The organism is Paludibacillus litoralis, assembly GCF_037646705.1.
Taxonomy (GTDB): Bacteria; Pseudomonadota; Alphaproteobacteria; order Rhodobacterales; family Rhodobacteraceae; genus Pikeienuella; species Pikeienuella litoralis.
Genome location: NZ_JBBHER010000011.1, coordinates 1 through 112583, shown reverse-complemented (window position 1 = coordinate 112583; position 112583 = coordinate 1). Strand labels below are relative to the sequence as shown.

Here is a 112583-nt window from a genome sequence, read left to right as displayed (position 1 = left end):
CTGGTCGGCGTGTAGGTGAAGCCGCCGTCGGGGGTCCAGGACAGCGCGCCGCTGTCGGGCGAATCCGTCACCCCGGTCACTGTGAACGGGTCGTTCTCGGGATCGCTGTCGTTGAACAGTACGCCGGACCCGGGGCCGACCACCAGCGCCGCGCCCTGCGCCGTCGTGTACGCGTCGTCGTTCGCCACCGCAGGGTCGTCGACCGGGGTTATGTCGATCGTCGCCGTCGCCTGATCGACGCCGCCGGCGCCGTCCGAAATCTGGTAGACGAAGCTGTCGCTCGCGTCGAAATTGAGGTCCGGCGTGTAGGTGAACGTCCCGTTCGGGTTCAGGGTCAGATCGCCGTTCGACGGGCCCGACACCAGCGTCGCCTGCAGCGCGTCGCCGTCGCCATCGGCGTCGATCCCAGCGCCGTTGTCGGCCAGGACGTCGCCCGCAAGCTGCGTGTCCTCCGCCATGGTGAAGCTGTCGTCCTGCGCCACCGGCGGCGTGTTCGCCCCGCCCGAGCCGGTGATGTACTTGGTTTGCAGGAAGCTCTCGACCTGCATCCGCTCGGGCTCGGTCAGGGCGCGGTCGTAGATCAGCGCCGCGCCGACCTCGAGCGCGCTCTCGCCGAGACCGGCGATCTCGCCGCCGATCACCAGCTGCTTCAGATCGGTGGCGAAGGTGTGCGCGCCGCTCTGGATCTCCTCCCCGTCGAGATAGTGGCTGAACGCCCCGGCCTTGAGCACCACCGACTGCACCAGCCACCCTTGCGTCGGGCCGTCCACGTTCGAATCGAAATCGTTGCTCGCGCCCCACCCCTGCAGCAGCAGGTCGTTGTCATTGTACCGCGTCGTCAGGCCGAAGGCCTCGTTCTGAGCGCCGTCGCCATAGACCAGACCGGACGCCACCCCTTCGGCGTCAATGTACTTCACCACCAGGAACATGGTCCGGTCGGCGGCGCCAGTCGGCAAGTTGAAGATCGTGTCGGTCGCGTTCACCCGCTGCAGCAGGTCGCCGACGCCGTCGAACACGATCGCCGGTTGTCCGGTCGGGGTCCTGTTCTGCTCGAGCGTCGGGTCGCCCTGCGCGAACAGGTTGTTGCCCTGGCCCGAGCCGTCGAGCCAGGCGGCGACGGTGTTGCCGACCCCGAGGCCGATCTTGATGTCGGACTGCAAAAGCAGGTTGAGGCCATCCGTCACCGGCACCTCGGTCGGCTCTCCGACCTGGACATTGAGCGTCTCGGACAGATCGGTGAACTCGCCGTCGTTGATCTGCAGATAGGCGGAATAGGCGCCGTCGAAGCTGTAGACATGCGTCGCGGTGATCGTTTCACCCGTCTCGGCGGTTCCGGAAGCGCTGCCGCCGTCGCCGAAGAACCAGGTGTAGGTCAGCTGGTCTTCGTCAGGATCGAACGCCGTCGCAGAGAACGTGACCTCGGTCACGTTCGCTTCGGCCACGGTCGGACTGGCGCTCTCGTCGATCACCTCGGGGGGGGCGTTGGCGTCGCCCGCCGCGACCTGAAGCGGCGCGAACCACGTCTTGTGACCGGGGTCCGAAACGCCGAACGAGACGGCGTAATTGCCTCCCGAGGCGTAGGTGTGATCGACCGAGATCATTCCGGTTCCCGCAACCACGCCGGTCGCCGGCGCGCTGCCGTCGCCGAAGTTGATGGTGTAGGTCATCGGGTCGTTTTCGTCGTCGACGACAGTGGCGCTGAACGTCACCGTCAGCGGCAGATCGCCCGCGGCGGGCGTGAGGCCCGCCGCGACGATCTCCGGCGCGTCGTTCATCGCCCCATCCGAGTAGGTCACGCGACGGATCTCGCCTGAGGCGATCATCGCATAGTAGAGCGCGCCATCCTCGCCGACGGCGATCGAGACCACTTCGTTCGTCGTGCCGGGCAGCTCCGGAGAGGGCTTGAAGGCGTGGTCGCCCAGGATCTCGGTCCCAGTCTCGTCGAGAACCAGATAGCGGATATAGTCCCGCGTGTAGTCGCCGTAGAAGTAGACGCCGTCCCATTCCGTGGGGAACATGTCCCCCCGATAGACCTCGCCGCCGGTCAGCGAGGCGCTGGTGTTCAGGTTCGGGTCGAAGACCGCTCCCTCATGGGGCAGCGACCAGATCGGAGCGGAGTAGAAGTCGCCGAGATAGGCGGGACCGTCGCCGCCATTCGGGTCCGGGTAGTTGTCCGGATTGAAAACGCTTTTGCCGCCATTGACATAGGTGCCATCGACGCCCTCGTAGAACGGCCAGCCGAAGAACGCGCCGGGCGCGTCGAGAGAAGCGATGTGGAGATCTTCTTCCGCGATCAGCTGCTGGTTGCCGCCGACCTCGGCGATGTAGAAGTTGCCGTATTCCTCGTCCCAGCGCGCGCGGAACGGGTTTCTCAAACCATAGCCCCAGACATAGTCGTTGATGCCGTCGTTCGGATCGGCCCACGGGTTCGCCGGCTGGCCGTCGGCTCCGTCGGGCGCCGTGCCATCGGGATTGACGCGGATGACCTTGCCGGAGCTCGAGCTGGCCACAAGCGGCAGGTCGCTGCCGCCGGCCGCGCCTTCGCCTGGGGTCGAGGCCTGGAACTTGTCCGAGGTCGTCAGCCAGAGCTTGTCGTCCGGCCCGAAATCCAGACCGCCGCCGTAATGGCAGCAGGACAGATAGCCGTCGGTGTCCTCCCAGACCAGGACCTCGCTCGAGACGTCGCCGGTGGCGGTCAGGCCTCCGGAATTCTCCTCGTAAGTGAAACGCGAGATCCGCGCGTGCTCGGGATTGTCCGGCGTGTAGTACAGGTAGAAGTAACCGTTCTCTGCGAAGTCCGGGTCAAGCGTGATGTCGAGCAGCCCGCGTTCCTGCCCGGTGTCGATGTTGTTGAGCCGCATGAAGCTGCTCGATGCGCCGCTCTCGGGATCGACGATCAGGATCTCGCCGTCTTTCGACAGGAGCAGCATCCGGTTGTCGGGCAGGAAGGTCATCGAGATCGGCAGGAAGAACGGCGAGTCCGCGTTCATCCCTGCGCGGGTCAGCACCTGATCGTCGGCGAAGCCGTCGAGCGACAGAGGCGCCGTCTCGACCGAGATCGACACCGTGGCCGGCTGCGAGACCACGCCGTCGGCGTCGGTCAGCGTATACGTGAAACTGTCCGAGGTGGGCTCGGACGCGGTGCTGACATAGGTGACGGCGCCGGTCGTCGGATCGACGCCGGCGATGGAGCCGAACTCGGGTTCGTCGAGGATTTCGACCGATGCGCCGTCGAGCGGGCCGTCGTCGATATCATTGTCGAGAATGTCGATGGCGACCGTTCCGCCGGGAATGACGAACGCCGTCTCGCCCACGGCGACCGGCGCGTCGTTCAGCCCATCGTCGACAAGGTATTTCGATTGCAGGAAGCTCTCGACCTGCAACCGTTCGGGCTCGGTCAGGGCGCGGTCGTAGATCAGCGCCGCGCCGACCTCGAGCGCGCTCTCGCCGAGACCGGCGATCTCGCCGCCGATCACCAACTGCTTCAGATCTGTGGCGAAGGTGTGCGCGCCGCTCTGGATCTCAGCGCCGTCGAGATAGTGGCTGAACATCCCGGCCTTGAGCACCACCGACTGCACCATCCACCCCTGGGTCGGGCCGTCGACATTCGAGTCGAAGTCGAATTTGCTCCCCCCCCAGCCCTGCAGCAGCAGGTCCTGGTCGGTGTTCTTGGTCGCCAGGCCAAAGGCCTCGTTCTTCGCCCCGTCGCCGTAGACCAGACCCGATGTCGTCCCTTCGGCGTCGATGTAGTTCACCACGAAGAACATCGTCCGGTCCGCGGCGCCGGCCGGCAGCCCGTTCAGCGTGTCGGTCGCGTTCACGCGCTGCAGCAGGTCGCCGACCCCGTCGAACACGATCGCCGGCGCCCCGGAGGGCGTCGCAGCCGCGGCAAGGGTCGGATCCCCGAGCGCGGCGAGGTTGTTGCCGAGGCCGGACGTATCGTCCCACGAGGTGACTCTCGTCCCGTCGGTCGCAAGCCCTCTGTCGCTTTCGACCCGCAGCACGAGCCCAGACTGAACGGGCAAAGCCATAAACCAAACTCCCCGATTAAACTGGCGCCAGAAACACGACGGCTTCCCACATCAGACCTCCTGACATGATACAGTTTTTCTGCAATTTTTGGGAGTTATTAAAATTTGGGGCGTGATAAAAACACGATATACTCTGACGATCAACCATAGGTTGATGAAATACTTGTGAGGAGCCTCATCCGAGGCGCCGCCGCGACGGTTGCCGCAACACCATAACCCTCGCATACACCCATTATATTTCAACTAGTTAGACGCGCCGCGTTGCGCCCCGGCGCGCCAATGCGCGCGCTCATATCAGGAAACCTTTACCAACTTAAACCATAATCCCGGCTCGGCTTTGGAAATCAGCGCAGGCGAACCCCGCCTGCGTTTGCGCATCGATCACGTTCCAGCATTGGAGATTCAAATTGCTCACGCTAGGATTCGGCCTGCTTCAGGAGGGCGCGGAGAGCTCGGCGCCCGGCCCCGACTTCTTGCCGCCAAGCAATATGGCGGCGCCTGAGCTCGTCGGGAAAGCCGAAATCGGCGCGACCGTCTCGTCGCGGCCGGGAATCTGGGCCGGCCGTCCCGCTCCCGAGGTCCGGACGACGCTGTTCGTAGGCGGCGCCGCCCGACGCTCTCCCTGCCTTCTCGGGCCAGAGGACGATGGAAAGGAAATCGTCGTAACCGACGTCGCCTCCAATAGCGCGGGCGAGACGACCGTGTCGTCCTCGCGCTTCCTGGCGGCGTACCCGGCGCCGCGCGCATTGAGCGCGCCGGAGGATATCTCGATCGGCGCCGGGGACGGCGCGGTGGTTGTCGATGCGGGATCGCTCTTCGTCGGAACCCTGGGAGGCCAATGGACTGCGGCGAGCGCGGCCGGAGCGGACGCCCTGCACCTCGAAATCGACGAGACCGGGCGCCTGACTCTCGGCCCGGGGACGCTGTCCGGCTCCACCTCCATCCGCGTGGGCTACGCCAATTCCGGCGGCTCGAGCTCCGGAATATTCACCGCATCCGCGGTGAGCGCCGCGCCCCCCGCCCCGACCTATGATGGTTCGCTTCAGCCGCGGACGGCCATTCTCGACAGCGCGTTCGAGCTTTCCGCCGGGGACGCCTTCACCGGCGAGAGCCTGACCTTCGCCGCAACCGGCCTCCCGCCGGATCTCGACATCGACGCGAAAAGCGGCGGCGTCAGCGGGACGCTCGCGAGCGCCGGCGAGTTCGCGGTCACGATCACGGCGACGAATCCCGGCGGCGAGGCGCGCGGGACGTTTGCGCTCACGGTCACGGAAGCGCCCCTGGCGGCGCCGACCTATGACGGCTCGCTCCAGGCCGCCGAGTCGACGGTCGGAGTGACATTCCTCCTGAACGCGGGAAGCGCGTTCGCCGGCGACGAGTTGATCTTCTCGGCGCAGGACCTCGCGCCCGGACTGACCATCGATGCGGCCACCGGGCGGATCGTAGGCGCGCCCACCGCCGAAGGCGCCTATGCGACCACGATCACGGCGAAGAACTCCGCCGGCGAGGCCAGCGGATCGTTCGAGATGCTTGTGGCTGGGTCCGAACAGTCCGCGCCGGCGGCGCCGACCTATGATGGCGCCGCCCCCGATCTCGACCTGGCGCCGGATGTGGCGATGACGCCGGTCGATCTGTCGGCCCACTTCACCGGCGCCGAGATCCGGTATTTCGCAACGGGTCTCCCGTCCAGACTGTCCATCGACAGCATCACCGGATTGATTTCAGGAACGCCGAACGGCGTCTCCTCCGGCCCGGTGACGGTCATGGCCCGCAATCCTGGCGGCGCCGCGCATGCGACCTTCGCGATTTCCGTCGGAGAAGAATCCGGCGGCGGCGACGATCCGGCCCCGACGGAGACGGCTTCCGTGGAGTCGACCGGTCTGGCGATCGACGTCGCCAGCGCAACGATCGGCATCGGCGACGAGGAGGCGGGGCGCGAGGTCTATTTCTCCGTTCTCGCCGGAGGCGTGGAGGACGCTGGCTTGACCGTCAACGGCGGCGCGTCGGGTCTGACGCTTGTCGCGGCCGATAGCTACACCAAGCGCTCGGCGCAGGTCTATCGCGCCACCGGCCTGACCGGCGCGACCGCGGACATCGCCCTCGCGGGGGCGGCCGACACCGAGCACACGGCGGCGTTCAAGGTCGTCGGCTACCAGCCCGCGAGCGGAGACCCTTGGGTCACCAAGCGCCAGGCGGGCGGCAACGCGAACACGACCACGCTCACCGTCACGGTCCCGGCGAATGGCGCCGTCCTGCTTCACGGGAAGCGCTACGACCTGCTCTCGCACTCACCCTCAGGCACGGTGATCGACGAGAGCGTGGGCGACGGCCTGCGTGGCTACTGGAAGAACGCCGGCGCGTCCGCCAGCGTCAGTTTCACCTTCGCAACATCCTCATCCACCAATGAAAAATATGCGGCGGCTCTCATCCTGGAGAAAACATCATGAGCGTTAACGACGGCGGCGTAACCTATGGCTGCACCGATGCCCTCGAAGATCGGGCCTATGGCATCTCCTATGCGGGGCGCGACCTGGCGCGCCTTCTGATGAAGGGCGGCAGCCTGCCGAGCAAGTACACCATCGCAGGCCAGAACTATCGCGTCACCGGGATTTCCGGGGTCAGCGCCGATGGATCGACCAACAACCAGTCCGCGCTGGAGGACGCTGTCAGCGCATCGCGGAATGGCGAGCCTACATTGCTCGTTCTGCCGCCGGCGGAGGATTACTATCGTTATAGCAACCACCTCGAACTGAGTGAGAACACCTATCTCGTCGGCTACGGCGCCAAGGTGAAGCCGCTGGCCGTCGACGAGACGAAATTCGACGTGAACAATGATTCCGGCATCATCGGCCTCACGATGCATTCGCTTTACGGGGCGATGTCCCGGTGGCCGGAGCGGTTCGAAGCAAACAACACCGTCGAGGGGGCGAAGGACGGCTCGATCGCGATCGCCGCCGACGACAGCAATGACGCGGCGTGGGTCACGATGTTCTTGAAGACGAACTGCATCATGTTCGATGTGGCGACCACCGGATCGCTATCGGGGGCACTGCGCTGCGACTCCTCAAACGTCATCGTGGAGAATTGCAGCGCGGTTCGGACCCATTCCGACAGCTTCCACTTCTTCAAGGGCGCCAGCAATTGCACCGCCCGCCGGAACCGCATCTACAACGCCGGCGACGATGCGATCTCGGTCGTGCAGTATGTCGACTCTCCGGGCGGGGCCATTCCCAGCAACATCCTGATCGAGGAAAATCTGGTCAAGGGCGGCCGGGCGCGCGGCCTGACCGTCGTCTCCGGTCAGGACATTCTCTATCGCAGAAACGTCGTCGAAGACATCACCCTGGCGGGCTATCGTTTCGGGCCGACCAAGGCGCACTCTCTCAACGACACGGCGCGGATCAAGGTTCAGGATTGTCAGGCGTGGCGCTGCGGGCGGATGCAGGCCAACCACCCCAACTCCGGGTCGTTCGCGGCGCTGCTCTCCACCACGCAATACCGGTGCCTTGATGTCGCTTTCGCGAACTGTGTCGGCTACAGCTATGGCGACGACCAGTACGCCAACGGCGATTTCGTTCGTGTGGCCAACAGCTTTGGCGACGGCGGGCTGACCTACGAGACCGACGGCGTGAGTGGAATCGTCAAGATCGACCACACGCAGTAACAGCGCGCTGACGCGATCCCCCGTCGCATGGATGTGCGACGGGGGATCCTTTGCATGTCAGGGCGCGGCGCTCGCGCCGGATCGACGCGGAGCGTTCGCTACAACAGGAAATCGCCGACAGGCTCGAGCCGCTGGAACTCGATCCCCATGACGTTGTAGTCGGAGCTGTTCTCACCGTAGCTCATGCCCACAGACGACCCCCGGCCGTAATCGAACTGGGTGGCCTCGAGTTCGATCCGCGCGATCGGCGCGTCGGTGTCGATCTCGATCGGGTAGATGCCGTAGCTCCCCTTCTCTTTCACGCCGGCGCCGAGCGTGCTCTGATCCGGTCCGATCAGATCCTTGTCCACCAGCTTTCCGGAGGCGTCGTAGGCCTTCCAGACGCCGGATTCCGGTGTGCCGTTCGGGCCTTCCTTGTCGCCGACCATGCCGACGCGCAGGACGACGTCCGTCACGTCGCCGTTGAAATCGATGACCATCTTTTCACTGCGACCGCCGCCTGAAGCGTAATAGTCGATCTGCCCGTCCCAGCGGCTGCCCGACCCTTTCACGCCGAAGCCGTGGTCGTCGAACTGCTCCGAATAGCCGACCTCGGCCTTCCCGCCATTGAGGTCGTAGGCGCTGAGAACCACGCCGTCGCCCCATTCCTGCGGGCCGACCGTGCCATTCTTGAGAATGCCGCGCCCCGCGGTCAGCGTGACGGGATCGGCGCTGAAGCCGCCCCCGCCGGAGGAGTCGCCGCCCGACGTGATGCTGTCATCGACAACCAGGGTCACGCCCAGCCCCTTGCTCGTGGCGTCGCCATCCGATGCGAGGACCGTGAAGTCATACGTCCCGTCGTTCCCGTCAGCCGGCGCGGCGACCAGCCGTCCGTCGGCGTCGATCGACACGAAATCCGGCGCATTCTTCAGCTTGAACGTCAGCGCGTCGCCGTCGGGATCGGTGAACAGGTCCGCCAGATCCACGCGCCCGGTCTCGCCCTCGTCCACCGACAGCGTGTCGAGGTCGCCGGTGACTTTCGGCGCGGCGTTTTCGGGTTCGGACGGTTCGGGTTCCGGAGCTGCGCCGTCGCCGCCGGATGTGATGCTGTCATCGACGACCAGAGTCGCGTCCAGCCCCTTGCTCGTGGCGTCGCCGTCCGATGCGAGGATCGTGAAGTTGTACGTCCCGTCATTCCCGTCCGCCGGCGCGGCGATCAGCCGCCCGTCGGCGTCGATCGACACGAAACCTGGCGCCCCCTTCAGGCTGAACACCAGCGCGTCGCCGTCGGGATCGGCGAACAGGTCCGCCAGATCCACGACCCCGGTCTCACCCTCATCCACCGACAACGTGTCGAGATCGCCGGTCACTTCCGGCGCGGCGTTCTCCGGCTCGGTCGGCGCGGCGGGCTCGGTCGGCTCCGGCTCCGGCTCCGGAGCCACGACGCCGGTTTCGGCCAGGGCGCGGATCTCGGCGCCCGACAGGGCTTCGTCATAAAGGCCCATATCGGTGATCTGGCCCTTGAACCTGTGGGTCAGCTCCGGCGACGGCCCCGCCTCGGCGGCCCATTGCGAGGCGCCGACGACGATCGGCTCCTGATTGCCCTGCAGACCGCCCGTATAATCATTCCGGTCGACCATCTCGCCATCGACATAGAGCTCGAAGCCGCCCGCACCGAAAGTGACCGCGACCGAGACCGGCTCGCCCGCGTTTACATCGCCGCCCCGCAACTCATAGGAGCTGTCCTCGGATTGCAGCCGGGCCAGGATCTTGCCGTTGTCGATCCAGACGGTGAAATGGCCGCCGTCGCCAAAATATTCATGGTCCTTGGAGAACAGCCCCTGCCGTCCTCCGGCGCTGTCGGCGGTCACGGTGAACGTCAACGCGCCATTCGCCAGCTCGTAGCCGGCCTTGTGGGGGATCTCACGCGCATCGCTCAGACCGTCGACATCGATGTTCCCGAGCGACCAGATCTGCGAAGGAGAATCCTCGGGCTCGGTCGGCGCGGCGGGCTCGGTCGGCTCCGGCTCCGGAGCCACGACGCCGGTTTCGGCCAGGGCGCGGATCTCGGCGCCCGACAGGGCTTCGTCATAAAGGCCCATATCGGTGATCTGGCCCTTGAACCTGTGGGTCAGCTCCGGCGACGGCCCCGCCTCGGCGGCCCATTGCGAGGCGCCGACGACGATCGGCTCCTGATTGCCCTGCAGGCCGCCCGTATAATCGTTCCGGTCGACCATCTCGCCATCGACATAGAGCTCGAAGCCGCCCGCACCGAAGGTGACCGCGACCGCGACCGGCTCGCCTGCGTTTACATCGCCGCCCCGCAACTCATAGGAGCTGTCCTCGGATTGCAGCCGGGCCAGGATCTTGCCGTTGTCGATCCAGACGGTGAAATGGCCGCCGTCGCCAAAATATTCATAGTCCTTGGAGAACAGCCCCTGCCGTCCTCCGGCGCTGTCGGCGGTCACGGTGAACGTCAACGCGCCATTCGCCAGCTCGTAGCCGGCCTTGTGGGGGATCTCACGCGCATCGCTCAGACCGTCGACATCGATGTTCCCGAGCGACCAGATCTGCGAAGGGGAACCCTCGGATTCGGACGGCGCGGCGTTCTCGGGCTCGGCCGGCGCGGCGGGCTCGGACGGCTCCGGCTCCGGAGCCACGACGCCGGTTTCGGCCAGGGCGCGGATCTCGGCGCGCGACAGCGCTTCGTCATAGAGGTCCATATCGGTGATCTGGCCCTCGAACTTTTGGGTCAGCTCGGGCGACGGTCCCGCCTCGGCGGCCCATTGCGAGGCGCCGACGACGATCGGCTCCTGATTGCCCTGCAGGCCGCCCGTATAATCGTTCCGGTCGACCATCTCGCCATCGACCCAGAGCTCGAAACCCCGCGCCCCGAAGGCGACCGCGACCGCGACCGGCTCGCCCGCGTTTACATCGCCGCCCCGCAGTTCATAGGAGCTGTCCTCGGATTGCAGCCGGGCCAGGATCTTGCCGTTGTCGATCCAGACGGTGAAATGGCCGCCGTCGCCAAAATATTCATGGTCCTTGGAGAACAGCCCCTGCCGTCCTCCGGCGCTGTCGGCGGTCACGGTGAACGTCAACGCGCCATTCGCCAGCTCATAGCCGGCCTTGTGGGAGACCACGCGGGCGTCGCCAAGCCCATCGACGTCGATATTTCCGAGTGACCAGATCGGCGATGGAGTGATCACGGTTGCCATTGCTGTGCGTTCCTTCTTCACTGTATTTCGATGCAGGGAGCAGACGCAGCTTTGCGGCCCTCGGCGCCAAAGCCGCCGGCGGCTTTCGCGCCAGCGTCAACTTCGGATGCGGATGGCCTGCACGTGACGCCTGCGTCAGTCTCGATGATTCCGATCAGGCCATTGAGGCCGGCGCCGGTTAAACGAATTTCATTGTTCGCCTCTCGTCCGGATTTTCGCTTCACGGCAGAGAAGACTCAATCTAGGGTGGAAGTCCACAAACGCGCTGTCACCTTCGGCGTCGATGTATTTCATTAACAAGGCAAACTTCATCGGAGTGGGCCGGCCCTGGATTCAGCAAACCTCAAAAAAGTGTGTCACGCCCGTGACTTGACGTTTAACCATATATTAATATCTGCTGACTACTTGAGTCGATAGGGAAACGTACGGGTGGCGACTTGGCGAAATACATATTCCTTCCAACACTAACGGCGATTTCGGTCACGGTTCTGGCGTCTCTTTCGGGAATGTCGATTTGGGTGACGGTGCTGTCCTTTTTTCTAATGGGATCGGCCACTGCGCTCGCGATCGCGCTCATTCGATACGCGATATGGGCTGGCCTGTTGACCAGACGCCGGACAGATCAAAACCTGTTTCAAAAGCTCATGTAATCGGGCGTCTCCTTGTGAGGCCCCGCGTCGCGAGTCTGGCCCCGGCGTCGGGATTCGCACGGTGGAGCATTCCACGGGCCGCTCCGGACATTCGCCTCGCTCAGCCGATTTGACGCCCTGGGACTGGCCTGACTGCGCGCCATGAGCTCCACGACAGCGCTTTCGCCGACGCCGAGACCGCCAGCCGAGCTGCGATGGCTTCGCCCCCCTTCAACGAACGATGTCCTTTCTGACGACCGGGCCGCGGATCCGAGGTCGAATCGGCGCCGCCGCGCTGTTCCTCCCCGCGGGCGCCCGTTCAAGCGGCTTGCGCTGATCGACGCACCCCGTATCCTGACACCCCGTGCGGCGGCGAAGTCGAGGAACAGGTGCAGGAAGAACTGGTATCGGTCGTTCTGCCCGCGTTCAACGCAGAGCGCACCCTCGATGCGACCTTGAGCAGCGTCAGGCGCCAGACCCATCGGCGCCTCGAAATCGTCGTCGTGGATGACGGCTCGCGCGACGGCACCGCCGATCTCGCCCGGCGACATGCGGCCGAGGACGAACGGATTCGGGTGATCTCGATCCCCAACGGCGGCGTCGCCAACGCCCGGAACACCGGCATCGCCGCGACGAAGGGGCCGTATATCGCCACGATAGATTCCGACGACCTGTGGCACCCCGACAAGATCGCCCTCCAGATGCGCGCACTGTTGGAGGGCGGCGAGGACGTGGGCTATGTCTATAACCTTTCGCGCCGGATCGACGAGCAGGACCGCGTCCTCGGCGATGTGAAGTCGCATCCGATGCAGGGCCGCATCTATCTGCGCTCGATCGTCTTCAACCCTGTGGGCAATGGCAGCGTCATTCTGGCCCGGCGGAGCGCCCTGGAGGGTATCGGCGGCTTTGAAGCCGATCCCGACGTTCACGGCGCGGAAGACAACCTCGCCCAGATCATGATGAACCGAACCTGGCGCGTCTGCGTGGCGCCGCTCCACCTCACCGGCTACCGCGTGACCGAGAACTCGCTGTCTTCTGATTTCAGCCGCATGGCGCGCCGCCGTTTCGCCGTTCTGCGCCATGTGTCCGAACGATTTCCCGAGACGCCCGCGGCGGTTCTTTCCCTGGCCGAAGGCCGGCTCCGGGCCGTGCTGGCCACTCAGGCGTTTCGCCGGAACATGATCGGTCAGGGATTGGCGGAGCTCGCTCGGGCGTGTCGCCTGGCCCCGCTCTGCGCGCTTGAGATCGCGGCGGTCGATCTGGCGGCGCGCGTTCGCGGCCGCGTCCGATCGGCCCTTGGTCGCGCCTCCTCTCGCGGCGCGCGCACGGGCGCGGATTTCTTCGCCTGCGATCCCGCCTCGCCTGCGAAGCCCCCTCCCCGGCCACTCGAGACGCGCAGACTGGAGGCGCTCGGCAAGATCGAGGAGGAATTCTTCAGATCCGCCGGCGCGCCGCAAGCGGCCTCAAACACTGCGCCGCCGCCGGCGAGCGGTTCGACCTGATTGATCCCGCCGGGCGGGCTCAGGCCTTCACGGGCCTCGTTCCGCTCCGATATCGACAGACGCGCGAGCCCCCGAAACCCTTGGGAACATTGACCGAAGCGCCACCTGACACATGAAGGTCATGCAGGCGCAATCCACGGACACAGACTCAAGAGACAACCAATTCCGGGAGAAGCTTTCGAAAATAATCGATCGTTTTCTCGAGCCCGTTTTCCAATTGAACCTCCGGCTCCCAGTCGAGAAGAGCCTTCGCCTTCGACGTATCCGGCCGCCTCTGCTTCGGATCGTCCTGCGGCATGTCCTTGTAGATGATCTCGGAACTGGACCCCGTCATTTCGATCACCTTCTGGGCGAGTTGAAGAATGGTGAACTCGTTGGCGTTCCCGAGATTAACCGGCCCCGTGACCGCGTCCTCCGTGTCCATCAGCCTGAGAACCCCTTCGACGAGATCGCTGACATAACAGAAGGACCGGGTCTGGGCGCCCTCGCCAAAAACGGTGATGGCTTCTCCCTGCAACGCCTGAACGATGAAGTTGGACACAACCCGCCCGTCCGCGTGATGCATCCTCGGCCCATACGTATTGAAGATACGAGCGACCTTGATCCGAAGCCCGTGTTGTCTGTGGTAGTCGAAAAAGAGCGTTTCCGCGCAGCGCTTGCCTTCATCATAGCAAGAGCGGATCCCGATCGGATTTACATTTCCAAAATACTCTTCCGGTTGCGGGTGAACGCTCGGATCTCCGTAGACTTCGCTCGTCGACGCCTGAAAGATCTTGCAGTTCAGGCGTTTCGCCAATCCCAACATATTGATGGCGCCATGCACCGAGGTCTTTGTCGTCTGGACCGGATCGTGTTGGTAATGCACCGGCGAAGCAGGACACGCGAGGTTGTAGATTTCGTCCACCTCGACATAGAGCGGAAAGGTGACGTCGTGACGAATGAACTCGAAGCGCGGGTTGGTGTGCAGATGTTCGATATTGCGCTTTGAGCCCGTGAACAGGTTGTCGACGCAAATCACCTCATGGCCCTGACCCAGAAGTCGATCAATAAGATGAGATCCTACAAATCCGGCCCCGCCGGTTACGAGTATACGTTTGCGGCTGTCATAAATTCTGGACATTTGCACCCCTGATCTGGGACTACCGGGAACTCTGTATGCGAGGCGTTTCCGGTCATCGGCTGGCGGGCCTCGGGCCGAACTCGCAGTTTAAGTCCAAAGCGTCAAACCGCCAGACTTTTCATGATGGAGCACCTCGCCAAGCCCTGCCCGCTTTCGGCCGCATCGGCGTCGGACACGAATGTCCCGGCCCATGTGCGGGGCGGGCGTCTCCATTCCTGCGCCACATGATTGAGAACCGGATATAGCAGCTTCATGGCGCCGCCGTCAGTCGGGAAATGGCCGAGCGTTCGAGTTGGCGGCCGGCGCGCGCCCGGCCCGCGACGCCCCTTCATTCCAGGGAATGCATCACCCCGCCGAATCCTCGGATCACGCATCTAGGCCGGTGTTTTCTCGGCGCGGTCCAGAAGTCTTCGACAGGGCGCCTCGAGGGCGAGGGCCGCATCTTCGTGCATCTCGGGCGAAGGGTAGTACTTGTTCTCGCTCCAGACGCCCTTGTAGAGCGACGCGGCCTCGCCGCCGGCGACCGGCTTCTTGTCGGCTTCGAGCGAGACGGTCACGGGCTCGCCGGTGAAGCGGCTGATGAGAGGCTGCGGGCTGCCGCGCTCCGAGACGCATTCGACATAGGCGTCGGCGAGCGGCTTGACCCGCCCGAGAGTCGCGGCGTCGATGAGCTGAGGATACTTGCCGAGGAGCGGCCCCTGCCGGTGATAGCGCGGCCGGTAGTCCGGGGTTCGCGCCGAGAACCAGAACAGGATCTTCGGCGCCGTGATCGCGCCGAGAAGCTCATGATAACTCTCCACCCAATCCCGCCGCGATTCCTCGACGAGGCGCCGAATGGCGGGAAGCGGCAGGCCGGTCGCCTTGAGAACCAGGTTCTTGAGCCGGCGCGGCGCCAGCGGAACGCGCGCGAGCTCGCGGGTGATGGCGTCGTCGAAAACCTGCTCGGCGGTCGCGGGCGTATTGTCCGAGCGGCGCCGCCCATAGGCCAGCCCCTCGCGATTTTCGAAGAGCGAGTTCGAGGTGCTGCGCCCCGACATCACCTGCACGATGCAGAAGGCGCTGTCGTTGATCGTACGGAGGAGCGCCTCGTGGCGCAGGTAGAAGCCGGGGCCGGCGCCGGAATAGCCGAGGTTGAGCGCCGGGGTTCCGAGCCGCTTTTCGAGCAGAGCCGGATAGGGGTTGTCGCAAAAGCAGCCGAAGGTCTGGGCCGCTCCGATCACGGTGAAGTAGCGCCCCTTCTCCGCCGGCTTCGGAGCCGGTCCGCGAAACCAGAGGCCGGTGTCCGGGAGTTCATAGCATTGGTAATCGGTGACCTCCCAGTCGCGCAGAACGTAGCCCGGCATGCCGGGACGGTAGGCCGTTTCGACATCGGCGCGGCGCCGCTCTAGCGAAACCATGTGGCGAGGCTCCTTCCGATCATGGGCTCCAGACGGCGGCAATCCTCGGCGAAATAGCGCTCGAAGAGGTCATGGCGGACCTCCGGCGCCAGCCGCTCGGGCGTAGTGGCGTTCCATGAGGCCACCCATTTCCTGGCTCTGGCCCGGGCGTCCTTCGGAACAAGGCGCTTGAAGATCGCCTTGGCGGCGCTCTCCTGCTTCACGAGGTGCTGGAGCGCGTAATTCTTCGGATGGCTTGCGGTGCGGTGGCGGACGCTGGTGTCCGGACGAAAGTCCGGATCCACCCCGAGAAACGTGAAGAGCTCGGAGAAGAACGCGTCCGGTCGCTTCAGGTCCTCATAGAGGAAGACCTTGATCCGCTCCCCGGGGAAGCGCGCGTAATAGCGCTCCAACTGGCCATGGTAGAGGCCGGCGCCGACATAGCGCCAGTCCCAGCCCCAGCCTTGCACCGCCCGCTCGGCCTCCTTGTCGATCGCCTCGGACAGGGTCTCGGCCGGCTCGCAGCCCCGGCTGCGGTTCATCAGGAAGTGCGAATAGGCCCGGTCGACCGGGTGGCGCAGGATCGCGATCAGCCGCGCATCGGGCGCGTGATGGGCGATCCGCTCCGGCGCTCTCTCGAAATAGAGATAGCGGGGGGAGATCTCTCCCACCGCCTTGTAGCCTTCGGCCCCGTCGAAGAGGCTCTGGTAGGCGCCGAGATCGGTGATGAAAGAATCGGCCCAGTCCTCATCGCCCGGCCCCGAGAATGTCAGCGTCTCGCCCTCGTGGGCGAAGAAGGACGGCTCGCCCCGCGCGGTCACGAAAACCTCGGGATGCTGGTCGAGATAGGTGCGCAAGGACGTCGTGCCGGCTTTCGCCGCGCCGATGATGAGATAGTTTGGCATGGTCATGAGCGCCGCCTCAGCGAAGGTCGCGGACGAACAGGTCGAGACGGTCGATGAACGCCTCGACCGCAAACTCGCCCTTGTCGAGCGCCCGGATCTGCTCGTGCGCGGCCCGGATCCGGGGCGCCTCGAGGAGCCCCTCGACCTCGCTCAGATCGTCATAGAAGAGCGGGTAGTCCGCGCCCAGATATTCGGCGACCGCCGGGTGGCGGTTCACCACGACCGGCGTGTCGCGGGCGATCGCCTCGATGATCGCGTTGTTGGCCGACGCTTCGAAGAGCTCGAGAAAAATCAGATTTCGCGTCAACATGTCATCGTAAGCTTCGTTATCGAGCCAGGAGACCACCTCGGTCTCGCCAACGTCCGGGCGGCCCCGAAACGGCGAATGAAGGTCGGTGCGCCGCCGCGCCTCGTCTATGAACGGTTTCGACTGCGCGAGATGGACCTTCCTGATCCAGGATGGCGCCGCAACCTGATTGATCGCACGATAGTTTCTGAGATACCAGCCGATCTGGACAAGCCGCTTGTCCGGGTTCGCCTCGAACGCGTCCCAGGAGAATGTGTCGGGCACCATCTCGGTCGGATGCTTCGTGACGAGCACCGGCACGCCCAGACGGTCGCGGAGCCAATCGCCGGTATGACGCGAGAACGCCACCGCGCCCCTCAGGTGCGGCAGGCTCCGGATGAAGCGCGGCTCGCGGAGCACCGCCTCAAGGGTCTTCGGGGTGAACCATTCGGGCATATTCGGCGGCAGATGGAACACCCCGACCCAAGGGCGGCTCCAGACATGCATGCCGAGCAGGCGCTTGATGACGCGGATCGAGCGGCCCGGGGCGAAAGTCGCCTCGACGAACTGGTCGACGAGCATTCCGTTCATGCTCTGCCGCTCCCGCAGGCGATCGACCACCCACGGCCAGCCGCTGCGATGCCCGCCGGCGCCTCCGCCGGCCGGCTTGACGAACCTCGCCAGACGGAACGCGGCGCGCGCCCTGTCACGCGTCGTCATGATCCGCAGCCCTCTCGTCTGCGCCTCCCCTCGCCGGCGCCCGGCCCACTCCGCTGCGTCAAATCCATACTGGTCACCCGATAACTTCGTGAAATCGTGTAATCGGTTCGGTCAGAAGCAATTGGTTCAACTTGCTCAAGCCAAGCGACACTGGGCCCGCAACGCACACCATTGGGCTCACGGCGCGTATCATTGAGCCCACTACGTGAGATTGACTGGGCGGCATCCGAAATGCAAGCGCCGGGCGCCTGATCCGGATTCGGGATCGACTTGAAGGCGCTGATGACGAACATGGCTGACGGAGCAAGTTCTGGAGGTTTCGCCGATGCCGCATGAACCGGTGGGAGAAGTCGCCTTTCTGTCAAACCACTACTGGAAGAGCGCGCGCCGAGCCGGGTTCCATGGATTGGCGCAGGCGTTCCAGGACGGCGGCTGGAAAGTCCGATTTGTCACCACCGGCCTCAGCCGGCTCTCCTTCCTGAAGACGGACCCACGGCTTGGCGGCATGAAACGCGCGGAGCGCAACCGCTGGATCACCGCCGACGACGGGGTCGAGGCATATGTCTATTGCCCGCCGGCGCACCCCTTCGCCCGCTTCAGCGGGACAAACCCGATCACCGACCGCCTCTTCGCGCATCTCTACCGGAGCGGCCTGCCGGCGAATCTCCGGCATGGCCTCGCGTCGAGCGATCTCATCATCTTCGAGAGCAGCGCGGCGCTCCTTCTCTTCGACATGGTCGGGAAGCTGGCGCCTCACGCCCGCCGCGTCTATCGCGTCTCGGACGATGTTCGGGTCGTCGGAATGGCGCCGTCCATTCTCGCCGCGGAGGAGAAAGCCGTGGACCATTTCGACCTGATCAGCGTGCCGAGCCGCGTGCTGCTCAAGCAGCGGTTCGGGCGCCTCGCCACGGCGCGGTTTCACCCCCACGGCCTCGACATCGCTCGGCTCGAGGCGGCGCGGGACGCGCCGCCGCCCGAGCTCAGGCGGCCGAACTGCGTCGCGCTCGGCACCACGCTTTTCGACCCGGATCTCGTCGCGCTCTGCGCAAGGGCGCGGCCCGACATGTGGTTCTATATCGTCGGCGCGCTGCGGCTGAGCCGCCGCATCGACCTGCCGAACATCGTCTGGTGCGGCGAGCGACCGTTCGAGGAGGCGCTGAGGATGGCCGCCGCCTGCGACATCGCCGCGGCCTTCTACCGCCCTGAAAAGGGCGCCGAATATCTCGCCGAGACCAGCAACAAGATCTCCCAGTACGCGTTTCTGCGCAAACCCATCATCGGCCCCCACCCGCTCAGGGAGCCGCTGCGGCGCATGCCCTTCTTCCCCATCGAGCCAAGGACCGAGGACGGCGCCCGCGCGGCGATCGGGCGGGCCCTTCGGTGCGCCCCGCCCGAAGCGCCGGCCGACATCGTCCGGCCCTGGACGGCGGTGCGGAACGAGATCGTCGAGGGCGTCGGCTTCGGCGCGACGGGGGCCGCGGCCGCGAATGATGACGCTTGAAGCGGCGGACGACAGATAGATAGAATTGCGCCGCTCGAAGAGAGCGGGGCTTCGCGGTTTCGGCTGGCCCCGCCGGCGCAGGTTTTCAGTGTCTCGCGAAGGAGAACAGCTTGAACGACAGGCGCCTAGCGGCCCAATCAGGGATGTGGTCGATCATCCTGCAATGGTCGCGGTTCGGGCTCAACACCGTCGTCTTCCTGATCCTGGCGCGGTGGCTCAGCCTCGCCGAGATCGGCGCATTCGCCGTCGCCTTCGCGCCGGTCAACCTTCTCCAACTCGTTCAGCGCGCCGGCGTCTCGGAGACGGTGGTCCAGGGGCCAGAAGCGCCGGGAAGCTCCACTGACACGATCTTCTGGATGTCGACGGGCTTCGGGCTCGTCATGTCGGTTTGCGTCTTCGGCTTTTCCTTCGCGATCGCGCCGATCATGGAATCGGCGGAGTCGGAGACGTACCTCGCGGCGATGGCGGTGATCCCGGCGCTGATCGGCGCCGCGGCGGTGCCCGAGGGCCTGTTGCGGCGGCGAATGGAGATTCGAACCCTCGCGATCAGAACCACGGCGAGCCTCACGATCGCCGGCCTGGTCGCGATCTGGCTGGGCTATGCCGGCTATGGCGGCTGGGCTCTCACAGCCTTTGCGATCGTCAACGCCGCGGTGTCGTCGGTGCTCGTCATGATGCTGGTCCGCTGGACGCCGGCCGGAGGGCCGCGCCTCGAGGACGCGCGCAAGGCGCTTCCCGTCGTCGCGGCGATCTCGGGGCGGAGCCTGGCGAATCAGGCCGCGATGCCGCTGCTGCAATTGATGGTGGGAGCCGGGCTCGGCCCCGCCGCGGCGGGGGCTTTTCAGATCGCGCAGCGGCTCGCGTCCCTCGCCGCGACGGCGACGCTGACACCGCTCAGATTCGCCACCCTGCCGGTCTTTGTCCGGGTGCGCGACGACGCCGACCGCCTGCGGCGCACCGTGGTCAAGACCGCGGGGCTCATCAGCTTCGTTTCGGCGCCGATCTACTTCGGGCTGCTCGCCGTCGCGCCGGTTCTGGTTCCGCTCGCCGTCGGAGAGGCGAACGGCCCGCCCTCGGTTCCGGTGCTGCAGGCGCTGCTTCTCGTCGGCGCTCATGTCGGATTTTTTCCGGTCTTCGTATTGGCGTTCACGGCGATCGAGCGGGCCGACGTGGCCCTCCGGTGGTCGGTCGGCCTGTTCGTCCTCAACATGGCGATCGGCGCGGCGACCGTGCTCTGGTCCGCGACGGCCACCGCCCTCGGCTACAGCCTGCTGGGCTATGTCGCGGCGCCGTTCATGCTGAGGGCGCTCCGCGCCCATACGGGCGTCTCGGCGCGCGAGATGGTCGAGGCCGTCTGCAGACCCGTGTTCGCCGCCGTGGCGATGGCCGCCGTCATTCTGCTCGTGGGCGAAACGCTCATCGGCAGGATCGACGATCTCGCGCTTCTGGCGGTGGAGATCGGTCTGGGGGTGGCGATCTACGTGGTCATGTCGCTCCTGGTCTGCCGGCCGCAGATCGCGACCACGCGCAACCTGCTCGTCACCCTCAAGCCAGAGCGGCTTTAACCGCCTGCGCCGGGGCGCGGCCTCGAACGAGGCCCGGATGGCTCAAGGGGCGCGGGCGGCTCAGCGGGATTCGCGGATACGCGGTCATCGCCACGATCGGTCGGAGCGGCGGCCGTTCCGGCGCGCTCTTTTTCCAAACACCATTGTGGTATGGTGGAACTTCTTTATTTTACGTGGATGGGGGCGGGTCCGTCGGTTCGGCCCTCATTTGATTTTGAGGTGGCTATGTTTCGGACGTCATACGCGCTCCGTCGCCTTCTTCTTTCCCTCTCGATCCTCCTGGCGACGCACCTTCCGGCCGCCGCCGAGGGCGAGGTCCGGCTCGCCCCTGGCGACACCGTCGCCTTCTCGGTTCTCGGCGCGCCCAATCTTGACCGGCGGGCCATGATCGGCGTCGACGGCGCGATCTACCTGCCCCTCGCGGGAAAGGTCGTCGCATCCGGCCTGACGCTCGATGAGCTCCGGGAGGCGGTCTACGCGGCGCTGCGCGACCGCGCCTACAGGGTCAGCGGCTCTGATGGGGAAGATGTCTGGCGGCGCCCTCAGGAGGATGAGATCTATCTCGACATATCCGAGTATCGCCCGGTCTACGTCACCGGCGACGTCCGCAATCCGGGCGAGGTGACCTACCGGCCGGGCATGTCCGTGCGCCAGGCGCTGGCCAATGCGGGCGGCGTCGGCCGCCCGCTCGAAGAGACCTCCGAAGACGAAATACTGAAATTGCTGACGGAGCGCAGCCTGCTCCTTGGCCGGATCGAGACCCAGATCATCAATCTCGAGCGGCTGAAGGCCGATCTCGACGCGCTGCTCTCAATGCGGAACGCCGACGACCCCGCCGGAGAGGGAACCGCGGACGCCACGATCGACAGCGACGCATCGCCGGAACTCAAGGAGCTTGCGCGGCGCTGGCTCGTGGCGCGGGAGAACCTCCGCGAACTGACGGACAAGGGCAACGAACTGGTGCTCGACCAGATGGAGAACCGGCTCGACGTCCTCAAGGAGCTTGAGGCGGCGAGCAAGCAGAGCCTCAGTTTCGAGGAGGAGGCGCTCGCGCGGGTCATGAAGCTGGCCGAGCGCGGCGTGGTCCCGGCCTCGTCCGTCGCCGAGGCGCGGGGCGGGCTGCTGCAATCCTCGACCCGGGCGCTTGAGACCTCTGGCGAAGTCCTCCGCATGCGTCTCGAACTGACGCGCTTCGCCGAGGAGGCGAAAGCGGACGTGACTCGCGAAGAGGTGCGGCTTCTCGATGAAGTCTCGAACGGCACGGCCCAGCTGCGCGACCTGCAACGGCAACTCAACGCCCTCAACAGCTGGCTCGCGTTCCGCGGCGCGACCCCCGCCGTGGAACAGGCGGCCGCCGTCCGAATGACGCTCTTCCGCAGCCATCTGACCGATATGGCGGAAGGCGAGGAGGCGACGCCCGCCATGATCATGGCGCCGGGGGATGTGCTGGAAGTCACACTGCCGCCGCCGGATTCCGCGCCCGCGACGCGGTGATCCGCCGGCCAACCTTTCCACACTATCTTGAATCGTTGAATTCCGCCCTCAGGTTGCGCCTTTTGTGGCGCTTCGCCGCCTCCACCTTTCCGCACACAGAAAGAACCGCGAGGCGCATGCCTAAGGAGTTGTAAATTTCCGCAGATTCGGGTACATTTTTAGTCCTTTTAAGCACGTCAATTAAGCGCGTCGGTCTGGGCCGTGTTGGTTGGTCTGGACCTTGTGGCCGGTATTTCAGCATGAGCGCGGGGTGATGATGTCAGAGATCCACGATTTACCGTTCGACGGCGCTTCGAGCGTCGCAAGCGGTGGTTCTCGAGTTCCTCCAGTAGGAGGATGGGTGAAACGTGTTTTCGACGTCGGATTCGCCGCCGCCGCGCTTCTCAGCGTGTCCTTGCTGTTCATCGCGATCATCGTGATGATCCGCCTCACGTCGAAAGGGCCGGCGATCTACATGCATCGCCGCGTCGGGTTTGGCGGGCGGACATTCCCTTGTCTGAAATTTCGGACAATGGTGACCGACGCTGACGAGCGGCTCAAAAAGCTGCTGGAGACCGATGCGGAGGCGAGGCGAGAATTCGAACTGCACCGCAAGTTGAGACATGACCCGCGCATCATTCCCGGGATCGGCGCCTTTCTGCGAACCTCGAGCCTCGATGAATTGCCCCAGCTCATTAACGTGCTCCTGGGGCACATGAGCATCGTTGGACCGCGGCCGGTGACCGAAGAGGAAATCAACAGATACAGGGACGCGGCCGAGGACTACTATAGATCCCGCCCGGGGATGACCGGTCTCTGGCAGGTCTCGGGACGCAACAACCTCTCGTTCGAGGAGCGGGTGAGGATCGATCAATCCTATATCCGCAAGTGGTCCTTCCTTCAGGATATTCGCATTATCCTGCGCACATCCGGAGTCGTGTTCCTGCGGCGCGGCGCCTATTAGCGCCTCGCCCGTCCGATCCGCGCCGTCAACCGGAGAGGCTGCGGAGCTTCGCGGCTGATTCCGCGTTCCCGAGGCGGATATCGGAGAGACGAGCCCTTCGCGCAGCCATCGGGAGCGAGCGCCGGCCGCTCCACGCGATCGATACGCCCGGGGCCGCCCGAACATCCTCCTCCCGGGCGGAATAGCGCCGCCTCATGCGCTCGCCTTCGTCGTCGGCGGCGGAGACTGGCTCCGAGCGCGATGGATTCCCGTCGGCGCATGGATCGGGAGCGCGCCACGGCCCCTTAAATGGGGCCCTGCGCGTAAAGAAAATCAACAACATCGGCAGTTTATGGATGGGGTGGTAGGCCCGGAGGGACTCGAACCCCCAACCTAAGCGTTATGAGCGCTCTGCTCTAACCATTGAGCTACGGGCCCCAAGGCGCTGCATTGGATAGGCGCGCGGCGCGGCGTGGTCAATCATTCTTCCGCTTTGCGCCCGCATGCGCTAGGAGGACGCCGAGATTGAGGGAGCGAAAGATGACCGACCGCCCGAATGGCCTCACTTATCGCGACGCCGGCGTCGATATCGATGCGGGCGCGGCGCTGGTCGAGGCGATCAAGCCCGCCGCGGCCGCGACCACCCGCCCCGGCGTGATGGATGGGCTCGGCGGATTCGGAGCGATGTTCGACCTTCGCGCCGCCGGCTTTCAGGATCCGATCCTCGTCGCCGCGACCGACGGGGTCGGCACCAAGCTGAAGGTCGCGATCGAAACCGGGCGCGTCGACACGGTCGGCGTCGATCTCGTCGCGATGTGCGTGAACGATCTGGTGTGTCAGGGGGCGGAGCCGCTTTTCTTTCTCGACTATTTCGCAACCGGGAAACTCGATGTCGCCGAAGGCGCCGCGTTGGTGGCCGGCGTCGCCGAAGGCTGCCGCGCCGCAGGCTGCGCGCTGATCGGCGGCGAGACGGCGGAGATGCCCGGCCTCTACGCCAAGGGCGATTTCGACCTCGCCGGGTTCGCCATCGGCGCGATGGAGCGAGGCGGCGCGCTTCCCCGCGACATGGCCGCCGGAGACCGGCTGATCGGACTCGCCTCCTCCGGCGTCCACTCGAACGGGTATTCGCTGGTCCGGAAAGTCGTCGAGCGGTCCGGGCTCGCCTGGTCCGCTCCCGCCCCCTTCGCCGATATGCCGCTTGGCGACGCGCTTCTCGCTCCGACCCGAATCTACGTCCCGGCCGCGCTGGCCGCGATTTCCGCCGGAGCCGCCGGTCTCGCCCATATCACCGGCGGCGGGTTGACGGAGAACCTGCCGCGAATCCTCCCCGACGGGCTTGGCGCCGAGATCGACCTCGCCGCCTGGCCGCTGCCCCCGATCTTCCGCTGGCTGATGGAGACGGCGGAGATCGATGGCGCTGAAATGCTCAAGACATTCAATTGCGGCGTCGGCATGATCGTGGTCGCGCCCGCCGCGGAGGCGGACGCGGTCGAGACCGCGCTTCGCGCCGCCGGCGAGGCGCCGTTCCGCATCGGGGCGCTCGTGTCCGGCGCCGGCGTCGCCTATCGCGGCGCGTTGGCGTGACTGCGGCGGCGCGGCCGAGGGCGGCGATCTTCATTTCCGGGCGCGGCAGCAACATGACCGCGCTTCTCGAAGCGATGGCCGACCCCGCCTACCCCGCCGAGGCCGCGCTGGTCCTCTCCAACAATCCCGGCGCCGCCGGGCTGGCGCACGCCGCTGAGCGCGGCGTGGCGACCGCGGTGATCGACCACCGGCCGTTCAAAGGCGATCGCGCCGCTTTCGAGGCGGAGCTGTCGCGCGTGCTCGCCGCCGCGGGCGTCGACCTGATCTGCCTCGCCGGATTCATGCGGATTCTCACTGGCGGATTCGTCGATCAATGGCGCGACAGGATGGTGAACATCCATCCCTCGCTTCTTCCCGCGTTCAAGGGGCTGGAGACGCACGCCCGGGCGCTCCACGCCGGCGTCGCCTTTCACGGCTGCACCACGCATCTGGTCCGGGCGGAGATGGACGACGGGCCGATTCTCGGCCAGGCGGCGCTCGCGGTCGCCCCGGGAGACGACCCGGACACCCTCGCCGCGCGCGTCCTTAGGCTGGAGCATCGGCTTTATCCGGCCGCGCTCAAGGCGTGGCTCGAAGGCGAACTGACCCTGGAGGGGGAAGCGATTCGCCCTGCGCCGCTCGCGCTCATGGGATAGCGGCGCGGGCCGGCTCGCGATCTGGAGCAAGACGCCCGTTAACGCGGATTTCACCCCTTTGCGCCGACATTGCGCCAAAGCCGACGATGCCGGCTGGAGCGGGGCGAGAGCGCAATGTACCAAAAACCGGACCGACCGTTCATAGACTATCAGGGCTATCACTGGGGCCGCCTGAACCAGATCTATCGCGGGCCGCAACCCGACCTCGCGCAGCCCTATATCGCCTGCCTCGGCGGCGCGCAGACGTTCGGGCGGTATGTGGAGCGGCCGTTTCCACAACTCCTCTCGGAGGCTCTGAACCTGCAGGTCGCCAATTTCGGGACCGCCAGCGCGGGGCCCGGATTCTTTCTTCGCGACTCGCAGGTGACGGAGGCGGCGTCGCAGGCGGAAATCTGCGTTGTCCAGGTGATGAGCGCGCGCTCTCTCTCAAACCGTCTCTTCAAGGTCGAGCTCAGCCGCAACGAAGAAATCGAAGCGGTGACGAGGGCGCTGGAATCGCTGTTTCCGCATGTCGACTTTGAAACATTCACCTACGCCCACAACATGCTGAACCAGCTTGCGGAAGACGATCCGGAGAGTTTCATCGCCGTCGAGGCGGAGATGAAGGCGGCGTGGGTCGCGCGCACCCGCGTGCTTCTGGAGACGATCCAGACGAAGCGAATCCTGTTCTGGTTCTCCGAACGAAGGCCGGATGAGGACGCCCCGGCCGACGCTCGGCAGCCGATGCTCAAATACCCGCAATTCGTCGATCAGGACATGATCGACGCCGTCGCGCCGCTGGCGGACCGGGTGGTGACATGCGTCACCTCCGCCGGAATTCCGCAGTCGCTGATGAAAAACGGCGCGCCCGTGCTTCAGACGCCGTTCGGCATGCCGGTCAGCGAGAATCGGTACTATCCCTCGCCCGAAATGCACGAGGATGCGGCCAGAGCGCTGGCCGGACCGATCCAGGAGCTTCTGCACTCAACCGAAACGCCCGCCCACGCCCGGCGCGGCATGATCTCGATCTGAAGGGCGCTCAGCGCGCCGCCCGACGCTCGATCTCGACGCCGAGCGCGCCGGAGACCCGATCCAGCTTTTCGATCCGGATTCGCGCCCGCGCGACGCGCGGCTCGGCCAGAAGCCGCGCCGCCAGCCGCTCGGCGAACGTCTCGAGAAGTTTCATCCGCGGGCCTGCGGCAAGGTCCCGGATCGCCTCGAAAATCAGATCGTAGGAGACCACGCTCTCCACTTCATCGGCGTAATCCGCGGAAAATCTCCGCACATCCAGCTCGACCGAGAAGCGCAGCCGCTGCGTGACGCCATACTCCTCCGCATACGCCCCGATTTCGATGTCGGCGATATGGTCGCGCAGAAAGACCCGGTCGCATGGCGCGCCTTCGACCGCGCGCCCGATCAGCATTCCGGTCGTCTCATCGTTCATCCGGCGTCGCCTTGTCTCAATCACGCAATTGCGTCGGGAACTGAAGCATTACTCCCGTCCGGCGCGCAAGGAAACGGCGCGGCGCCGCGAGCCGCGCCGGGGATCAGCTCTTGTTTTCAGTGACCCGTGTCGGGATGCGATAAAAGACATGGCTGCCGATCCGCACCGTCTTCGACAATCTCTTCGACCAGCTTGGCCGGACGCTGGTCGTGTGAAAATGCGTCGCGCCGTCGGTCAGCACCCGCGGCCGGCCCGAGAGCATGACCTTCGCGATCTTCGCCGCCTTCACAAAGGCCGCGCGATTGCCGATCCGCTCCTTCTTGCCGTCGCAGGCGTAGGAGAACTGGCAGGCGTGGCGCTTCTGGGCGCCCTGCGTCACCACCTCGCAGACCGACCCGGGGTATGCCCCGCTATCGACCCGGTTCAGGATCACTTCCGCGACGGCGAACTGCCCACGGGTCGTCTCGCCGCGCGATTCGAAATAGATCGCCTCCGCGAGACACTGGAGCGACCGTCCGTCGACCCCTTCGCCGATGCTCTCAAGGCTCACATTGGACGCCGACAGCAACTCCGAGACATGCATTTCCTTCGTCGCCCCGCCCAGCGCGGAGGCCAGCGCGTCCTCGTCGTTCAGCGACGCGAGGTCCGGGTCGTCGATCGTCGCGGTCATGAGGCGGTCGGGCGTGGATGGCATACGGCCGGTGCGTGCGAACATCCGGTCCGATTCAAGCGCGCGAAACGCCGTGCGCTCCGCCCTCAACACAGAGAGGATCTGCCGCGACTGCGCGGCATCCACCGCCGCCTCGCCGCCGGAGCCTTCCGTCGCCGCCCCGGTTGAAGAGGAGAAAGCTATCGCCGCCGCAATCCCGAACGCCATAACGCCGGCCCGTCCCGTGCGGGAAAATCCGGATAAGTCGCGCATGTTTCACCCTCGGTCTTGTCGCGGCGCCGGCTTCTGTCCGGCGCGCGCCGTCGCGGGGCTGCGGCCCGCATCCATCTCCAGCAATCGAAGTTGCGCGTCGCCTTCTGCGGCGCAATCTTCGTTAACACGTTGTGAACGCGATAAGCGCCCCGCCCGTCAATCGGAATCCACCGCAATTTGGGAGGTTTTCATCACATTTTCAGCCCCAACGCCTTGTTATTCCGAAACAATTTCAGAAGGTTTCAGGATCTCACGACGAATCGGACGCCAGGAGCCGCGCCTGCGCCGCCGCCAGACGGGCGATGGGGAGGCGAAACGGGGAGCAGGATATGTAGTCGAATCCGGCCAGTTCGCAGAACCGGATCGAGGCCGGATCCCCGCCATGCTCGCCACAGAGGCCAAGCGTGAGGCCGGGGTTCCGACGCCGCCCGCGCTCCGTCGCCATGAGCAGCAACTCGCCCACGCCTTCGAGATCGAGGGAATGGAACGGGTCCTCGGGGAAGACCCCCTTGGCGATATAGTCGCGCATGAAGCGCCCAGCGTCGTCGCGGCTGAGCCCATAGGTCATCTGGGTGAGGTCGTTGGTCCCGAATGACAGGAACTCGGCCGTCTCCGCCAGATCTCCGGCCCGAAGCGCGGCGCGCGGCGTCTCCACCATGGCGCCGATCCGATAGCGGAGCGGCGCGCCGGTCTCGTTTCTGACCTGCTCGGCGACGGTCTCGACCATCTTCGCCAGCAGCTCCAGCTCCCGGTTGGCGGAGACGAGCGGGATCATGATCTCCGGCGTCACCGGCTCGCCGGTGCTGATGCCCGCCGCCACAGCCGCCTCGAACGCGGCGCGCGCCTGCATCTCGTAGATTTCGGGGAAGGTGACGCCGACCCGGCAGCCGCGGTTGCCGAGCATCGGGTTGAACTCCCGCATCTCATCCGCCCGCCGGATCACGCTTTTCAGCGGCAGCCCCATCGCGGCCGCGAGCTCCGCCATCTCCTGCTCGCCATGCGGCAGAAATTCATGCAGAGGCGGATCGAGCAACCGGATCGTCACCGGCAACCCCGCCATGATCTCGAACAGTTCGATGAAATCCGAGCGTTGCATCGGCAGCAGCTCGGCCAGCGCCTCCCGACGGACAGTCTCGTCCGACGCCAGGATCATCCGCCGCATCGGCGTGATCCTGTTCTTCTCAAAGAACATATGCTCAGTTCGGCAAAGCCCTATTCCATCGACATTAAATCCGATCGCCACTCGCGCGTCCTGCCCGGTATCGGCGTTCGCGCGCACTTTCAGCCGCCGCACCGCGTCGGCCCACTCCATCAATGTCGCGAAGGCGCCGGAGACCTCCGGCTGGACCAGTTGCGGCGCGCCGGCCAGCGCCTGCCCGGCCGAGCCGTCGATCGTGATCACGTCGCCTTCGTGAAACACCCGGCCATCCGCCGCCGTCAGGGTTCGCCCTTCGAGATCGAGCGTGATGTCGCCGGCGCCGACGACGCAGGGCGCGCCGAGGCCGCGCGCGATCACCGCGGCGTGGCTGGTCATCCCACCCCGCGCCGTCAGCACGCCGGCGGCGACGTGCATGCCGCGTATGTCCTCGGGGCTGGTCTCGACCCGCACCAGGATCGCGCGCTGCTCGCGCGCCGCCAATGTCTCCGCCGCCTCCGACGAGAAGACGATGGCGCCCGCCGCCGCGCCGGGAGAGGCCGGCAAGCCGGACCCGATCACGTCGCGCGGCGTGCGGGCCGCGACCGTCGGATGAAGATGCGCGGTCAGCGTCGAGGGATCGACCCGCAGGAGCGCCGCGTCGCGGCTGATCACGCCCGCCTCCGCCAGATCGACCGCGATCCGGACCGCGCCGCGCGCCGTCGGCTTCAAAGGCTGCGCGTCGAGCAGCTTCAGCTCGCCCGCCTCCAGCGTGAACTCCAGACGGCAGGCGTCGCCGAGGGCGCGCTCGGCCACGTCGCCCAGCGCCTCCAGCGCCGCGGCGGCCTCCGGCGCCTCCGCCTCCAGCGAGGGGGCCGATTGCGCCGCGGCGCGCCGCGTCGCCTCAGTGAGGAGACGCGGAGTCCGCAGCCCCATCAACGCATCCTCGCCCTGAGCCTGAGCAAGGAACCGCCCCTGAAACCCCGGAACGCCATCCTCCTCCGAACGCGTCATGGCGACCCCGGCGCCGGACGGGTGCGGGCCGACGCCGAGCGCCATCGCCTGCGCGATCAGGGTCTGCGCCGCCTCGGGCGCGACCCCCCGCGCCTGGCGGAGGATCTTCGCGGTCGGCGCGGCCCAGGCCCGGCGCATCGCCGCGATCGCCCGCGCCAGCTGCTCGCCTGCGTCTTCGGGAAAAGGCTCGCCCGCCTCATCCTCCACCACCGCCAGATAATCCGCTTCAAGCGCCTTGAGCGCGGCATGGGTGAGCGCATCCTCGCTATCGACGCCGGATTGCTTCATCCGATCATAGAGCGCGATCTCGAACGCCTCCGGGTCCGCGCCCATGGCCTCGACCGCGAAGGACTGGATCAACCGCCGGCGAAGGTCGGCCGCCGCCCGTTTTCCGACCCGCGCCGCGAGCCCCGCTTGCGCCGCCGCGGTCAGGCCGATGTTCAGAATGGCGGGGGAGGACGGCGCCCCGTGGACCGCCGGGCTGGAGCGGAGCGCGAGCAGGAGCGGCGCCGCCGGATCGCCGAAGCCGAACCCGGTCGCGGCCTCAAGCGCCGCCAGCGCCGGCCGGAGCGCGTCCGGCGCGACATCGTCCGGAAAGGTGAAGCCGGGCGGAACCGGGGCCCCCGCCGCGATCAGGCGCGCGAGGCGCGCCGCCTTCGCGCCATGGCGCTCAGCGGCGGAGGCATCCGCGAGGGAGAGGATCGACGCGCTCATCTTGTCGCCGGTCTAACGCAGCCTTCGCAGGTGCGAAAGCGTCTTCTCATCCGGCCGTCATCCCTCGATGGCGGAAAACACCGCCACGCGCTCCATCACCACCTTCACGCGATTGAGCAGGCAAAGCCGGTTGCGGCGGACGATCTGATTTTCGGCGTTCACCTGGGTCTTGTCGAAAAAGGCGTCGATCGGGCCGCGCAGCCCGGCCATCGCCGCCATCGCCGCCGCAAAATCCTCCGCCGCCAGCGCCGGCCGGATCGTCGCGTCGGCCGCGTCGAGCGCCGCGAAAAGCGCCCGTTCCTCATCGCCTTCGGCGAATTTCGGGTCCGGGTCGAGCGTGTATTCGACGCCGTCCTTCTTCTGCTCGGCCGCGAGGATATTCGCGGCGCGCTTGTAGCCGGCGAGGAGATTGGCGCCGTCTTCGGTATCAACAAACGCCTGTAACGCCTTCACGCGGTTGACCAGCAACACCAGATCGTCTTGCCCGCCAAGCTGGAAGCAGGCGTCGATCACATCGTGGCGGACGCCCTCGGCGCGGAGGTGGACTTTCAGGCGGTCGGCGAAGAAGGTGAGGAGGTCGCGCCGTTTCCCCACCATTCCATCCAAACTAAGATGGAGTGCCGTAGTGAGCATGATCGTCGCAACGTTGAGAGGCCCACCACTATCATCCAGCCGGATACGAAGCCTATTCTCTAGGATAATCCGAATAACCCCCAACGCCGCCCGCCTCAGCGCAAACGGATCCTTGCTCCCGGTCGGCCTCTCGTCAATCGCCCAGAACCCGGTCAGCACGTCGATCTTGTCCGCCAGCGCCACCGCCACAGAAACCGGCTCCGTCGGAACCGCATCCGAAGGCCCAAGCGGCGCGTAGTGCGCCTGACAGGCGGCGGCGACGTCCGGCGCTTCGCCCGCGGCCTCAGCGTAATACCGGCCCATAACCCCCTGCAATTCCGGGAATTCATTGACCATCTCGGAGCAGAGGTCCGCCTTGGCGATTTTCGCCGCCCGCTCGGCCTTGTCCGCATCCGCCCCGACCAGCGGCGCGATCTCGCGCGCCAGAGCGGCGATGCGGGCGATGCGGTCGGCCTGGCTGCCGAGCTTGTTGTGGAAGGTGACGTCCTTCAGCGGCGCGCCCATCGCCTCCATCCCGCCAGTCCGGATCGTGCGGAGGTCGTTCTCCCAGAAGAAGAGCGCGTCCGAGAGCCGCGCCGCCAGCACCCGCTGATTGCCGGCGAGGATGGTCGCGCCCTGATCCGCCGTCTCGATATTGGCGACGGTGACGAAGCGCTCGATCCGGCCGGTTTTCGGGTTCCGGAGCGAGAAGAATTTCTGATGCTCCTTCATCGAGGTCTGGAGCACTTCGGGCGGGAGGGTCAGGAACCGCTCCTCGATCTCCCCCATCAGGACGACCGGCCACTCGACGAGGCCCGCGACCTCCGCCAGAAGCCCTTCGTCCTCCACGATCTCCATGCCCGCCGCGAAGGCCATGTTGCTCATGTCCGCCGAAATCCGCGCGCGCCGCGCGGCCGGGTCGAGCACGACCTTCGCCTTCAGAAGGCGGGCCGCGTAATCCTCGAAATCCTTCGGGCGGATCACCTCCGGCGCCATGAAGCGATGGCCGCGCGTCTCCGCGCCCGACGTCAGATGGCCGACGCTGAACGGAACCACCCCCTCCCCGCCGTCGCCGGTGAGGATGCACAGGATCGAGCGAAGCGGGCGGATCCAGCTCAGCTCGCCCGCCCCCCAGCGCATCGAGCGCGGCCAGGGGAAGGCGCGAATGACTTCCGGGATCGCCTCCGCGATCACGTCGGGGGCGGGGCGGCCCGGCCGCCGGATCTCCGCGAACCAGACCTCGCCCTTCTTGTCCGCCCGCCGCACCAGCTGCTCCCTGGTCAGACCGGTCGAGCGGAGAAACCCTTCGAGCGCCTTCTCCGGCGCGTCGACGCGGGGGCCCTTGCGCTCTTCGCGCCGCGCGCGCGTCGCCCTCGGCATCCCGGTGATCGAGAGCGCGAGCCGGCGCGGCGTCGCGAACGCCGCCGCCGCCTTGAAGGACAGGCCCCGGTCCGTCAGCGCCTGACTGACGAGCCGCTGCAGATCCTCCGCCGCCCGCGCCTGCAACCCGGCCGGGATTTCCTCGGAAAAGAGTTCAAGAAGAAGGTCCGCCATTATTCGCTTTCCGGAATTGGACAATCGGCGGGCGTCTCCCTCCCCGCGAAAAAGGCGGCGCCGCAGCTGTTGATCTGGCGCCATTGAAAGGCGCGCCCGTCAGGATAGGCCGCGACGATCCGGTCGAACCCGTAAGGGGTGTTGGCTTCCGCGAGGAACGCTTTCGCCGCGCCGGTCGCCAGATCCGCCTCGATGACGCCCGCGTCGAAACAGGAGAACCAGCCCGGCGCGACCAGAGGCGCGGCGTCCGGCGCCGGGGGCGCCTCGAACGGCGGGGCCTTGAAACAGCCCCGCATCTTCAACGGCGAGGTCGGCGCGTCCAGCCCCAGGTACTCCTCCACCGGCACGTCCACGCCGGCGATCCGCACCGTATCGACGCCCGTCACCTCGACGTAATAACCGCGCGTCTGATACCACCAGAGCACAGCGCCGAAGATCACGGCGAAAACCGCGAGCGCGACGATGATGAGCCGCCCTTTCGTCATGCCGCGCGCCCGGCTTCGGTCAGCAGGAACGCGTCCGCGCAGAGTTTCGAGAGCGCCCGCACCCGGCCGATATAGGCCTGCCGCTCGGTCACCGAGATCACGCCGCGCGCATCCAGCAGGTTGAAGATGTGGCTCGCCTTGATGCATTGGTCATAGGCGGGGTGCGCCATCGGAATTTCGCGCCCGGTCTTCGGATCGGTCTCCGCCGCCGAGACGATGCGGCGGCACTCGGCCTCCGCGTCCTCGAAATGCCGCAGCAGCGTCGCCGTGTCCGCGACATCGAAATTCCAGCGGCTGTATTCGCGCTCCGTCTGACGGAAGACATCGCCATAGCTGAGCGGGATCGGCGCATCCGGCGCGTTGAACGGAAGCTCCATCACATGTTCGACGCCCAGCACATGCATCGCCAGCCGCTCCAGCCCATAGGTCAGTTCACCCGTGACCGGCCGGCAGTCATGGCCCGCGACCTGCTGGAAATAGGTGAACTGGCTCACCTCCATGCCATCGCACCAGACCTCCCAGCCGAGCCCGGACGCGCCGAGGGTCGGGCTCTCCCAATCGTCCTCGACAAAGCGGACGTCATGCAGCGCCATGTCGACGCCGATCGCCGCCAGGCTGCCGAGATAGAGATCCTGCAGATCCGGCGGGCTCGGCTTGATGACCACCTGGAACTGGTAATAATGTTGCAGCCTGTTGGGGTTGTCGCCATAGCGCCCATCCGTCGGGCGGCGCGACGGCTGCACATAGGCCGCCGCCCACGGGCGGGGGCCGAGCGCGCGCAGCGTCGTCGCCGGATGGAAGGTGCCGGCGCCCACCTCCATGTCATAGGGCTGAAGCAGCGCGCAGCCGCGCTCCGCCCAATAGGTCTGAAGCCGGAGGATGATCTCCTGAAAGCTTTTCGGCTGATCTGACATCGGTAATCCTCGGGCGCGGCGGCGCGCCGTTCCTAGCCCTCAACGTCCGACCGGTCAACGCGGCGGAGCCTGCGCCGACGACTGCGGTCACGCGGTTCCCGGCGCCGCCCGATATCGGGAGCTCGCACGCGCGGCGCGCGCGGGGCCCTGCGCCACACCTGATTTTCACCGCAAGGGCGCTTATGGTCAGAACCGCCGATTCGCCGACCCGGAGTCGCTCATGCGCCGCGCCCTGAAAATCATCGTCGCCCTCCTCTCGCTCGGCGTCGTCGCGGCGGTCGCTTTCGTCGCGTTCCTGCCGACCGAGAGGATCGCGAAGATCGCGGGCGATCAGGTGAAAGCCGCGACCGGCCGGAGCCTGACGCTGACCGGCGGGCTTTCGCCGAGCTTCTTTCCGGTTCTCGGCGTCGAGACCGGCGCGGTCGCCCTCGGCAACGCTGAATGGGGCGAGGCGCCGGCGTTGATCGCCGCCTCGGGCGTGCGGATCGGGATCGACCTCGCGCCGCTCATCCGCGGCGAGATCCGCATCCGCGAAGTGCGCCTCGAAGATCCCGTCGTCTCTCTCGAAGTCAACGAGGCCGGGGAGGCGAACTGGGAGTTCGCCGGGGCCGAAGGCGGAGACGGCGGTGGAGACGGCGGTGGGATCCAGAGCCTGATCGTCGACGAATTGTTCATCGAGAACGGCGCGCTGACCTTCGTCGACCGGCGCGGCGGCGCAAGGATCGAACTCGATCGGTTGAACGCGGAGGCGACGCTGCCCGGCCTCGATCAACCGCTCGCCGTGACCGGCTCCGCAAACTGGCGCGAAAAGAAGATCACGCTCGATTTCGGGCTGTCGAACCCCGCCGCCCTCTTGCGGGGAGAGGAGACCGCGCTGCGCCTATCGCTCGCCAGCGACGCCGGCTCGGCCAGCTATGACGGCAAGGTGACGCGGCCCGGCCCCGACGGTCGGCCCCGCGCCGCCGGCGTATTTCACCTCGCGTCGAAAGACCCCGCGGCGGCGTTCGGCTGGGCCGCCGGCGCCCCGGCGCCGGACGCGCTCGAGGGGCTGACCGATCTCAACCTCGACGGCGACATCGTCCTCACCGAGACGGCCAAGGCCGCGCTCACCGGCGCCGTCACGCGGGGGGGAAAGGCCGCGACGCTCTCGCTCGCCGCCACCGGCGGCGCGGACTGGGCCGAGCGGCGCGCCTTCGCGGTCAACCTTGACGCCGCCGTCAACGACCTTTTCCGCTTCGTTTACAAGGGCGATGTCGCAGCCGACTCAGGCCGCTTTCCGGTGGCGTTGAATGGGGCCTACGATCTCACCGCGGCGGCGCCCGCGGCCGCGGCCGAATGGGTGTCGGGAGCGGCGCCCGCGCCGCTCGCCGACTTCGCCGCGCTCACGCTGAAAGGCGCGGTCTCTCTTTCCGGAAGCGGCCTCTCTTTCAGCGCGAAGGGCGGCGGCATGCGCGGCGATCGCCACGCCTCCGTCGATCTTTCGATGACCGGCGGGGCTGACTGGCCGACAACCCGCGCGTTCGCGCTGAAGGCCGACGCCGCGCTCGACGGCGCCGCCACGCTGGTTTTCGCCGGCGATATCGCCGCGCCCGAGAGCGGCTCGCCCAGCGTCGACGGCGCGGTGGAGTTCGACTCTCCGGATCTGCGCGCGCTCGCCCGGCTGGCCGCCCTCCCGCTGCCGGACAACATGCCGCCGGACGCCTTCCGGACGCTCAGTTTCAAAGGCGACCTCTCCATCCCGGCGGCCGGCGGCGTCCGCCTCAAGGCGACGGCGCTTTCACTGGACGCGCTCACCCTCTCCGGCGCCCTCGGGATCGCCGCGGGCGAGCGTTTGACGCTGAACGGCGACCTCCGGGCGGGCGACGTCGATCTCACGCCCTATCTTGGCGCCGCCGATTCCGCACCGCCCCCCGCCGGCGCCTCAGGCTGGAGCCGGGAGCGGATCGACCTCACCGCTCTCTCGACGTTCGATGCGAGGATTGGCGTCAGGGTGAAATCGGCGACACTCCCGCAGATGAAAGTTGGGGCGAGCCAAATCGAGGCGACAGTCTCGGACGGACGGCTCGATCTCCAGATCGAAAAGCTCGGCCTCTATGGCGGCGGCGTCACGGGATCGGTCACGCTGGACGGCGCGAGAGGCAACGCCTTCAGCGCGGCTTTTTCCGCTTCCGGCGTCAAGCTCCGGCCGGCGCTCCGCAACCTCGCCGGGATCACGTCGCTCGAAGGGCTCGGCGCCGGCGGCCTCAATGTCTCCGGCGCGGGTGAAACCCTGGACGAGATCATGCGGAGCCTCGAAGGCTTCGGCGAGATGAAGCTGACCGACGGCGCTCTGGTCGGCTACAATCTGGCGGCGATGGCGCGCAATCTGGGCGCCGGCCTGATCGGCGGCGACGGCGGCGCGCAGAAGACCGACTTTTCCGAGATCTCCAGCGTCTTCACCATCTCCGGGGGCGTTCTGCGAACCACCGACTTCGCGCTCCTCGGCCCGCTGATCCGCGTCTCCGGCGAGGGCTCCGTCGATCTCGGCGCGCAAACGGTGGATGCGCGGCTGACGCCGAAAGCCGTCGCCACGCTCAAAGGCCAGGGCGGCGACAGGGAGAAGAGCGGTCTGGCGTTTCCACTGATCGTCACCGGCCCCTGGGCCGCTCTCTCCATCCGCCCCGATCTGAAGACCGGGCTCGATCTCCTCCTGACCGATCCCTCCGGCGCGGCGGACGCGGTGAAGGACCTGATTCAGGACGGCGCCGCCGGGACGCTTGGCGGCGCCGCCAAGGGCGCGCTTGAGGCGTTGACCGCCCCCAAGGGCCAGTCGAAGCCCCCGAGACAGAACGGAAAGAAGCAGGGCGCGAAAGGCGACGCGAAGCAGGACAAGCCGGCGCCGATCGTCGATCCGACGCGCGCGCTCAACCAGCTGCTGAAAGGCGTCCTCAAGGACTGACCGCGTTGCGCAGCGCTCGGAAACCCTGTATCGGACATCGCGCCCGAGGCGGGGCGGCCGGCTTAGCTCAGATGGTAGAGCGCGTGATTTGTAATCACGATGTCGGGGGTTCGAGTCCCTCAGCCGGCGCCAATCTCTCGCCCGCGCAAATCCCTCAGATGCGCCCCCATGCTCCGCGCCGCTCTCGGCGATTGAGACGAGCCAGCCAGACTAAGGCCCGGCTTCAGCGGACTCGTTCGGCGGCCCCCGCGCCTAAAGCTCCAGAAGCTCGGCCCAGAGCCTCCGCTGCGCGGAGGCGTCATTGATCCGGCCCGCCAGATCGCCCCCCGCCACGGCCATCCCGCGCGTCATCTCCCGGTCCGCGGCCATCAGATCCAGCGCCGCGCGCCACGCGCCGGGGTCGCTCCCGAGCGCGCGTCCCGCTCCGGCCCGCTCCGCCAGCGCCGCGCCGGGCCAGATCGACGCATAGAGCCCCGCCGCGCCGACGACCGCGTGCTCGATCAGTTTGTTCAGCGAGCGCGCCGCGTTGAACGGCGTCTCCGCCAAAGGATAGAGCGCGACATGCGGGCGAAGCGTCGGCAAGGCGCGCCGCCAGTCCCGCCAGCCCATCGCGCCGAGATCGCGCGCGCGCGGATGGCCGACAAGCCCGCCATGGCCGCCTCCGACGATAAGCTCGGCTTCCGGCCAGTCTTCAAGAAACCCGCGCAACATCGGCGCAAGCGGCGCGAAATCCGGGCCGTGAACCTGACTGCCGAGATAGGCGACGCGAAACGCGCCCCCTTGGCGATGATGCGCTAGATCGGAAAAAGGCGTGGCCCAGTAAGGGTCGAGCCGGCGGATCTCCGCATCCGGCGCCCGCGCTCTAATCATCCGCTCCAGCGCGGCCGAACTGACGACCACCGCCGCCGCGCCCGGCAGAAACGCGGCCGCCGCCGCGCGCTCCACGCGGTCCAGCTTGAACCGCCAATAGCGCGACAGCGCGGCGTCCGCTCCGTCCAGGTCGATCGCATCGTCAATCAAATAGACATGGCGCCGGCGTCGGCTGTCGCGCCCGGCGCGCGCGTCATGCCGGATCACCAGCCGCGTGGTCGCCGAGGTGAAGACGGTCGGCGCGTGGCGCGTGACCCGCCCCTCCCGAATCCAGTCCGCGCAGGCGTCCGCGAAATAGAGCGCCGCCGTCGGCGAATTCTGCGTCGTCAGCGCGCGGGTGAAAAGAGGCCGGAGCATGGCCAGCCTAGCGCCGATCCTTCACATTGTAGGCGATCATCACCAGAACGACCCATCCCATGAACAGGAAAACGAAAACCAGCCCGCCAAGCATGTAGCGTTCCGGGTATTGCGGCGTCTCGGCCAGCGTCGGCGCGACATGGGCCGACAGATAGCGCTGCTGACGGCGCGCCTCGCCTTTCGCGTTCTCGAAGGAGGCGAGCGCCACCGCATAGGCCTGCTCGGCCAGCTCTCGATCGACCTTCAACTCCTCGAACTTGCCTACCGATTCGGTCAGAGCCCCGCCTTCTCCGTCGGTGACGACCTTGGCCCGCTCCTCTGCGATCGCGGTCTGAAGCGACTGAATCCGCCGCTCTGTCGTCGTCACGCGCGAATCGTCCTTGTCGGCGAATTGTTTGAGTTGGTCGAGCCGGAGCTGCTCCTGGGTGAGCGCCGCCTCCAGCTCGCCGATCCGCCGCATCAGCGCCTCGACATCGAGCCGCGGATCGACGCGGCGCTCCGAGGTCCGCAGCTCCGAGAGCCGCATCCGCACGTCTCGCAGCCGGTCCGTCGTCTCCACGAGGTATAGCCGCGCCTCGCGAACGGCGTCCTCGCGCGCTTCGGCGGACAGGCGGTTGATCAGGTCCGTGCTTTCCGCCAGCACGGCCTTGGCGATCTCCTGCGCATCGATCGGATCGAACGCGCGCACCTCCACCTCGACGATCCCGGCGTCGAAGGAGACGAGAACCATGCTTTTCCAGTATTCGGTCAGCGCCTCGATCGACGGATCGTCGCCGAGAGAAAACCACCAGTCGGTCTCCTTGTGGCGATTGAAGCGCTTCCGAAGATCCAGCTCATCCTGGAGTTTGCTCACCAGATTCTGGCTCTGAATGAACCCGTAAAGCACCTCCGCGTCGTCGGCGGCCCCGCCGGTGGCGCCGCCGAAGATGGCGCCAAGCGTGCTGAGGGTCGGCCCCTCGTCCGACTTGATGGTGAAGGCGAGTTGCGAGGCGTACTGATCCGCCGCCCGGAAATGCAGATACCAGGCCGCGAAAATCGACGGCGCGGCGACCAGAACGACGAAGCTCACGACCAGAAGCCAGTGACGGAACCGGAACCGCGCCCGCGTCCGGTTCGCCGGCCGGCGCGGCGCGCCAGGACGGCGCGCGACCATCCGGTTCGGCCCCTGCCCGCCGCCGCCGCCCGCCAGCGGCTTCGCCTGCGCGCCGCTCTTCGCGACATCGCCGGCCGGCCGCGCCTTTTTCTGCCCGGAGAGCGGCGGCGCGCTGAGCTTCGCGTCGCCTTTCGGCTGGGTTTGTGCTGGATTCGGGGTCTTGTCGGTCATCCGGTCTGCCCTGCCCGGCGCACGCGAAAGTCGGCGGCGCGGGCGAGATATGCCCGCATCCGCACAGATTTGCAACGCGGCCGGCCGCCCCTCCTCGCGGTCCGGTTGCGGGCATCCGCCCCTTTGACAACACGCGGCGCGCTGGCTAGCCGTAGCGGCGAGACTGCCGCCTGCGCCCCCCGGGGAGACGGATATGGCGAAAGAAGCGATGCCGAGCTTTGTAAACATCCGCGTCATCATCGCCCTGATGATGCGCGAGATGTCGACCCGGTATGGCCGGTCGGCGGGCGGCTATATCTGGGCCATTCTCGAGCCGGTGGGGGCGATCCTGATTCTGTCGATCGTGTTCAGCGCGGCGATTCGCACCCCCTCGATCGGCACCAGTTTTCCGTTGTTTTTCGCCACCGGCTATCTTCCGTTCCAGTTCTATTCCGAACTGTCGGCGTTTTCCGCCGCCGCGATCACGATGAACAAGTCGTTGCTGACCTATCCGCGGGTGACCCCGATCGACGCGATCCTGGCGCGGTTCTTCCTGCAGTTCTTCACCATCTCCACATCGTCGATCATCATCTTTTCCGGGATCGTCGTCGTCGAGGACATCCATACGATCTACGATTACGTCGCGCTGCTGAAGGCGGTGGGCTACGCGAGCCTGCTCGGCCTCGGCGTCGGCACGACCAATACGGTCATATTCGCCTTCGTTCCGACATATCGAAATGTCTGGAAGATCGTGACCCGCCCCATGTTCCTGATTTCAGGCGTCTTCTTCCTCTACGAGGACATGCCGCGCACCGTGCAGGACATCCTCTGGTACAATCCGGTGCTCCATGTGGTGGGGTTGATGCGGCGCGGGTTCTACCCCACCTATCACGCGACCTATGTCTCCGAGTTCTATGTCGGCGGCCTGGGCATCCTGTTTCTGACGATCGGGTTTTTTCTTGTATACTCCAACAAGACATACCTGATCGAAGCACAATGAACGCGCGCGCATGATCGAGTTGGTGGGCCTATCGAAATCGTATCGCAGCGGATCAACGCATCGGACGATCATCGACAATGTGAACATGACCATCCCGCGGGGCCGCAGTCTCGGCCTTCTCGGGCGAAACGGCGCCGGAAAGTCGACGCTGCTCCGGATGATCGCCGGCACGGTCGAGCCCGACAGCGGCCGGATCATCCGCCGTTCATCCGTCTCGTGGCCGCTCGGCTTCGCCGGCAGTTTCCATGGCATGATGACCGGCGCGCAGAATGTCCGCTTCGTCGCCCGGATCTATGGGCGCGACCCGGATGCGCTGATCGATTATGTCGCGGATTTCTCCGAGCTTGGCGAAGCGCTCTACATGCAGGTCAACACCTATTCATCGGGGATGCGCGCCCGGCTTGCGTTCGGCGTCTCGATGGGCGTCGCCTTCGATTACTACCTCGTGGATGAGACCACCGCGGTCGGCGACGCCAATTTCAAGAAAAAATGTCAGAGGGTCTTCGCCGAGCGGCGGGCCACTTCCGACGTGGTGATGGTGTCGCACTCCACCGGCACGCTTCTCGATTATTGCAAGGCTGGCGCGGTGCTGGAGGACGGCCAGCTGACCTATTACGAGAACATCAAGGACGCGATCGAAGCGCATGAAGCCAATATGGCGCGGCGTTGAGCCCGCTCAGCGCGCCCACTCGGGGAAAGGCCGCCGCACCAGCCGGTCCACCGCGTCCGCAACGGCCCTCCGGCGCCCGTCGGCGTTGAAGAACGAGCCCTTGATCTGAATCTCCCGCATCAACGCCCGGACGAAGTCGGCCTCGAGCTCCCGGTCCACCGGCTCGGGCGCGGTCCAGAACGTATCCAGCGGCCCCTGATGCGTCAGGCCCGGAATGTCGTAGATGGCGCTGCCGAGCGCCTTCACCGGAACGCCTGCGCGAATGCAGTGCAGCCCGACGGTCGAGTTGGCCATGACCACGCCCTTCGCGTGATGGATGAGAGCGCCGAGATCGCCGCCCCGGATCACCTCCACCCTGCCCTCCAGGCCGCGCCGGCGCGCCATTTCCGGCACGCGCCGGCGCCAGCGGCGGTAATCGCTGTCGAGCGGGTGCATCTTCATCAGCAGCCGCCGCTCGGGCGGCGCCGCCCGCGCCATCGAATCGAGGATCTCTTCGATCATGTCGGCGTAATCGGCGTAGGGCGAAGACGCGCGGATCTGATAATCCTGCGCAAGCTGCATCGCGAAAAGCGTATACTCCACGCCCTCAGCGGTATGGCGCGCCTGAATCTCCCGGGCCGCGCGCTCATCCCGGCGCGCCGTGATGAGCGTTTTGATCCAGTACCCGTAATGCGTGAAGATGGAATACGGGAAATCGAGCCGATAGTGCGGATAGAACGGCGCGGCGATGATCGTTGAGGCGTACATGCCGATATCCGCGATCGCCTCGTCCAGAAACCCGCTCGGATAGCGCGCGTCGTCCTCGGGAGGATCATCCGCGCGCGGCGCGCCGAGCCGGCGGATCGCGGCCGGGTCCTTCGGGAACCGGGAAAAGGCGCCCATCGCCTCCGGCTCCAGCGTCAGCCAGTTCGGGCGAAGATAGCCGAATTCAATCGTCCAGGCGCGGATCCCGACCGCCTTCGCCGCCGCCAGCGCGTCGATGTTCCAGGGGTGGCGATCGGCGTAATAAAGGACGTCGGTGACGCCCTCCTCCGCCAGATAAGCCTCAAGCCATGGCCGCCATTTCGCTTTCGGACCCCGATAGGAGCGCGCGCCGCGACGGGGCCAGTAGAGAACGTCCTGACCGGAGAGCCGCACCTTGAGAACGCGGCAGCCTTCGGCCTTCAGCGCGTCGCCAAGCTCAAGCCAGAATGGCGAATGATGCCCTTGCAGGAAAAGGAACGTCTTGCCCTCAGTCACCCGCTCCGCTCCGCTCGCCGCAAGTCGTTTCGCCCAATCGGCCTGTCGCATGTCAGAGCGCTTGAGACAAGCGCGCCGGCTTGGCGCGGGGGCCGGCCTGTGCTTTGTTGCGCCGCAACGAGCGGGAGAGTCGATGACGCATGCGCGGATCGCAGGAGAGGGGCGGGTCTTTCTGCTGTTGCAGGGCCCCATGTCTTTCTTTTTCACCTATCTCGGAGCCGCGTTGCGCGCGCGGGGCGCGTCGGTCCACCGGGTTCTTCTTTGCCCCGGAGACCGGCTGTTCTGGCGCGGGCCGAACGCGATCCCGTTTCGCGGGCGCCCGGAGGCCTGGCCCGCCTGGCTCAACACGGTGATCGGTGAAAAGGGCGTCACCGATATCGCCTGCCTTGGCGACGGCCGCCGCTGGCATGAGGAGGCGCTTCTCGTCGCCCGCGCCCGGAAGGTGCGGGTCCATGTCGTCGAGCAGGGTTATCTCCGGCCCCACTGGCTGACGGTGGAGCCGGACGGGACCGGCGGGCGCAGCCGTTTCCCGCGCGACTGGCCCCGGATCGAAGCGCTGGCCGGGCCGGCGGTGGCGCAGCCGAAGTACCGGAGCCGATTCGCCGGCTACGCGGCGATGGACGTCGTCTTCAATCTGGCCAACATCTTCACATCCTGGGCGCTCTACCCGCATTTCCGGATTCATACGCTCGTCCATCCGGCGCGCGAATGGGCGGGATGGATCCGGAACAAGATCCTGCCCGTCCGTCGGCGCGCCAGTGCGCGGAGGCGCGCGGAGGCGCGTATCGCCGCGCATGAGGGGCCGCTTTTCGTGCTGCCGCTGCAACTCGACACCGACTATCAGATCCGGCTTCACGCGCCGCCTGGGGGCGTCGGGGCGCTGCTCCGGCGCGCGATCCTGTCATTCGCCGCTCACGCCCCAGATGACGCGCTTCTGGTGGTGAAGATTCACCCGCTTGATCATGGCTCGACCGATTGGCGCGCCGCGATGGAGCGCGCGGCCCAGGACGCCGGCGCCCCCGGACGCTGCCTTTTTCTCGACGGGGGCGATCTCGGCGGCCTGCTTCATCGCGCCGCCGGCGTCATCGTCGCCAACTCCACCGTCGGCCTCACCGCGCTTCAGGCGGGCGCGCCCGTCATCGCGCTCGGCAGGGCGATCTACGATCTGCCGGACCTCACCTTTCAGGGCGGGCTCGACAGGTTCTGGCGCGAGGCGACGCCAGCCACCCCCGCCCGACTCGAAACATTCATCCGCGCGCTCGTCGCCGCGATCCAGGTTCCCGGCGGGTTCGACGGAACCGGCGCGCGGCCGGGCGCGGCGGCGATGGCCGCGCGCATGCTGGCGCCGCCGCCATGGGAGAGCCACGAATGATCCGCTCATTGATTCTGACCGGCGCCTCCAGCGGCATCGGCGCCGCGCTCGCCGCCGCCTACGCCGGCCCGGACGTCACGATGCTGCTGATCGGCCGCGACGAGACGCGGCTGGCCGATGTCGCCGAACGCGCGCGCGCCGCCGGCGCCTCCGTGGAGACCGCCACGATGGATGTCACATCGGTCGAGGCGCTCGCCGCCCTGATCTGCGGCTTCGACGACCGCCATCCGGTCGATCTCGTGATCGCCAACGCCGGCGTCGCCCTTGGCGGCCTGCCGGAGCCCAAAGGGCAGGCCCGGCGCGTGATCGAGATCAATCTGCTCGGAATGTTGAACACGGTCGAGCCGCTGCTTCCCCGAATGATCGCGCGGCGCGCCGGCCAGATCGCGCTGGTCAGCTCGATCTCCGCGATCCGGCCCTCCGGCGATCTTCCGAGCTACAGCGCGTCCAAAGCCGGGATCCGCGCCTATGGGCAAGCGATCCGCTCAGGGCTCCGCCGCCACGGAATCGCCGTGACGGTGATCTGCCCCGGCTTCGTGACATCGCCGATGTCGAAGCGCCACCACGGGCCGAAACCCTTTGAAGTCACGGCCGAAAAAGCTGCGAAGATCATGAAGAAGGCCATCGCGCGCCGGCGCGGCGCCCTCACCTTCCCATGGCCGTTCTCGGTCATGGTCTTTCTCGGCAACCGGCTGCCGCCGGTGCTGTCCGACTGGTTCGAGCGGCGCTACGCGGCCAGGATCGGCGACTGACGCGCGCGCGTCAGCCGCGCAGGCTGGCGAAAAGATCGACGCCGTCAAGCTCCCGCACCACTTCGGCGGTCACGTCGACGGCGCGATCGATCTGCTCGTCGGTGTGATCGGAGGTCAGAAAGTAACGGATACGCGCCTGCTGTTCCGGCACGGCCGGGAAGATGATCGGCAGCGCGTTGACGCCGCGCCGATAGATCCGGTCCGCCGCCACCACGGCGCGCGGACTGTCGCCGATGATCACCGGCGAGACGGCGTAACCCTGCGTCAGGCCGATATCGAGGCCCGCCGCCATCGCCCGGTCGCGGAACCGGAGACCATTGGCCCGAAGCCGCGCCACGCGCTCGGGTTCGGCCAGCATCGCCTCCAGCGCCGCCGTCGCCGCCGCCGCGATGGGCGCGGCGATGCCGACGGAGAAGACGAATCCCGGCGCCTTGTGCTTGAGATAGGAGACCAGCGCGTCGGAGCCGCAGATATACCCGCCGCAGGACGCAAGCGTCTTCGAGAGCGTGCCCATCCAGATCTCGACCGATTTCGGGTCCACCCCCTGAAGCTCGGCGATGCCGCGCCCGGTCTCTCCGAGAACGCCGAAGGCGTGCGCCTCGTCGACCATCAGCCAGGCGTCATGGCGCGCCTTCACTTCGACGAACCGGGCGAGATCGGGAGAATCTCCGTCCATCGAATAGAGCCCCTCGATCACGATGAGAACGCGCTCATAGCGGCCGCGAACCCGGGAGAGGGTCTCGTCGATCCATTCGAAATCATTGTGCGGAAAGGTGAGCCGCGCGGCGCCGGAGAGGCGCGCGCCCTCGGAGATGGAATTGTGGATCAGCTGATCCATCAGGACCAGATCCTTCGGCCCCAGCATCGCGCCGATGGTCGTGACGTTGGTCGCGTGGCCAGACACCATGGCGACGGCGGCGTCGACCCCGTAGGCCGCCGCCAGCGCCCGCTCCAGCGCCGCGTGATAGGGCCGCTCGCCGCCCACCAGCCGCGACGCGTTCGACGAGACCCCCCATTTCTCCGCCGCGTCGACCGTCGCCCGGCGCACGTCAGGATGCCCGCCGAGGCCGAGATAGTCGTAGGATGCGAAATTGATCCGCTCCTCGCCATCGATTTGGCAAAGCGCGCCGTCGCGCGCGTCGATCTCGCGAAAAAACGGCGAACCGATGCCGAGCGTCTCGCCCACAGCCTCCTGAAAGCGCATCTGCTCGAAAAGCGGCAATGTGGAGAAGTCGAACGCCTTCGCCGGCCGCCCGCCAGCCTGAAGCGGCTGCGGCGCCGCGCGCGAGCCTCTCGCGCGCGCCTCCCGCACCTTCCGGAGGCGATCGACGAGCGCGCTTCTATCTCTTTCCACCGCCCCCATGGTCATCGCTCCTTACTCCGCCTTCATGCTTTCCGCTTTTTGCGTGATCTTTTCGACCACCTTTCGATCCGCCTCGTCGATCCGCCCGCCGGCGACATGCTGCGAGGCGATCGCGTGCATCGCCGCCGCCTCATTGCCCGCGCCGCGGCCTCTCGCCTCGTCGAGGAGCTTCTTCGCCAGATCGGCGAGCGCCACGCCGTCCGAGAGAGACATCAACGGGAGAGACGCGCCGATGCGCTCCTCCACCGCCATCTTGAGATCGACCGCCATCAGGCTGTCGAACCCCATCTCCGTCAACGGCCGGCGCGGGTCAAGCTCGCCCGGAGGCTGCCGAAGGATGCGTCCGGTCTCGGTCGCGAGGAAGCCGATGATCGCCTTCTGCGCCGCGACGTCATCCAGCCCTTCGATCATCGCCTGAAGATCGAGCGCGCCCTCGCCTCCGCCCGCGCCGTCGCGGGTCGTCTCCACCCGCTCGAAGAGCGGCGTGGACAGCAACGGCAACTCGCCCGCGAGGAGCCCCCAACGGAGCGGCGCGAAGGTGACGGCCGGCTCCGGCGCCCCGGCGGCCAGGATCGTCTCCAGTCCCTTCAGCGCGTCGGCGGCCGAGAGAAGCGCGCCGCCCATGCGCTTCGACAGTTGCGATCGGACCTTCTCCTCCCGGGCCAGATACCCGATATCCCCGATCGGCCCCCAGCCGACCGCAAGACCGGGCTCGCCCTGCATGCGCCGCTCCGCCATCAGGCTCTCCAGGTACGTATTGGCGGCGACATAAGCCGCCTGCCCCGGATTTCCGAACAGCGTCGTGACCGACGAATAGACGATGAAATGATCCAGGCCCAAGCCCCGCGTCGCGCGGTCGATCAGCGCCGCGCCGGCGATCTTCGGCCGCATCACCGCCTCCAACCGCGCCGGATCCTGGCTTTCGAACAGCGCGTCGTCCAGCACCATCGCGGAATGCACGACGCCTTTCAGCGGCGTTCCCTCCGCCTCGATCTCGCGCATCATGGCCTCGACCGCCGCCGCATCCGCAACGTCCGCCGCAACGCAATGAACCGTCGCGCCGGCCCTTCGCATGGCCGCGACCGCGCTTCGCCCCTCTTTCGGGACGGCGCCGGATCGGGACGCGAGCCAAAGCGCGCGCACCCCTTTCCCGACGAGCCAGGACGCCGTCTCCAGCCCGAAACCGCCGGTCCCTCCGACAATCAGCCACGCCCCTTCGCCAATCGGCGCCGAAGAGGCGACGCCCGGCGCCGGCGCGCTCGGGGGGCGAATGACGATCTTGCCGACATGGCCGGATTTCTGCATCAGCCGGAACGCGTCGACCGCTTCATCGGCCTCGAAAACCTGAGCCGGCGGCGGCGTGAACGCGCCTGACGCGAACCCGTCCGCAAGGTCGCGAAACAGCCGGTCCGCGAGGTCGGGCCGAGCGGAGAGGAGTTGATCGGCGTCGACCCCGAAATAGGTCAGGTTCCGCCGGAACGGCCGAAGGCCGATCGGCGAATTGGCGTAATAGTCGCGTTTGCCAAGCTCGATGAACCGCCCGAACGGCCGGAGGCAGCCCAGGGAACGCTCCATCGCTTCGCCGGAGAGGGAGTTCAGGACGACATCCACGCCCTCGCCCCCCGTCGCGGCCATCACCTCGTCCGCGAACGCGAGAGACCGGCTGTCGAACACCAGATCGGCGCCGAGCGCCTTCAACAGGCGCCGCTTCGCAGGAGAGCCGGCGGTCGCGATGATCCGCGCGCCGATCCGCCGGGCGATCTGAATCGCGGCGAGGCCCACGCCGCCGGCGCCGCCATGGATGAGAACCGCCTCGTCGGAGCGCAGATTCGCAAGTTCGACCAACCCATACTGGGCGGTGATGAAGATCGTCGGCACCGCCGCCGCGGTGTCGAACGACGTGCCCGCCGGCAGCGGCGCCACCGCCCGCGCCGGAATCGTGGCGTGCGTCGCGAAACACGCCGGGCCAAAGGCGATCACCTCATCGCCCGGCGACCGCCCGGAGGCGGCGCCGGCCCGGGTGACGATCCCCGCGCATTCCATGCCGAGCGTGGCGCCGGCGAACCCGTCTTCGAGCGCCTCTTCAGGCAACAGCCCTTGCGCCCACATCACGTCGCGGAAGTTCAGCCCAGCCGCGCGGATCCGGATCTCCACCTCGTCGGGCCCGGGCGCGCGCCGCGTCCGCGCCACCCATTTCAGACTGTCGAAGGAGCCTTGCTGTCCGATCTCCAGCGCGCGCGCCGCTTCGGCGCCGGCGAGGGAATCCGCCGCCTGATCGAACAACCCGGAAACCGCCTCGACCCGCGGCGCGGCGCGCCCCGCGGCGTCCCAGACGATTTCCCGCTCGCTCGAAGGCGCCGCCAACTCCGCCGAAAGCAGCTCGACCAGTTGCTCCTTCTCCATCGCGGGATCGAAATCGGCGAGCCGGATCTCGGGATGTCCCGGCTCGTTCGCCAGAACCCGGCCAAGCCCCCAGAGCGCGGCCTCGGCCGGGCGCCGGGCGCCGGACGCGCCTTCCTCCACCGCAGGCCGCCCGCCTCTCGTCACCAGCCAGAGCCGCGCGGGCTTCGCCGCCGCGAGCCAATCATGCACGCGCCCCACCCGGGCCGCCGCGCGGGCCAGATCGTCCGCGTCATCCGCGAAAAGACCGGGCAGAAACACCGTCTCCCATCCCGGCTCCAGCGCATCGGGCGCGCCATCCTCCAGCGCCACGACGCGAACCGACCGGCCGATCGCCGCCATCGCCGCCTCGATCTCTCCGGCGGCGGCCATCTCCGCGGCGGCGCCGTCGTGCAGAACCACGACCGCGCCGCGCCGCTCCGTCGGCGCCTCCGCGCCCGACACCCGGCGGCGCGCCCGCGCGAACAGGGCCGTCGCCTCCGCAGCCTCCGCGGCCAGCGGCGTCGCGGTCGCGTCGACCAGGCGCGCGTCGGTCATCGCCGCGCACCAGTCTTCGGCCGGCATTCTGCGGCCGATGGGCGCCTCGGGCGTCAGCGAGCCCGCCCACCAATCCTCGGCGATTCCGCACAACAGGTCCGAGGTGAGATCCGGAGCGCGCTCGATCGCGGCGAAAAGTCCGCCGGAGACCATGCTCACCGCCAGCGAAGACAAACCGTCCCGGCCCAGTCTCGACAGGCTGTCGCCGCAGATCGCCAGATCATGTCCGGCGGCGACGGCCTCCGCGAACGGCAGGATCCGGAGCTTCGGCGCGCGGCCCGCAATCTGCGAGAGCGTCTCGACGATCCGCTCGTCCGGATCCGTCACGGTCAGGCGGGAGAGGCCCGGCGCCGCCGCAAGCCGCTGAATGACGCCGACAGGCGCCGCGCCGACCACCAGCGCATCGAGCGGCTTCACCGCGGACCAGCCCGCGGCGATATCGGTCAGGATCGTCTCCACCGCCGCCCAGACCGCCCGCGCGGCGGGCGTGATGTCGGCCGCCGGCGGCGCCGGCGCGACGTCGATCAGGCCCGATTGCAGTCGGTCCGGCAGCTCCGCTTCAAGCCGGAGCAACGCCATCAGATCGCCGCCCCGGGTCGGCGCCTCCTCGGCCAGCGCCTGCGCCAGTTCTTCAACCGACGGGTAAGGACAATCGGCGGCGAGCCGCCCGACGCCGAGCGTCTCCGCCGAGAACGCGCCGTCTTCCTCCAGCGCCAGCAGCGCCCGCGACAGCAGCGGCCGGGCCGACGGATCCAGGTCGATCGCGGAGGCGATGTCGATGCGCATGTCTTCATCGGCGAATCGCCGCGCCATGTTCCAGGCGAGCCGCCGCGACAGCGCGTCGATCAGAATCGAGCCGACATCAGGCTCCGGCGCCCGCCCTGCGACGACGCCGAGCGCGGCCGCCCGCGCCGCCGGATCGGCCCACACGTCCGGAACCGCCGCATCCTCATCCGAAGACGCCAGCCGGACAAAACTCTGCCTCCAGACGCGGTTCAGATCGCGCGCGCCCCGATTCAGGACCACCGATTTCAACCGGAGGCCGGTGACCGCCGCGATCAGCGTTCCGTCCTCCGCCAGAAGGTCGATCTCCGCCTCGGCGCCGCGCGGGCTGAGCTTCACCAGCCGCGCGGTCGCGCGGACGGGCGCCATCTCCGCCGCGTAGAGCCGGACCCGCCCGAGCCTGACCGGCAGGAAGGCGACGCCGGCGCGCAGCCCATCGTCCCCCGCCTGGCGGCGGATCAGCGGGAAAATCATGTGCATCGCGCCGTCGAGCATCGTCGGGTCGAGCGACATGCCCGCGACAGGCGCCGCCGCCTCGGTCAACCGCGCCTTGGCGACGACGCCATTGATCCGCACCGACTTGATCCGCTGGAACGCCGCCCCGTAATTCAATCCGTAGGCTTCAAGCGATTGATAGAGCTGGCGCCCGTTGAGCTTCGCCGCGCCCTTCAGATCCGCCTCCGCGGCGACCGGCGCCGCGACCGGCGTCTTGCGCAGCACTCCGAAGGCGTTCAACCCCCATTCGACGCCGACAAGCCGCCGGCGGCTCTCGATTCTGATCTGCCCGGTGCTCTGATCGAAGCTCACCCGGGTTTCGACCGCCGCGCCGTCGTCGAGAACGATCGGCCGCAGGATCTCGAACTCGGAAAGCTCGGAATTCCCGAAGATGCGCCGCCCCGCGGCCAGCGCCATCTCGACGTATCCGGCGGCGGGAAAGACGATCGCGCCGTCAATCCGGTGATCCGCCAGCCAGGGCTGAAGCCCCACGTCGATGATGTTGCTCCAGGCGCCTTCGTCCCGCTTCAGACGCCAGCCGAGAAGCGGATGAACGCCGCCCGTCGCGAAAATATCGACCGCTTCGTCGCTCGGCTCCATCCGGTATGGGCTGGTCTGCCAGGCGTAGCCGGGCAGCCCCCCCTGATAGCGGACCGCCGCGCCGAAAAACCGCGCGTCGTCGATCTTCGCGCCATGCGCCAGCGCCCGCGCGGCGATCGAGCGCGCGGTCGGCGCCGTTCGCGGCCTCTGCTCCAGCGTCGTCACCACGGAGGCGCCCCAGCCGAGCGATTCCAGCGTATCGACGATATAGGACTGAAGCACCGGGCGCGGCGCGATCTCGACGAAAACACCGCAGCCAAGCTTGGCCAGCGCTCCCACCGCCTCGCGGAAGCGCACCGGCTGGCGCGCGTTCCGCCACCAGTATTCCGTATCGAGCGCGACGCCGGGCGCCTCCCGCCCGCTGGTCGCGGAGACGTAGATCGCCTCGCCCTCATGCGGCTCGATCTCCGAGAGATCGGCGATCAGCTTGGCGCGGATCGGGTCTATCGCCGGGCTGTGATAGGGATAGTCGATATCGAGCAGCTTCGCCGCGATCCGGCGCTTGCGCGCGAATCTGGCGAAGCCCTTCAATGATTCGACCGGCCCGGCGATGGTCGACGAGCGCGGGGAGTTGTCGCCGGCGACGGTGATCGAGACATCGCCGAAATCCGCCAGCGCCGCCTCAACCGCGTCTTCGCCGGCCAGAACGGCGGCCATGCCGCCCATGCCCTTCATGAATTCGAGCGCCGTGGACCGGGTGCGGATCAGGTGCACCGCGTCCGGCAGGCTGAGCACCCCCGCCGCCCAGGCCGCCGCAACCTCGCCGACCGAATGCCCGGCGACCGCGTCAGGCTTCAGGCCCTCCGCCGCCAGCATCCGGACGATGGCGACCTGAAGCGCGAAAAGGATCGGCTGAGCGATCCGGCTTTCGGCCAGGAGATCGCCCAGGTCGTCCGCCGCCAGCAGCGAAGAGAGATCGATATCCGACTTCGCCGCGAAAAGCGCCGAAACTTCGTCGAAGGCGGCCCGAAAAACCTCGTTTTGCTCATAAAGGCCGAGCCCCATCCCCGCCCATTGGGATCCGTTGCCGCCAAAGACGAACGCGGTCTTCTCGCCCCGCCCGATCCGCTGGCCGGTGACGCAGGCCGCCGGAGCCTCCGGCGTCTCGCCAGCTTCATGCGCGGTCAGCGCGGCGAGGATGTCGTCCGCGCTCTCGCCGAGCGCGATCAGACGGTGCGCCGCGCGTTGTCTGCGATGCGCGGCGGCGTTCACCAGACGGTCGGCTTCGGCGGGCTCGGCCCCGTCGAGCGCCTCGCGCCAGCGCGCGACCATATCGTCGAGGCTCTTGCGGCTCGCGGCGCTGATCGTCAGCGCCCGGGCGCGGGGCGCCACAGGCGCGGCGGGGGTCTCCATCGGGTCCGGCTGGCGGATGACGACATGGGCGTTGGCGCCGCCGAATCCGAACGAATTGACCCCGGCGAGCCAGGGCCGGTCGCGCGGCTCGATCGTCACCGCTTCGCCGGCGACCTCCAGATTGAGATCGTCGAAAGCGATGTTCGGATTCGGCTCCTTCAGATGAAGCGACGCCGGATAGACCCCCTTCTCCAGCGCCATCTGCGCCTTCAGAAGCCCGACCAGCCCCGATGCCGGCTCGAGATGTCCGAAATTCGTCTTGGCCGAGCCGATCGAGAGCGGCCGCGCCCGCCGGCGGCCGAACACTTCGCCGATCGCGTTCGCCTCCATCGGATCGCCGACCGGCGTGCCGGTGCCGTGGCATTCGAGAAACGCCAGATCGTCCGGATCGAACTGCACGTCGCGGCGGATCTGCCTCAACAGGTCCGCCTGCCGCTCGGCGGAGGGCATCGCCATTCCGACCGTCCGCCCGTCTGAATTGACCCCCGAGCCAAGAATGACGCCGCGCACCGGGTCGCCGTTCTGCGCCGCCAGGTCCATCCTCCGCAGCACGAAAACCACCGCGCCCTCCGAGCGCACATATCCGTCCGCCGACGCGTCGAACGCCTTGCAGAGCCCCTCGGGCGACAGCATCGTCGCGCGGCTGAATCCGATGAACGAAAACGGAGAGAGCAGCGCGTTGACGCCGCCGACGATCGCGGTGTCGATCTCCCCGGACCGCAGCGCCTGCGTCGCCTGATGCAGGGCGTAGAACGACGAGGAGCACGCCGTATCGACGGTGTAGCTCGGCCCCTTGAGGTCAAGAAGGTAGGAGATCCGGTTCGAGACGATCGACAGCGTGTTCCCGGTCATGAACTGCGCGTCGACCGACGCCGGATCGCCGACGAAGGTGAACGAGTGATCGGAGGCGGAGGCGCCGATGTAAACGCCCGTTCGCCCCCCGGAGAGAGCTTCAGGCGTCAGCCCCGCATGTTCGACCGCCTCCCAGACGGTCATCAGCAACAGCCGCTGCTGCGGGTCCATCTGGACCGCCTCTCGCGGCGAAACGCCGAAAAACCCGGGGTCGAAATCCCAGATTCGATCCACCTGCCCCGCGGCGAAGGTATAGGACCTGCCCAGCGCGGCCCGATCGCGGTGCAGGAAGCGCGCCTTCGACCAGCGGTCATCGGTGATCTCGGTGATGACGCACCGGCGATTCTGAAGAATATCCCAGAATTCGGCCGGGTTGGACGCCTGAGGCAAGCGGCAGGCGTAGCCCGATATCGCCACTTCATACGTCGTTTTGTTAGCTTGCGCGTTCATTTCAGCGTCCTAACCCCTCAACATTCAAGTAACAACAGGTCCCGCGCTGTGAACGCCAATCAATATCTGCTGCACTCTGTAATCAAATGTCATGTTCCGTCATATCCAAGCGCCACCCCGCCCCGACCCGCGCGCCGCCCGCAAGGCTGGAGAAAATGATCCGGCCTTGCATCGCGCACACGTTCCGCGCGAAGAATCCGCCATATACCGGGTTTTCACAAGGGCCAAGATGAACGCGGCTGAGAATGTTGCGCCGCCGTGGTGCGATGCGGCGCCAGATGGCGCGGGCGCGCCCGCCGCCGCCGCGATCTGGCAGCTCGGGCCGCGGCGGACGGCGCCGCCGGCCGGATGGGTTTTCGCGCTTGGCCCCGATGGCGCGCTCGCGCCCGGCGCCGGCGCGCTGATCGAAGCCGCGCCCGCGGCCGCCGAGGTGCTGATCTCCGACGACGTGACGCAAATGGACGGCTGCGGCGCGCTCGGCCTGAAGCCGGCGTTCGATCCGCTGTTGCTGGAGCGGATGGATTACGCCGGGCGCGCGGTTTTCTTTCGGGCGGGCGTGCTCGGCTCCGCCGCTCTGGCGGCGCTGGAGGCCGGGGCGCCGCCGGCGACGCTGATCGAGCCCGGGCGCCGCGTCGCCCACCTGCCCTACCCGGCGGCGATCTTCGCCGCGCCCGCCGCCGCGCCGCCGGCGCGCCCCGCTTCGCGCGCGCCCCTCGGCCCCGTCGCGGCGATCATTCCGAACCGGAACAGCCCCCGCCTGATCCGCGCGGCGCTGGCGGCGATTCTCGCCGAGGACGGCGCCCCGGCGCCGGTCGCGGTGGTGATCGACAACGGAAGCGACGACCCGGAGACGCTCGCGTTTTATGAGGAGCTTCGCCGCGAGCCCCGCGTCAGGGTCGAGCGGCGCCCGGCGCCGTTCAACTTTGCGGCGATGGTCAATCGCGGCGCGGCGTTGGCGGAGGCCGAGTTCGGCGAAATCGCCGCGTTCCTGCTCCTCAACAACGACATCGAAGCGCCGAAACGCGGCTGGCTCCGGCCGATGGAGGAGACGTTGGCGGCGCCCGACGTCGGCGTCGTCGGCGCGAAGCTGCTGTTTCCCGACCGGACCATCCAGCATGCGGGGGTGATCGTCGGCCATGGCGGCGTCGCCGGGCACGACCTGAAAGGCGCGCCCGAATCCGCGCCCGGCCTCGCTGGCCGCATGGCCGCGCCGCATCTTCGCGAGGCGGCGACCGCCGCGGCGATGCTGGTCCGCGCCGATCTCTGGCGGGCGCTTGGCGGGTTCGACGCGCGCGCCTTTCCGGTCGCGTTCAACGATGTCGATTTCTGCCTCCGCGCCGGCGCGGCGGGCTGGCGCGTCGCGCTCGATCCGCGCGCCGTGCTGCTTCACCATGAGGGGGTCTCCCGGCGCAGGCCCCTGTCGCTCTCCCGATACCTGGCGCATCGGCAGGAGCGCGCCGCGCTCAGGAGCCGGCACATGACCGTCGGGCGCATCGACCGGTTTGAAAGCCCATGGCGCGATCCCGAAAACCTGACACCCACATTCCGCATGCTGAAGACGCTCCCGCCGATCCGGTTCTAACTCCGCCAACCCAACAGGCGCCGTTCGGCCAGACCGACGAGGAAGCTGACCACGAGGCCCAGCGCGGAGAGGATCAGAACGCCGGCGAAGAGCCGCTCCAGATCGTAGAGCGCCCCCGCTTCGAGGATATAGGCGCCGACCCCGTACTCCGCCCCCAACATCTCCGCCGCGACCAGAAGGATGATCGCGATCGCGAGGCTGACGCGCAACCCGGAGAGAATCCCCGGCGCCGCGCCCGGCAGCACGATCTTTGCGACGATCGCGCGCCAGGGCATGCCAAAGCTCTGGCCCATCCGGATCAGGGTCCGGTCCACATTGTCGACCGCGCCCCAGGTCGCGACCACGGTCGGCGTGAAGGCGCCGAAGGCGATCAGCGCGTATTTGGAGGGCTCCCCGATGCCGAACCAGATCACGAACAGCGGCAGCAGCGCGATTTTCGGAATCGGAAAGATCGCGGCGACGACCGGCGCGAGCCCGGCCCGGGCCAGCGTGAACAGCCCGATCAGCATGCCGACGGCGACGCCCGCGCTGATTCCAAGCGCCGCGCCGACGATCAGCCGCGTGACCGACGGGATCAGATGCTCGAAAAGAAGCCCCGTCTCCCAGAGCTGGACGAACGTCGCCGCGACGTCGCTCGGCCTCGGCAGGGTGAGGGACGAGATCACGCCGCTCCGGGTTCCGGCCTCCCAGACCGCGAGGATCAGCAGGAAGACGATGGGCGCGACCCAGCGCGCGCGGCGGGGTTGAAAGCCGCCGCCGCGGAACGGCACCCGGCTCCGCGGCTCGCGCTCCGGCCTCGCGGCGGCCGGGTCGGCATCGGCGGCGTCAGTCATCCAGCAGCTCCCGGTCAGCCTCCATCGCCTCCTCCCGCATCAGATCCCAGAGCCGCGCCTGAACCCGCTCCAGCGCCGGATCTCCCGCCCCTCGCTCCGAAAGCGGCGCGTCGATCGCCACCACGTCGCGCACCCGCCCGGGGCGACGCGAGAGAACGACGATGCGGTGGCCGAGCCGAACCGCCTCGGCCAGATTATGCGTCACGTAAACCGCCGTGAAAGGCTGGCGCGACCAGAGCGAGACCAGATCGTCCATCAGGAGCTCGCGGGTCTGACTGTCGAGCGCGGAAAGCGGCTCGTCCATCAGCATCACCGCCGGGTTGACCGCCAGCGCCCGCGCGATGGCGACGCGCTGCTTCATGCCGCCGGAGATCTGCCGCGGCAGCGCGCTGGCGAAATCGGAAAGCCGGGTGCGCGCCAGCACATCGGCGACGATCTCCGCCTTTCGCGCCTTCCCGAGCGGGTGATGCTCCAGCGCCAGCGCGACATTGCCCGCCACCGTCCGCCAGGGCAGAAGCGCGAAATCCTGAAAGATGTAGGTGAGCGGGTTGAGGCAGCCCTCAGGCGGCGCGCCCAGTTGCGCCACCTCGCCCTCCGCCGGCCGCTCGAGCCCGCCAAGAAGCCGCAGGAGCGTGGATTTTCCGCAGCCGGACGGCCCGACGACGCAGAGAATCTCCCCCGCCGGGATCGCGAGGGAGATATCGCTGAGCACCTCCGTCCCGCCGTAGCGGTGACTGACCCGGTCGAGAACGAGCTCCATCGCGGGAACCGGCCGCGGCGCCGCGGGCGCGCTCAGATCGCCGCGACGTAGCTGGAATCGACCAGCGTCTCCATCGTGACCCCGGCGGGAACGAGATCCTCCGCCTTGAACCAGTCGAGCTGATCCTCGATCGAGGCGATGTTGAGCGCGGCGCCCTCATTCATCCGCATCGCGCCGTTCACGATCTTCGGGGCGGCCGTTTCGAAAGCCTCATCCGCGTAGACGTATTTGTGAATCAGCCGGGTCATCTCGACGGCCGCGTCCTCGCCCGCCGTCCGGTCGATCAGCGCGGCGTTGAAGTCTGCGGCGCCCCGCGCGAAGGCGGCGATGAAGGCCTCGGCTTTCGCGCGCTCGTTCAACGCGGTCTCGGCGGAGGTGAAGACCGTCGTGACCTGATAGTTCGGCAGATAATCCGCGACCCAGCCGATCTGTTTGGCGGCGCCGGCGCCGGTCAGGCTCTTGCCGATATGCGGCACGATCGACCAGGCGTCGATCTGCCCCGATTTCAGCGCGCCGATGATCGCGCCGACCTTCTGAAGCGGGACAAGCCTGAGATCGTCCGCGAAGCCTTCCGCCGCCGCGATCTTCGCCGCCATGTAGTGGAAGGACGAGCCGGCCGTCGTCATCCCGAAGCTCTTTCCCTTCAACACCGACGGGCTGGTCAGCCCGGCGTCATAGGCGGCGTTGGAGGCGAGAATCATCTGCCCGTCGACGCCCTTCTCCTCCTGGAGGCCGCCGCCGATCACCTTGACCGCCCCCTTCTCCGCCAGGCTGATCAGCCCGCCCGAGATGGCCGTGACGCCGAAGCCGACATCGCCCGACGCGATCGCCACCGCCATCGGCTGCGCAGCCTGAAAGAAGCTGAACTCGACATCCAGCCCCGCCTCATCGAAATACCCGCGCTCCAGCGCGACGAAGCTTGGCGCGTGGCTGGTGAAGCGGAGCGCGCCGACGACGAGCTTGTCTGCGCCGAGCGCCGGAACGCCGAAAGCGGCGGCTGCGCCGACGCCGGAAAGCCCGGCAAGCGCGCCGCGGCGGGTGAGCGTGGTCATCTCTGGTCTCCCTCGGAGGTCTGACGTTTCGCGCCCCTTTACTAGCAGAGCGCCGGCGTCGGGGCCAAGCGCGCCAAGAGATCGCCCAATGATTGTATTTCTCTGGCTGCGCACATGTGAAAGTTTTACGCTCGCATAGTTTTTTGCTAAAATGAAACCTTAATGTCGTCGCATATATTGATTTTTCCACACATTACGCTTACGTCACCCTCAACGCTCGAGGGTGAGCGAACCTGTATTTTTAGGAAATGGCGCGTGGCGCCATGTGGGGACGTCTCGATGAAAAAACTGCTTACTATCGCAGCGTGCGCCGCCGCGATTTCGGCTTCCGGCCAGGCCAACGCCGCATCGGTGAATCCGGTTGAGCTGCTTCAGGCGTTCAACGTGATCACGCTGGGCGATTTCGACAACGGCGTCCACGTCCATGGCCGCACCTTCGTCGGCGGCGACTACACCTCGCCGCAGCTTTCCGAGTTGACCAAGGATCCGGTCTCGAACTTCACCTTCGACGGCGGCCCGTCGGGGACGGTCTTCATCGGCGGCGACGTCAGCGGGAACGGCATTCGCTCTTTCAACGGCGGCGATGTGGCGATCGGCGGATCCGTGGCTCCCGGCACGAATGTCGAGGCGCAGGGCGGCGGAACCGTGACGCAAGGCGTCGCCGGCATCCCCGTCGCGGACGTGAGCGCCGCGCTCTTCGGTCTGTCTGGCCAGCTCAGGGATCTCGGCCTCACTCTCGGCACGACGGGCGTGCTTGACGGCGATTCGAACAATCCCAGATTCGCCGCCGGCCTGACGGCGGACGCGCTCGAGATCTTCAACTTCGACGCATCGGATTTCTCCAACGGCAACTCCAACTACGGCGCGACGACGTCCGTCCCGACGATCGTCAACGTCTCCGGCGAGAACATCAACTTCGCCGGGAAGATCAGCAACGCCACGCCGAACCTGATCTTCAACTTCTACGAGGCGACATCGCTCTCCATCAGCCAGAGCTTCAGCGCCCATATCATCGCGCCGAACGCCGCGGTCAGCGTCGCCGCGAACTTCTACGGCATGATCGCGGCGAATTCTCTCTCGCTGCGGAATGGCGAGATTCACCCGCTCGCCTTCCCCGACCTGCCCAATGATCAGGTCACGGTGGCGCCGTTGCCGGCGTCGGGCCTTCTGCTTCTCGGCGCGCTCGGCCTCCTCGGCTATCGCGGCCGGCGCAAGGCCGCCTAAGCGCCCCTGATCGCCTGCAAAAGCCCGGCGGTGGAGCTGTCCAGCTCCGCCGCCGGCGCGCCCATGACCATCGGCGCCAACTCGCGCGACAGCGCCTTCCCAAGCTCGACCCCCCATTGATCGAAGGAATTCACGCCCCAGATCGCGCCTTCGACGAACACCCTATGCTCATAGAGCGCGATCAGCCGGCCCAGCGCGAACGGGTCCAGCCGCCGGTGCAGGATCGTCGTCGACGGTCGGTCGCCGGGAAAGGTTCGATGCGGGGTCAACCGGTCGATCTCCGCCGCGGCCAGCCCCTCCGCCGCCATCGAGGCCCGCGCCTCCGCCTCCGTCCGCCCGAAGGCGAGCGCCCGCCCCTGAGCGAGACAATTGGCGAGGAGAAGCGCGTGATGCTCGCCCAGGGTCTCGCGCGGCTCCACCGCCGCGATGAACTCGACCGGGATCACATCCGTTCCCTGATGGAGAAGCTGGAAGAAGGAATGCTGCGCGTTCGTTCCCGGCTCTCCCCAGATCACAGGCGCGGAGGCGCGCCGCGCCGGCGCCCCCGAAAGCGTCACGCGTTTCCCGTTCGATTCCATGGCGAGTTGCTGCACATAGGCCGGGAACCGCTCCAGCCGTTGATCGTAAGGGATCAGCGCGAGGGTCGGCCACCCCATCATGTTCCGCCGCCAGATCCCGATCAGCCCGAGAAGAAGCGGCAGATTCCGCTCCGCCGGCGCGGCGCGGAAGTGCGCGTCCATCGCCGCCGCGCCGGCGAGAAACGCCCGGAACTTCTCCGCGCCGATGGCGATCGCCAAAGACAGCCCGATCGCGGACCAGACCGAATAGCGCCCGCCGACCCAATCCCAGAAACCGAACACCCTCTCGTCGGCGACGCCGAAAGCCGCCGTCTCGGTCAGGTTGGTGGAGACCGCCGCCATATGCGCGTCGGGCCTCGCTCCTCCCGCCGCCAGCCACGCCCGCATCGAGCGCGCGTTGGTCATCGTCTCCTCGGTTGTGAACGTCTTCGAGGCGATCACCGCCAGCGTCGTCTCCGGGTCGAGCCCGGCGAGGATGTCGGTGAGGTGCGCGCCGTCGACATTGGAGACGAAATGCGTCCTCGGCCCGTCATGATCCGGCCGAAGCGCGCGGCAGGCCATCGCCGGCCCGAGATCGGAGCCGCCGATTCCGATATTCACCACATCGGTGAAGCGCCCGCCCCCGCGCGGCGCATAGGCGCCGGTGCGCACCGCTTCCGCAAAATCGAGAAACCGGGCGAGGCCGCCCTCGACATCGGCCGGCGCCGCCGCGCCGCCCCGAAGCGCCATATGGAGCGCGGCCCGGCCTTCGGTCTCGTTGACCGGCGCGCCCGCGAACATCGCGTCCCGCCGCGCGGCGACTCCCCGCGCCTCCGCCAGCGCCAGAAGCGCCCTGAGCGCGTCAGCGTCGATCTTCTCCTTCGAAAAATCGATCAGAAGATCATCCAACCTGAACGAAAACCGGTCGAACCGGCCCGCATCGGCGGCGAACAACTGACGGAGCGTGGCGCCTCTCAACCGCTCGGCGCAGCGCTCCAGCGCCGCCCATTCCTCAACCGCGCTCATCGCCCGGCCCCCCGCGTCAGCGCCGCCGCCGCGCGCGCAAAGCGCTCGACCCCGGCCCAGTCGCGCGCCGCCAGCATCGCCGCCGGCGCGAGCCACGAGCCGCCGACGCAGAGCACGTTGGGAAGCGCGAGATAGCTCCCCGCGTTGGCGCCGGAGACGCCCCCTGTCGGGCAAAAGCCGATATGCGGCAACGGCCCCGCGAGCGCCTTCAGCGCGGGCGCGCCGCCCGCAGCCTCCGCCGGAAAGAACTTCATGAAATCATACCCCCGCTCCAGAAGCCTCATCGCCTCGGAGGCGGTCGCCGCCCCGGGCAGCATCGGCAGCCCGGCCGCCTCCGCCGCGTCCAGAAGCGCCGCCGTCGCGCCCGGCGAGACGCCGAACGTCGCGCCGGCCGCCTTCGCCGCCGCGACGTCCTCCGCCGTCAACAGCGTCCCCGCGCCGACCACGGCGCCGGGGACCGCAGCCATCGCCCGAATCGCGTCGAGCGCGGCCGGCGTTCTCAGCGTCACCTCCAACGCCGGCGCGCCCCCCGCCACCAGCGCAGCCGCCAACTCCGCGGCTCCGCCCGCGTCATCAATCACCAGAACGGGGATCACGGGCGCCAGCGCCGCGACCTCCCGCATCCTTTGGCTCGCCTTCATTCCCATCCTCGCCTCCTCGCGCGTCTCAGGGTCCGTCACGTCTTCGCCGTCGTCAACCCGCGTCGTCCGTCCCGATCCGGGCGATGTCGCCGCGCCGCGGCATGTCCGCCCCCGCCCGCGCGCAAGTGAAGGCGGCGGCCGCCGAGGCGACGGCCATGATCTCGCCAACCTGATCCCGTTCGAGCGCGGCCAGCGCCCGCCTGTCCGGCGCGCGCGCCTGTATCTCCGCGAGCGCCGCGGCCTGAAAGGCGTCGCCCGCCCCTACGGTGTCGACCACCGGGACCCGGACCGGAGCGGCGAAGACCTCGCCGAAGCCGCCTCGCGCCAGCGCGCCGTTCGCGCCGTCTGTGCCGATGACCAGCGCCGCGCCGCAGGCCCGAAACCAGTCCAGCACATCGCCGAACGGCCGCCCCGGCCAGATCGCCGCCGCATCCTCCGCGCTGACCTTCACGATATCCGCCAGATTCGCCATCGCCTCAGCAGCCCGCGCCCAGACGGCCATGTCCGGCTCGATGGTCGGCCTGACGTTCGGATCCCAGGAGATGAGCCGGCGCCCCGCTTCACGGCCGGCGAGCGCCAGATGCGCGCCGGCCACCGGCTCCACCACCATGGAGTAGGAGCCGAAATGCAGGCCCGCAACCGCATCCGGCAGCTCCGGCAGATCGGACGCGTCGATCATCCGCTCGGCCGTCCCCGCCCCATAAAACCGATACGCCGCGTCGCCACGCGCTCCGAGCGTCACCAGGCTGAGCGCGGTCTCGCGCGGGCTCTCGAGCAAGAACCGGGTGTTCACGCCATCTTCCTCCAGCGCCGCCCGGAGCGCCCGGCCGAACGTGTCGTTTGAGAGCGCGGTGAAAAGCCCGGCGCGCGCGCCCAGCCGCGCCATGCCGACGGCCACGTTGAAGGGCGCGCCGCCGGCCCGGGCCGAGAGCGTGAAAGGCGCCCGCGCGTCGGCCGGCGCGAAGAGATCGAACAGCGCTTCGCCGCAGATCAGATACATGGACCTGGCCCGAACCGGGATTCGGCCCCGCGGGGGCGGCCTTCATGGCGCATGTCCGTCACTCCTTCGGAAAGATCAGCCGGGCCGCGAAGCCGGCGCCGGGCGCGGTCCGGATATCGAGCCTCGCTCCCATTTCCGCGGCCAGCTCCCGGGCGTTGGAGAGGCCGAGCCCGCCGCTCCGCCCCGAATCCTCCTTGACGCCGGCGCCGCGGCCAAAAGGGCGCAGAGCCACGGCGAGCGCGGCCTCCGACATGCCCGCGCCATCATCGGCGACCTCGAGCGCGGCGCCCTCATCGGCGCGCCGCGCGATCAGTTGGACCGTTCCGCCCGGCCGGCCGCCATGTTCAAGCGCGTTCATCACCAGATTCCCCACGATGCGATGGACGGAGATCTCATCTCCCGGCGCCGCGACGGTCGCGTCTCCCGAGACCGACAGGGTCACGCCGGCGGCGATCGCCGCGGGGCGGTGGAGCCGGGCGACCTCTTCCGCCAGCGCCCGAAGGTCCACCTGGCGGCCCGCGCGGCCCGCCGCGTTCATTTCCGAGCCCAGCGCGACCATTTCCTCCACCATCGCCAGGATCCGCCGGCTCGCGGCGCGGATGTCGGCCAGGTAAGAGTCGCGGCGCTCCGGCTTCATGGCGTCGCCCGACGCCGCGATGAATTCGGCGAAGCCGTCGATCGCCGTCAACGGCGAGCGAAGGTCATGGGCGATTTTCGCAAGCTCCGCCGCAGAGACGCCCGTCGCGGCGGGGCGGTCCGCGACGCCATGAAACTCCGCGATCACCGCCAGCGCGCCGGTCGCGGGATCGCTCATCCGGCGAAGCGAGACACGATGCCGCGCGACGCCCTCCGCCCCGACCGTGACGGTCTTGCGGCTGTGTATGCCCGCGCCGAGCGCCGCCGCCAGCGCGCGGCGGCCTTCCTCGGGGTCGGCGTATCGGTCGAAGAGCGCGCCGGGTCCGGCGCCGAACGCGCGCCGGTCAGCCTCGTTCCGCGCCAGAACGACGCCGGTTTCGGAACAGATCGCCAGAGGCTGCGGCGCGGCGTCGAATCCCGCCCGAGCCAGCGCCAGCATGCGATCCTCCCGCGCGTCCTTGCAAAAGAGCGCGACGCGCAACAGACTGCGCCCGTCCGCCCCCGTTTCTATGGCGCAGCGCGCCCAAGGCCTGACCGGCTCCGCGCGCGGGCGAAGCAGGAGCCCTCCGGCGCCGTCGCCGCCCTCTTCAATCTCGGCGATCCGCGCGGCGAGAGTCCGAACGGTCTCGTCTTCCGGGGCGAAAACACGCTCCGCCAGATCGTCGAGGCTGTCTTCGCCCCAGAAGGCGAGGCCGTCATCATTGGCCCAAACCAGCCGTAACCAGCGGGGATTCCAAAGAAACTCCGGTCGGAACGCCGTTGGCGGCTCGCTCATTTCCTGGCTTTGCCGCGGCCCTTGCCCGGTTTTCCGCCCGCCCCCCGGCGCGCCTGAGCGGCGGAGGCGCGCAGCTCCTCCGCAATTTCGTCGGCTTCCTCCGGCTCGAAATCCATCACGATCTCCTGACCGCCGCTTTCGACATAGATTCGCACCATGCCGAGCGTAGTCGGGCCGATCTGCAGGTTTGCTTCCTGCGCCGTTTCCCTGTCGATACCCATGTCCCGCCCTCCTTGGCCCTTGATGGCTCAGGGGTGGGGCGGCTTGCAAGCGCGCATCGTCTGCGGCTTGCAAAATAGCACGGCCGCGAGTAGACGAACCCCGTTCCGGGCGCATCGCTTTTTCGCGCCCCATCTGCGCCGACGTAGCTCAGTTGGTTAGAGCACTAGATTGTGGATCTAGGGGTCCCCCGTTCGAGCCGGGGCGTCGGTACCATAAAACCCGGGCTGCGGCCCGGGTTTTCTTTTTCCGGCGAGAGGCCGGCCTCCCGGGTCGCAGATCAGGCGTCTCCATGCGCGTTCGAGCGCAGGTTTCCCTTTTCGTCGGCGGCCCCTGCGCTCAGGTTCAGGAAATCGCGGAACCAGCCCGCCGCCCAATCGCCGTCGAGCCGCGGCGGCGCATCTTCGGAAAGCCGGGCGAGCGCCGCCTCCGATTGCGCCTCGGAGAAGCTCACGCCGCGGCGCGTCCTGATCAGGTCGCGCGCGAAATCGGCGGTGAACTCCGGATGCGGCTGAATCGAAATCGCGTAAGGGCGCTCCGGGTCGCCATAGACCAGCGCCGCGTTCTCGCAAAAGGCGGAGCAGGCGACGCGCGTCGCATCCGGCGGCAAGGCCGTCACCTGATCCTGGTGCACCGCGATGAGCGTCACCTGCTCCGGCGCGCCGCTCATCCAGCCCGGCTTCGCCACGATATCGTAGGCCTGCGGGCCAAGCCCCCATCCCTTTTCGGATTTCACCGCCGCGCCGCCCAGCGCCTCGGCCATGATCTGATGGCCGAAACAGACGCCGATCATCGGCGCGCGGACCTTCGCCGCCGCCCGGATGAAGGCTTTCAACGGCGGGATCCAGGCGTGATCCTCATAGACGCCATGCTTCGAGCCGGAAATGATCCAGCCATCGACCGCCCCCGGCTCAGGGGGAAGCTCCCCGTCGAAGACGCGCCAGCCGACGACCTCCGCCGCAGGGTCGGCGCGCCGCATCAGCCGGCTGAAAATGCGGTCGTATTCGCCATAGACCGGCCCCAGCCCCTCGGGCGCGAGGCCCGCCTGCAAGACTCCGATTCTCACGTCGCGCCTCCACCATTCCTCGCCCCAGCGTTAGCGCCGCGCGGAGCGGATGAAAAGGCCAAGCCCCGACGGCTGAGCCGCGTTCTCCGTGGACGAAATGGAATCTGGCCGCGCCTCTCCCTGGTTCCGGCAACTTGAAACCGGGCGGCGGCGGCGCGCCTTTCAGGCCGCCGGCGAATCCGCCTCCGGCCAATCGAATCATCGGAAAGACGCGCCGCAAACGCCGCTTGTCCGAGCCAACGCCACCGATGCATGTCTCGGCGAGACCAGAGCCCCCGCGGAGACTTCAATCATCCCGGAATCTGATTCGGCGACGCGGAGAAAATCTGGGAGAGTCGCGCCGACAAAAAACCCGCCGACTGGATCGTCGGCGGGTTTGCGGGCGGCGCGTCCTGCGGCGCGGACCGGCTCACGCGCCGTCGCCGTCCCGCCTATGTCGCGAAAACTCGCGGTCAGACCAGATACTGGCCGCCATTCGCCGTCAGCGTCGAGCCGGTGATGAACCCGGCCGCGTCGGATGCGAGGAAGACGACGCAACGCGCAATGTCCTCCGGCTCCCCGAGCCGGCCGACAGGTATCTGCGCGATGATGCTCTCACGCACCTTCTCCGGCACCGCCATCACCATGTCGGTGGCGGTGTAGCCGGGGCAGACCGCGTTCACGGTGATCCCCTTGAACGCGCCTTCCTGCGCCAGCGCCTTGGTGAAGCCGAGATCGCCGGCCTTGGCGGCGGAGTAGTTCGCCTGCCCCATCTGCCCCTTCTGGCCGTTGATCGACGAGATCATGATCACCCGGCCGAAGCTGCGGTCGCGCATGCCGTTCCAGACCTGATGGGTCATGTTGAAGGCGCCGCTCAGATTGGTGCCGATCACCGCGTCCCACTGCTCTCTGGTCATCTTGTGGAACATGCCGTCGCGGGTGATGCCGGCGTTGTTCACCAGAACCTCAACCGGGCCAAGCGCGGCTTCAACCTCGGCGACGCCCGCCTTGCAGGCGTCGTAATCGGCGACCGACCATTTGAAGGTCTTGATTCCGGTCTCGGCGTGGAACGCCTTGGCCGCATCGTCATTGCCCGCGTAATTCGCCGCAACGGAATATCCCGCCGCCGCCAGCTGCTTCGAAATGGCGGCGCCGATGCCGCGGGTTCCGCCAGTGACCAGTGCTACTCGTGCCATGCGCTCTCTCCTGGATGATCATAGCCGTTTGCAGTTTTCGCGGATCGCCCGCGAGCGAAAGTCGACTTCTATGCGCTCAGCCCCGCTCGACGCACATCGCGACGCCCATGCCGCCGCCGATGCAAAGCGTGGCGAGGCCCTTCTTCGCGTCGCGCCGCTTCATCTCGAAAAGCAGCGTGTTCAGGATCCGCGCGCCCGACGCGCCGATCGGGTGGCCGATGGCGATGGCGCCGCCGTTCACATTCACGATCTCCGGATCCCAGCCCATCTCCTTGTTCACTGCGCAAGCCTGCGCCGCGAAGGCCTCGTTCGCCTCGATGAGATCGAGATCGGCGGCCTTCCAGCCCGCCTTCTCCAGCGCCTTGCGCGACGCGTAGATCGGCCCCGCGCCCATGATCGACGGGTCGAGCCCGACCGTGGCGTAGGAGACGATCCGCGCCAGCGGCTCGATCCCGCGGCGCTCGGCTTCGGCGGCGCTCATCAGCACGGTCGCAGCCGCGCCGTCGTTCAGACCGGACGCGTTGCCGGCGGTTACCGAGCCGTCCTTGACGAAGGCCGGACGAAGCTTGCGCATCGTCTCGATATTGGCGCCGTGGCGGATGTACTCGTCATCCTCGACCACGATCTCGCCCTTGCGGGTCTTCACCGTGAACGGCGTGATCTCGTCCTTGAACCGGCCGGCCTTCTGGGCGGCCTCGGCCTTGTTCTGGCTGGCGACGGCGAATTCATCCTGCGTCTCGCGGCTGATCTGCCATTTCTGCGCGACATTCTCGGCGGTCTGGCCCATGTGATAGCCGTTGAACGCGTCCCAGAGGCCGTCCCTGATCATCGAGTCGATGAACTTCACATCGCCCATCTTCGCGCCCGCCCGCAGATGCGCGACATGCGGCGCGAGGCTCATGCTCTCCTGGCCGCCGGCGACCATGATATCGGCGTCGCCGAGCGCGATATGCTGCGCGCCGATGGCGACCGCCCGCAGGCCGGAGCCGCAGACCTGATTGATGCTCCACGCCGCGCTCTCGATCGGCAGGCCGGCGGCGACATGCGCCTGGCGGGCCGGGTTCTGCCCCTGCCCCGCGGTCAGCACCTGCCCGAGGATGGTTTCCGAGACTTCGGCGGCGGGAACCCCGGCGCGCTCAAGCGCCGCCTTGATGGCGACGGCGCCGAGTTCATGCGCCGGCGTATTCGCAAACGCGCCATTGAATGAGCCGACAGGTGTGCGTGCGGCGGAGGCGATAACGACATTGGTCATGGGCGGTCCCCTTGCTTTTCTGCGTTTTCGCGGCGACGCGACTCATCCCGCGCCTCCTGAATGTTGCATTGCAGCATATACAGGAGAGTCACGCCAAAAGAAAGTCCGCCAGCGGCTCCCAGAGCGCGGCGCGGGCGTTCCGCCCCACGATCATTCCGACGTGACCGGAATCCGGCCGGATCACCTGCGCGTCCGGCAACGCGGCGGCGATCGCCCCGGTCGCCGCCGGCGGGGTTATCCGGTCGCGCCGCGCCGCCGCGACCAGAGTCGGCGCGCGCACCGATTCCGCTCGGACCGGCGCGCCGCCGACGCGCCAGAGCCCGCGCGCCGGCGTATTCTCAAGATGCCAGTCGATCAGCGCATCCCGCGCCGCCGGACCGGACAGCGGCGGGCCGGCGTTCAGCCAATCCTCGATCAGCACGAACCGCCGGGCCTCGGGCCCGCTCTGGTCGAGCGCGGCGAACCGGCGGAATTTCCGCGCCGCGAGGCCCGGGTCGAGTTGCGCGAAAACCGCCTCGAGCACGATGACGGGAATCGCGCCGAAAGTCGCCGTCACCCTGTCCATCACACGCGCCAGCGCCGTGCGCTCGCCGCTGATCCCGAGCGATGCGAGCGCGCCCCGCATCGGCGTCATATGAGAAAAATCCCAAGGCGCGCCGATCAACGCGAGCCGCGTCACGTCGTCCTGGCGCGCCCCCGCCAGCGCGACCGCGAGCGCGCCGCCCATGCAATAGCCGACGAGCCCGAGCGGGCCTCCAGCCACGGCGCGGGCCGCGTCGAACGCCGGAGACAGCCGCTGCTCAACGTAATCCGCGAGGTTGAATCCCTGCTCCTCGACCCCCGGCGCGCCCCAGTCGAGAAGCAGGGGGCGCACGCCCCGCGCCGCCAGAAAGCGCATCAGCGAGAGATCGCCGTCCAGATCGAGAATATGATGCCGGTTGATCAGAGACGGCGCGACGACGACCGGCCGCCCGCCCGCCGGGCCGAAATCCAGAAGCCGCGCCGAGCCGCGCCGCCAGAGCGTGGGCGGGTCGGCCAGCGTGCGAAAAACCGGGCTCGCCTGATAAAGGCGGAGCCCCCGCGTCAGCGCCGCGAGCCGCGCCGCGCCCTCGCTCCGGAGCGCCAGCGCCATATCCATTCCCGGCGCCCTCGCGACCTCCGCCGCGAGGCGGCGCTCCGCCGGCGTCGGCCGCGTCGCCCACGGAAACCTCGGCGCGTCGGCGAGCGGCGCGAGCCGGGCGCCGGATTCGAAGACTTCCGCCGCCGAGAGCAGATGCAGGATCAGCGGCGCCGGCGAGCCAAGCCGGTCCGGCGGGCCGGCCGTCACGGCTCGTCCGCCCGCGCGGCGTCTTCCGCGCCGCCCGGGCCGCGCAGGGCGTGCTCCGAGACATGCCGCTCCCAGAGATCCAGAAACGCGGCCGCGCGGGCGCGAAGCGCGGCGGCCTGGCGCGCGCGCTCGTCGTCATGCGGTCTTGTGTCGCCTGTCATCGCAGCGGAGATTATCGACGCCCCGGCCACGCGTCCATCGCAGCCGGGCGCGGCGGCGCCGCGAATTCGCGGTTGCGGTGCGGCGCCGCCCCGGAATATGCTGAACTTTCCAGGGAGAGGGAGCGCTCAATGGCGGCGGGGAAAGACACGTCGGAAGACAGCGAGAGCGGGCGCGACCCGATCGTCATCAAGAAATACGCGAACCGGCGACTCTATAACACCGCCCGCAGCAGCTACGTCACGCTCGACCACCTCTCGACCATGGTGCGCGAGGGCCAGGACTTTGTCGTCACGGATGCGAAAACCGGCGACGACATCACCCGTTCGGTGCTGACGCAGATCATCTTTGAAGAGGAAACCAAGGGCGCGGCGATGCTGCCGACGAATTTTCTGCGGCGAATCATCAGCCTGTACGGCGACTCGCTGCAATCGGTGGTGCCCGAATATCTCGAAGCGTCGATGGAGACGTTCACCCGGAACCAGGAACAGATGCGCGAGCACGCCAAGCGGCTTTTTGGCGCCAATCCAGCGATCGAAAGCCTGGAGTCGATGACCCGTCGCAACATGGAGATGTTCAATCAGGCGATGCGGATGTTCTCGCCGTTCACGCAGGACGCCCGCGCCGCGGAGCGCGCGGCGTCCGAAACGCAATCGTCCGACGCGCCTTCAGACTCCGCGAGCGGCGAACTCGGCGCGCTGAAAGATCAACTGGCCCAGATGCAGGCGCAACTCGACAAGCTGTCCCGAAAGCCGTGACGCCCTCTCCGGGGAGTCTCGCTCACCCCGCGACTCCCCGATCCGCAGAGGCATCGCCGGACCAGACAAGCGACGGCTTGCCAAAGAAGAAGCCCTGAAAGCCGTCGACCCCGAGGGAGCGCAAGACCCGCGCCTCGGCCGCAGTCTCCACGAATTCGGCGATCACCATCATGTCGAACTGCCGCGCGATGGCGACGAGCGCGGAGACCAGCATCCGGTTGTCGGCGGATTTGTCGATGCCGCTGATGAATCCGCCGTCGATCTTGACCATGTCGAACCGGAAATCGCGAAGATGCCGGAACGAGGTCCGCCCGGCGCCGAAATCATCGATCGCGAGCGCGGCGCCATGCGCGCGGATCAGCGCGAACAGCCCCATCGCGGCTCCGGCGCGAGAGATCGCCGCTTCCTCCGTCACCTCGACAATCAGGCGCACCGCGCAATCGGGGGCGGCGGTCGCGAGCTCCGCGAACGCTTCGGGCCAGCGGCGGCGCGTGATCGCCGCGCCGGAGAGATTGACCGAAATCCGCAGGGACGGGTCCTTCTCAAGCTCGGCGAAAGCCAGGCGCAGAGTCGCGACATCCGCCTCTTCCGTCATGCCGAGCCGCTCCAGTTGCGGCATGAAATTCTTGGCCGGGATCGGCGCGCCATCCGGCCCGGACACTCGAATCAGCGCTTCGCGAAACATCAGCCGGCCGGTCGCGTCGGCGGAGACGACAGGCTGAAGCGCGATCGAGGCGCCGCCGGCGCGGATCATGTCGAGCGCGGCGCGCGCGCGGCCGAGCTCATCGCGCTCCGCCGCCGGATCCAGAATCGAAATTTCGATTTCCCCGCCCTCGCTCCGCGCGCGGTCGAAGGCCCCAAGCGCGGCTGCGATCAGCGTGTCGCCCGCGCCCGGCGCCAGCGATGCGGTCCACGCGACGCCAAGCCGCGGGTCGACCGAAGGTCCCGATTTCGCGGCCGCGACCGCATCCGCGAGGCCGCGCGCCATCTGATGCGCGACCTCAGGAGAGGCCGCGGCGGCCAAGACCGCCACTTTCGCGCCGGAGAGGCGCGAGACCAGCGCCCCGTCCGGCGCCGCCGCCAGAACGCGTTCGATCGCGCCCTCCAGCATCTGGTCGCCCGCGTCATGGCCGTAAATCCGGTTGACGCCGCCGAGCGCGCCGGCGCTGACCACGAAAAGCGCGACCGGCCCATCGCTCCTCTGGAGACGGCGCTCCAGGGCCTTGCGTCCTTGCGCCGCACGGATCGCGCCGCCGGCGCCAGGGCCGCCGCTGCGTTCCCCTCCTGAATCCATGACCAGCACCATGCCCATCTGCGAGCCCCCCACCGAACGGCTTTCGAATCACCCTTAAGGGTTCTACTAATGCTCTAACATTCCATTAGGAGGAATAGGTTAATGGGCGAAGTTCCGAAAGCCGGCGATGAAACCCGCTGCCCCTGGTGCGGATCGGACCCGCTTTACGTCGCCTATCATGACGAGGAATGGGGCGTTCCCGAACGCGGGAGCCGCGCGCTGTTCGAAAAACTCATACTGGACGGGTTTCAGGCCGGCCTGTCCTGGCTCACGATACTTAAGAAGCGTCCGGCTTTCCGCGCCGCCTTCGATGACTTCGATCCGGTCAGGATCGCCCGCTACGGCGAAGCCGATGTTCTCCGCCTTCTCGGGGATGCCGGGATCGTCCGCCATCGCGGCAAGATCGAGTCGGCCATCAGCGGCGCCCGCGCCTGGATCGAAATCGAGGCCTCAGGCGGGTTCGACACGTTCTTGTGGGATTTCACCGACGGCGCGCCGATCGTCAACACATTCCGGACGGCGGCCGACGTTCCGCCGGAGACGCCGCTCAGCCGCACGGTGTCAAAGGAGCTCAAGGCCAAGGGGTTCAAGTTCTGCGGCCCGACCATCGTCTATGCGTTCATGGAGGCCGTCGGCATGGTGAACGATCATCTCGTCGACTGCCCGCGCCACGCCGAGATCGCCCGAGCGGCCCACGCGTAGCCGCTGGGCCGGCGTCTTCGCGCGGCGGCCGGGGGGGGCCACAGCCCCGCCCGGCCTCAGCCGTCAGCGCCCTTCCCCGAACCGGTCCGCGACAAGCTCCTCCAGAGCCGCCATCAGCGCCTCCGCTTCCGCGCCGCTGGTCGTCACTTCGATCGCGACGCCATGCGCCGCGCCCAGCATGAGCAGCCCCATGATCGAATCGCCGGAGACCGACATGCCGGCGTGGCTGACGCGCGCGTCCGCGTCATGGCGCTCCACCGCCTCGACGAAGCGCGCCGCGGCGCGCGCGTGCAGGCCCTTTTCATTGCAGATCAGAAGTCGACGCGTCGCCACGGGACTCTCAGACCGCCTTGGTCTGGAGCATCCGGCCGGCGGCGTCGATATATTTGCGCCCGGCGTCGATCGCGGCGTCCACCGCCTCCTCCAGCGGGCGGGTCCGCGACTTCGCCAGCTTCACCAGCATCGGCAGATTGGCGCCATAGATCACCTCCACCCCGTCGCCGCTCATCGCGCCGATCGCCAGATTGCAGGGGGTGCCGCCGAACATGTCCGTCACGACGACGACTCCCGCGCCGTCATTCACCGACGCGACGGCGGCGTCTATCTCGGCCTGTTTCTCCGCGAGGTCGTCCTCCGGGTTCATCGACACGACGGTCGCCTTCTCCTGCGGGCCCACGACATGCTCCACCGCAGCCAGGAATTCACACCCAAGGCCCCCATGGGCCACGATCACCAGTCCGATCATTCCATCATCCGCTTTCAGTCGACTCGGAGCCGTTCCCGGGCACCTTGGGCCGGCCCGCCCGCCCACGCAATAGCCGGCCGATTTCGGCCTCCGGATCCTCCGGCCCGCCCGCCTTCAGCGCCAGAAGCAAAGCCGCCGGCGAAAGCGGCGACGGCCGGAGCAGGAGCGGCGCTCCCCGCCAGCGGCGCCGCGGCGGCAGGCGCTCCGTCTCCGGCCGTCCGAGGTCCATGACCAGCCGAACCGGCGCGGCGCCGGCGGTCGAAAGCCGCAAGAGACCGATCCCCCGCGCCTCGATCAGCCCGGTCGCGCCGTCGTCGACCGGCGCCGCGGTCAGGACGCCGTCCACCTCGGCCAGCCGGACCAGATCATCCGCGATCAGCGCCGCGCCGAGCGCGATGAGTTCGAGCGCGAGCGCGGATTTTCCCGCCCCGGCCGGGCCGAGAATCAGGAGCCCCCGGCCGTCCAGGGCGACGGCGCTGGCGTGAATCGCGGCGGCCGCCGTCATAGCGGCAGCTCGAACACGAACCGCGCGCCCGCCGGCGGCGCTTTCGGCGCGCCATAGGGGCGGATGTTCTCCGCCCAGATCGTCCCGCCATGCGCCTCGATGATCTGCCGGGAGATCGACAGGCCCAATCCGGAATGATCGCCGAAGGCTTCGTGATCCGGCCGCTCGGAATAGAACCGCTCGAAAATCGTCCTGAGGCTGGCGTCCGGCACGCCCGGCCCGTCATCCTCCACCGTCACCCTGACGCTCGCGGCGCGCCGCTCGGCGGAGATCCGGACCACCCCGCCCGGCGGTGCGAAGGAGAGCGAGTTTCCGATGAGATTCTGCAAAACCTGGCCAATCCGCCCCTCCAACCCCTTGACCGGCAACGCCTCCGCCATCTCCTCCACCTCGATCCGGGCCGAACGCGCCGCCGCGTCCGCCTCGTTCATCCCGGCGACCTCGCGGATCAGATCCGCGAGATCGAAGCTCTCCATCTCCTCGCGCGTCAATTCCGCATCCAGCCGAGAGGCGTTGGAGATGTCGGTGACGAGACGGTCGAGCCGCCGGACGTCGCTCTGGATCACGTCGAGAAGCCGGCTCTGCATTTCCGGGGTTTTGGCGATTCGAAGCGTCTCGACGGCGGAGCGAAGCGATGTGAGCGGATTCTTGAACTCGTGCGCGACATCGGCGGCGAAGCTCTCGATCGCGTCGATCCGATCATAGAGCGCTTCGGTCATCCGCCGGAGCGCGGAGGAAAGATAGCCGATCTCATCGGTCCGCGCCGTCAGATCGGGGAAGCGGATTCGCTGCGGATTGATCGGCCGCGCATCCTGCGCGCCGCCCGCCTCCGCCGCCGCGGCGAGCCGGCGGATCGGTTTCGCTATCGTGTTCGCCAAAAGAACCGACAACGCCAGAGAGATCAGGAGCGCGACGACGAACACCTGAAGGATCGCCATCCTCTCCGCGCGCACGATATCGTCGATGTCGCCGCCTTCGGTCGAGAGCACGAGAACGCCGAGCACAGCCTTGAACCGCTGGATCGGCACCGTGACGGAGACGATCAGTTCATCCTCGGAATTGACCCGCTCCCATCGGGCGACGCCGCCGCGCAGCGCGGTGAACACCTCCTCCTCCTGCGCCAGGCCTTCGAGGGCCGTCTCCTTGTAGAGCGGCGGCGAGCCGCCGAAGAACCGCACCACGCGCCGATAAACCCGCTCGACGATCGAGAGCGGATCCTCCCACGCGGTCTGCCCCGGCGGCGGCAGGGCGTGCGTCTCGATCTGGCCGGCGCCGCGCAGCAGGTTGTGCGTATCCCCCGAGAGGCGCCCCGCGCGGTCGTAGATCTGCGCGCGCACCCCGGTCGGCTCGACCAGTCGCTTCAACACCACATTGGCGCGGACGGGATCGAACCTCGTCCCGGACGGGCCGACCCCCGCCGCCTCCGCGATCGCAACCGCGATGATCCGCCCCTGCGTCTCCAGGCTCTGCGTCCGCTGATCGATCAACCCGGAGCGGAACTGGTTCAGGTAGAGAACCCCCACCACCAGCAATCCGAGCCCGATGAGATTGAAGGCGACGATGCGCCTGCTCAACGAGTTGGTGGGAGAAATGCCGCCGCGGCGCGCCCGGCTCCGGGTCCGCCGCAGCCGGAGCCGGGCCGCATCGCGGCTCCGGCGTTGATCCTTGCTCACAAGCCCCAGCCGGGCGCGCAAGGAGAAGAGCGCGGCCCCGACGCCGGCGAAAGGGCGGCGCGCCCGCCGTTTCGTCGGCCTGCGCTTCGCGCTCCGCCTCATCTCCAGCCGATCACACCTCCTTGTAGCGATACCCGACGCCGTACAGCGTCTCGATCGAAGAGAAACCGTCATCAACCTTCCGGAACTTCTTCCGAACGCGCTTGATGTGGCTGTCGATCGTGCGATCGTCGACATAGACCTGATCGTCATAGGCCGCGTCCATCAGCTGGTCCCGGCTTTTCACGAAACCGGGCCGCTGCGCGAGCGCATGAAGAATGAGGAACTCCGTCACCGTCAGAACCACCGGCTTCCCGTCCCAGGCGCAGGCGTGGCGCAACGGGTCCATCACCAGGCGCCCGCGGGTCAGCACCTTGTCGGCCTCGGCCCGCTCGGCGCCGTCGTCCTGCGCCTCGCGGCGGCGAAGCACCGCGCGGATTCTTTCGATCAGCAGGCGCTGCGAGAACGGCTTTCGCACATAATCGTCGGCGCCCATCCGCAGCCCGAGCACTTCGTCGATCTCCTCGTCCTTCGATGTGAGAAAGATCACAGGCAAGTCCGTGCTCTGACGGAGGCGGCGCAGGAGATCCATCCCATCCATCCGGGGCATCTTGATGTCCAGCACCGCGAGATCCGGCTCGGCCTTCGTCATCTCGGCCAGCGCGGTCGCGCCATCGGTGTAGGCGCGGACCTCATAGCCTTCATTCTCCAGCGCCATCTGCACGGAGGTCAGGATATTCCGGTCATCGTCGACCAGCGCGATCGTCGGCATTTTAACGGGCTCCCAGGCTACCGCATATCCTTTGTCTACAAGCGGATCGTCGGCGCCGCAACGTGCGCGCGCGCGGCGCTCGCTTCCGCGCTGCGCCAATCTGGCCCAGTTTTCCGGGCTTCACGCCCCGCGGCGCCGTGCTATAGCGCCTATACCTTCGGGTGGTTTCGCGAATCACCGATCTGCGCGCGGCCAGCGCCTCTGGCGCCCGGGGCTCGGTCAGACGCAGCATATGCGTCGCGAATCATGAGAGTGAAGATCAGCACGGCGGCCCGGAGCCGTCATTGCGCAAAATGGAGAGTCCCTCGATGGAGACTGGCCCGACCATCAGCGACGTTCGCACCGGCGTGTGGAACCCTGACATCCCGCTGGAGGCGCTTGGCGCCGAGGAGTTCAGCGCGGTCCACTACAACCTGCTCGAAGCGAGCCTGGTCGAAGCCGCCATCCGGCGCGGCGAAGGCGCGCTTGGCAATGGCGGCGCCCTCCTCACCAACACCGGCAAACACACCGGCCGCTCGCCGAAGGACAAGTTCGTCGTCGACGAGCCGAGCGTGAAGGACACGATCTGGTGGGAGAACAACCCTCCAATCGCCCCCGACGCGTTCGAGCGGCTGAAGGCCGACATGTTCGAGCACATGAAGGGCCGCGAGTATTTCGTTCAAGATCTTTACGGCGGCGCCGACCCGGCCTACCGGCTGAATGTGCGCATGGTGACCGAACTCGCCTGGCACGCGCTTTTCATCCGCCATCTTCTCCGTCGCCCCGAGCGGGCGGAACTGGAGAACTTCGTTCCAGGCTTCACCGTCGTGAACTGCCCCGACTTCCTCGCCGACCCGGCGAAGCACGGCTGCCGTTCGGAGACGATTATCGCAACCAGCTTCGAGCAGAAGCTGATCCTGATCGGCGGCACGTCCTACGCCGGCGAGAACAAGAAGTCCGTCTTCTCGGTGCTGAACTACCTGCTGCCTGAAAAGAACGTGATGCCGATGCATTGCTCGGCCAACCACGCGCCCGACGACCCCGATGACGCGGCGATCTTCTTCGGCCTCTCCGGCACCGGCAAGACCACGCTCTCCGCGGACCCCGCGCGGGTGCTGATCGGCGACGACGAGCATGGCTGGGCCGAAACCGGCACCTTCAACTTCGAGGGCGGCTGTTACGCCAAGACCATCTCGCTCGACCCCGAAGCCGAGCCCGAAATCTATGCGACCACATCGAAATTCGCGTCCGTGATCGAGAACATGGTCTACGATCCTTACACCAAGGAGCTGGATTTCGAGGATGACAGCTACACGCCGAACATGCGGTGCGCCTATCCGCTCAGCTACATCTCCAACGCCTCGGAGACGGCGCGAGGCGGCGTGCCGCGCAATGTCGTCCTGCTGACCTGCGACGCGTTCGGCATCCTGCCGCCGATCGCGCGGCTGACGCCGGCTCAGGCGATGTATCACTTTCTCTCAGGCTTCACCTCCAAGGTCGCGGGCACCGAAAAGGGCGTGACGGAGCCGCAGCCGACCTTCTCCACCTGTTTCGGGGCGCCGTTCATGCCGCGCCGGCCGGAGGTTTACGGCGCGCTGCTCCGCGACAAGATCGCCACGCACGGCTCGACCTGCTGGCTGGTCAACACCGGCTGGACCGGCGGCGCGTACGGCGACGGCTCGCGGATGCCGATCAGCGCGACGCGGACGCTTCTGAGCGCCGCGCTCGACGGCTCGCTGAACGATGTGGAGTTCCGCACCGATCGCCAGTTCGGCTTCGCGGTGCCGGTCTCCGTTCCCGGGGTTCCGGACCTCATCCTCGATCCGCGCCGCACCTGGAGCGACCCGGAACGTTACGATGCGGAGGCGCGCAAGCTGGTGGCGATGTTCATCAAGAATTTCGCCCAGTACGAAGCCCACGTCGACGGCGACGTGCGGGCCGCCGCGCCGAAAGCCGCCTGATTTGAGCCGCGGCGGCGGCGCCCCGGCGCCGAAGACCGGGACGTGAGCTTCGCGGTCGCCGCCGGGGACCGTCTGACCGCCGACGCGGCGGCGGAGGTCCTTCGGGCCGGCGGCAATGCGGTCGATGCGGCGATCGCCGGCGCGTTGACCGCTTGCGTCGCGGAGCCGGCGCTTGCGTCGCTTCTCGGCGGCGGCTTCCTGATGATCCGCGAGCCGTCCGGCCGTGTCGGGGTTCTCGATTTCTTCACTCAGACGCCCCGCCGCAAGGCGCGCCCGGGCGACGCGGACCTTCGCGCCGTCGAATACGGCGACGCCGGGCGCGCCGTCCATATCGGCGCGGGCTCGATCGCGACCCCGGGGGTGCCGAGGGGGCTCAGCCTCGCGCATGAGCGGCTCGGTCTCACGCCGTTCAGGGAGTTGGCGGCGCCGGCGGCGGAGCTCGCGAGCCAGGGCGCGCCTCTCGCGCCGTATCAGGCCGATGCGCTGGCGCGCATCGCCGCCATCGTGAAGGCGGACCCCGCCGCGCTTTCGATTTTCGGCGATGGCGCGGAGCCGCTGAAGGCCGGCGCCCTCTATCGCAACCCCGCGCTCGCCGATGTGATCGAGACCTACGCCCGCGAAGGCGACCGGTTCTGCCATGAGGGCGAGGTCGCCGCCGCGCTCATCTCGCTCAACGGCGGGCATCTCTCGGCGCTGGATCTGCGCCGCTATCAGGCCGTCTGGCGCGCGCCGATGGAGGAGCGGCGAGGCGGCGCGCGCCTTTTCCTCAACCCGCCCCCGGCGCTTGGCGGCGCGCTCATCGCGCTCGCGCTTCGGCTGATCGACCATGACGCCGGGCCCGCCGATCTCGCCCGCGCTTTCGCCGCCGCCGCCCGCGCGCGGCAGGAGACCGGGATCGACGACGACCCGGCGGCGGGCGCGCTTCATCTTCTCGCCCCCGATCTGGTGACGCGCTATCGCCGCGAATTGGCCGGACGAAAGACCGCGATCACCGGAACCACGCATATCTCCGTCATCGACCGGCGCGGCATGGGCGCGGCGCTGACGCTGTCCAACGGGGCGGGCTGCGGCCTGATCGCGCCCGGAACCGGGATCATGCCGAACAATATGCTCGGCGAAGAGCATCCGACCGGCGAGGACCCGACCGAATGGACGCCCGATACGCGGCTCTCGTCGATGATGACGCCCATGGCGCTGGACTGGCCGAACGGCGCCTTCGCCATGCTCGGGGCCGGCGGTTCGGGTCGGATCCGCACCGCGCTCGCTCAGGTCGCCGCGCATCTGCTGGACCGCGGGATGCGCCTCGAAGAGGCGATCGCCGCGCCCCGACTCCATGCCGAGGCATGGCCGGAGGCCGAGTTCGAGGACGGATTCCGGGACGATGAGCGCGCCCTTCTCATCGCCGCGTTCCCCGAGGCGCGGGCCTGGCCGGCGCCATCGGCGGCCTTCGGCGGCGTGCACGCCGCCGCCCGCGGCGCGAGAGGCGCCGTCGAGGCGTGCGGCGACCCAAGGCGCGGCGGCGCGGTCGTGACGGGATGAAGCGAGAGGTAAGAATCTGACCTACAGGAAGCCCGTTAAGTTCGTTAATTGCGCGCGCGTTGACGGGATCCCGCAGCCACGGTAGGTCACTCGCACCTGCAAGAACAACGATTCCGCGCTGCGGCGTCGGCGCCCGTGAAAGGATCGACCAGATGGCCCACCCTGCATCCGCCGCGGAATCCGCGTCCCCTCCCGATTTCAGGCGCCTGCTGACGGAGGCGCTGCCCGCCGTCGAGGCCGTGCTGGCCGCCGGCCGCGAAAGCCTTCGCGCGCGGGTCGCGGCCGGCGCCAGAATCTCCAACGCCGTGCTCGAGACCGAGCAGCACGCCGCTCACTGCCTCGCCTGGATCGCGACCTATGTGGAATGCCTCCGCCAGCTTCGCGATTGGGCCGAGCGGCTGGAGGAGGCCGGCGCTTTCGGCGAGATGGAGCGGGTGATCCTCGGGATCGGCGCCGGCGAGTATCTCGCCCAGCTCCGCGGCGGCCTGCCGATGAGCCAGGGGGAGATCGCGCGGCTGTGCGATATCGGCGCGGACGCGGCCATGCTCTCGACCGCCGCCATCGATCGATTGATCGAGACCGGCTCCACCGACGCCGCCCGCCGCCGCCTCGTCGAACTGATGATCGAGCGCCGGGGCGCCGCGACCTTCGGCGCCACCGGCCTCGACGAGGAATTCGAGATGGTGCGCGACCAGTTCCGCCGTTTCGCCGACGAAAAAGTGATCCCCCACGCCCATGGCTGGCATCTCCGCGATGAGTTGATCCCGATCGAGATCATCGAGGAGATGGCGGCGCTCGGCGTTTTCGGCCTGACGATCCCGGAGGAGTTCGGCGGCGCCGGCATGGGCAAGACGGCGATGTGCGTCGTCTCGGAGGAGCTCAGCCGCGGCTATATCGGCGTCGGCTCGCTCGGCACCCGTTCCGAGATCGCGGCGGAATTGATCCTGAACGGCGGGAGCGAGGCGCAAAGAGAAAAATGGCTGCCGAAGATCGCGAGCGGGGAGATTCTGCCGACCGCCGTCTTCACCGAGCCGAACACCGGCTCCGACCTCGGCGCCCTTCGCACCCGCGCGGTGAAGGACGGGGCGGATTATCTCGTCACCGGCGCCAAGACCTGGATCACCCACGCCGCCCGCGCCGACGTGATGACGCTGCTCGCGCGCACGGATGGCGATTCGAACGATTATCGCGGCCTCTCCATGTTTCTCGCCGAGAAGCCGCGCGGGACGGACGAAGCCCCCTTCCCCGCCGAGGGCATGAGCGGCGGCGAGATCGGCGTTCTCGGCTATCGGGGCATGAAGGAATACGAGATCGGCTTCGACGGCTTCCGGGTGAAGGGTGAAAACCTGCTCGGCGGCGAAGAGGGCCTCGGCTTCAAGCATCTGATGAAGACTTTCGAGAGCGCCCGGATTCAAACCGCGGCGCGCGCGGTCGGCGTCGCGCAGGCGGCGATGGAGATCGCGCTCGGGTACGCCGAAGAGCGCAAGCAATTCGGCAAGCCGCTCTCCGCCTTCCCGCGCGTCTACGGCAAGCTGGCGATGATGGCGGTCGAGATCATGATCGCCCGGCAGATCACCTATTTTTCCGCGCGCGAGAAGGACGCGGACCGACGCTGCGACCTGGAGGCGGGCATGGCGAAACTTCTCGCCGCCCGCGTCGCGTGGTCGAACGCCGACAACGGCCTGCAGATTCATGGCGGGAACGGCTTCGCGCTCGAATATCCGATCTCGCGAATCCTCTGCGACGCGCGAATCCTCAACATCTTCGAGGGCGCGGCGGAGATTCAGGCGCAGGTCATCGCGCGCCGGCTGCTCGAAGGAAATTAGCGGACGGGCCGGCGCGCCGCTCGGGACGCATCGGCCCGCGCCATCGGCTCAGCGCACGCGCATGCCCGCCGCTTCGTCCCAATGCAGCGGCGTGTCGAATTTGGGCAGCGGCGCGTCCGCGTCCGAGATCGTCACCCCATGCGGCCAGTCCGGCGGGCAGATGGCGACGTAGCGCGCATATCCTCCCGCGCCGCCCTTGAACTTCGGATAGCCGATCGAAACCAGGCATCCGGTCGGCGGCACCTGGTCGAGATTCGCGACGCCCTCGGCCTGAGCGTACCCGTTATGCATGAGCCAATATTCGCCTTCGAGGGTCGGCGTCGCGTCGGTGTCGAGCGGCTCATGGCCGTGAAAGAGGATATGCCGCTCCAGATGAAGGAATTTCAGCGCATCGAGGCCGACCCCGGGAAACGGCGCGCGCGCGGCGAAATCCTTGTCCGGCCAGCCTTTCGACCAATCCGAGCGCACGAACACCACCGAGCCTTCCGGGATCGTCCCATGTTCGGCCTCGAACCTCTCGATGTCCGAGACCTGCAGCGCGTAGCCGAAATCTTCGGCCACCTGCTCCTGCATCGGGATGACCACCAGCGGGCGAAGCGTATAGGTCGCCGGCAGCTCGTCGATCGCCGGGTACTCGGCCGCCCAATGCGCCGGCGGATCGAGCTGAGTGCCGAGCTGGTCCGTCTTCAACAGATAGCTGGTCGCGATGAAACCGTGCTCCTCATAGGTGAAGACATCCCCCTTCTTGGCGTATCCTTCCAGATCCGCGCCCGCTTTCGCGGGAAAGAACTCGGCGTCCCCGAACCCGGGCCAGACCGGAATCGCCGGAGTGATGACATGGGTCAGATCAATATATTTCGCATCCTTGAAAACATCGTCATAGGCGTCCCAAAGCCCCGCGCCCTGGGCCGCCCCCGCGCATGCGAGCGCCAACGCGCCGCTCAGGAGTGCTGAATATTTCATCGCCTGGTCTCCTTTAGTTCATCTGACCCGCCCAATACCGGGATGGTTCGCAGATGAAAAAAATAGGAGGGTGATTCGTCCGCGTCCATCACAAGATGACGGCGAGTATCAAAGAGATGAAAAAAGACCGGCGCCCGGCCTCATTCGCCGTCGAAGGCGCAAAGCGCGTGAACGTCCAGCCCCAGGTCCGTCAACCGCTTCCGCCCACCGAGATCCGGCAGGTCGATGACGAAGGCGCAGCCGACGATGGCGCCGCCCAGCCGCCCGATCAGCTTCGCCCCCGCTTCCGCGGTGCCGCCTGTCGCGAGAAGATCGTCCACCATGAGCACCTGCTCGCCGGGCTGGATGGCGTCGTCGTGGATCTCCATCACCGCCTCGCCATATTCGAGCGTGTACGTCTCGGCGATCACCCGCCGGGGGAGCTTTCCCGTCTTGCGAATCGGCGTGAACCCCACCGAGAGCGCGTGCGCCACCGCCCCGCCCAGAATGAACCCCCGCGCCTCCAGCCCGACCACCCGGTCGATCCGCCGCCCGACATAGGGATGAACCAGCAGATCGACCGCCATCCGGAAGCCGCGCGCGTCTCCCATCAGCGTGGTGACGTCACGAAAGAGGATCCCCTCTCGCGGAAAGTCGGGGATCGTCTTGATATAATCCTTGATGGTTTTCACCGCGCCGCCCCTCATGATCCGGCCCGCGGGGAGCCGTCGGCCCTCGTTTTCCCTGACCCAGCCTCGCGCCGGTCAGAAATCGGAGAGAATGCCCTTGCTCTCCCAATCGCCGTAGCGGGTCGGCTCCAGCCCGTCGCGCCCGCCAAGCTCGGTTGGAAGCTCCGGGCGCGGCTCGGCGCGGCGCGCCTCCGCCTCCCTCAGCGCGCGCGCGGCCGCTTCAGCGATACGCTTCTCCATCATGCCTTTATCCTCAGCTGCTTCGGACATATATGCCTCCTCGAACGTCGCACCGGGATATACCGATGAACTACGCAAAAACAGCCCTGCTGCTCGCGGCGATGACCGGGCTCTTCCTCGCGGTCGGCTATCTGCTCGGCGGCGCGGGCGGCGCCATGATCGCTTTCCTCATCGCGATGGGGATGAACGGCTGGGCCTGGTGGAATTCCGACAAGATGGCCCTCAGGGCCCATCAGGCCGAACCAGTGACGCGCGCCGGCGCGCCGGAGCTTTACAACATGGTCGCGCGGCTCGCGCAGAACGCCGGTCTGCCGACCCCGGCGATCTATATCATCCATTCCGACCAGCCGAACGCCTTCGCGACCGGCCGGAACCCCGAGAACGCCGCGGTCGCCATGACGACCGGGCTGATCAGGCGGCTGACGGAGCCGGAGCTCGCCGGCGTCATGGCGCACGAGCTCGCGCATATCCGCAATCGCGACACGCTGATCATGACCATCGCCGCGACCATCGCCGGCGCCATCGGCTTTCTCGCCCAGTTCGCGCTTTTCTTTCGCAACGAGCGCGGCGCCGGCGGGATTGTCGGCGCGCTCCTCGTGATGATCTTCGCGCCGCTCGCCGCAAGCGTGGTGCAGATGGCGATCTCGCGGACCCGCGAATACGCCGCGGACCGGGCCGGCGCGGAGATCAGCGGCGATCCGCTGGCGCTCGCCTCCGCGCTCGCGAAGATTTCCGGCCTCGCCGGGCGCATCGAGATGCCGAGCGCGGAGCGCCACCCCTCGACCGCGCATCTCTTCATCATGAATCCCTTGTCCGGCCGGGGCGCCGACCGGCTCTTCTCCTCTCACCCCAGCCCCGAGAATCGCATCGCCGCGCTTGAGGAAATGGCCGGCGGGCGCCGCGCCTCCGCCCCTCGCGGGCCGTGGGGGTGAGCGCGCTCAAGGCTCGCGGCGGAGCTCTCACGCTGATCGACGCGACCATCGGCTCCGGCGCGGCGCTGGACGAGGCCGCGCTCCCCTCCGGGCTCGCGGCGGCGGAACGGGCGCGCGCGCTCACTCTGGCGCGCGCGACGCTCCGCCATCTCGGCGCGACCGACGCGATCCTCGCTCACTTCATGAAACGCCCGGCCGCGCGGCCTGCGCAAATGATTCTCCGGCTCGGCGCCACCGAGATCCTGGCGCTGGACGAGGCCGCGCACGGCGTGGTCGATTCCGCCGTCAGGCTGGCCAAATCGGAGAAGAAGACCGCGCCGCTCGCGGGGCTGATCAACGCCGTTCTCCGCCGGGTGGCCGAGGAAGGGCCGGCGGTCTGGACCGCGCTCGACCGGCCCCGGCTTTCGACGCCGGACTGGCTCTGGCGGGCGCTTCGCGCGGATTGGGGAAAGACGGGCGCCGCGGCGATCGCGGCGGCGCATCTCGCGCCGGCCCCGCTCGATCTCACGCCGAAGGACGGCGACGCCGCCGCGCTCGCCGCACGCCTCGGCGGCGCGGCGACGCCGAGCGGATCGGTCAGGCTCAGGCGGCCGGGCCGGCTCACCGAACTTCCCGGCTACGCCGAAGGGGACTGGTGGGCGCAGGACGCCGCCGCCGCCATTCCCGCCCGGCTCGCCGGCCCCGGCGCCGGCCGGCGCGCGCTCGATCTCTGCGCGGCGCCCGGCGGCAAGACCATGCAGCTCGCGGCGGCGGGCTGGGCGGTCACCGCGCTCGACAGCTCCGCCCCGCGCATGAAGCGGCTCGCCGAGAATCTCGCCCGCACCGGCCTCGCCGCGGAGATCATCGTCGCGGACGCGCTTGACTGGGCCGCCGCGCCCTTCGATCTCGTCCTTCTCGACGCGCCCTGCACCGCCACCGGCACGATCCGCCGGCACCCGGAACTTCCGTATATCCGAAGCGGAGGCGAGGTCGGCGCCGTCGCCGCGCTCCAGAAGCGGCTGCTCGACGCCGCCTGGCGCCTGACCGCGCCGCGCGGGACGCTGATCTACGCGACATGCTCGCTCTTTCACGCCGAAGGCGAAGCGCAGACAAACGCCTTTCTGAAAGCCCGGCCGGACGCCAGCCGCGCGCCGATCGGCGCCGAGGAGATCGGCGACGCCGCGCTCCTGACCCGCGCCGGCGACTTTCGCGCCCGCCCCGATCATTGGCCGGAGCTCGGCGGGCTCGACGGGTTCTACGCCTCCCGCCTCGTCCGCGCCGCGTGACACGAGCCGCGCCGGAGCGTAGGCTGAAGCGAGAGCCGGGAACACGGTCGTCGAGCGGACCCATGACCAAACAGCAAACGAGCGCCGCGCCCGCGCCGCGCAGAGGCGCCGGCGACCGCCTCCACGCCTGGATCGCGCGTTTCGGGCTGACGCCGAAAGAGATCCGCGTCGTCCCGGAGCCGCTCTGGACCGGCGATGGCGCGGCCGCGCGGCGCCTCGTCGCCGGAACGCTCCGCTTTCAGGGCTCTCTCGTCGAAGCGCCGGGCGCGAGCCCATGGGCGCAGGCCGCCCCGACCCCGGGCTGGGCGGCGGCGCTCCACGGCTTCGACTGGCTCGACGACGCCGCGGCGGCGCCCGACGCGGAGACCCGCGCCCGCCTCGTCGGCTGGCTTTTCGAATGGATCCGGCTTTACGGCGACGGCGGCCCAGGCTGGCGCCCGGGCCTCGCCGGTCGGCGCCTGACGCATTGGCTCTGTCACGCGCCGATGATTTTCGACGCCGCCGGGCCGGGGGAGAGCCGCGCGTTTCTCCGCTCCATCGGCCGGCAGGCGCGCTTTCTCAGGCGGCGCTGGCGGCGCGCGCCGGCGGGGCTGGAGCGGTTTCATGCGGCCGCAGGCCTCGCCCACGCCGGCCTCGCGCTCGGGCGGGCGGGCATGCTGGCGGACGGCGTCGCCGCGCTCGGGCGCGAATCGCAGCTCAGGGTCGGCGGCGACGGCGGCCTCCCCTCCCGCTGCCCCGAGGAGGTGATGGAGGCGCTCGCCGTCCTCTCCTGGGCCGCGCGCAGCCTCGAGAGCGCGGGGATCGCCCCTGCGCCCGCGCATCTCGACGCGCTGGAGCGGCTGGCCACCGCGGTGCGGGCGCTTCGCTTCGGCGACGGCGCCCTCGCGCGGTTTCATGGCGGCGGCGGGGGAGACCCGGAGCGGATCGACCGCGCGCTCGCCGCGTCGGGCGTGCGGGCGGGCGCGCAGATTCGGGAGACGATGGGGTTTCACCGGATCGCCAGCGGCCGCACCGCGGTCATCTTCGACGCCGGCGAGGAGCGCCGCGCCGACGGCGACCGGCGCGCCAGTCTGTTCTGCGTCGAGGCCGCCGTCGGCCGGTGGCCGCTGATCGTGAATTGCGGCCCCGGCGCGCGCTTCGGCGAGGAATGGCTGCGCGCCGCCCGATCCCCCGCGGCGCATAGCGGCCTCAGCGTGGACGCCGCGTCGAGCGCCCGACAGGCCGACGCCGACCTCGCGCCCGGCGCGCCCGGCCATGTCAACGCCGTGCGGCAGGAGGATGAAACCGGACTCTGGCTGATCGCGGAGCATGACGGCTGGCTGCGGAGCCACGGCCTGATTCATCAGCGCCGGTTCTTCCTCTCAGCCGATGGCGGCGACCTTCGCGGCGAGGATCGACTCAGCGCCTCCGGCCCTGGCCCTCGCGCCGCCTTCGACGCCGCCGCGCGGCGCCGCGACCCCGCGCGGATCTCGTTCACCATCCGCTTCCATCTGCATCCGAGCGTCGGCGCCGAGTTTTTCCTCGCCGGATCCGCGCTCCGGCTCCACCTCCCCGCGCGGGACGGCGCCAATGACGGCGAGACCTGGATCATGCGGCAATCGGGCGGCGACCTCGCGCTCGAGGAAAGCGTCTATCTCGACGAACGCCGCGCCGCGCCGCGCGCGACAAAACAGATCGTGGTCAGAGCGCGGACGAAGGATTACAGCGGCGTGGCGAAGTGGACATTCCGCCGGGCCGAGACCGCGCGGCCGTGTTGATCGACAAGCCTGAACCGAAAGGACGCCAGCTCCGATGCCAGAGAACCGAACGCCGATCCGGCGCGCCCTGATTTCCGTTTCCGACAAATCCGGGCTGACCGAACTCGCAACCGCGCTGGCCGGACGCGGCGTCGAGCTGATCTCGACCGGAGGCACCGCGCGCGCGCTGCGCGAGGCCGGGCTCAAGGTCCGCGACGTCGCCGAACTCACCGGCTTTCCCGAAATGATGGACGGGCGCGTCAAGACGCTCCACCCGATGGTGCATGGCGCGCTCCTCGCACGCAGGGACGACCCCGCGCATCAGGCGGCGATGACCGAGCATGGCGTTCAGCCGATCGACCTCCTGATCGTCAACCTCTACCCGTTCGAGGCGACCGTCGCCGCGGGCGCCTCCTACGACGCCTGCGTCGAGAATATCGACATCGGCGGCCCGGCCATGATCCGGGCGGCCGCCAAGAACCATGCGCATGTCACCGTCGTCGTCGACGCGGAGGATTACGCGCCGCTCCTCGAGGAGATCGCCGCCGGAGGCCCGTCGGAAGAGTTCCGCCGGCGCATGGCCGCGGCCGCCTACGCCCGCACCGGGGCCTATGACGCCGCGGTCTCCTCCTGGATGGCGGCCGAGGCCGGCGACGCCGCGCCGCGGCGGCGGGTCTTCGCCGGAGCGCTGAAGCAGACGATGCGTTATGGCGAGAATCCGCACCAGGCGGCGGCGTTCTATATCGGCGGCGCCCCCCGCCCCGGCGTCGCCACCGCGACGCAGCATCAGGGCAAGGCGCTCAGCTACAACAACATCAACGACACCGACGCCGCCTATGAGCTGGTGGCCGAATTCGCGCCCGCGGACGGGCCCGCCTGCGCGATCATCAAACACGCCAACCCTTGCGGCGTCGCATTCGGGGCGACGCTGGCGGAGGCCTACTCCCGCGCCTTCGATTGCGACCGGACCTCGGCTTTCGGCGGCGTGATCGCGCTGAACGGCCTCCTCGATGGCGAAACCGCCGAGCGGATCGCCGCGATCTTCACCGAGGTCGTGATCGCCCCCGACGCGACCGACGAAGCGAAGAACATTTTCGCGGCGAAGAAGAATCTTCGCCTGCTGACCGCCGGCGCCCTGCCGGACCCGGCGGCGTCCGGCCTCACCTTTCGCCAGGTCGCAGGCGGATTTCTCGCGCAGGACCGCGACAATGGCGTCGTCGCCGCCGCCGATCTGAAGGTCGTGACGAAACGCGCCCCGAGCGAAGCCGAGATCGCCGATCTCCTGTTCGCCAGGGCGGTCGCCAAACATGTGAAATCCAACGCCATCGTCTACGCGAAAGACGGCGCGACGGTCGGCGTCGGCGCCGGGCAGATGAGCCGGGTCGATTCCACCCGCATCGCCGCGCGAAAGGCGGAGGACATGGCCACGGCGCTCGGCCTCGACGCCAGCCCCGCAGCAGGCGCCGTCGTCGCGTCCGACGCCTTCTTCCCGTTCGCGGACGGGCTGATCACGGCGGCGGAAGCCGGCGCCACCGCGGTGATCCAGCCCGGCGGCTCCATCCGGGATGAGGAGGTGATCGCGGCGGCGGACGAGCGCGGCCTCGCGATGGTCTTCACCGGGATGCGTCACTTCCGGCACTGAGAACTGCGGCGGGCGGAGGGCGCGCCTTCGCCCGCCGCCCGTCGCATCCTCGATGGGCGCGTTGGCGCAAAAGAGAATCGGCGCCGGAAAATGGGCGCGTCGCCCGACCCTTTCCTTGACGATCCCTCCCTCATCACCCTCGCCCGCTCGCGCGACGGGAAAGAGGAATGGCGACCGCCGCCAGATGCGCTCCCGACGCGCAGGCTCGCCCCCCGCGGCCCCGCTCATCGCCACCCTGACGGCGCGGGGCGCCATCGGTCGTCTCATCGCGATGCGGCCCGTGGCCGGGATCCTGCTTTGGCGACCGAAGCGCGGCGCCTCCATCGATGGCGAACGGCGCGCACCGTTGAGCGCCCGCCGTCGGGCGTGTGCTCAACCACATCGTTCAAGGGCGGGATCTGGCTCCGCCGCATCGCGGCGAACCCGTATTTCGACGAGGAACCATTCAACGCGGCTCCGACCGCCGAGACCGCCGGGCTCTCCGGCTGAAATTCGCGCAAAGGTTATCTCCGCCGCGCTCCGACGCCGGACGAAAAAGCCCCGCTCCAGGGGAGCGGGGCCTTTTCGACGTCCGATTCTTTCAGGCGAAAATCAATGCAGCTTGGCGCCCACATTCGCGATCGATTTGTCGATCAGGTCCGCGCTCGCCTTCTCCGTCATGTTCCTGGCGATCACATCGCGCGCCGCCGCGACGGCGACGACCACGGCCCGGTCGCGAACCTCTTTCATCGCCGACGCTTCGGCCGAAGCGATCTGCTCCTCCGCCGATTTCAGGCGGCGGACGATCGAGGCTTCGAGATCGATCTTGCCTTGCTCCGCGGCGCGGGTCGCCTCGGCGCGGGCGCGATCGACGATCTCCTTCGCCATCTCCTCCACTTCCTTGTGCTTGCGCTCATAGGACGCGAGGATGGTCTGCGCCTCTTCACGCAAGCGCCGCGCGTCCTCGAGCTCCGTCCGGATCCGCTCGGCGCGCGAATCGAGCAGCGCGGCGATCTTTTGCGGAGCCTTGAAGTAGACCAGCACGGCGATGAACAGAACCGTCGCCAGCGCGACGACGAGGTTCGCGTCTCCGAAAAAGCTCATCGCTCCATCTCCTTCACGATCCCCGCCACGGCCGCGCGCGTCGCTTTCGGATCCGCGATCCCGGGCATGACGGCTTCGACCACCGCCTCGGCGGTTTCGGCCGCGACCGCTTCGACCGCCTCGAGCGCGCTCTCGCGAATCTCGGCGATCCGTTTTTCGCCCTCGGCCGCGCGCGCCGCTATCTCCGCATCGGCCTTGGCCGCCGCCGCGTTCGTTTCGCCCTGAATTTCATCGCGAGCGGCCTGAGCGATCTCCTGCGCCTTGGCGCGGGCGTCGGCCAAAGCCTTTTCATACGCGGCCTCGGCCTCCTCCGCCTTCTTGCGGAAGTCCGCCGCGCGGTCGAGATCGTCCTCGATCGCGTCCGACCTCTCCTCAAGCCCGGCCGAAATCCGCGGCAGAGCGACATTCTTGAGGATCAGGAAAAGAACGACGAGCGACACCACCAGCCAGAAGATCTGGCTGGCGTAGCTGTCGATATTGAGCTGGGGCATCCCCGGCCCATCCGTCGCAAATGCGGGGGACGCGAGGAACGCGCCGCCTGCGGCCGCCACGGCCGATTTCAGCGAAAGACTCATCCAGCCCTCCAGATCGTTGCGCCGCGCGCGGCGTGCGCGCGGCGGGCTATTGGCTCGCTCGGCGGCGTCGTCAGATGGCGAACATCAGCAGAAGCGCGATCAGGAAGCCGAAAATGCCGAGCGCCTCAGCGAAAGCGATGCCGAGGAACATGACGGCGGTCTGGCCGCCGGCCGCGGCCGGGTTCCTGAGCGCGCCGGCCAGGTAGTTGCCGACGACATGGCCGATGCCGACGCCGGCGCCGCCCATGGCGGTGCACGCCAGACCGGCGCCGATGTATTTTCCGAGAAGGGTTGCAGCTTCAGCGTCCATCTTGATGTCTCCTGATTGATGGAAGGCGAGATGCGCCAATCAATGTTGCGGATTCAGCGCGTCGGTGAGGTAAATGCAGACAAGGATCGTGAAGATATAGGCCTGGATCACGGCGACCAGCAGCTCCAGCGCCATGATGCCGACCATCGCGCCGATCGGCAGCACGATGAGCGGGCCGAGACCGGCGGCGACAAGCATCGCCGTGAGGCCGGCGAACACCTTCAACACCGCATGCCCCGCCATCATGTTGCCGGCGAGACGAATGGAGTGGCTGACCGGCCGGGTGAAGAAGGAGATGACCTCGATCACCGCAAGCACCGGGCGCAGGACCAGCGGCGCGCTGGTGACCCAGAACATGGCGAAGAATTTCGGCCCGAGCCGAATGACGCCGAGGATGATCACGAGGAAGAACACGCCCAGCGCGAGCGCCGCCGTCACCGCCGCGTGGCTGGTCGTGGTGAACGAATACGGGATCAGGCCGAGGACGTTCGAAAACAGCAGGAACATGAAGAGCGTGAAGATGTAGGGAAAGAACTTCGCTCCGTCCGGCCCGAGGATATCCACGCACATCTCGCGGATGAACCCGTAGAGAACCTCGACCACGGAGCGCGCCCGCGTCGGCACCAGATTGCGCCCGCGCGTCCCGAGGATCAGCAGCGCGCTGATCGCGACGACCGTCACCGCCATCCAGAGAGTCGAATTCGTGATCGTGAACAGACCGAGTTCGCCGCCGAAAAGCGGAACGATCTCAAACTGGTGCATCGGATCGATGACAATCTCGCCGCCATTTCCGCTCGCCATGTTCACCCTCTCACTTCGTGTCCCGCTCCGGGGCGTCCGACACCGCGTCCCGGTCGGGGTCCGCGTGTTCCCTTTGATACTCCGCCGCCGATCTCAGCATCACGCGGACGCCGGCGGCGAAGCCGAAAAGCACCATGACGATGAGAAACAGGGGCATGGTCCCCAGCAGGCTGTCGAGCCCCCATCCCATCGCCGCGCCGACGAGAACGCCGGCGACCATGTCGATCGTCATCCGCCAGCCATAGCCGGCGGCGGAGAACGACCCTGACTTCCGCGCCGCCTTCGGCCGCCGCGCCTCCTTCGCCGCATCGATCTTCGCGGCGAGCGCCCCGAGCGGGTCGTCGGGTGGTCGCGAATGCATGCGCGCCGCCTCCCCTCACCGCGCCGAATGCGCCGTTTCAAGTCGGGCGGACAATAGGCGCCGGGAGCCGAGAAGGTCAATGGGCGAAAATCAGGCGGCAAAAATTCACAAGGCGCTGGTAATAAACGATATTCCGAATATGCGACGCGACAGCGCAGGCGCCGCCTGTCGGCGCATGTGGATTCGCCGCGCCTTCGGCCGCTTGCGCATAGGTCGCGCCATACCGTACGGTATTGCATGAATGGAGGAACGGCGATGCATAAACGCCCGCCTCAAAACCGCCCGATGAGCCGCGCGCACTGGCTCGAGCTCGGCCTGACGGCGCTGAGCGAAGGCGGGCCGGGCGCCATCACGCTCGACGCGCTGACCGCGCGGGCGGGCCGCACGCGCGGCTCCTTCTACCACCATTTCCGCGGCCAGGAGGACTTCATCGCCGGCGTCCTCTCGGCGTGGCGGGAGCGCAGCTCTCTGAGCCCCGGCGGCGAGACGCCCTTCGACGCGCTCGACCCGGCGCTCGAAACGGCGGTGCGGCGCCTGACAGGCGCGCAAGCGGCGGAGATCGTCGCCGCCGTGGACGCCGCGCGCATCCGTCAGCTCCGCGACCTGCATGCCGCCCCCGCGAGCCCCGCCGCGGCCGATTACGCCGAGATTTTCTACGCGGTCTATCTCGGCCTCCTCACCCTCGACGGGGGCGCCCCGGACCGCGCCGGCGCGCTTCTGTCGTTGACCGGGGAGATGATCGAGGCGCATTGGAACGAGTAGGCGGCGTGAAGGCGCTCGGAGGATGGAAGCCCGGCCGGCCGGAGACGTAATCCTTGTAGGCGCATCAGCGACCTATCCGGCCTCGCGCCAGATGAGGCTTTTAAATCGCCTCGCCAGCCGTCGCTTTCATGCAAGCGCGGGGCGCGGGCTCACAGGGCGCAGTCGTTCGATCAGTCGAAGGACCAAGTTCAACCTGAATCGGGAAGACAGGAGGGTCCGGGCCCTCGTCGCGGGGCGTATCCGTTTTTCAATCTGGGCGGTGCTCGCGCCGCACGATCCATCTCCATGCCGGATCGATCCTGATTTGGAGCGCGCCATGCGCGCCAACCGCCGGATCGACGATTTCCTGCGCCGCCGCTTGGCGCCGGTCATTCCAGCGCATCGCGCGCTCCGCGCGGGGCCGCCAAAAGAAAACGCCGCCCCGGTTGGCCGGGGCGGCGCCAAATCTCAAACAGGCGAAGGCCTGATCAGAGAGCGGAAATCGAGCTCACGGCGGTCTTGCCGCTGCGCTTGTCGATCTCGGTCTCGTACTCGACCTTCTGGCCCTCGTTCAGGCCGCTGATGCCGGCGCGCTCAAGCGCGGTCGCATGCACAAACACGTCCTTGGAGCCGTCTTCGGGCTGGATGAATCCATAACCCTTCTGGTCATTATAAAATTTTACGGTGCCTACGGTCATTGGGCAGTCCTCATTCCGCGCCGCTCCGCAAGGATTGCAGTGCTCAAGCGCATACCGACTTTCGGAAACCCAACCCGAGACCCGCCGTTTCCGGCAGAGTATGCAGTTAGAAGTCCAGCCATCGTCAGGCAAGGATATTAACTATCTCGGCGCGAGATTTCAAGGATCATCTTAATTTTGGCGGATGCGCCGGGTCCATGCCCGGCGCCGCGCGCGGTGGAGCGGCGGGCGGCGCAAGTTCGAACCCGAGGCCGATCTTCCGCGCCGCCGAAAGCGCAGGATCATCCGCCTTCAGAACGGCGATGTCGAACGCCGCGCGGTCGCCGCCGGCGAAGCGCGCCGTCTCCGCAAGTGCGGCGACGACCGCCGCCTCCGCCGCCTCGGCGCGAAGCGCAAGGCAGAGGACCAGCCCGCCCTCGCCCGCGCCGCAGAGCCAGGCCTCGACCACATTTCCGGCCAATCCGGCGAGTTTTGCGTCGATTCGCGCGAAAAGCGCCGGTTCGAGCCCCTGCGGCGGCGTCAACGCGAGACGGCGGCTCGCCTCCGCCTCAACCGGCTGGAGGGTCGCGGCGGCGGCCCAGTCCACGGCCTCAGCCGGCAGGATCGTCGCCGAAGGCGCCTCGCCGAGATTGACCCCGAGCTGCACGCCCCGCCCCGCAAACATGCCGAGAACCGCCCGGCCCGACAGCGCCAGATGCGCCGCTCCCGATTCGAGAAAATCGGCCATGCGGGATTCGGTGTCGAAGATCAGCGCGGTCTCGGCGCCGTCCACCGAAAAAAGAATCGGCTGCGGCGCGGCGTCCTCGAATGATTCGGCGTCGATCGCGAGGAAGAACTCCGCCGCCGCGAAAACCTCGTAATAATGCGCCATCTCCGCGTCGCCGGCGCCCGGCGCCTCGGCCGCGGCCCATGCGCGGTCCAGCGGCGTCTCGATCATGATCTCGCCTCCATCCATGCGGCGACATCGCGCCAGACCCGCCGCGCGTCAAGATCGCGGAAAAGAAGATGCCAGCCTTCTTCGTAAAGACGGAGCGTCTTTGGCCCGGAGAGGGCGTCATGCGCCGCCAGCACCGCTTCTTTCGGCGCCACCTGGTCCTTTTCGCCATAGAGCGTCAACACCGGCGCGCAAACCCGCGGCGCCGCGGCGACCGCGGCGTCCATCAGCCGGACCAACCCCAGCAGCTCCCGGCTCGACGGCGCGGAAAGATAGAGCGGATCTCTCCCCAGCTTGATCAGAAGGGGAATGTTGTCGCTCGCCTGGATCGTGATCACGCCGTCCCCGGTCCAGCGATGGTCCGGAAAGAGCAGCGCGGCGGTCCAGGCGGCGGCGCGGTAGCGCGCCGGGAGCCGGTCGCCGCCCCAGACGGCGGGCGCGGCGAGAACCAATCCATCCGCCGCGACGCCCTCCCCGAATCCGGCGAGGGCGACGGCGCCGCCCATCGAATGCCCGATCACGAACAGAGGGAGCCCGGGGTGGCGCGCGCGAATCAGCGCCGCGACCTCCCTGAAGTCGACGACGAGCCGCGCCGCGCCCGGCCATTGGCCGCGGCTCTCATTCCGGCCGAATCCCCGCTGGTCGTAGGCGTAGGTCAAAAACCCGCGCCGCGCCCAGAACGAGGCCGCTCCGGCGAAGGTGCTGGGCCCATAATCGGCGAATCCATGCAGCGCCAGAATCACCGCGCGGGGCCGCCCTTCCGGCGCCCATGACGAGAGCGCCAGCCGCGCGCCGCCGACGATCGCCCCGGCCTCGACATGCGCCGGGGCGAGCGGGCGCTGCGGCGCCGACGGCCCGCCCGCGCAAGCCCCGAGCAGGATGAGGAGGAGCGCGGCCGAGACCGCCTTCACAACAACGCCGCCACACGGGCGCGAAGAACCGGGAGCGTCTCCGCCTCGAACCATGGATTCTTTTTCAGCCAGTGCGTGTTGCGCCAGCTCGGATGCGGCAGCGGGAGGGTCCCGGGGCCGAAGCTCCGCCAATCCGCGACGACGGCGGAAAGCGGCCGGCGGTCCTTCAGCGTCCATCTCTGCGCGTAGCCGCCGACCAGCAATGTCAGCCCGATATCGGGCAACGCCGCCAGCGTCCGGGCGCGCCAGATCTCCGCGCAACGCTTCGGCGGCGGCAGATCGGAGCCTTTCGCGTCATAGCCGGGGAAACAGAACGCCATCGGCGCGATGGCGATGCGCGCGCGGTCGTAGAACGTCTCCCGGTCCACGCCCATCCACTCGCGGAGCCGGTCTCCGGAGCGATCGTCGAACGGAAGCCCGCTCTGATGCACTTTCAGCCCGGGCGCCTGGCTCGCGATCAGGATGCGCGCCGTCGCCGAGAGGCGCGCCACCGGCCGCGGCTCGTGCGCGGTTCGCGTTTGCGCGAATTCCGCGGCGCAGGCCCGGCAGGCGGCGATCTCGGCCTCCAGCTCCCTCACCCGGTCCTCAGCGCTTGTCATGGCGCCGGAGAATGCGAGGAGCGGGTCCGGTGTCAAGCGCCGGCCCGGCGCCGGCGATACATGCGGCCGCGGAGATCGCGCCGCGCCCCCATCGCCTCAATCGACCCGGCGCCATCGCGCCGACGGCCGGCGCGAATCATACCTCCGGCCCCGGCGCCCTCCCCGCCGATCCCGAAGAGGCCGCCGGCGCGTCTGCGTCGGCGCTCTCGCGTCGCGTCCGTCCCCGGCCCAGACGCGGCCGGCGGATCGGGACCGACGCGAAAAAGGACGACCATCCGCGCCGCCGATTTCGAGCGCGCCCGCGTTTTTGTCGCCCGTCCGGGATTCGCCCGGCGCTGGCTCGGCCCGCCGCGTAGGGCGTCTTTTCGGCCCGGAGCTGAAAGCGCGCCTCACCGTTTGAAACACTCCGCGCTTGGCTCTAAAGAGAACGGCAGGCGCCCGCTCAGCCGGGCGTCCTTCTTACGCCGGACGAGGGGACGCCGCCCATGTATCGATTCTGGGGCTTTCTGGCCAATTATTCGCTTTTGCTTGTTTTCGGCGCGCTGGCCGCCCTGGTCTGGGCCAACACATCCCCGGACAGCTATCATCACTTCATCCACTTCGTCCTGATGGAGGACGCCCTTGTCGGCATCCCGCATATGGGCGAGGACGGCCAGGTCGTGCGCACCCTCACGGTCCACTATCTGATCAACGACGTCCTGATGGCGTTCTTCTTCGCGATGGCGGGGAAGGAAGTCTGGGAGGCCGTGGCGCTCCGCAACGGGAGCCTTCGCGGCAAGAAGGCGCTGACCCCGCTGGTCGCGACGGCGGGCGGCATGCTCGGGCCGATCATCGTCTATCTCGGGCTCGCGGCGATCATGGGGTCGGCGACCTACGACGCCGTCGCCCATGGCTGGGCGATCCCGACCGCAACCGATATCGCCTTCTCCTATCTGGTCGGGCGGGTGGTGTTCGGCGCCGGGCATCCGGCCGTGCGGTTCCTGCTTCTGCTGGCGATCGCCGATGACGCCGCGGGGCTGCTCATTCTTGCGATCTTCTACCCCACGGGCGAGTTGGCGCCGGTCTGGCTTCTGCTGTCGTTCGCCGCGGCCGCCGGCGTCTATCTGTTCTTCAACTGGCTGCCGCGGCGGCTGGACCGGGGCCGGCAGGATCGGCCGGCCTCCACATTCGCCAACCGGACGCTCAGCTTCTGGCCCTATCTCATCGCCGCCTGCATCTCCTGGTACGCGTTTCAGGAATCGGGGATCCATCCGGCGCTCGGGCTGTTGCCGATCGTCGTCACGATTCCGCACGCCGACATCTCGTTCGGCATCTTCGAAGAGGCGGAGCGGCATCTCGTCGACCTCCTGAACCGGATCGAGCATTTCCTGAAGGCCCCGGTCGAGGTGATCCTTTTCCTGTTCGGGCTCGCCAACGCCGGCGTCGAATTCTCATTCATCGGCGACGCGACCTGGCTCGTGCTTCTCGGCCTTCTCGTCGGCAAGCCGTTCGGCATTCTCTTCATGGGCTGGCTGGCGGCGCGGCCGATGCGGCTCGGCCTCCCCGAAGGGATGCGGATTACCGACCTCTTCGTGCTCGGTTGCGTCGCGGCGATCGGGTTCACCGTCTCGCTCTTTGTCGCGGCGGTGGCGTTCGACCCCGGCCCGGTGCAGGACGCGGCGAAGATGGGCGCGCTGTTCTCGTTCTTCGGAGCGGTCATCTCCTTCATCGTCGGCCGCGTCTTCGCGGTCGAGAAGAAGCGCTGAGCGCGGATGGCGCAAACGCCAAACCCCGCGCCCTGGGCCGCCGCGCTGAAGGGCGGCCCGCCGGTCCTGATCACCGGCGCGGCGGGGTTCATCGGCTTTCATCTGGCGCTGAAGCTTCTCGGCGCCGGCGTTCCGGTCGCCGGGCTCGACAATCTCAACGCCTATTACGACCCGGCGCTGAAACGCGCGCGCCTCGCCATCCTCTCCGGGCATGAGGGCTTCCGCTTCATCGAGGCCGGGCTGGAGGACGCCGCGGCGACGGCGCGCGCCTTCGCGGAAATCCGGCCCGAAATCGTCGCGCATCTGGCGGCCCAGGCCGGCGTCCGGCACTCCATAGACGAGCCGCGCGCCTTCGCCGCGTCCAATCTCACCGGATTCCTGAATGTGCTGGAAGGCTGCCGCGCGGCGGCGACGCGGCACCTGGTCTACGCCTCGTCCTCCTCGGTCTATGGCGGCAACTTTCGGCTGCCCTTCTCCGTCCATCAGACCGCGGACCATCCGGTCAGCCTTTACGCCGCGACGAAGAAGGCGAATGAGGCGATGGCGCACGCCTACGCCCATCTCTACGCGCTGCCGGCGACCGGGCTCCGATTCTTCACGGTCTATGGCCCCTGGGGGCGGCCGGACATGGCCTATTTCAAATTCGCCGACGCGATCCGCGCGGGGCGGCCGATCTCGATCTACAACAACGGCGCGATGGAGCGGGACTTCACCTATATCGACGATATCGTCGAGGGCGTCGCGCGGCTCCTGCCTCGGCCGGCGGCGCCGGACCCTGATTTCGACCGCGCGGCGCCCGATCCCGGCCGCTCCTTCGCGCCGTGGCGGCTCTTCAATATCGGCAACCGGCGGAAAGAGCCGCTGATGGACATGATCGCCATCCTTGAGCGGGAGATCGGGCGCGAGGCGGAAAAGCGCTTCCTGCCGATGCAGCCCGGCGACGTCACCGCGACCTGGGCCGACATCGACGATCTGGAGGCCGAGGTCGGCTTTCGCCCCGACACGCCGCTGGCGGAGGGCCTCGCCCGCTTCGCGAAATGGCATGGCGAGTGGTTCGCGCGCCGCGCCGAAGGGGGCTGACCCCGCCGCCCCGGTCTTCCGCAGCCCACCCGCCCCCTGTATCATCGGGCCCTCGCCGTCCGCTCAATCGAAAGCCGAGGATATGACCATGACAACCGAGCAACGCACGGTCGATATCGGCGCCGGCGTCACCGTCGGCGCGGGCGCGCCGCTCCTGCTGATCGCGGGGCCCTGTCAGCTCGAATCGCTCGAACACGCGCTGATGATCGCGGAGACGATGGCGCAGGCCGCGAAGGCCGCCGGCATGGGCTATGTCTTCAAGGCGTCCTACGACAAGGCGAACCGCACCTCACTCTCCGGCGAGCGCGGGCTCGGCATGGAGCGGGGGTTGGAGATTCTGGGCGAGGTGCGCGCCCGCATCGGCTGCCCCGTGCTGACCGATGTGCACGAGCCCGCGCAGTGCGCCCCGGCCGCGGCGGTTGTCGACGTCCTCCAGATCCCCGCCTTTCTCTGCCGGCAGACCGACCTTCTTCTCGCCGCCGGAGAGACAGGGCGCGCGGTCAACGTGAAGAAGGGGCAATTCCTCGCCCCGTGGGACATGAAGAACGTCGCCGCGAAACTCGCCAGCACCGGCAACCAGCGGATCATGCTCTGCGAGCGCGGCGTCAGCTTCGGCTACAACACCCTGGTCACCGACATGCGCGCCCTCCCCGAAATGGCGAAGACCGGCTGGCCGGTGATCTTCGACGCCACCCACTCGGTTCAGCAGCCGGGCGGCATGGGCGGCGCCTCCGGCGGCCAGCGGGAATTCGCGCCGGTGCTCGCGCGGGCCGCGGTCAGCATTGGCGCCGACGGGGTCTTCATCGAAACGCATGAAGCGCCGGAGCGCGCGCCCTCGGACGGGCCGAACATGATCCCTCTGGACCGGATGCCGGCGCTTCTCGCCACGCTGGCGGCGTTCCACGCGCTCGCGCGGGCGCATCCGATCCGGCTTGCCGACGACGCGTGACGCCCCCCACATCTCCGGCGCAGAGACCAGGAAAGGAGCCGACATGGCCTATGAGTACGACAACCAGAACGTCTTCGCGAAGATCCTCCGCGGAGAGATCCCGAACGCGACGGTGATGGAGACCGAGCACACCCTCGCCTTCAACGACATCGCGCCGCAGGCGCCGGCGCATGTGCTGGTGATCCCGAAGGGCCCTTACATGAATTACGACCATTTCGCCGCCGAGGCGACGGACGCCGAAATCGTCGATTTCACCCGCGTCGTCGGCGCCGTGGCGAAAAAGGTCGGCCTCACCCCCGACGCCGGCGGCGCCGGCTACCGGCTGATCGCCAACACCGGCGAGAACGGCGTGCAGGAGGTTCCGCACCTCCATGTCCACGTCCTCGGCGGCCGCCCGCTCGGCCGCCAGCTCCAGCCCGCGAAAGACTGAGCCCGGGTCAGCCCGGCGGCGAGCCCCGCAGCTCCATCGGCTGCAGAACCGGGCCGAGCGGCGTCTCCGCGATCCAGGCGGCGACGCCGAAGACCTCGCGAAGCAGCGTCGGCGTCAGCACGTCGCGCGGCGCCCCGTCCGCGACGACGCGGCCGCGGTCCATCATCACCAGCCGCGTGCACCAGCGAAGCGCGAGGCCGAGATCGTGGAGCGAGACCAGCGCCGAGCGTCCCTCCGCCGCCAAATCGGAAAAAACCCGCATCGCCGCGATCTGATGGGCGGGATCGAGCCCCGCCGTCGGCTCGTCCGCGATCAGGAGCGGCGTCTCCTGCGCCAGGGCGCGGGCGATCAGAACCCGCGCCTGCTCGCCGCCCGAAAGCTCCGTCGAGAGGCGGCCCCGAAAGCCCTGAAGGCCAAGCCGGCCGATCGCGCGATCGACCACCGCGGCATCTTCGGGCCTGAGCCGCGCGCCGGGCGGCAAATGCGGGATCCGGCCGAGCGCAACCAGCGCCTCCACCGTCAGCGGCCAGGCGATCTCCCGCGCCTGCGGCAGGAACGCGGCGGCGCGCGCCAGCGCCGCCGGCGCCAGCGCCGCGAGGCCGCTTTCGCCGCGATGCCGCTCCAGCCCGAGCGCGGCGCGCATCAGCGTGGTCTTGCCGGCGCCGTTCGGCCCGATCAGCCCCACGCATTCGCCCGCCCCGATGTCGAGCGTCACCGCGTCCACCACCCGGCGCTCCCCGCGCAGGACCGTGAGATCCCGAAGCCGCAGCAACGTCACCGGAACGCCCCCCGCATCCGGAACACGAGATGGAGAAAGAACGGCGCCCCGACCAGCGCCATCATCACCCCGAGCTTCAGATCCCGCTCCGGCAACACCAGCCGCACCGCGATGTCCGCGCCGAGCGTCAGCGCCGCGCCGCAGAGCGCCGAGGCGAGCAGAAGCGGCGCCGGGCGCGCCCCGACCAGCGGGCGCATCAGATGCGGCGCCACGAGCCCGACGAACCCGATCGCGCCCGCCACCGCCACCGACGCGCCGACCGCGGCGGCGACGCCGAGCACCAGCATCACCCGCAGCCGCCCCAGCCGCACGCCCATCGCCGCCGCCGCATCCTCTCCCAGCGTCAGCGCCTCCAGCCCCCGCCCCAAAGGCGCGATCAGGAGACAACCGAGCGCCATGAACGGCGCGGCGACCGCGACATGCGCGAAGGAGCGATCCGCGAGCGAGCCCATCATCCAGAACACGATCTCGCTCGCTGCGAAGGGGTTTGGGGAGAGGTTGAGAACCAGCGCCGTCAACGCCCCGGCCAGCGCGCTGATCGCGACCCCGGCGAGGATCAGCGAGAGCGACGAGCCCCGCGCCCCCGCCAGCCCCAGAATAAGCGCGACCGAGCCGAGCGCGCCGAGGAGCGCCGCCGCCGGCAGCGCCAGCGGGACCGCGAGGGCGAGCCCGGTCTGGAGCGAGATCACCGCGCCAAGCGCGGCGCCGCCCGAGACCCCGATCAGCCCCGGCTCCGCCAGCGGATTGCGCAGATATCCCTGCAAGGCCGCCCCCGAGAGCCCGAGGCTCGCGCCGATCATCGCGCCGAGAAGCGCGCGCGGCAGGCGGATCTCCCACATCACCAGCGGCAGCGGCCCGTCGCCGCCAAGCAGAAGCGCGCGAAGCGACGCCCCCGGCCCGACGCCCGCCGGCCCGATCAGGAGCGAGGCGAGAAAAAGCGCGGCGAGAAGCGCCAGAAGCCCGATGAGCGCGCCCCGGCTCACCCGCGCCGGCCCAGCCGGAGCCGCGCCGCCGCCATCGCCTCCACCGCGTCAAGCGCATGCGGCCCGCCGCAGACCCAGTCCGCATCCACCGCCCGGACGCTCGGGATCCCCTTCAGCGCGGGATGGCGCGGGACCGCCTCGGCCTCCGACGCGCCCGGATAGCGCGCGCCGGTGATGATGAGATCGGGCGCCGCCATCACCAGCGCCTCAAGCGGAAGCGCGCCGCCACGCTCGATCCCGAATTCGGCCGCGACATTGGCGAGCCCCGCCGTCGCGAGAATCCACCCGCCAAGGCTCGCGCCGCCCACGGTCCAGCCGTTCGCCTGATAGATCGCGGCGCGCGGGCGCGGGCCGTCGAGCTCCGGCAAGGCCGCGAGCCGGGCCTCGAACACCGCGATCGCCGTCTCCGCCGCCGCCTCCCGGCCCAGCGCCTCTCCCATCCGCCGCAGGTTGGAGACGATCTCCGCCCCCGTCGTCGCCAGGGGAAAGCGGCGCACCTCGACCCCGAGCCTGCGCAACATCGCGACGACCGGCGGCGCGGTGAACTCCCCCGCCAGCACCAGATCCGGCTCCAGAAGCCAGATCTCCTCCGCCCGCCCGAAATTGGCGGGATACGCCCGCGCCGCCGCGGCCATCGGGTTGCTGAGCGGGTCCCATGCGATATGCGAGACGGAGACGAGCTGCCCCGGCGCCGCCAGCAGCATCGCCAGTTCATCCGTGCAGAGGTTGACGGACACGACCCGGCGCGGCGGCTCCCCGTCGCCCGCCCGGGCCGCGGCGCCGATGACGATCAACGCGACACCGAGCCAAGCCCGCGCCAGGCGGCCGGGGAGCCGCCCGCTCACCACCGCGCGCGAAGCCCGATGAAGGCCGCGCGCCCTTCGGTCGCGTAGCCGTCAAGCTCCTCATAGTCCGTATTGAAAATGTTGCTCACGCGCCCGGTCAGCTCCACCTGATCGGTGATCCGGTAGGAGCCGGAGACGCCGACCAGCGTATAATCATCCAGCTTCACCTGGCTCCCGGCGACGATGGGCGCGGTGAAGTCGCCGTCGCGCAGCCCCGCCACATGGTTCAGATTCAGCGTGAGTCGGGCCCGATCATCCGCGAAGAGGTAAGAGGCCTCCAGCCCGAGATCATGTTTCGGGCGGCGAAGCTCCACCGCGCCCGATGAATCCTCCGCATCGAGCCATGTATAGGTGAGCCCCAGCGAAAGCGCATCGACCGGCCGATAGCTCGCCTCGATCTCGATTCCGCGCCGTCGGCTCTTGCCGGGGGCGTTCACCGAGGTTGAAAGGAAAGTCGTCGGGTCGAAGACCGATGTGATCTCGTTCTTCACCCGATCCTGAAAATAGGTGACGTCGATCAGCCCGCGCCCGTCCATGAAGCTCTGCTCGACCCCGATATCCCAGCCGAAGCTCTCTTCCGGCTTCAGCGCCGGATTGCCGACGAAGCTGCCCGGGAAAAATCCGAACTGCTCGATCAGCGACGGGTTCTGCGCCCCGGTGCCGAGCGAGCCATGGAGCCGCGTGGACTCGTTCGGCAAGCGCCAGGAGCCGGAGACGCTCCAGGTGGTGAAATCCTTGAACTTGTCGTTCCGGTCGTGCCGGAGGCCAAGCTGGAGATCGAACGCGTCGAAAAACTCGCCCCGATACTCCAGCGCGCCGCTCAACTGCTCGCGCGTCTGCCGGTCGAGCTGAGTCGGATCGAAGACCAGCGCCGGATCGGTGCTGCGATAGGTCTCGCGCTCATAATCGAACGCGCCGGTGAGCGTGTGATCCGCCGCCCGGACGGTCGGCGCGTCCAGCGCGACGGTCGCCTGAAGCCGCCCGGTGCGCCGCCCCGCCGTGGTCGCGGTGGTCTTCGCGCCGTTTGTGAACTGGTCGTCGTCAAGATCGACGATCCCGAGGTTCAGCCGCGTCTCCACCCTTCCGTCGAAGAGGTCCGCCTCGCCGAAGACCGAGCCGTAGATCTCGCGCCGTTTCGCCTCGAGATCCGCATCGGTCACGAGGTCGGCGCGGGTCGCCGCGCCGTAGTTGAACTGGTCGTATTCGGAGCTCCGGTCGATATAGCGCAGCGTCCCGCCGACGCGCACGGCCTCCGATAGCGTCAGATCGCCCGAGAGGTTGAGCGTGAGATTGTCCGAACCGTCATCGCCGCCGCCCGGAGTCGCCGAGATATCGAACCCATCCGTCGACTGACGCGCGACCGCGAGGCTGAGACCAAGGCGCTCCCCCCGGTAGCGGACCGCCGCGTCGCCGCCCCAGGAGGCGTTGCTCCCGGCCTCCACCGAGCCTTCGGTCGAGAATCCGGGCGTGCGGGCGCGCTTGGTTATGATCGAGATCACGCCGCCGAGCGCATTGGCGCCGAAAAGCGCCGATTGCGGCCCCCGCAGCACTTCGATCCGCTCGATATCCGCCGCCAGCAACCCGCTGAAATCATAGGCGAGATTATCGGGCGAGGACGCCTTCACCCCATCGATGAAAACCTGCGTGTGCTTACTCTCCGCGCCGCGGATCCGCACCACGGCCACCCCGCCGGCGCCCCCTGTCTGGTTGACCGCGACGCCCGGAATCCCGCGCAGCGCGTCGACCGCGTAGAGCAAGTTGCGCCGCTCGATCTCCTCTCCCGTCACCACCGTGACGGCCCGGCCGAACGCCGGCGCGGGGGCCGGCGTCAATCCGCCGGAGATGATGATCTCGTCGAGCTCGATCACGCCCCCCTCCTCTGCATGGAGGGGCGATGCGGCGGCGCCGATCGCGCCGATAAGATATACGATTCGTTTCATGTCCGGTCTCCCGCGGGCGGGGCCTCCCGGCCCCATCTGGCGCATATGCCTTCGGAAGATGATGACCTTCCGCAGACGGTGGGTCGTCACCGCTACGGAAAATCCGCCGCCCATGACGCGCCCCGCGCCCGGACCGGGTGAGCATTCCGGCAGGTCTCCTGGCTCACGGGTCGTCGCTTGGCCGGGTCTTCCCAAGGCGAGGATCGCCCCAGTGACATTCTCCGACCGCGCTCGCCGCTTACAGTTGCGGGGGCAGCTCCGGCTTGGCGAGGGCGTATCCCCCCGCGCACCGGATTCCCTTTTACCCGGGCGATTTTCGGCCCGGACCAGAACGCGTGAAAACTACGTTAACCTTCCGCCGGGGGCAAGACGCCGGGCGCGGCGAAACGGCCGCGCCTCCAACGCGCCCCTTACGAGCGCGCCAGCGCCGGGCGGATCCATTTCGGCGCGAGAAGCGGCAGGGGCGCCGCGAGGATCGCCATCGCCCACCAGAGCGGGCGAATTTCATAGCTGAAATCAAAATTCGCCGCGAAGATCCGCCCCGCCGGAAGCCCGCTCATCGTCAGATGCCAGAGATATTCGCTCCCCGCCGTCGCCGCGCCGCCCGCGATGGCGGCGCCGACGACGAGCAGCGCGGCGGGCGCCCCGGATCGGGCGAACGCGCGGTGCAGCATCAGCCCGGCCCAGATCCCGAAAAGCAGCGACGGCGCCGCGACGTCGATCTTCGCCTGCATGAAGAAATGAAGAACGCCGAGCGCCGTCAGCGGATAGGCCAGCCGGTGCAGCCGCCGCCATCCGGCCCCCATGCGCCGGATCGCCCGGTCGAACGATGTGGCGGCGAGCGCGCCGAGCCCGAGCAGCGTGACGAACCCGACCGCGAGATAGATCCGCGCCGCGATCTCCGACGCCACCTTCGCGAGATCGCCGTTCTGGGAAAGAATGTAGAGGCTGAAATGCCCGGCCGCGTAGGCGAACGCGCCCAGCCCGATCAGCCGGCGCACGCCGATCAGCCGCCCCCAGCCGAGGAGCCGCCTGAGCGGCGTGACCGCCAGCGCCGCGAGCAGAAACCACAGCGTCCAGATTCCGGTGAGATGCGTCACCGCGTCGAACGGCTCCGCGCCGAGCCGATCCGTCGCCAGCGCGAACAGGATCCAGCACGCCGGCGCCGCCATCGCCGCGAACACCGCCGCCCGAAGCCGGGAGAAGCGCCCCGCGCGATCCATCCAGGGCAGATACGTCCTGTCCATCTGTCGCCACCTCGCCAGCCGGGCCCGTCGCCGCCGGATATCCGGATATTAAGCGCGCGGCGACGATTTGCGCCCCGGCTCACGACATCGTTTGCACGCCAGGCGCGCGCACCCGGCCCCGCCTAGGCCGCGCGGAGCCGCTCCAGCGCCGAGGGTTTCACCTTGAATCTCTCGCCATAGGTCTCGGCCAGCTCCGCCGCGCGGGCCTTGAACGCCTCGATCCCGATTCCGCGGACGAACTGGATCGCGCCGCCGGTATGGGCCGGAAAGCCGATGGCGAAGATGCCGCCGAGATTGGCTTCGAACTCGGTCCGCAAGACCCCTTCGTCGAGGCACCGGAGCGTTTCGACCACCTGCCGGTAGATCAGCCGGTCCTCCGCCTCCTTCATCGTGACGCCGCGGTTTCCGGTTGCGAACTCCGCCAGCCCCGGCCAGAGCGTCTTGCCGCCCTCCGGCGGATAGTCATAGAAGCCGCCGCCGTATTTCCGCCCGCCCCGGCCCATCTCCACCATCCGGTGCGCGACCGCTGCGGTGTGAGAGGCGTCCGCCGGAAAGCCGTTTTCGACCCCCAGCCGCTCATCGAGCGCGAGATGCGTGTCATGCACCTTTTTCGACAGCACCATCGACACTTCGTCATGCACCGCCAGCGGGCCGATCGGCATGCCGGCGCGCCACGCCGCCCGCTCGATCGCCGCCGGGCTCATCCCGTCGATCAGGAGCGCCTGCCCCTCGTCGAGATAGGTCCCGAACACGCGCGAGGTGAAGAACCCGCGCGAATCCCGCACCACGATCGGCATGTAGCCGATCCGCCGGACATAATCGTAGCCCTTGCGGAGCGTCGCCTCCGTGGTCTTCTCGCCGAGGATGATCTCGACCACCTTCATCTTCTCGACCGGCGAGAAGAAATGGAGCCCGATGAAGCGGGCGGGCTCGGGGCAGCTTTCCGCCAGCAGGCTGATCGGCAGGGTCGAGGTGTTGGAGGCGTAGACCCCGCCCTCGCCGAGCCGGCCGAAGGTCGCCGCGATCACCGTCTCCTTCAGCGCGACATCCTCGAACACCGCCTCGATGATCAGGTCGGCGCCGTCCAGATCGGCGTCATCCGCCGTCGGCCGGATCCGGGCGAGCAGCGCCGCCTTGCCGTCCGCGTCCATCGCGCCGCGCGCGATCCGCTTGTCGGCGAGGCCGGCGGAATACGCCTTCCCTTTTGACGCCGCGTCGAGGTCCACGTCCTTCAGCGCGGTGCGCAGCCCCGCCGAGGCGTTCGCCCACGCGATGCCCGCCCCCATCATCCCCGCGCCGAGAATGGCGATGGATTTCGGAGCCCAGACCTCGCCTTCGGGCCGGGCCTTGCCGGCCTTCATCGCCTGCATGCCGAAGAAGAACGTCTGGATCGCCGCCTTGCATTCCGGCGTCATCATCAGCGCGACCAGCCCGCGGCTTTCGACGCGGAGCGCGGCGTCGAACGCCATCCGCATCGAGTTGACCGCGATATCCAGAATCTTCTCCGGCGCGGGCGAGAGGCCGCGGGTCTTCTTCACCAGCATCGCCGGCGCCACCTGCGCCGCCAGTCGGACGTTGGGGCTGGTCGCGCCGCCGCCGGGATAGACGAATCCCTTCGCGTCCCAGGGTTGCTGATGCGCGCCCGGATTGGCCTTGATCCAGGCTTTCGCCGCCGGGATCAGATCGGCGCGCTCGGCGACGATCTCATCGACGAGGCCGAGCTTCAGCGCCTTCGCCGGCCCATGCGCCTTTCCCTCCAGAAGCAGCGGCAGCGCCCGCTCGAGCCCGAGCAGCGCCGTCAGCCGCACCACCCCACCCGCGCCCGGCAGCAGGCCGAGCGTGACCTCGGGCAGGCCGACCACGGCTTTCGCGTCGTCCACGACGATCCGGCGATTGCAGGCGAGGCAAAGCTCATAGCCGCCGCCGAGCGCCGCGCCGTTGATCGCCGCGACGACGGGAACCGGCAGTTTCTCGATCTCCCGATAGGGCCGTTTGTTCTCCTCGACATAGCGCAGCGTCTCCGCGTCCGCCCTGGTCATCGAGCCGAGAATGTTCAGATCCCCGCCCGCGAAGAAGGTCTTCTTGGCCGAGGCGAAGACCACGCCGGTCAGCCCTTCTTCGGCCCGAAGCCGCGCCAGAACCCGGTCCATCGCCGGCACATAGCGCGCATTCATCGTGTTGGCGGACTGGCCCGCCATGTCCAGCGTCAGGGTGACGATCCCGTCCGCGTCCTTCTCGTAGCGGATATCCTCGCTCTCAGCGCCCATCGCTCAGATCCTCTCGATGATCGAGGCGACGCCCATGCCGCCGCCGACGCACATGCAGATCAGCGCGCGCTTCAGGTTCCGCCGCTCCAGCTCGTCGAGCATGGTGGAGACGAGGCAGCCGCCCGTCGCGCCGAGCGGATGGCCCATCGCGATGGCGCCTCCGACCACGTTCAGCTTCTCGTCCGGGACGTTCAGATCCTTCTGCAGCCGCAGCGCGACGGAGGCGAAGGCTTCGTTGATCTCCACGAGGTCGATATCGTCCAGCGTCAGCCCGGCCTTCGCCAGCGCCTTCCTCGAGGCCGGGCCGGGCCCCGTCAGCATGATCGTCGGCTCGGTCCCGGTCAGCGCGATGGAAAGAACCCGCCCGCGCGGCGTGAGGCCGAGATCCTTCCCCGCCTGCGCGTTGCCGACCAGGATCAGCGAGGCGCCGTCGACGATGCCGCTGGAGTTCCCCGGTGTGTGGACATGATTGATCCGCTCCACCTCCGGGTATTTCGCCAGCGCGATCGCATCGAAGCCCAGCGCGCCCGGCTTCGCGAAGCTGGGCTTCAGCGCGCCGAGCTTCTGCATGTCGGTGTCCGGCTTGATGAAATCGTCCCGCTCGAGGATCGCGATCCCGTTCTCGTCCCGAACCGGCACCACGGAGCGGTCGAACCAGCCGGAATCGCGGGCGTGCGCCGCGCGCTTCTGGCTCTCCATCGCGAAGGCGTCGACATCGTCCCGGCTCCAGCCCTCGATGGTGGCGATCAGGTCGGCGCCGATTCCCTGCGGCGCGAACCCGGTCGCGATCGCGGTTTCGGGGTCCTCGGCGAACGGGCCGCCATCGGAGCCGATCGGAACCCGCGACATCGATTCGAACCCGCCGGCGCAGACCAGATCCTCCCATCCGCTCGCGATCTTCGCGGCGGCGGTGTTGAACGTGTCGAGGCCCGACGCGCAGAACCGGTTCACCTGCGCGCCCGGCACGCTTTCGTCCCAGCCCGCCTTCTGCAACGCGATCTTCGGCAGAACCGCGCCCTGCTCCATATGCGGCGCGACGCAGCCGAGCATCACGTCGTCCACCCGGCCGGTGTCGAGATCGTGCCGCGCCTGCATCTCCGTCAGCAGCGTGGTGACGAGCGTGATCGGCTTCACTTCATGCAGCGTCCCGTCCGCCTTGCCTTTCGAGCGGGGCGTGCGGATCGCGTCATAGATATATGCGGCTTCGGTCATCGGGGGCTCCTTCGGCGGTTCACTCATTTATATGCGCTCGGCCGCCGGGCGAAAGCCCCCCGCCGGGCGGCCGACGGCGCGGACGTCCGCTTGCGGGGCTCGGCATGCGACCGGAGCGCCCGACCGCGAGGATCTCCCCCCATGCCCGCGCCCCGGCGCGTATCGCACATTTGGCGATCCTCCGCGGGTTCCCGCCCTTTATCGCGTTGCGGTCGCCGGCCGGGGCCGTCATCCTCTCTCTGCGCGTCTCTGCGCGCCGCAAATCACCACCATCTTCCTCCGGGGGAGCCATGGCTGCAAAGATCGAACGCCTTCAATCCGATCACTACCTCATCCCGCTGAAGGAGACGTTGACCGACTCCATGCATGGCGAGATGCGCGGATTCGAGATCATCACCGCCCGCGTCACCGACAGCGACGGCGCGACCGGCGTCGGCTACACTTTCACCTGCGGCCGAAACGGCGGCGCCGTCCATGACGTGCTCGACCGCGAGATCGCGGAGATAGCGCGCGGCGAGGAGGCGGGCCGGATCGAGCATCTCTGGAAAAAGATCTGGTGGGCGACGCATTACGGCGGCCGCGGCGGGCCGACCGTGCTCGCGCTCTCGGCGTTCGATATCGCGCTCTGGGACCTCGCCGCCACCAAGGCCGGCCAGCCGCTCTGGCGCCATCTCGGCGGGTTCGATCCGGCCGTGAAATGTTACGCCGGCGGCATCGACCTCATGCTCGACGCGGATGCGTTGATCGCGCAGACCGAGAAAAACCTCGCGCGGGGCTTTCGCGCCATCAAGATGAAGGTCGGGCGCGAGCGCCTGTCGGAGGACGTCGCCAAGGTGGCCGCGATGCGCGCCTTCCTCGGCGAGGGAACGCCGCTGATGCTCGATGCGAACATGAAATACACGGCCGATCAGGCGATCCGCGCGGCCCGCGCCTTCGCTCCCTACGATCCATACTGGCTGGAGGAGCCGGTGGAGCCGGACGATATCGCCGGCGCCGCCCGCGTCCTCTCCGAAGGCGGGCTCCCCGTCGCGAACGGCGAGAACCTGCGCACCCTCCAGGATTTCCGGAATTTCATCACCGCCGGCGCCGTCAGCTTCCCCGAGCCCGACGTCACCAATTGCGGCGGCGTGACCGTGTTCATGAAGATCGCGAAACTGGCGGAGGCGTTCGGCCTTCCGGTCACGTCGCACGGCGCGCATGATTTCACCGTGCATTGCCTCGCGGCCGCGCCGAACGCCTCCTATCTCGAGGCGCATGGATTCGGCCTCGACGAGTTCATCGCGCACCCGCTGGAGATCCGCGACGGCGTCGCCCTCGCGCCCGAGCGGCCCGGCCACGGCGTCGCTTTCGACTGGGCCGCCCTCGAAGCGCTCCGCAAGGCGTGATAGATCGTCGTCAAGACCCGCATCCGGCCGTGACCGCACGGTCGCGACGTCGGCCGACGCGCCCTCGCGCCGCCCAAATCGCAGTTAGCTAAGGAGTCATCAATGTCCAAACCAGCAATCGGCTTCATCGGTCTCGGGCTGATGGGCGGGGCCATGTGCCAGCGCCTGCTCGACAAGGGATATTCCCTCACCGTCATGGCCAACCGCAGCCGCACCGAGGTCGACAAGGCGGTGAAGCGCGGCGCGAAAGAGGTGAAAACCGCGAAGGAGATCGCCGAAGCTTCCGATATCGTCATGCTCTGCATGGACACCTCCGCCTCCGTCGAGAGCCGGATGCGCGGGCCGGAGGGCGTCATCGCCGGGCTCCGCAAGGGCGCGACCGTGATCGATTTCGGCACCTCCCTCCCCGACAGCACCGTCGCTCTCGGCGAGGAGGTCGCGGCCGCCGGCGGCGCCTATCTCGACAGCCCGATCTCGCGGACCCCCGCGCAGGCGCGCGACGGCATGATCATCCTGATGTGCTCCGGCGATCAGGCCGCCTTCGCGAAAGTGCAGCCCACGCTGCAGGATCTCGCGGAGACCGCGTTCCATCTCGGCCCGCTCGGCACCGGCCACAAGATCAAGCTGATCAACAATTTCTACTCCATGACCACCGCGATGGCGATGTCCGAGGCCTTCGCGATGGCCGACGCCACCGGCGTCGCGCGCGAGAAGCTCTATCAGGTGATGTCCGTCGGCCCCAACCATTCCGGGATGATGGATTTCATCAAGGCGAACGCGATCGACGGCGACCCCACGAAACTCTCCTTCGCGGTGAAGAACGCGCGCAAGGACGTCGGGTATTACGCGCAGATGGCCGACGCCGCCGGCGCGGTCAGCCTGATGTCCAGCAACGCCAAGCAGACCCTCTCGCTCGGCGTCGCCAACGGCTATGGCGACCGGAACGTCCCGGAAATGCTCGAATTCTTCGAGAAGCTCTACGCGGCGAAATAAGCCGCCGCGCCCCGCCCGCCTCCGCGCCCCGCGTGGAGGCGGGCCTCAGCCGACGATCACATCGCCTTTTTCGTTCAGATCCACCGGAATCCGGTCGAGCGCCGCGCCTATTCCCGCCCCCTCGACCCCTTCGCCGGTCGCGGCGAGAAATCCGGCGCCGTGATTGGTGCAGCGGATCACCGTCCCATCCGCCGACAGCAGGCGCTCGCCGCGGTGGTTCAACGGCAGAAAATGATGCGGGCAGGCGTTCACATACGCCATGATCCGCCCCTCGACCCGCACCAGAAGGATCGGAAAACCGTCGAGATCGAAACACCGCGTCCCCGCGGCGGGCGCCTCCTCCGCCGCGCAGATCCGCGTTCCCGGCGCCGGCGCGTGCGCATAGAGTCTCCAGGCCTCGCTCATTCGCGTCGCCTCCCCCCTGTCTCCCCCATGCCGTCTCCCCCGATGGGAAAGCGCCCGAGACATTTCTCGCGCCGAGAGAATAAAGCGAATCCAGCGCATCAGCCGGTTCTGCGGCGCGGGCGCATGATAACGCCGCAAGCGCGGACGGGCTATCGACATCCTCGTGCGGCTGCGCTATCGCGTCCGCCTGTTCTGTTGAGGCCCGCAAGGGAGCCTGCGCCATGGAAAACATCATTCTGATCGTCCACCTCGTGCTCGCGGTGTTCCTGATCGTCGTCGTGCTGCTGCAACGCTCCGAAGGGGGCGCGCTTGGCATGGGCGGCGGCGGCGGCGGGCTCGTCTCCGCGCGGGGCGCCGGAACGGCGCTCTCCAAAGTCACATGGATCCTCGCCACCGCGTTCATCATCACCTCGCTCACGCTCACGGTCATCGCCGCGACCGCGACCGGCGGCCGCTCGGTGATCGAGGGCGCGGTCCCGTCCAGCGCGCCGGCGGCGGATGGCGACGCGGCCCCGACGACCGGCGGCTTCAAGCTGCCGGACCTTCCCTCCGGGCCGACGACGCCGCCGGCGGCCGACTGAGGCGCGCTCCTACCGCCTGAACACGATCGGCAGCGTGAAGTCGAAGCTCGCCCCCGCGAGCCCGCCCGGAGCCGGAGGATAAGGCGCCGCGGCCGACACCGCCCGCAGCGCCGCCCGATCCAGCGCGGCCGAGCCTGAACTTTCCCGAATCTGCGAGGAGAGGAGCGCCCCGCTCCGCGCGACCCTCAGCGCGACCTCGGCGGTCCGCGTCCGCCGGATGAGCCCGGGCGCCCGCCGCCGGGCCTCGATCGCGCGCCGGATCGCGGCCCCCCACGCCCTGGCGAGCGCCGCCGCCTCGCCGTCGTCGGAAGGCTGCGCCTCCTCGCCGCCGCCCGCCGCCGCATCGTCCGCCACATGCTTCGGCCCGGGGTCCGGCCCGGGATCTGGCGCAGTGTCCGGCGAGGGGTCCGGCGCGCCCCCGGGCGGGTTTGACGGCGCGGCGCGCGCCCTAGTCCGGGTTCCGAGCGGCGCAGGCTTTCGGGCCGGGCGCGCCATCGGCGGGCGCATCGCCGCCTCCGCCGCCATCTCCGGCCTCGGCGGCTCAGACCGCGGCGGCGGCGCGCGCCGCGGCGAAGACGCGCGCGGCGCGATCTCCGGCGCCGGCCCGAGCCCGGCGCGCGAAGGCGGCGCCGGCGCGCTCTCGGCCGGCGGGCGCGCCTGCGGCGGCGGCGGCGTCTCCGGCGGGCGCTCCCAGGCTTCGATCAGCGCCGCCATCTCCGGCCCGACGCCGACGAGCGCCGCTTCGCCTCCCTGCCCCGCCGCGCGCGATCCTTCGCCTCGCCAGGCCCAGAAGGCGGCGGCGTGGAGCATGGCCGCGAGGCCGAGAAAGAGCGCGGCTTCGGCCAGCCCCTTCATCGCGGCGCCGTCACGATCTCGACCGGACCGACATCCGCCGCCGCGAGACGCCCGAGAAGCGCCGCGAGCCGCGCCGCGTCGAGGCGCCGGTCCGCGCGGATCCGGAGCGGGCCG

General features: G+C 68.2%; 92 protein-coding genes, 3 tRNA genes, 1 pseudogene and 1 riboswitch. Of the genes and pseudogenes, 37 read left to right on the top strand and 59 right to left on the bottom strand.

Annotation, left to right across the window (positions count from 1 at the left end; translation table 11 throughout):
• A partial coding sequence (locus WG921_RS17145) for an Ig-like domain-containing protein (protein WP_340110481.1) occupies window positions 1-4031 on the bottom strand: 4031 nt, incomplete at its 3' end.
• A 407-nt stretch (window positions 4032-4438) separates the two neighbouring features.
• Between WG921_RS17145 and WG921_RS17140 the strand changes: the two genes are divergently transcribed.
• Both WG921_RS17140 and WG921_RS17135 read left to right on the top strand, forming a co-directional pair.
• Entirely contained in the window at window positions 4439-6478 is a 2040-nt protein-coding gene (locus tag WG921_RS17140) for a putative Ig domain-containing protein (protein WP_340110480.1), read from the top strand.
• Entirely contained in the window at window positions 6475-7695 is a 1221-nt protein-coding gene (locus WG921_RS17135; protein ID WP_340110479.1) for a right-handed parallel beta-helix repeat-containing protein, read from the top strand. Before WG921_RS17140 ends, WG921_RS17135 begins: the two co-directional genes overlap by 4 nt.
• A gap of 98 nt (window positions 7696-7793) precedes the next feature.
• On the opposite strand, the gene WG921_RS17130 is transcribed toward WG921_RS17135, so the two are convergent.
• The gene (locus WG921_RS17130; protein WP_340110478.1) at window positions 7794-10892 is read right to left on the bottom strand and encodes a LamG-like jellyroll fold domain-containing protein; all 3099 of its coding nucleotides are present in this window, start codon (window positions 10890-10892) and stop codon (window positions 7794-7796) included.
• A 1018-nt stretch (window positions 10893-11910) separates the two neighbouring features.
• Between WG921_RS17130 and WG921_RS17125 the strand changes: the two genes are divergently transcribed.
• On the top strand, window positions 11911-13023 hold the full coding sequence (locus tag WG921_RS17125; RefSeq protein WP_340110477.1) for a glycosyltransferase family 2 protein: 1113 nt from the start codon (window positions 11911-11913) through the stop codon (window positions 13021-13023).
• Window positions 13024-13171: 148 nt separating this feature from the next.
• On the opposite strand, the gene WG921_RS17120 is transcribed toward WG921_RS17125, so the two are convergent.
• The 5 genes and pseudogenes from WG921_RS17120 to WG921_RS17100 form a co-directional block, all read right to left on the bottom strand.
• Window positions 13172-14143 carry a UDP-glucuronic acid decarboxylase family protein gene (locus WG921_RS17120; RefSeq protein ID WP_340110476.1) on the bottom strand — a complete coding sequence of 324 codons (972 nt, stop codon included), beginning with the start codon at window positions 14141-14143 and terminating at the stop codon, window positions 13172-13174.
• 101 nt (window positions 14144-14244) lie between these two features.
• Window positions 14245-14433, bottom strand: a pseudogene (locus WG921_RS17115) (hypothetical protein); the annotation flags it as partial.
• Window positions 14434-14517: 84 nt separating this feature from the next.
• Entirely contained in the window at window positions 14518-15540 is a 1023-nt protein-coding gene (locus tag WG921_RS17110; protein ID WP_340110475.1) for a DUF6473 family protein, read from the bottom strand.
• Complete coding sequence (locus tag WG921_RS17105) at window positions 15528-16430, bottom strand: sulfotransferase family protein (protein ID WP_340110474.1); 903 nt, start codon at window positions 16428-16430, stop codon at window positions 15528-15530. The genes WG921_RS17110 and WG921_RS17105 overlap by 13 nt, the downstream gene beginning before the upstream one ends.
• Before the next feature lie 10 nt (window positions 16431-16440).
• A complete protein-coding gene (locus tag WG921_RS17100) occupies window positions 16441-17430 on the bottom strand; it encodes a glycosyltransferase (RefSeq protein ID WP_340110473.1) in 990 nt (329 codons plus the stop codon).
• 325 nt (window positions 17431-17755) lie between these two features.
• Between WG921_RS17100 and WG921_RS17095 the strand changes: the two genes are divergently transcribed.
• The 4 genes from WG921_RS17095 to WG921_RS17080 all read left to right on the top strand — a co-directional run bounded on the left by WG921_RS17095 (window position 17756) and on the right by WG921_RS17080 (window position 22933).
• Window positions 17756-18931 carry a GumK N-terminal domain-containing glycosyltransferase gene (locus tag WG921_RS17095; protein WP_340110472.1) on the top strand — a complete coding sequence of 392 codons (1176 nt, stop codon included), beginning with the start codon at window positions 17756-17758 and terminating at the stop codon, window positions 18929-18931.
• Between the two features lie 110 nt (window positions 18932-19041).
• Window positions 19042-20496, top strand: coding sequence for an oligosaccharide flippase family protein (locus WG921_RS17090; RefSeq protein WP_340110471.1), 1455 nt, complete (start codon window positions 19042-19044; stop codon window positions 20494-20496).
• 225 nt (window positions 20497-20721) lie between these two features.
• A complete protein-coding gene (locus WG921_RS17085; RefSeq protein ID WP_340110470.1) occupies window positions 20722-21990 on the top strand; it encodes a polysaccharide biosynthesis/export family protein in 1269 nt (422 codons plus the stop codon).
• Window positions 21991-22330: 340 nt separating this feature from the next.
• A complete protein-coding gene (locus tag WG921_RS17080) occupies window positions 22331-22933 on the top strand; it encodes a sugar transferase (RefSeq protein WP_340110469.1) in 603 nt (200 codons plus the stop codon).
• Between the two features lie 341 nt (window positions 22934-23274).
• Here WG921_RS17080 and WG921_RS17075 read toward each other — a convergent pair.
• A tRNA-Ile gene (locus WG921_RS17075) sits at window positions 23275-23350 on the bottom strand.
• Between the two features lie 102 nt (window positions 23351-23452).
• Between WG921_RS17075 and purM the strand changes: the two genes are divergently transcribed.
• From purM to WG921_RS17060, 3 genes are all read left to right on the top strand, one after another.
• The gene (gene purM, locus WG921_RS17070; RefSeq protein ID WP_340110468.1) at window positions 23453-24496 is read left to right on the top strand and encodes a phosphoribosylformylglycinamidine cyclo-ligase; all 1044 of its coding nucleotides are present in this window, start codon (window positions 23453-23455) and stop codon (window positions 24494-24496) included.
• A complete protein-coding gene (purN, locus tag WG921_RS17065; protein WP_340110467.1) occupies window positions 24493-25131 on the top strand; it encodes a phosphoribosylglycinamide formyltransferase in 639 nt (212 codons plus the stop codon). The genes purM and purN overlap by 4 nt, the downstream gene beginning before the upstream one ends.
• 114 nt (window positions 25132-25245) lie before the next feature.
• Complete coding sequence (locus WG921_RS17060) at window positions 25246-26142, top strand: DUF6473 family protein (RefSeq protein ID WP_340110466.1); 897 nt, start codon at window positions 25246-25248, stop codon at window positions 26140-26142.
• A 7-nt stretch (window positions 26143-26149) separates the two neighbouring features.
• Here WG921_RS17060 and WG921_RS17055 read toward each other — a convergent pair whose 3' ends face one another.
• The 6 genes from WG921_RS17055 to WG921_RS17030 all read right to left on the bottom strand — a co-directional run bounded on the left by WG921_RS17055 (window position 26150) and on the right by WG921_RS17030 (window position 33904).
• Window positions 26150-26554, bottom strand: coding sequence for a dihydroneopterin aldolase (locus WG921_RS17055; protein WP_340110465.1), 405 nt, complete (start codon window positions 26552-26554; stop codon window positions 26150-26152).
• A gap of 103 nt (window positions 26555-26657) precedes the next feature.
• Window positions 26658-27431 (bottom strand): cell wall hydrolase, encoded by a 774-nt coding sequence (locus WG921_RS17050; RefSeq protein ID WP_340110464.1) that lies wholly within the window; start codon window positions 27429-27431, stop codon window positions 26658-26660.
• Between the two features lie 295 nt (window positions 27432-27726).
• Entirely contained in the window at window positions 27727-30339 is a 2613-nt protein-coding gene (gene ppdK, locus WG921_RS17045) for a pyruvate, phosphate dikinase (RefSeq protein WP_340110463.1), read from the bottom strand.
• 57 nt (window positions 30340-30396) lie between these two features.
• Window positions 30397-32505 carry a glycine--tRNA ligase subunit beta gene (gene glyS, locus WG921_RS17040; protein ID WP_340110462.1) on the bottom strand — a complete coding sequence of 703 codons (2109 nt, stop codon included), beginning with the start codon at window positions 32503-32505 and terminating at the stop codon, window positions 30397-30399.
• Window positions 32505-32990 carry a DUF6446 family protein gene (locus WG921_RS17035; protein WP_340110461.1) on the bottom strand — a complete coding sequence of 162 codons (486 nt, stop codon included), beginning with the start codon at window positions 32988-32990 and terminating at the stop codon, window positions 32505-32507. Before WG921_RS17035 ends, glyS begins: the two co-directional genes overlap by 1 nt.
• A complete protein-coding gene (locus WG921_RS17030; protein WP_340110460.1) occupies window positions 32987-33904 on the bottom strand; it encodes a glycine--tRNA ligase subunit alpha in 918 nt (305 codons plus the stop codon). Before WG921_RS17030 ends, WG921_RS17035 begins: the two co-directional genes overlap by 4 nt.
• A gap of 220 nt (window positions 33905-34124) precedes the next feature.
• Between WG921_RS17030 and WG921_RS17025 the strand changes: the two genes are divergently transcribed.
• Together WG921_RS17025 and WG921_RS17020 are read left to right on the top strand one after the other, a co-directional pair.
• Entirely contained in the window at window positions 34125-36842 is a 2718-nt protein-coding gene (locus WG921_RS17025; RefSeq protein ID WP_340110459.1) for an AsmA family protein, read from the top strand.
• A 56-nt stretch (window positions 36843-36898) separates the two neighbouring features.
• Window positions 36899-36974: transfer RNA gene (locus tag WG921_RS17020), tRNA-Thr, on the top strand.
• A gap of 120 nt (window positions 36975-37094) precedes the next feature.
• Here WG921_RS17020 and WG921_RS17015 read toward each other — a convergent pair.
• Both WG921_RS17015 and WG921_RS17010 read right to left on the bottom strand, forming a co-directional pair.
• The gene (locus tag WG921_RS17015; RefSeq protein WP_340110458.1) at window positions 37095-38069 is read right to left on the bottom strand and encodes a hypothetical protein; all 975 of its coding nucleotides are present in this window, start codon (window positions 38067-38069) and stop codon (window positions 37095-37097) included.
• Between the two features lie 7 nt (window positions 38070-38076).
• A complete protein-coding gene (locus WG921_RS17010) occupies window positions 38077-39393 on the bottom strand; it encodes a hypothetical protein (protein ID WP_340110457.1) in 1317 nt (438 codons plus the stop codon).
• Between the two features lie 193 nt (window positions 39394-39586).
• Here WG921_RS17010 and WG921_RS17005 point away from each other — a divergent pair, with 193 nt between their 5' ends.
• A complete protein-coding gene (locus WG921_RS17005; protein WP_340110456.1) occupies window positions 39587-40372 on the top strand; it encodes an ABC transporter permease in 786 nt (261 codons plus the stop codon).
• Between the two features lie 10 nt (window positions 40373-40382).
• Complete coding sequence (locus WG921_RS17000) at window positions 40383-41042, top strand: ABC transporter ATP-binding protein (protein ID WP_340110455.1); 660 nt, start codon at window positions 40383-40385, stop codon at window positions 41040-41042.
• A gap of 6 nt (window positions 41043-41048) precedes the next feature.
• Here WG921_RS17000 and WG921_RS16995 read toward each other — a convergent pair whose 3' ends face one another.
• Window positions 41049-42332: a capsule biosynthesis protein gene (locus WG921_RS16995; protein ID WP_340110454.1), complete on the bottom strand. Its 1284-nt coding sequence runs from the start codon at window positions 42330-42332 to the stop codon at window positions 41049-41051.
• A gap of 82 nt (window positions 42333-42414) precedes the next feature.
• On the opposite strand from WG921_RS16995, the gene WG921_RS16990 reads away from it, so the two are divergent.
• The gene (locus tag WG921_RS16990; RefSeq protein ID WP_340110453.1) at window positions 42415-43653 is read left to right on the top strand and encodes a capsular polysaccharide export protein, LipB/KpsS family; all 1239 of its coding nucleotides are present in this window, start codon (window positions 42415-42417) and stop codon (window positions 43651-43653) included.
• Entirely contained in the window at window positions 43650-44405 is a 756-nt protein-coding gene (locus WG921_RS16985) for an SDR family NAD(P)-dependent oxidoreductase (RefSeq protein WP_340110452.1), read from the top strand. The genes WG921_RS16990 and WG921_RS16985 overlap by 4 nt, the downstream gene beginning before the upstream one ends.
• 10 nt (window positions 44406-44415) lie before the next feature.
• Here WG921_RS16985 and WG921_RS16980 read toward each other — a convergent pair whose 3' ends face one another.
• Window positions 44416-45768: an aminotransferase class I/II-fold pyridoxal phosphate-dependent enzyme gene (locus WG921_RS16980; protein ID WP_340110451.1), complete on the bottom strand. Its 1353-nt coding sequence runs from the start codon at window positions 45766-45768 to the stop codon at window positions 44416-44418.
• A gap of 12 nt (window positions 45769-45780) precedes the next feature.
• On the bottom strand, window positions 45781-53238 hold the full coding sequence (locus WG921_RS16975) for an SDR family NAD(P)-dependent oxidoreductase (RefSeq protein WP_340110450.1): 7458 nt from the start codon (window positions 53236-53238) through the stop codon (window positions 45781-45783).
• Between the two features lie 229 nt (window positions 53239-53467).
• Here WG921_RS16975 and WG921_RS16970 point away from each other — a divergent pair, with 229 nt between their 5' ends.
• Entirely contained in the window at window positions 53468-54820 is a 1353-nt protein-coding gene (locus WG921_RS16970; protein ID WP_340110449.1) for a glycosyltransferase, read from the top strand.
• Here the strand turns inward: WG921_RS16970 and WG921_RS16965 are convergent.
• Genes WG921_RS16965 through WG921_RS16955 form a run of 3 tightly spaced genes read right to left on the bottom strand, consistent with a single transcriptional unit; the run spans window position 54817 to window position 57465 of the window.
• Complete coding sequence (locus WG921_RS16965) at window positions 54817-55653, bottom strand: ABC transporter permease (protein WP_340110448.1); 837 nt, start codon at window positions 55651-55653, stop codon at window positions 54817-54819. The two genes, WG921_RS16970 and WG921_RS16965, sit on opposite strands and share 4 nt — an antisense overlap.
• Complete coding sequence (locus WG921_RS16960; protein WP_340110447.1) at window positions 55646-56413, bottom strand: ABC transporter ATP-binding protein; 768 nt, start codon at window positions 56411-56413, stop codon at window positions 55646-55648. Before WG921_RS16960 ends, WG921_RS16965 begins: the two co-directional genes overlap by 8 nt.
• Before the next feature lie 32 nt (window positions 56414-56445).
• The gene (locus WG921_RS16955) at window positions 56446-57465 is read right to left on the bottom strand and encodes an ABC transporter substrate-binding protein (protein WP_340110446.1); all 1020 of its coding nucleotides are present in this window, start codon (window positions 57463-57465) and stop codon (window positions 56446-56448) included.
• 279 nt (window positions 57466-57744) lie between these two features.
• Between WG921_RS16955 and WG921_RS16950 the strand changes: the two genes are divergently transcribed.
• Window positions 57745-58689 (top strand): collagen-binding domain-containing protein, encoded by a 945-nt coding sequence (locus WG921_RS16950; RefSeq protein ID WP_340110445.1) that lies wholly within the window; start codon window positions 57745-57747, stop codon window positions 58687-58689.
• On the opposite strand, the gene pgi is transcribed toward WG921_RS16950, so the two are convergent.
• The 5 genes from pgi to WG921_RS16925 are packed head-to-tail and all read right to left on the bottom strand — an operon-like array spanning window position 58686 to window position 63545.
• Entirely contained in the window at window positions 58686-60272 is a 1587-nt protein-coding gene (gene pgi / locus WG921_RS16945; protein ID WP_340110444.1) for a glucose-6-phosphate isomerase, read from the bottom strand. The genes WG921_RS16950 and pgi overlap by 4 nt on opposite strands.
• Window positions 60269-60913 carry a bifunctional 4-hydroxy-2-oxoglutarate aldolase/2-dehydro-3-deoxy-phosphogluconate aldolase gene (eda, locus tag WG921_RS16940; protein ID WP_340110483.1) on the bottom strand — a complete coding sequence of 215 codons (645 nt, stop codon included), beginning with the start codon at window positions 60911-60913 and terminating at the stop codon, window positions 60269-60271. The genes pgi and eda overlap by 4 nt, the downstream gene beginning before the upstream one ends.
• Before the next feature lie 52 nt (window positions 60914-60965).
• On the bottom strand, window positions 60966-61913 hold the full coding sequence (locus WG921_RS16935; RefSeq protein ID WP_340110443.1) for a carbohydrate kinase family protein: 948 nt from the start codon (window positions 61911-61913) through the stop codon (window positions 60966-60968).
• Window positions 61914-61971: 58 nt separating this feature from the next.
• A complete protein-coding gene (locus WG921_RS16930; RefSeq protein WP_340110442.1) occupies window positions 61972-63324 on the bottom strand; it encodes a sensor histidine kinase in 1353 nt (450 codons plus the stop codon).
• Window positions 63321-63545: a DUF6324 family protein gene (locus WG921_RS16925; protein ID WP_340110441.1), complete on the bottom strand. Its 225-nt coding sequence runs from the start codon at window positions 63543-63545 to the stop codon at window positions 63321-63323. Before WG921_RS16925 ends, WG921_RS16930 begins: the two co-directional genes overlap by 4 nt.
• 137 nt (window positions 63546-63682) lie before the next feature.
• Here WG921_RS16925 and WG921_RS16920 point away from each other — a divergent pair.
• Window positions 63683-63759 (top strand) — tRNA-His (locus tag WG921_RS16920).
• A 64-nt stretch (window positions 63760-63823) separates the two neighbouring features.
• Here the strand turns inward: WG921_RS16920 and WG921_RS16915 are convergent.
• From WG921_RS16915 to WG921_RS16895, 5 genes are all read right to left on the bottom strand, one after another.
• Complete coding sequence (locus WG921_RS16915; protein ID WP_340110440.1) at window positions 63824-64609, bottom strand: type 1 glutamine amidotransferase; 786 nt, start codon at window positions 64607-64609, stop codon at window positions 63824-63826.
• Window positions 64610-65061: 452 nt separating this feature from the next.
• A complete protein-coding gene (gene phbB / locus WG921_RS16910) occupies window positions 65062-65784 on the bottom strand; it encodes a beta-ketoacyl-ACP reductase (protein ID WP_340110439.1) in 723 nt (240 codons plus the stop codon).
• 76 nt (window positions 65785-65860) lie between these two features.
• Window positions 65861-67036, bottom strand: a complete 1176-nt coding sequence (locus WG921_RS16905; RefSeq protein ID WP_340110438.1) for an acetyl-CoA C-acetyltransferase — start codon at window positions 67034-67036, stop codon at window positions 65861-65863.
• A gap of 88 nt (window positions 67037-67124) precedes the next feature.
• Window positions 67125-68363 (bottom strand): alpha/beta fold hydrolase, encoded by a 1239-nt coding sequence (locus tag WG921_RS16900; RefSeq protein WP_340110437.1) that lies wholly within the window; start codon window positions 68361-68363, stop codon window positions 67125-67127.
• A complete protein-coding gene (locus WG921_RS16895) occupies window positions 68360-68524 on the bottom strand; it encodes a hypothetical protein (protein WP_340110436.1) in 165 nt (54 codons plus the stop codon). The genes WG921_RS16900 and WG921_RS16895 overlap by 4 nt, the downstream gene beginning before the upstream one ends.
• 129 nt (window positions 68525-68653) lie before the next feature.
• Here WG921_RS16895 and phaR point away from each other — a divergent pair, with 129 nt between their 5' ends.
• Window positions 68654-69280, top strand: a complete 627-nt coding sequence (gene phaR, locus WG921_RS16890; protein WP_340110435.1) for a polyhydroxyalkanoate synthesis repressor PhaR — start codon at window positions 68654-68656, stop codon at window positions 69278-69280.
• A gap of 22 nt (window positions 69281-69302) precedes the next feature.
• Here the strand turns inward: phaR and WG921_RS16885 are convergent, their stop codons facing one another.
• Window positions 69303-70574 (bottom strand): GGDEF domain-containing phosphodiesterase, encoded by a 1272-nt coding sequence (locus WG921_RS16885; protein ID WP_340110434.1) that lies wholly within the window; start codon window positions 70572-70574, stop codon window positions 69303-69305.
• Between the two features lie 102 nt (window positions 70575-70676).
• Here WG921_RS16885 and WG921_RS16880 point away from each other — a divergent pair, with 102 nt between their 5' ends.
• Window positions 70677-71276, top strand: coding sequence for a DNA-3-methyladenine glycosylase I (locus WG921_RS16880; RefSeq protein WP_340110433.1), 600 nt, complete (start codon window positions 70677-70679; stop codon window positions 71274-71276).
• Between the two features lie 63 nt (window positions 71277-71339).
• Here WG921_RS16880 and WG921_RS16875 read toward each other — a convergent pair whose 3' ends face one another.
• The 5 genes from WG921_RS16875 to WG921_RS16855 are packed head-to-tail and all read right to left on the bottom strand — an operon-like array spanning window position 71340 to window position 75010.
• Entirely contained in the window at window positions 71340-71609 is a 270-nt protein-coding gene (locus tag WG921_RS16875; RefSeq protein ID WP_340110432.1) for an HPr family phosphocarrier protein, read from the bottom strand.
• 7 nt (window positions 71610-71616) lie between these two features.
• Window positions 71617-72021 (bottom strand): PTS sugar transporter subunit IIA, encoded by a 405-nt coding sequence (locus tag WG921_RS16870; protein WP_340110431.1) that lies wholly within the window; start codon window positions 72019-72021, stop codon window positions 71617-71619.
• Between the two features lie 4 nt (window positions 72022-72025).
• Window positions 72026-72526, bottom strand: a complete 501-nt coding sequence (locus WG921_RS16865; protein ID WP_340110430.1) for an HPr kinase/phosphorylase — start codon at window positions 72524-72526, stop codon at window positions 72026-72028.
• Window positions 72523-74301 carry a stimulus-sensing domain-containing protein gene (locus tag WG921_RS16860; RefSeq protein WP_340110429.1) on the bottom strand — a complete coding sequence of 593 codons (1779 nt, stop codon included), beginning with the start codon at window positions 74299-74301 and terminating at the stop codon, window positions 72523-72525. Before WG921_RS16860 ends, WG921_RS16865 begins: the two co-directional genes overlap by 4 nt.
• A 10-nt stretch (window positions 74302-74311) precedes the next feature.
• Window positions 74312-75010, bottom strand: coding sequence for a response regulator transcription factor (locus WG921_RS16855; RefSeq protein WP_340110428.1), 699 nt, complete (start codon window positions 75008-75010; stop codon window positions 74312-74314).
• A gap of 308 nt (window positions 75011-75318) precedes the next feature.
• Here WG921_RS16855 and WG921_RS16850 point away from each other — a divergent pair, with 308 nt between their 5' ends.
• The 3 genes from WG921_RS16850 to WG921_RS16840 all read left to right on the top strand — a co-directional run bounded on the left by WG921_RS16850 (window position 75319) and on the right by WG921_RS16840 (window position 80315).
• The gene (locus tag WG921_RS16850) at window positions 75319-76950 is read left to right on the top strand and encodes a phosphoenolpyruvate carboxykinase (RefSeq protein WP_413788602.1); all 1632 of its coding nucleotides are present in this window, start codon (window positions 75319-75321) and stop codon (window positions 76948-76950) included.
• 42 nt (window positions 76951-76992) lie between these two features.
• Window positions 76993-78489: a gamma-glutamyltransferase gene (locus WG921_RS16845; RefSeq protein ID WP_340110427.1), complete on the top strand. Its 1497-nt coding sequence runs from the start codon at window positions 76993-76995 to the stop codon at window positions 78487-78489.
• 152 nt (window positions 78490-78641) lie between these two features.
• Window positions 78642-80315, top strand: coding sequence for an acyl-CoA dehydrogenase family protein (locus tag WG921_RS16840; protein ID WP_340110426.1), 1674 nt, complete (start codon window positions 78642-78644; stop codon window positions 80313-80315).
• Window positions 80316-80363: 48 nt separating this feature from the next.
• Here the strand turns inward: WG921_RS16840 and WG921_RS16835 are convergent, their stop codons facing one another.
• The 3 genes from WG921_RS16835 to WG921_RS16825 form a co-directional block, all read right to left on the bottom strand.
• Complete coding sequence (locus WG921_RS16835; protein ID WP_340110425.1) at window positions 80364-81278, bottom strand: cyclase family protein; 915 nt, start codon at window positions 81276-81278, stop codon at window positions 80364-80366.
• A 140-nt stretch (window positions 81279-81418) separates the two neighbouring features.
• Window positions 81419-81964, bottom strand: a complete 546-nt coding sequence (locus WG921_RS16830; RefSeq protein ID WP_340110424.1) for an adenine phosphoribosyltransferase — start codon at window positions 81962-81964, stop codon at window positions 81419-81421.
• 57 nt (window positions 81965-82021) lie between these two features.
• The gene (locus WG921_RS16825) at window positions 82022-82216 is read right to left on the bottom strand and encodes a DUF1674 domain-containing protein (RefSeq protein ID WP_340110423.1); all 195 of its coding nucleotides are present in this window, start codon (window positions 82214-82216) and stop codon (window positions 82022-82024) included.
• 35 nt (window positions 82217-82251) lie between these two features.
• On the opposite strand from WG921_RS16825, the gene htpX reads away from it, so the two are divergent.
• The 5 genes from htpX (at window position 82252) to WG921_RS16800 (ending at window position 88250) form a co-directional block, all read left to right on the top strand.
• Complete coding sequence (gene htpX, locus WG921_RS16820; protein WP_340110422.1) at window positions 82252-83118, top strand: zinc metalloprotease HtpX; 867 nt, start codon at window positions 82252-82254, stop codon at window positions 83116-83118.
• Window positions 83115-84383, top strand: coding sequence for an RsmB/NOP family class I SAM-dependent RNA methyltransferase (locus WG921_RS16815; protein WP_340110421.1), 1269 nt, complete (start codon window positions 83115-83117; stop codon window positions 84381-84383). Before htpX ends, WG921_RS16815 begins: the two co-directional genes overlap by 4 nt.
• A gap of 62 nt (window positions 84384-84445) precedes the next feature.
• A complete protein-coding gene (locus WG921_RS16810; RefSeq protein WP_340110420.1) occupies window positions 84446-86140 on the top strand; it encodes a heparinase II/III family protein in 1695 nt (564 codons plus the stop codon).
• A 34-nt stretch (window positions 86141-86174) separates the two neighbouring features.
• Window positions 86175-87761 (top strand): bifunctional phosphoribosylaminoimidazolecarboxamide formyltransferase/IMP cyclohydrolase, encoded by a 1587-nt coding sequence (gene purH / locus WG921_RS16805; RefSeq protein WP_340110419.1) that lies wholly within the window; start codon window positions 86175-86177, stop codon window positions 87759-87761.
• Between the two features lie 297 nt (window positions 87762-88058).
• Window positions 88059-88250 (top strand): hypothetical protein, encoded by a 192-nt coding sequence (locus WG921_RS16800; RefSeq protein ID WP_340110418.1) that lies wholly within the window; start codon window positions 88059-88061, stop codon window positions 88248-88250.
• A 102-nt stretch (window positions 88251-88352) separates the two neighbouring features.
• Here the strand turns inward: WG921_RS16800 and WG921_RS16795 are convergent, their stop codons facing one another.
• The 5 genes from WG921_RS16795 to WG921_RS16775 all read right to left on the bottom strand — a co-directional run bounded on the left by WG921_RS16795 (window position 88353) and on the right by WG921_RS16775 (window position 90891).
• Window positions 88353-88844 carry a F0F1 ATP synthase subunit B family protein gene (locus tag WG921_RS16795; RefSeq protein WP_340110417.1) on the bottom strand — a complete coding sequence of 164 codons (492 nt, stop codon included), beginning with the start codon at window positions 88842-88844 and terminating at the stop codon, window positions 88353-88355.
• Window positions 88841-89335: a F0F1 ATP synthase subunit B' gene (locus tag WG921_RS16790; RefSeq protein ID WP_413788603.1), complete on the bottom strand. Its 495-nt coding sequence runs from the start codon at window positions 89333-89335 to the stop codon at window positions 88841-88843. The genes WG921_RS16795 and WG921_RS16790 overlap by 4 nt, the downstream gene beginning before the upstream one ends.
• A gap of 154 nt (window positions 89336-89489) precedes the next feature.
• A complete protein-coding gene (locus WG921_RS16785; protein ID WP_340110415.1) occupies window positions 89490-89729 on the bottom strand; it encodes a F0F1 ATP synthase subunit C in 240 nt (79 codons plus the stop codon).
• Window positions 89730-89768: 39 nt separating this feature from the next.
• Window positions 89769-90530, bottom strand: a complete 762-nt coding sequence (locus WG921_RS16780) for a F0F1 ATP synthase subunit A (protein ID WP_340110414.1) — start codon at window positions 90528-90530, stop codon at window positions 89769-89771.
• Between the two features lie 10 nt (window positions 90531-90540).
• Window positions 90541-90891, bottom strand: coding sequence for an AtpZ/AtpI family protein (locus WG921_RS16775; protein ID WP_340110413.1), 351 nt, complete (start codon window positions 90889-90891; stop codon window positions 90541-90543).
• Window positions 90892-91146: 255 nt separating this feature from the next.
• Between WG921_RS16775 and WG921_RS16770 the strand changes: the two genes are divergently transcribed.
• Window positions 91147-91653 carry a TetR/AcrR family transcriptional regulator gene (locus WG921_RS16770; RefSeq protein ID WP_340110412.1) on the top strand — a complete coding sequence of 169 codons (507 nt, stop codon included), beginning with the start codon at window positions 91147-91149 and terminating at the stop codon, window positions 91651-91653.
• 467 nt (window positions 91654-92120) lie between these two features.
• On the opposite strand, the gene WG921_RS16765 is transcribed toward WG921_RS16770, so the two are convergent.
• From WG921_RS16765 to WG921_RS16750, 4 genes are all read right to left on the bottom strand, one after another.
• Window positions 92121-92330 (bottom strand): cold-shock protein, encoded by a 210-nt coding sequence (locus WG921_RS16765; protein ID WP_340110411.1) that lies wholly within the window; start codon window positions 92328-92330, stop codon window positions 92121-92123.
• 166 nt (window positions 92331-92496) lie between these two features.
• On the bottom strand, window positions 92497-93267 hold the full coding sequence (locus WG921_RS16760; protein ID WP_340110410.1) for an SseB family protein: 771 nt from the start codon (window positions 93265-93267) through the stop codon (window positions 92497-92499).
• Window positions 93264-94175, bottom strand: coding sequence for an alpha/beta fold hydrolase (locus tag WG921_RS16755; protein WP_340110409.1), 912 nt, complete (start codon window positions 94173-94175; stop codon window positions 93264-93266). The genes WG921_RS16760 and WG921_RS16755 overlap by 4 nt, the downstream gene beginning before the upstream one ends.
• Window positions 94172-94774, bottom strand: a complete 603-nt coding sequence (locus WG921_RS16750) for a uracil-DNA glycosylase family protein (RefSeq protein ID WP_340110408.1) — start codon at window positions 94772-94774, stop codon at window positions 94172-94174. The genes WG921_RS16755 and WG921_RS16750 overlap by 4 nt, the downstream gene beginning before the upstream one ends.
• 485 nt (window positions 94775-95259) lie before the next feature.
• Here WG921_RS16750 and WG921_RS16745 point away from each other — a divergent pair, with 485 nt between their 5' ends.
• The 4 genes from WG921_RS16745 to WG921_RS16730 all read left to right on the top strand — a co-directional run bounded on the left by WG921_RS16745 (window position 95260) and on the right by WG921_RS16730 (window position 98978).
• Window positions 95260-96519: a Na+/H+ antiporter NhaA gene (locus WG921_RS16745; protein WP_340110407.1), complete on the top strand. Its 1260-nt coding sequence runs from the start codon at window positions 95260-95262 to the stop codon at window positions 96517-96519.
• 6 nt (window positions 96520-96525) lie between these two features.
• Entirely contained in the window at window positions 96526-97599 is a 1074-nt protein-coding gene (locus tag WG921_RS16740) for an NAD-dependent epimerase/dehydratase family protein (RefSeq protein ID WP_340110406.1), read from the top strand.
• Between the two features lie 88 nt (window positions 97600-97687).
• Window positions 97688-98548, top strand: a complete 861-nt coding sequence (gene kdsA, locus WG921_RS16735) for a 3-deoxy-8-phosphooctulonate synthase (RefSeq protein ID WP_340110405.1) — start codon at window positions 97688-97690, stop codon at window positions 98546-98548.
• Between the two features lie 43 nt (window positions 98549-98591).
• Window positions 98592-98978 carry an HIT domain-containing protein gene (locus WG921_RS16730; RefSeq protein WP_340110404.1) on the top strand — a complete coding sequence of 129 codons (387 nt, stop codon included), beginning with the start codon at window positions 98592-98594 and terminating at the stop codon, window positions 98976-98978.
• A gap of 7 nt (window positions 98979-98985) precedes the next feature.
• On the opposite strand, the gene WG921_RS16725 is transcribed toward WG921_RS16730, so the two are convergent.
• From WG921_RS16725 to WG921_RS16695, 7 genes are all read right to left on the bottom strand, one after another.
• Window positions 98986-99756 carry an ABC transporter ATP-binding protein gene (locus WG921_RS16725; RefSeq protein WP_340110403.1) on the bottom strand — a complete coding sequence of 257 codons (771 nt, stop codon included), beginning with the start codon at window positions 99754-99756 and terminating at the stop codon, window positions 98986-98988.
• Window positions 99753-100739 (bottom strand): FecCD family ABC transporter permease, encoded by a 987-nt coding sequence (locus WG921_RS16720; protein ID WP_340110402.1) that lies wholly within the window; start codon window positions 100737-100739, stop codon window positions 99753-99755. Before WG921_RS16720 ends, WG921_RS16725 begins: the two co-directional genes overlap by 4 nt.
• The gene (locus WG921_RS16715; RefSeq protein WP_340110401.1) at window positions 100736-101584 is read right to left on the bottom strand and encodes an ABC transporter substrate-binding protein; all 849 of its coding nucleotides are present in this window, start codon (window positions 101582-101584) and stop codon (window positions 100736-100738) included. Before WG921_RS16715 ends, WG921_RS16720 begins: the two co-directional genes overlap by 4 nt.
• A complete protein-coding gene (locus WG921_RS16710; RefSeq protein ID WP_340110400.1) occupies window positions 101581-103524 on the bottom strand; it encodes a TonB-dependent receptor plug domain-containing protein in 1944 nt (647 codons plus the stop codon). Before WG921_RS16710 ends, WG921_RS16715 begins: the two co-directional genes overlap by 4 nt.
• Before the next feature lie 131 nt (window positions 103525-103655).
• Window positions 103656-103870: riboswitch (cobalamin riboswitch) on the bottom strand.
• 64 nt (window positions 103871-103934) lie between these two features.
• Window positions 103935-104771: a protein-methionine-sulfoxide reductase heme-binding subunit MsrQ gene (locus WG921_RS16705; RefSeq protein WP_340110399.1), complete on the bottom strand. Its 837-nt coding sequence runs from the start codon at window positions 104769-104771 to the stop codon at window positions 103935-103937.
• 122 nt (window positions 104772-104893) lie between these two features.
• Window positions 104894-107038, bottom strand: a complete 2145-nt coding sequence (locus tag WG921_RS16700; RefSeq protein WP_340110398.1) for a 3-hydroxyacyl-CoA dehydrogenase NAD-binding domain-containing protein — start codon at window positions 107036-107038, stop codon at window positions 104894-104896.
• A gap of 3 nt (window positions 107039-107041) precedes the next feature.
• On the bottom strand, window positions 107042-108250 hold the full coding sequence (locus WG921_RS16695; protein ID WP_340110397.1) for an acetyl-CoA C-acetyltransferase: 1209 nt from the start codon (window positions 108248-108250) through the stop codon (window positions 107042-107044).
• A gap of 290 nt (window positions 108251-108540) precedes the next feature.
• Between WG921_RS16695 and WG921_RS16690 the strand changes: the two genes are divergently transcribed.
• Both WG921_RS16690 and WG921_RS16685 read left to right on the top strand, forming a co-directional pair.
• Window positions 108541-109635, top strand: coding sequence for a mandelate racemase/muconate lactonizing enzyme family protein (locus WG921_RS16690; RefSeq protein WP_340110396.1), 1095 nt, complete (start codon window positions 108541-108543; stop codon window positions 109633-109635).
• A gap of 102 nt (window positions 109636-109737) precedes the next feature.
• Window positions 109738-110628 (top strand): NAD(P)-dependent oxidoreductase, encoded by an 891-nt coding sequence (locus tag WG921_RS16685; protein WP_340110395.1) that lies wholly within the window; start codon window positions 109738-109740, stop codon window positions 110626-110628.
• A gap of 45 nt (window positions 110629-110673) precedes the next feature.
• Here WG921_RS16685 and WG921_RS16680 read toward each other — a convergent pair whose 3' ends face one another.
• The gene (locus WG921_RS16680) at window positions 110674-111033 is read right to left on the bottom strand and encodes a Rieske (2Fe-2S) protein (RefSeq protein ID WP_340110394.1); all 360 of its coding nucleotides are present in this window, start codon (window positions 111031-111033) and stop codon (window positions 110674-110676) included.
• 221 nt (window positions 111034-111254) lie between these two features.
• Here WG921_RS16680 and secG point away from each other — a divergent pair, with 221 nt between their 5' ends.
• Window positions 111255-111614 (top strand): preprotein translocase subunit SecG, encoded by a 360-nt coding sequence (gene secG, locus WG921_RS16675; RefSeq protein ID WP_340110393.1) that lies wholly within the window; start codon window positions 111255-111257, stop codon window positions 111612-111614.
• Window positions 111615-111623: 9 nt separating this feature from the next.
• Here secG and WG921_RS16670 read toward each other — a convergent pair whose 3' ends face one another.
• Window positions 111624-112469, bottom strand: a complete 846-nt coding sequence (locus WG921_RS16670; protein WP_340110392.1) for a TonB family protein — start codon at window positions 112467-112469, stop codon at window positions 111624-111626.
• Window positions 112470-112583 lie beyond the last annotated feature (114 nt).

Coding starts and splice junctions, on each gene's coding strand:
- WG921_RS17100 (WP_340110473.1), bottom strand. CDS start 17,430: ATGACGACGCGTGACAGGGCGCGCGCCGCGTTCCGTCTGGCGAGGTTC.
- WG921_RS16950 (WP_340110445.1), top strand. CDS start 57,745: ATGAAAAAACTGCTTACTATCGCAGCGTGCGCCGCCGCGATTTCGGCT.
- WG921_RS16790 (WP_413788603.1), bottom strand. CDS start 89,335: ATGCCCCAGCTCAATATCGACAGCTACGCCAGCCAGATCTTCTGGCTG.
- htpX (WP_340110422.1), top strand. CDS start 82,252: ATGAACTACGCAAAAACAGCCCTGCTGCTCGCGGCGATGACCGGGCTC.
- WG921_RS16955 (WP_340110446.1), bottom strand. CDS start 57,465: ATGACCACGCTCACCCGCCGCGGCGCGCTTGCCGGGCTTTCCGGCGTC.
- WG921_RS16880 (WP_340110433.1), top strand. CDS start 70,677: ATGGGCGAAGTTCCGAAAGCCGGCGATGAAACCCGCTGCCCCTGGTGC.
- WG921_RS17060 (WP_340110466.1), top strand. CDS start 25,246: ATGTACCAAAAACCGGACCGACCGTTCATAGACTATCAGGGCTATCAC.
- WG921_RS16810 (WP_340110420.1), top strand. CDS start 84,446: ATGACCAAACAGCAAACGAGCGCCGCGCCCGCGCCGCGCAGAGGCGCC.
- WG921_RS16935 (WP_340110443.1), bottom strand. CDS start 61,913: ATGTATCTGATCTGCGGCGAAGCGCTGTTCGATCTCTTCGCGCCGGCC.
- WG921_RS16760 (WP_340110410.1), bottom strand. CDS start 93,267: ATGATCGAGACGCCGCTGGACCGCGCATGGGCCGCGGCCGAGGCGCCG.
- WG921_RS17095 (WP_340110472.1), top strand. CDS start 17,756: ATGCCGCATGAACCGGTGGGAGAAGTCGCCTTTCTGTCAAACCACTAC.
- WG921_RS17030 (WP_340110460.1), bottom strand. CDS start 33,904: ATGTCAGATCAGCCGAAAAGCTTTCAGGAGATCATCCTCCGGCTTCAG.
- WG921_RS16795 (WP_340110417.1), bottom strand. CDS start 88,844: ATGAGCTTTTTCGGAGACGCGAACCTCGTCGTCGCGCTGGCGACGGTT.
- WG921_RS16710 (WP_340110400.1), bottom strand. CDS start 103,524: ATGAAACGAATCGTATATCTTATCGGCGCGATCGGCGCCGCCGCATCG.
- WG921_RS16705 (WP_340110399.1), bottom strand. CDS start 104,771: ATGGACAGGACGTATCTGCCCTGGATGGATCGCGCGGGGCGCTTCTCC.
- WG921_RS17105 (WP_340110474.1), bottom strand. CDS start 16,430: ATGACCATGCCAAACTATCTCATCATCGGCGCGGCGAAAGCCGGCACG.
- WG921_RS16700 (WP_340110398.1), bottom strand. CDS start 107,038: ATGGGCGCTGAGAGCGAGGATATCCGCTACGAGAAGGACGCGGACGGG.
- WG921_RS16970 (WP_340110449.1), top strand. CDS start 53,468: ATGAACGCGGCTGAGAATGTTGCGCCGCCGTGGTGCGATGCGGCGCCA.
- WG921_RS17015 (WP_340110458.1), bottom strand. CDS start 38,069: ATGCTCCGGCCTCTTTTCACCCGCGCGCTGACGACGCAGAATTCGCCG.
- WG921_RS16965 (WP_340110448.1), bottom strand. CDS start 55,653: ATGACTGACGCCGCCGATGCCGACCCGGCCGCCGCGAGGCCGGAGCGC.
- WG921_RS16860 (WP_340110429.1), bottom strand. CDS start 74,301: ATGAGGCGGAGCGCGAAGCGCAGGCCGACGAAACGGCGGGCGCGCCGC.
- WG921_RS17000 (WP_340110455.1), top strand. CDS start 40,383: ATGATCGAGTTGGTGGGCCTATCGAAATCGTATCGCAGCGGATCAACG.
- WG921_RS16995 (WP_340110454.1), bottom strand. CDS start 42,332: ATGCGACAGGCCGATTGGGCGAAACGACTTGCGGCGAGCGGAGCGGAG.
- WG921_RS16895 (WP_340110436.1), bottom strand. CDS start 68,524: ATGACAGGCGACACAAGACCGCATGACGACGAGCGCGCGCGCCAGGCC.
- WG921_RS17110 (WP_340110475.1), bottom strand. CDS start 15,540: ATGGTTTCGCTAGAGCGGCGCCGCGCCGATGTCGAAACGGCCTACCGT.
- phaR (WP_340110435.1), top strand. CDS start 68,654: ATGGCGGCGGGGAAAGACACGTCGGAAGACAGCGAGAGCGGGCGCGAC.
- WG921_RS16930 (WP_340110442.1), bottom strand. CDS start 63,324: ATGAGCGAGCCGCCAACGGCGTTCCGACCGGAGTTTCTTTGGAATCCC.
- phbB (WP_340110439.1), bottom strand. CDS start 65,784: ATGGCACGAGTAGCACTGGTCACTGGCGGAACCCGCGGCATCGGCGCC.
- WG921_RS16685 (WP_340110395.1), top strand. CDS start 109,738: ATGTCCAAACCAGCAATCGGCTTCATCGGTCTCGGGCTGATGGGCGGG.
- WG921_RS17120 (WP_340110476.1), bottom strand. CDS start 14,143: ATGTCCAGAATTTATGACAGCCGCAAACGTATACTCGTAACCGGCGGG.
- WG921_RS16765 (WP_340110411.1), bottom strand. CDS start 92,330: ATGACCGTAGGCACCGTAAAATTTTATAATGACCAGAAGGGTTATGGA.
- WG921_RS16870 (WP_340110431.1), bottom strand. CDS start 72,021: ATGATCGGACTGGTGATCGTGGCCCATGGGGGCCTTGGGTGTGAATTC.
- WG921_RS16695 (WP_340110397.1), bottom strand. CDS start 108,250: ATGACCGAAGCCGCATATATCTATGACGCGATCCGCACGCCCCGCTCG.
- WG921_RS16850 (WP_413788602.1), top strand. CDS start 75,319: ATGGAGACTGGCCCGACCATCAGCGACGTTCGCACCGGCGTGTGGAAC.
- WG921_RS16745 (WP_340110407.1), top strand. CDS start 95,260: ATGTATCGATTCTGGGGCTTTCTGGCCAATTATTCGCTTTTGCTTGTT.
- WG921_RS16785 (WP_340110415.1), bottom strand. CDS start 89,729: ATGGACGCTGAAGCTGCAACCCTTCTCGGAAAATACATCGGCGCCGGT.
- WG921_RS17025 (WP_340110459.1), top strand. CDS start 34,125: ATGCGCCGCGCCCTGAAAATCATCGTCGCCCTCCTCTCGCTCGGCGTC.
- WG921_RS17010 (WP_340110457.1), bottom strand. CDS start 39,393: ATGACCGACAAGACCCCGAATCCAGCACAAACCCAGCCGAAAGGCGAC.
- WG921_RS17055 (WP_340110465.1), bottom strand. CDS start 26,554: ATGAACGATGAGACGACCGGAATGCTGATCGGGCGCGCGGTCGAAGGC.
- WG921_RS16830 (WP_340110424.1), bottom strand. CDS start 81,964: ATGAGGGGCGGCGCGGTGAAAACCATCAAGGATTATATCAAGACGATC.
- kdsA (WP_340110405.1), top strand. CDS start 97,688: ATGACAACCGAGCAACGCACGGTCGATATCGGCGCCGGCGTCACCGTC.
- WG921_RS16775 (WP_340110413.1), bottom strand. CDS start 90,891: ATGCATTCGCGACCACCCGACGACCCGCTCGGGGCGCTCGCCGCGAAG.
- WG921_RS16990 (WP_340110453.1), top strand. CDS start 42,415: ATGACGCATGCGCGGATCGCAGGAGAGGGGCGGGTCTTTCTGCTGTTG.
- WG921_RS16825 (WP_340110423.1), bottom strand. CDS start 82,216: ATGTCCGAAGCAGCTGAGGATAAAGGCATGATGGAGAAGCGTATCGCT.
- WG921_RS16985 (WP_340110452.1), top strand. CDS start 43,650: ATGATCCGCTCATTGATTCTGACCGGCGCCTCCAGCGGCATCGGCGCC.
- WG921_RS17035 (WP_340110461.1), bottom strand. CDS start 32,990: ATGACGAAAGGGCGGCTCATCATCGTCGCGCTCGCGGTTTTCGCCGTG.
- WG921_RS17130 (WP_340110478.1), bottom strand. CDS start 10,892: ATGGCAACCGTGATCACTCCATCGCCGATCTGGTCACTCGGAAATATC.
- eda (WP_340110483.1), bottom strand. CDS start 60,913: ATGAAGGCGAGCCAAAGGATGCGGGAGGTCGCGGCGCTGGCGCCCGTG.
- WG921_RS16740 (WP_340110406.1), top strand. CDS start 96,526: ATGGCGCAAACGCCAAACCCCGCGCCCTGGGCCGCCGCGCTGAAGGGC.
- WG921_RS16960 (WP_340110447.1), bottom strand. CDS start 56,413: ATGGAGCTCGTTCTCGACCGGGTCAGTCACCGCTACGGCGGGACGGAG.
- purM (WP_340110468.1), top strand. CDS start 23,453: ATGACCGACCGCCCGAATGGCCTCACTTATCGCGACGCCGGCGTCGAT.
- WG921_RS16690 (WP_340110396.1), top strand. CDS start 108,541: ATGGCTGCAAAGATCGAACGCCTTCAATCCGATCACTACCTCATCCCG.
- WG921_RS17135 (WP_340110479.1), top strand. CDS start 6,475: ATGAGCGTTAACGACGGCGGCGTAACCTATGGCTGCACCGATGCCCTC.
- WG921_RS16925 (WP_340110441.1), bottom strand. CDS start 63,545: ATGGGTATCGACAGGGAAACGGCGCAGGAAGCAAACCTGCAGATCGGC.
- WG921_RS16670 (WP_340110392.1), bottom strand. CDS start 112,469: ATGAAGGGGCTGGCCGAAGCCGCGCTCTTTCTCGGCCTCGCGGCCATG.
- WG921_RS16730 (WP_340110404.1), top strand. CDS start 98,592: ATGGCCTATGAGTACGACAACCAGAACGTCTTCGCGAAGATCCTCCGC.
- WG921_RS16885 (WP_340110434.1), bottom strand. CDS start 70,574: ATGGATTCAGGAGGGGAACGCAGCGGCGGCCCTGGCGCCGGCGGCGCG.
- WG921_RS16840 (WP_340110426.1), top strand. CDS start 78,642: ATGGCCCACCCTGCATCCGCCGCGGAATCCGCGTCCCCTCCCGATTTC.
- WG921_RS17050 (WP_340110464.1), bottom strand. CDS start 27,431: ATGGCGTTCGGGATTGCGGCGGCGATAGCTTTCTCCTCTTCAACCGGG.
- WG921_RS17005 (WP_340110456.1), top strand. CDS start 39,587: ATGGCGAAAGAAGCGATGCCGAGCTTTGTAAACATCCGCGTCATCATC.
- WG921_RS16975 (WP_340110450.1), bottom strand. CDS start 53,238: ATGAACGCGCAAGCTAACAAAACGACGTATGAAGTGGCGATATCGGGC.
- WG921_RS16680 (WP_340110394.1), bottom strand. CDS start 111,033: ATGAGCGAGGCCTGGAGACTCTATGCGCACGCGCCGGCGCCGGGAACG.
- WG921_RS16855 (WP_340110428.1), bottom strand. CDS start 75,010: ATGCCGACGATCGCGCTGGTCGACGATGACCGGAATATCCTGACCTCC.
- WG921_RS17085 (WP_340110470.1), top strand. CDS start 20,722: ATGTTTCGGACGTCATACGCGCTCCGTCGCCTTCTTCTTTCCCTCTCG.
- pgi (WP_340110444.1), bottom strand. CDS start 60,272: ATGAGCGCGGTTGAGGAATGGGCGGCGCTGGAGCGCTGCGCCGAGCGG.
- WG921_RS16780 (WP_340110414.1), bottom strand. CDS start 90,530: ATGGCGAGCGGAAATGGCGGCGAGATTGTCATCGATCCGATGCACCAG.
- ppdK (WP_340110463.1), bottom strand. CDS start 30,339: ATGAGCGCGTCGATCCTCTCCCTCGCGGATGCCTCCGCCGCTGAGCGC.
- secG (WP_340110393.1), top strand. CDS start 111,255: ATGGAAAACATCATTCTGATCGTCCACCTCGTGCTCGCGGTGTTCCTG.
- WG921_RS16980 (WP_340110451.1), bottom strand. CDS start 45,768: ATGGGGGCGGTGGAAAGAGATAGAAGCGCGCTCGTCGATCGCCTCCGG.
- WG921_RS16835 (WP_340110425.1), bottom strand. CDS start 81,278: ATGAAATATTCAGCACTCCTGAGCGGCGCGTTGGCGCTCGCATGCGCG.
- WG921_RS16905 (WP_340110438.1), bottom strand. CDS start 67,036: ATGACCAATGTCGTTATCGCCTCCGCCGCACGCACACCTGTCGGCTCA.
- WG921_RS16865 (WP_340110430.1), bottom strand. CDS start 72,526: ATGACGGCGGCCGCCGCGATTCACGCCAGCGCCGTCGCCCTGGACGGC.
- glyS (WP_340110462.1), bottom strand. CDS start 32,505: ATGGCGGACCTTCTTCTTGAACTCTTTTCCGAGGAAATCCCGGCCGGG.
- WG921_RS16770 (WP_340110412.1), top strand. CDS start 91,147: ATGCATAAACGCCCGCCTCAAAACCGCCCGATGAGCCGCGCGCACTGG.
- purH (WP_340110419.1), top strand. CDS start 86,175: ATGCCAGAGAACCGAACGCCGATCCGGCGCGCCCTGATTTCCGTTTCC.
- WG921_RS16750 (WP_340110408.1), bottom strand. CDS start 94,774: ATGACAAGCGCTGAGGACCGGGTGAGGGAGCTGGAGGCCGAGATCGCC.